Origin of the sequence: Streptomyces sp. NPDC056527, from assembly GCF_042794475.1 — a bacterium.
Classification (GTDB): Bacteria; Actinomycetota; Actinomycetes; order Streptomycetales; family Streptomycetaceae; genus Streptomyces.
Map to the genome: position 1 here is coordinate 55374 of NZ_JBHTTQ010000004.1, position 112924 is coordinate 168297.

At 72.2% G+C, this 112924-nt stretch carries 101 protein-coding genes and 1 pseudogene (1 of these 102 running past the window's edge); 48 read left to right on the plus strand and 54 right to left on the minus strand.

Going from position 1 to position 112924, the window contains the following annotated elements; all coding sequences use genetic code 11:
- From ACFQ7Q_RS03535 to ACFQ7Q_RS03560, 6 genes are all read right to left on the minus strand, one after another.
- A protein-coding gene (locus ACFQ7Q_RS03535; protein ID WP_383549267.1) for a hypothetical protein crosses the window boundary here: on the minus strand, positions 1–326 show its 5' portion. Its footprint begins 250 nt before the window's first position; the window shows 326 of its 576 coding nt (coding positions 1–326); its start codon is at positions 324–326; its stop codon lies off the left edge, out of view.
- Complete coding sequence (locus tag ACFQ7Q_RS03540; RefSeq protein WP_383549270.1) at positions 323–1498, minus strand: ROK family glucokinase; 1176 nt, start codon at positions 1496–1498, stop codon at positions 323–325. The genes ACFQ7Q_RS03535 and ACFQ7Q_RS03540 overlap by 4 nt, the downstream gene beginning before the upstream one ends.
- A gap of 57 nt (positions 1499–1555) precedes the next feature.
- A complete protein-coding gene (locus ACFQ7Q_RS03545) occupies positions 1556–2365 on the minus strand; it encodes an ATP-binding cassette domain-containing protein (protein ID WP_383549273.1) in 810 nt (269 codons plus the stop codon).
- Positions 2362–3411: an ABC transporter permease gene (locus tag ACFQ7Q_RS03550; RefSeq protein WP_383549276.1), complete on the minus strand. Its 1050-nt coding sequence runs from the start codon at positions 3409–3411 to the stop codon at positions 2362–2364. Before ACFQ7Q_RS03550 ends, ACFQ7Q_RS03545 begins: the two co-directional genes overlap by 4 nt.
- A complete protein-coding gene (locus tag ACFQ7Q_RS03555) occupies positions 3408–4427 on the minus strand; it encodes a sugar ABC transporter substrate-binding protein (protein WP_383549279.1) in 1020 nt (339 codons plus the stop codon). The genes ACFQ7Q_RS03550 and ACFQ7Q_RS03555 overlap by 4 nt, the downstream gene beginning before the upstream one ends.
- Positions 4428–4514: 87 nt before the next feature.
- The gene (locus ACFQ7Q_RS03560; RefSeq protein ID WP_383549552.1) at positions 4515–5234 is read right to left on the minus strand and encodes a GntR family transcriptional regulator; all 720 of its coding nucleotides are present in this window, start codon (positions 5232–5234) and stop codon (positions 4515–4517) included.
- 141 nt (positions 5235–5375) lie between these two features.
- Here ACFQ7Q_RS03560 and ACFQ7Q_RS03565 point away from each other — a divergent pair, with 141 nt between their 5' ends.
- Positions 5376–6377 (plus strand): Gfo/Idh/MocA family oxidoreductase, encoded by a 1002-nt coding sequence (locus ACFQ7Q_RS03565; protein ID WP_383549282.1) that lies wholly within the window; start codon positions 5376–5378, stop codon positions 6375–6377.
- A 364-nt stretch (positions 6378–6741) separates the two neighbouring features.
- On the opposite strand, the gene ACFQ7Q_RS03570 is transcribed toward ACFQ7Q_RS03565, so the two are convergent.
- The 4 genes from ACFQ7Q_RS03570 to ACFQ7Q_RS03585 form a co-directional block, all read right to left on the minus strand.
- The gene (locus ACFQ7Q_RS03570) at positions 6742–7170 is read right to left on the minus strand and encodes a PaaI family thioesterase (RefSeq protein ID WP_383549285.1); all 429 of its coding nucleotides are present in this window, start codon (positions 7168–7170) and stop codon (positions 6742–6744) included.
- A 4-nt stretch (positions 7171–7174) separates the two neighbouring features.
- Complete coding sequence (locus ACFQ7Q_RS03575; protein WP_383549287.1) at positions 7175–8353, minus strand: cytochrome P450; 1179 nt, start codon at positions 8351–8353, stop codon at positions 7175–7177.
- Positions 8354–8415: 62 nt separating this feature from the next.
- A complete protein-coding gene (locus ACFQ7Q_RS03580; RefSeq protein WP_383549290.1) occupies positions 8416–10236 on the minus strand; it encodes a hypothetical protein in 1821 nt (606 codons plus the stop codon).
- Positions 10233–11294 (minus strand): ATP-binding protein, encoded by a 1062-nt coding sequence (locus ACFQ7Q_RS03585; protein WP_383549293.1) that lies wholly within the window; start codon positions 11292–11294, stop codon positions 10233–10235. The genes ACFQ7Q_RS03580 and ACFQ7Q_RS03585 overlap by 4 nt, the downstream gene beginning before the upstream one ends.
- Positions 11295–11475: 181 nt before the next feature.
- On the opposite strand from ACFQ7Q_RS03585, the pseudogene ACFQ7Q_RS03590 reads away from it, so the two are divergent.
- Positions 11476–11694, plus strand: a pseudogene (locus ACFQ7Q_RS03590) (GNAT family N-acetyltransferase); the annotation flags it as partial.
- Positions 11695–11713: 19 nt separating this feature from the next.
- Here ACFQ7Q_RS03590 and ACFQ7Q_RS03595 read toward each other — a convergent pair.
- Together ACFQ7Q_RS03595 and ACFQ7Q_RS03600 are read right to left on the minus strand one after the other, a co-directional pair.
- Complete coding sequence (locus tag ACFQ7Q_RS03595) at positions 11714–12382, minus strand: response regulator (RefSeq protein WP_383549296.1); 669 nt, start codon at positions 12380–12382, stop codon at positions 11714–11716.
- Positions 12379–13596: a sensor histidine kinase gene (locus ACFQ7Q_RS03600; RefSeq protein WP_383549299.1), complete on the minus strand. Its 1218-nt coding sequence runs from the start codon at positions 13594–13596 to the stop codon at positions 12379–12381. Before ACFQ7Q_RS03600 ends, ACFQ7Q_RS03595 begins: the two co-directional genes overlap by 4 nt.
- Before the next feature lie 146 nt (positions 13597–13742).
- Here ACFQ7Q_RS03600 and ACFQ7Q_RS03605 point away from each other — a divergent pair, with 146 nt between their 5' ends.
- The 3 genes from ACFQ7Q_RS03605 to ACFQ7Q_RS03615 all read left to right on the plus strand — a co-directional run bounded on the left by ACFQ7Q_RS03605 (position 13743) and on the right by ACFQ7Q_RS03615 (position 15638).
- Entirely contained in the window at positions 13743–13961 is a 219-nt protein-coding gene (locus tag ACFQ7Q_RS03605; RefSeq protein WP_383549301.1) for a hypothetical protein, read from the plus strand.
- 108 nt (positions 13962–14069) lie between these two features.
- On the plus strand, positions 14070–14753 hold the full coding sequence (locus ACFQ7Q_RS03610) for a hypothetical protein (protein ID WP_383549304.1): 684 nt from the start codon (positions 14070–14072) through the stop codon (positions 14751–14753).
- A gap of 48 nt (positions 14754–14801) precedes the next feature.
- Positions 14802–15638 (plus strand): hypothetical protein, encoded by an 837-nt coding sequence (locus ACFQ7Q_RS03615; protein ID WP_383549306.1) that lies wholly within the window; start codon positions 14802–14804, stop codon positions 15636–15638.
- 53 nt (positions 15639–15691) lie between these two features.
- On the opposite strand, the gene ACFQ7Q_RS03620 is transcribed toward ACFQ7Q_RS03615, so the two are convergent.
- From ACFQ7Q_RS03620 to ACFQ7Q_RS03630, 3 genes are all read right to left on the minus strand, one after another.
- Positions 15692–16057, minus strand: coding sequence for a hypothetical protein (locus ACFQ7Q_RS03620; RefSeq protein WP_383549309.1), 366 nt, complete (start codon positions 16055–16057; stop codon positions 15692–15694).
- 11 nt (positions 16058–16068) lie between these two features.
- On the minus strand, positions 16069–17034 hold the full coding sequence (locus ACFQ7Q_RS03625) for a DMT family transporter (protein WP_383549312.1): 966 nt from the start codon (positions 17032–17034) through the stop codon (positions 16069–16071).
- Positions 17035–17136: 102 nt separating this feature from the next.
- On the minus strand, positions 17137–17745 hold the full coding sequence (locus tag ACFQ7Q_RS03630) for a dihydrofolate reductase family protein (RefSeq protein WP_383549314.1): 609 nt from the start codon (positions 17743–17745) through the stop codon (positions 17137–17139).
- Positions 17746–17958: 213 nt separating this feature from the next.
- Between ACFQ7Q_RS03630 and ACFQ7Q_RS03635 the strand changes: the two genes are divergently transcribed.
- Positions 17959–18699 carry an SDR family oxidoreductase gene (locus ACFQ7Q_RS03635; protein ID WP_383549553.1) on the plus strand — a complete coding sequence of 247 codons (741 nt, stop codon included), beginning with the start codon at positions 17959–17961 and terminating at the stop codon, positions 18697–18699.
- 81 nt (positions 18700–18780) lie between these two features.
- Here ACFQ7Q_RS03635 and alc read toward each other — a convergent pair whose 3' ends face one another.
- Complete coding sequence (gene alc, locus ACFQ7Q_RS03640) at positions 18781–19896, minus strand: allantoicase (protein WP_383549317.1); 1116 nt, start codon at positions 19894–19896, stop codon at positions 18781–18783.
- 1 nt (position 19897) lies between these two features.
- A complete protein-coding gene (gene allB, locus ACFQ7Q_RS03645; protein WP_383549320.1) occupies positions 19898–21232 on the minus strand; it encodes an allantoinase AllB in 1335 nt (444 codons plus the stop codon).
- Between the two features lie 326 nt (positions 21233–21558).
- On the opposite strand from allB, the gene ACFQ7Q_RS03650 reads away from it, so the two are divergent.
- Positions 21559–22371 carry an IclR family transcriptional regulator gene (locus tag ACFQ7Q_RS03650; RefSeq protein WP_383549323.1) on the plus strand — a complete coding sequence of 271 codons (813 nt, stop codon included), beginning with the start codon at positions 21559–21561 and terminating at the stop codon, positions 22369–22371.
- 73 nt (positions 22372–22444) lie between these two features.
- On the opposite strand, the gene ACFQ7Q_RS03655 is transcribed toward ACFQ7Q_RS03650, so the two are convergent.
- Both ACFQ7Q_RS03655 and ACFQ7Q_RS03660 read right to left on the minus strand, forming a co-directional pair.
- Positions 22445–23128: an ABC transporter ATP-binding protein gene (locus tag ACFQ7Q_RS03655; RefSeq protein ID WP_383549326.1), complete on the minus strand. Its 684-nt coding sequence runs from the start codon at positions 23126–23128 to the stop codon at positions 22445–22447.
- Positions 23125–24210 carry an ABC transporter permease gene (locus ACFQ7Q_RS03660; RefSeq protein WP_383549329.1) on the minus strand — a complete coding sequence of 362 codons (1086 nt, stop codon included), beginning with the start codon at positions 24208–24210 and terminating at the stop codon, positions 23125–23127. The genes ACFQ7Q_RS03655 and ACFQ7Q_RS03660 overlap by 4 nt, the downstream gene beginning before the upstream one ends.
- Before the next feature lie 112 nt (positions 24211–24322).
- On the opposite strand from ACFQ7Q_RS03660, the gene ACFQ7Q_RS03665 reads away from it, so the two are divergent.
- Both ACFQ7Q_RS03665 and ACFQ7Q_RS03670 read left to right on the plus strand, forming a co-directional pair.
- Complete coding sequence (locus tag ACFQ7Q_RS03665) at positions 24323–25489, plus strand: sensor histidine kinase (protein WP_383549332.1); 1167 nt, start codon at positions 24323–24325, stop codon at positions 25487–25489.
- Positions 25486–26112, plus strand: coding sequence for a response regulator (locus ACFQ7Q_RS03670; RefSeq protein WP_383549334.1), 627 nt, complete (start codon positions 25486–25488; stop codon positions 26110–26112). Before ACFQ7Q_RS03665 ends, ACFQ7Q_RS03670 begins: the two co-directional genes overlap by 4 nt.
- 121 nt (positions 26113–26233) lie before the next feature.
- Here ACFQ7Q_RS03670 and ACFQ7Q_RS03675 read toward each other — a convergent pair whose 3' ends face one another.
- Positions 26234–27601: a pyridoxal phosphate-dependent decarboxylase family protein gene (locus ACFQ7Q_RS03675; RefSeq protein ID WP_383549337.1), complete on the minus strand. Its 1368-nt coding sequence runs from the start codon at positions 27599–27601 to the stop codon at positions 26234–26236.
- An 82-nt stretch (positions 27602–27683) separates the two neighbouring features.
- Positions 27684–28007 (minus strand): DUF5955 family protein, encoded by a 324-nt coding sequence (locus ACFQ7Q_RS03680; protein WP_383549340.1) that lies wholly within the window; start codon positions 28005–28007, stop codon positions 27684–27686.
- Between the two features lie 189 nt (positions 28008–28196).
- Here ACFQ7Q_RS03680 and ACFQ7Q_RS03685 point away from each other — a divergent pair, with 189 nt between their 5' ends.
- The 3 genes from ACFQ7Q_RS03685 (at position 28197) to ACFQ7Q_RS03695 (ending at position 32083) form a co-directional block, all read left to right on the plus strand.
- Positions 28197–28811: an NTP transferase domain-containing protein gene (locus ACFQ7Q_RS03685; RefSeq protein WP_383549342.1), complete on the plus strand. Its 615-nt coding sequence runs from the start codon at positions 28197–28199 to the stop codon at positions 28809–28811.
- 225 nt (positions 28812–29036) lie between these two features.
- On the plus strand, positions 29037–30668 hold the full coding sequence (aceB, locus tag ACFQ7Q_RS03690; RefSeq protein ID WP_383549344.1) for a malate synthase A: 1632 nt from the start codon (positions 29037–29039) through the stop codon (positions 30666–30668).
- Positions 30669–30916: 248 nt separating this feature from the next.
- Positions 30917–32083, plus strand: coding sequence for a GDSL-type esterase/lipase family protein (locus tag ACFQ7Q_RS03695; RefSeq protein WP_383549347.1), 1167 nt, complete (start codon positions 30917–30919; stop codon positions 32081–32083).
- A gap of 31 nt (positions 32084–32114) precedes the next feature.
- On the opposite strand, the gene ACFQ7Q_RS03700 is transcribed toward ACFQ7Q_RS03695, so the two are convergent.
- Together ACFQ7Q_RS03700 and ACFQ7Q_RS03705 are read right to left on the minus strand one after the other, a co-directional pair.
- Positions 32115–33989, minus strand: a complete 1875-nt coding sequence (locus tag ACFQ7Q_RS03700; RefSeq protein WP_383549350.1) for a hypothetical protein — start codon at positions 33987–33989, stop codon at positions 32115–32117.
- Positions 33990–34043: 54 nt separating this feature from the next.
- Positions 34044–34994 carry a fibronectin type III domain-containing protein gene (locus ACFQ7Q_RS03705; RefSeq protein WP_383549353.1) on the minus strand — a complete coding sequence of 317 codons (951 nt, stop codon included), beginning with the start codon at positions 34992–34994 and terminating at the stop codon, positions 34044–34046.
- Between the two features lie 131 nt (positions 34995–35125).
- On the opposite strand from ACFQ7Q_RS03705, the gene ACFQ7Q_RS03710 reads away from it, so the two are divergent.
- Together ACFQ7Q_RS03710 and ACFQ7Q_RS03715 are read left to right on the plus strand one after the other, a co-directional pair.
- Entirely contained in the window at positions 35126–35704 is a 579-nt protein-coding gene (locus tag ACFQ7Q_RS03710; protein ID WP_383549355.1) for a hypothetical protein, read from the plus strand.
- 30 nt (positions 35705–35734) lie between these two features.
- Positions 35735–36331, plus strand: coding sequence for a TIGR03086 family metal-binding protein (locus ACFQ7Q_RS03715; protein ID WP_383549358.1), 597 nt, complete (start codon positions 35735–35737; stop codon positions 36329–36331).
- A gap of 35 nt (positions 36332–36366) precedes the next feature.
- Here the strand turns inward: ACFQ7Q_RS03715 and ACFQ7Q_RS03720 are convergent, their stop codons facing one another.
- The 10 genes from ACFQ7Q_RS03720 to ACFQ7Q_RS03765 all read right to left on the minus strand — a co-directional run bounded on the left by ACFQ7Q_RS03720 (position 36367) and on the right by ACFQ7Q_RS03765 (position 45125).
- Positions 36367–36990: an SMI1/KNR4 family protein gene (locus ACFQ7Q_RS03720; RefSeq protein ID WP_383549361.1), complete on the minus strand. Its 624-nt coding sequence runs from the start codon at positions 36988–36990 to the stop codon at positions 36367–36369.
- A 23-nt stretch (positions 36991–37013) separates the two neighbouring features.
- The gene (locus tag ACFQ7Q_RS03725; RefSeq protein ID WP_383549364.1) at positions 37014–37763 is read right to left on the minus strand and encodes an aspartate/glutamate racemase family protein; all 750 of its coding nucleotides are present in this window, start codon (positions 37761–37763) and stop codon (positions 37014–37016) included.
- A 56-nt stretch (positions 37764–37819) separates the two neighbouring features.
- On the minus strand, positions 37820–39268 hold the full coding sequence (locus ACFQ7Q_RS03730) for a nucleobase:cation symporter-2 family protein (protein ID WP_383549366.1): 1449 nt from the start codon (positions 39266–39268) through the stop codon (positions 37820–37822).
- Positions 39269–39568: 300 nt separating this feature from the next.
- The gene (locus tag ACFQ7Q_RS03735; RefSeq protein WP_383549368.1) at positions 39569–40957 is read right to left on the minus strand and encodes an 8-oxoguanine deaminase; all 1389 of its coding nucleotides are present in this window, start codon (positions 40955–40957) and stop codon (positions 39569–39571) included.
- A gap of 48 nt (positions 40958–41005) precedes the next feature.
- Positions 41006–42424, minus strand: a complete 1419-nt coding sequence (locus ACFQ7Q_RS03740) for a nucleobase:cation symporter-2 family protein (protein ID WP_383549371.1) — start codon at positions 42422–42424, stop codon at positions 41006–41008.
- 70 nt (positions 42425–42494) lie between these two features.
- On the minus strand, positions 42495–43418 hold the full coding sequence (pucL, locus tag ACFQ7Q_RS03745; protein WP_383549373.1) for a factor-independent urate hydroxylase: 924 nt from the start codon (positions 43416–43418) through the stop codon (positions 42495–42497).
- Positions 43419–43423: 5 nt separating this feature from the next.
- The gene (gene uraH, locus ACFQ7Q_RS03750; RefSeq protein ID WP_355106814.1) at positions 43424–43813 is read right to left on the minus strand and encodes a hydroxyisourate hydrolase; all 390 of its coding nucleotides are present in this window, start codon (positions 43811–43813) and stop codon (positions 43424–43426) included.
- Complete coding sequence (uraD, locus tag ACFQ7Q_RS03755; RefSeq protein ID WP_383549376.1) at positions 43810–44337, minus strand: 2-oxo-4-hydroxy-4-carboxy-5-ureidoimidazoline decarboxylase; 528 nt, start codon at positions 44335–44337, stop codon at positions 43810–43812. Before uraD ends, uraH begins: the two co-directional genes overlap by 4 nt.
- Before the next feature lie 156 nt (positions 44338–44493).
- Positions 44494–44832 (minus strand): helix-turn-helix domain-containing protein, encoded by a 339-nt coding sequence (locus tag ACFQ7Q_RS03760; protein WP_383549555.1) that lies wholly within the window; start codon positions 44830–44832, stop codon positions 44494–44496.
- Positions 44833–44876: 44 nt separating this feature from the next.
- The gene (locus ACFQ7Q_RS03765) at positions 44877–45125 is read right to left on the minus strand and encodes a hypothetical protein (protein ID WP_329125284.1); all 249 of its coding nucleotides are present in this window, start codon (positions 45123–45125) and stop codon (positions 44877–44879) included.
- Between the two features lie 140 nt (positions 45126–45265).
- Here ACFQ7Q_RS03765 and ACFQ7Q_RS03770 point away from each other — a divergent pair, with 140 nt between their 5' ends.
- The 4 genes from ACFQ7Q_RS03770 (at position 45266) to ACFQ7Q_RS03785 (ending at position 49848) form a co-directional block, all read left to right on the plus strand.
- Positions 45266–46099, plus strand: coding sequence for a TIM barrel protein (locus ACFQ7Q_RS03770; protein WP_383549378.1), 834 nt, complete (start codon positions 45266–45268; stop codon positions 46097–46099).
- 84 nt (positions 46100–46183) lie between these two features.
- On the plus strand, positions 46184–47074 hold the full coding sequence (locus ACFQ7Q_RS03775; RefSeq protein WP_383549380.1) for a 2-hydroxy-3-oxopropionate reductase: 891 nt from the start codon (positions 46184–46186) through the stop codon (positions 47072–47074).
- Positions 47075–47260: 186 nt separating this feature from the next.
- Positions 47261–48718: a catalase gene (locus ACFQ7Q_RS03780; protein WP_383549382.1), complete on the plus strand. Its 1458-nt coding sequence runs from the start codon at positions 47261–47263 to the stop codon at positions 48716–48718.
- A 464-nt stretch (positions 48719–49182) separates the two neighbouring features.
- Positions 49183–49848, plus strand: a complete 666-nt coding sequence (locus ACFQ7Q_RS03785) for a DUF1524 domain-containing protein (protein WP_383549385.1) — start codon at positions 49183–49185, stop codon at positions 49846–49848.
- On the opposite strand, the gene ACFQ7Q_RS03790 is transcribed toward ACFQ7Q_RS03785, so the two are convergent.
- Complete coding sequence (locus tag ACFQ7Q_RS03790; RefSeq protein ID WP_383549387.1) at positions 49784–50986, minus strand: MFS transporter; 1203 nt, start codon at positions 50984–50986, stop codon at positions 49784–49786. The genes ACFQ7Q_RS03785 and ACFQ7Q_RS03790 overlap by 65 nt on opposite strands.
- A gap of 59 nt (positions 50987–51045) precedes the next feature.
- Between ACFQ7Q_RS03790 and ACFQ7Q_RS03795 the strand changes: the two genes are divergently transcribed.
- Positions 51046–52110 (plus strand): transcriptional regulator, encoded by a 1065-nt coding sequence (locus ACFQ7Q_RS03795; protein ID WP_383549390.1) that lies wholly within the window; start codon positions 51046–51048, stop codon positions 52108–52110.
- Here ACFQ7Q_RS03795 and gcl read toward each other — a convergent pair whose 3' ends face one another.
- Complete coding sequence (gcl, locus tag ACFQ7Q_RS03800) at positions 52111–53898, minus strand: glyoxylate carboligase (RefSeq protein WP_383549393.1); 1788 nt, start codon at positions 53896–53898, stop codon at positions 52111–52113. It lies immediately after the preceding gene.
- Between the two features lie 325 nt (positions 53899–54223).
- On the opposite strand from gcl, the gene ACFQ7Q_RS03805 reads away from it, so the two are divergent.
- From ACFQ7Q_RS03805 to ACFQ7Q_RS03815, 3 genes are all read left to right on the plus strand, one after another.
- Positions 54224–55243 (plus strand): hypothetical protein, encoded by a 1020-nt coding sequence (locus ACFQ7Q_RS03805; RefSeq protein WP_383549395.1) that lies wholly within the window; start codon positions 54224–54226, stop codon positions 55241–55243.
- Positions 55244–55356: 113 nt separating this feature from the next.
- Positions 55357–56178 carry a TIGR04222 domain-containing membrane protein gene (locus ACFQ7Q_RS03810; protein ID WP_383549397.1) on the plus strand — a complete coding sequence of 274 codons (822 nt, stop codon included), beginning with the start codon at positions 55357–55359 and terminating at the stop codon, positions 56176–56178.
- Positions 56179–56197: 19 nt separating this feature from the next.
- Complete coding sequence (locus ACFQ7Q_RS03815; RefSeq protein WP_383549400.1) at positions 56198–56749, plus strand: GNAT family N-acetyltransferase; 552 nt, start codon at positions 56198–56200, stop codon at positions 56747–56749.
- 28 nt (positions 56750–56777) lie between these two features.
- On the opposite strand, the gene ACFQ7Q_RS03820 is transcribed toward ACFQ7Q_RS03815, so the two are convergent.
- Positions 56778–58361, minus strand: coding sequence for an AMP-binding protein (locus tag ACFQ7Q_RS03820; protein ID WP_383549402.1), 1584 nt, complete (start codon positions 58359–58361; stop codon positions 56778–56780).
- Positions 58358–60034 (minus strand): AMP-binding protein, encoded by a 1677-nt coding sequence (locus tag ACFQ7Q_RS03825; RefSeq protein ID WP_383549404.1) that lies wholly within the window; start codon positions 60032–60034, stop codon positions 58358–58360. The genes ACFQ7Q_RS03820 and ACFQ7Q_RS03825 overlap by 4 nt, the downstream gene beginning before the upstream one ends.
- A 91-nt stretch (positions 60035–60125) precedes the next feature.
- Between ACFQ7Q_RS03825 and ACFQ7Q_RS03830 the strand changes: the two genes are divergently transcribed.
- Entirely contained in the window at positions 60126–60953 is an 828-nt protein-coding gene (locus ACFQ7Q_RS03830) for a LuxR C-terminal-related transcriptional regulator (RefSeq protein WP_383549407.1), read from the plus strand.
- A gap of 15 nt (positions 60954–60968) precedes the next feature.
- On the opposite strand, the gene ACFQ7Q_RS03835 is transcribed toward ACFQ7Q_RS03830, so the two are convergent.
- Positions 60969–62159, minus strand: coding sequence for a winged helix DNA-binding domain-containing protein (locus tag ACFQ7Q_RS03835; RefSeq protein ID WP_383549408.1), 1191 nt, complete (start codon positions 62157–62159; stop codon positions 60969–60971).
- 146 nt (positions 62160–62305) lie between these two features.
- Between ACFQ7Q_RS03835 and ACFQ7Q_RS03840 the strand changes: the two genes are divergently transcribed.
- Positions 62306–63430: a magnesium and cobalt transport protein CorA gene (locus ACFQ7Q_RS03840; protein WP_383549559.1), complete on the plus strand. Its 1125-nt coding sequence runs from the start codon at positions 62306–62308 to the stop codon at positions 63428–63430.
- A 273-nt stretch (positions 63431–63703) separates the two neighbouring features.
- Here the strand turns inward: ACFQ7Q_RS03840 and ACFQ7Q_RS03845 are convergent, their stop codons facing one another.
- Positions 63704–64969 carry an NAD(P)/FAD-dependent oxidoreductase gene (locus ACFQ7Q_RS03845; protein ID WP_383549411.1) on the minus strand — a complete coding sequence of 422 codons (1266 nt, stop codon included), beginning with the start codon at positions 64967–64969 and terminating at the stop codon, positions 63704–63706.
- A gap of 288 nt (positions 64970–65257) precedes the next feature.
- Between ACFQ7Q_RS03845 and ACFQ7Q_RS03850 the strand changes: the two genes are divergently transcribed.
- The 5 genes from ACFQ7Q_RS03850 (at position 65258) to ACFQ7Q_RS03870 (ending at position 70917) form a co-directional block, all read left to right on the plus strand.
- Positions 65258–66805 carry a carboxylesterase/lipase family protein gene (locus ACFQ7Q_RS03850; RefSeq protein WP_383549414.1) on the plus strand — a complete coding sequence of 516 codons (1548 nt, stop codon included), beginning with the start codon at positions 65258–65260 and terminating at the stop codon, positions 66803–66805.
- 115 nt (positions 66806–66920) lie between these two features.
- Positions 66921–67646 (plus strand): response regulator transcription factor, encoded by a 726-nt coding sequence (locus tag ACFQ7Q_RS03855; protein WP_383549417.1) that lies wholly within the window; start codon positions 66921–66923, stop codon positions 67644–67646.
- Positions 67633–69543, plus strand: coding sequence for a sensor histidine kinase (locus tag ACFQ7Q_RS03860; RefSeq protein WP_383549419.1), 1911 nt, complete (start codon positions 67633–67635; stop codon positions 69541–69543). The genes ACFQ7Q_RS03855 and ACFQ7Q_RS03860 overlap by 14 nt, the downstream gene beginning before the upstream one ends.
- A gap of 122 nt (positions 69544–69665) precedes the next feature.
- Positions 69666–70199 (plus strand): hypothetical protein, encoded by a 534-nt coding sequence (locus ACFQ7Q_RS03865; RefSeq protein WP_383549422.1) that lies wholly within the window; start codon positions 69666–69668, stop codon positions 70197–70199.
- 61 nt (positions 70200–70260) lie between these two features.
- Entirely contained in the window at positions 70261–70917 is a 657-nt protein-coding gene (locus ACFQ7Q_RS03870; protein ID WP_383549424.1) for a class F sortase, read from the plus strand.
- Positions 70918–70928: 11 nt separating this feature from the next.
- Here the strand turns inward: ACFQ7Q_RS03870 and ACFQ7Q_RS03875 are convergent, their stop codons facing one another.
- The 11 genes from ACFQ7Q_RS03875 to ACFQ7Q_RS03925 form a co-directional block, all read right to left on the minus strand.
- Complete coding sequence (locus tag ACFQ7Q_RS03875; protein WP_383549427.1) at positions 70929–72041, minus strand: agmatine/peptidylarginine deiminase; 1113 nt, start codon at positions 72039–72041, stop codon at positions 70929–70931.
- 23 nt (positions 72042–72064) lie between these two features.
- Positions 72065–72913, minus strand: coding sequence for an ABC transporter ATP-binding protein (locus tag ACFQ7Q_RS03880; RefSeq protein ID WP_383549431.1), 849 nt, complete (start codon positions 72911–72913; stop codon positions 72065–72067).
- Positions 72906–73943 carry an ABC transporter ATP-binding protein gene (locus tag ACFQ7Q_RS03885; protein WP_383549434.1) on the minus strand — a complete coding sequence of 346 codons (1038 nt, stop codon included), beginning with the start codon at positions 73941–73943 and terminating at the stop codon, positions 72906–72908. Before ACFQ7Q_RS03885 ends, ACFQ7Q_RS03880 begins: the two co-directional genes overlap by 8 nt.
- The gene (locus ACFQ7Q_RS03890; RefSeq protein ID WP_383549437.1) at positions 73940–74800 is read right to left on the minus strand and encodes an ABC transporter permease; all 861 of its coding nucleotides are present in this window, start codon (positions 74798–74800) and stop codon (positions 73940–73942) included. Before ACFQ7Q_RS03890 ends, ACFQ7Q_RS03885 begins: the two co-directional genes overlap by 4 nt.
- On the minus strand, positions 74797–75765 hold the full coding sequence (locus tag ACFQ7Q_RS03895; protein ID WP_383549440.1) for an ABC transporter permease: 969 nt from the start codon (positions 75763–75765) through the stop codon (positions 74797–74799). Before ACFQ7Q_RS03895 ends, ACFQ7Q_RS03890 begins: the two co-directional genes overlap by 4 nt.
- Positions 75762–77435: an ABC transporter substrate-binding protein gene (locus tag ACFQ7Q_RS03900; protein ID WP_383549443.1), complete on the minus strand. Its 1674-nt coding sequence runs from the start codon at positions 77433–77435 to the stop codon at positions 75762–75764. The genes ACFQ7Q_RS03895 and ACFQ7Q_RS03900 overlap by 4 nt, the downstream gene beginning before the upstream one ends.
- Before the next feature lie 124 nt (positions 77436–77559).
- Complete coding sequence (locus ACFQ7Q_RS03905; protein ID WP_383549446.1) at positions 77560–78576, minus strand: agmatine/peptidylarginine deiminase; 1017 nt, start codon at positions 78574–78576, stop codon at positions 77560–77562.
- 89 nt (positions 78577–78665) lie between these two features.
- The gene (locus ACFQ7Q_RS03910; protein ID WP_383549449.1) at positions 78666–80426 is read right to left on the minus strand and encodes an urease subunit alpha; all 1761 of its coding nucleotides are present in this window, start codon (positions 80424–80426) and stop codon (positions 78666–78668) included.
- Positions 80423–81145: an urease subunit gamma gene (gene ureA, locus ACFQ7Q_RS03915; RefSeq protein WP_383549452.1), complete on the minus strand. Its 723-nt coding sequence runs from the start codon at positions 81143–81145 to the stop codon at positions 80423–80425. Before ureA ends, ACFQ7Q_RS03910 begins: the two co-directional genes overlap by 4 nt.
- Positions 81146–81364: 219 nt before the next feature.
- Entirely contained in the window at positions 81365–81946 is a 582-nt protein-coding gene (locus ACFQ7Q_RS03920) for a TetR/AcrR family transcriptional regulator (RefSeq protein ID WP_383549455.1), read from the minus strand.
- Positions 81947–82046: 100 nt separating this feature from the next.
- Positions 82047–83603 carry a serine/threonine-protein kinase gene (locus ACFQ7Q_RS03925; protein ID WP_383549458.1) on the minus strand — a complete coding sequence of 519 codons (1557 nt, stop codon included), beginning with the start codon at positions 83601–83603 and terminating at the stop codon, positions 82047–82049.
- A gap of 176 nt (positions 83604–83779) precedes the next feature.
- On the opposite strand from ACFQ7Q_RS03925, the gene ACFQ7Q_RS03930 reads away from it, so the two are divergent.
- Positions 83780–84403: a TetR/AcrR family transcriptional regulator gene (locus ACFQ7Q_RS03930; protein ID WP_383549461.1), complete on the plus strand. Its 624-nt coding sequence runs from the start codon at positions 83780–83782 to the stop codon at positions 84401–84403.
- A 220-nt stretch (positions 84404–84623) separates the two neighbouring features.
- Positions 84624–85787 carry an agmatine deiminase family protein gene (locus ACFQ7Q_RS03935; RefSeq protein WP_383549464.1) on the plus strand — a complete coding sequence of 388 codons (1164 nt, stop codon included), beginning with the start codon at positions 84624–84626 and terminating at the stop codon, positions 85785–85787.
- Between the two features lie 22 nt (positions 85788–85809).
- Here the strand turns inward: ACFQ7Q_RS03935 and ACFQ7Q_RS03940 are convergent, their stop codons facing one another.
- The 4 genes from ACFQ7Q_RS03940 to ACFQ7Q_RS03955 form a co-directional block, all read right to left on the minus strand.
- Positions 85810–86796: an antibiotic biosynthesis monooxygenase gene (locus ACFQ7Q_RS03940; RefSeq protein WP_383549467.1), complete on the minus strand. Its 987-nt coding sequence runs from the start codon at positions 86794–86796 to the stop codon at positions 85810–85812.
- Complete coding sequence (locus tag ACFQ7Q_RS03945) at positions 86793–89519, minus strand: molybdopterin-dependent oxidoreductase (RefSeq protein ID WP_383549470.1); 2727 nt, start codon at positions 89517–89519, stop codon at positions 86793–86795. Before ACFQ7Q_RS03945 ends, ACFQ7Q_RS03940 begins: the two co-directional genes overlap by 4 nt.
- Positions 89516–90343, minus strand: a complete 828-nt coding sequence (locus tag ACFQ7Q_RS03950; protein ID WP_383549472.1) for an FAD binding domain-containing protein — start codon at positions 90341–90343, stop codon at positions 89516–89518. The genes ACFQ7Q_RS03945 and ACFQ7Q_RS03950 overlap by 4 nt, the downstream gene beginning before the upstream one ends.
- A 407-nt stretch (positions 90344–90750) precedes the next feature.
- The gene (locus tag ACFQ7Q_RS03955) at positions 90751–92082 is read right to left on the minus strand and encodes a hydrolytic protein (protein ID WP_383549475.1); all 1332 of its coding nucleotides are present in this window, start codon (positions 92080–92082) and stop codon (positions 90751–90753) included.
- A 250-nt stretch (positions 92083–92332) separates the two neighbouring features.
- Between ACFQ7Q_RS03955 and ACFQ7Q_RS03960 the strand changes: the two genes are divergently transcribed.
- The 17 genes from ACFQ7Q_RS03960 to ACFQ7Q_RS04040 all read left to right on the plus strand — a co-directional run bounded on the left by ACFQ7Q_RS03960 (position 92333) and on the right by ACFQ7Q_RS04040 (position 112799).
- On the plus strand, positions 92333–93064 hold the full coding sequence (locus ACFQ7Q_RS03960; protein ID WP_383549478.1) for a LuxR C-terminal-related transcriptional regulator: 732 nt from the start codon (positions 92333–92335) through the stop codon (positions 93062–93064).
- Between the two features lie 186 nt (positions 93065–93250).
- Entirely contained in the window at positions 93251–96379 is a 3129-nt protein-coding gene (locus ACFQ7Q_RS03965; RefSeq protein WP_383549481.1) for a hypothetical protein, read from the plus strand.
- Complete coding sequence (locus tag ACFQ7Q_RS03970) at positions 96376–97083, plus strand: DUF4255 domain-containing protein (protein ID WP_383549483.1); 708 nt, start codon at positions 96376–96378, stop codon at positions 97081–97083. The genes ACFQ7Q_RS03965 and ACFQ7Q_RS03970 overlap by 4 nt, the downstream gene beginning before the upstream one ends.
- Positions 97080–99188: an ATP-binding protein gene (locus ACFQ7Q_RS03975; protein ID WP_383549485.1), complete on the plus strand. Its 2109-nt coding sequence runs from the start codon at positions 97080–97082 to the stop codon at positions 99186–99188. The genes ACFQ7Q_RS03970 and ACFQ7Q_RS03975 overlap by 4 nt, the downstream gene beginning before the upstream one ends.
- Before the next feature lie 168 nt (positions 99189–99356).
- Positions 99357–100913 carry a phage tail sheath family protein gene (locus tag ACFQ7Q_RS03980; RefSeq protein ID WP_383549487.1) on the plus strand — a complete coding sequence of 519 codons (1557 nt, stop codon included), beginning with the start codon at positions 99357–99359 and terminating at the stop codon, positions 100911–100913.
- Between the two features lie 55 nt (positions 100914–100968).
- Complete coding sequence (locus ACFQ7Q_RS03985) at positions 100969–101409, plus strand: phage tail protein (protein ID WP_030388073.1); 441 nt, start codon at positions 100969–100971, stop codon at positions 101407–101409.
- Positions 101406–101897, plus strand: coding sequence for a hypothetical protein (locus tag ACFQ7Q_RS03990; protein WP_383549490.1), 492 nt, complete (start codon positions 101406–101408; stop codon positions 101895–101897). Before ACFQ7Q_RS03985 ends, ACFQ7Q_RS03990 begins: the two co-directional genes overlap by 4 nt.
- Complete coding sequence (locus ACFQ7Q_RS03995) at positions 101894–102052, plus strand: DUF6760 family protein (protein ID WP_167739575.1); 159 nt, start codon at positions 101894–101896, stop codon at positions 102050–102052. The genes ACFQ7Q_RS03990 and ACFQ7Q_RS03995 overlap by 4 nt, the downstream gene beginning before the upstream one ends.
- Before the next feature lie 4 nt (positions 102053–102056).
- Positions 102057–105125, plus strand: coding sequence for a hypothetical protein (locus tag ACFQ7Q_RS04000; protein ID WP_383549494.1), 3069 nt, complete (start codon positions 102057–102059; stop codon positions 105123–105125).
- Positions 105126–105160: 35 nt separating this feature from the next.
- Complete coding sequence (locus ACFQ7Q_RS04005; protein WP_383549497.1) at positions 105161–105586, plus strand: phage tail protein; 426 nt, start codon at positions 105161–105163, stop codon at positions 105584–105586.
- Positions 105587–105637: 51 nt separating this feature from the next.
- The gene (locus tag ACFQ7Q_RS04010; protein ID WP_383549500.1) at positions 105638–106360 is read left to right on the plus strand and encodes a LysM peptidoglycan-binding domain-containing protein; all 723 of its coding nucleotides are present in this window, start codon (positions 105638–105640) and stop codon (positions 106358–106360) included.
- Positions 106357–108174 carry a VgrG-related protein gene (locus tag ACFQ7Q_RS04015; protein ID WP_383549503.1) on the plus strand — a complete coding sequence of 606 codons (1818 nt, stop codon included), beginning with the start codon at positions 106357–106359 and terminating at the stop codon, positions 108172–108174. Before ACFQ7Q_RS04010 ends, ACFQ7Q_RS04015 begins: the two co-directional genes overlap by 4 nt.
- A 60-nt stretch (positions 108175–108234) precedes the next feature.
- Positions 108235–108552: a PAAR domain-containing protein gene (locus tag ACFQ7Q_RS04020; protein ID WP_383549506.1), complete on the plus strand. Its 318-nt coding sequence runs from the start codon at positions 108235–108237 to the stop codon at positions 108550–108552.
- A complete protein-coding gene (locus ACFQ7Q_RS04025) occupies positions 108552–108974 on the plus strand; it encodes a GPW/gp25 family protein (RefSeq protein WP_383549509.1) in 423 nt (140 codons plus the stop codon). Before ACFQ7Q_RS04020 ends, ACFQ7Q_RS04025 begins: the two co-directional genes overlap by 1 nt.
- The gene (locus ACFQ7Q_RS04030) at positions 108974–110935 is read left to right on the plus strand and encodes a putative baseplate assembly protein (RefSeq protein WP_383549512.1); all 1962 of its coding nucleotides are present in this window, start codon (positions 108974–108976) and stop codon (positions 110933–110935) included. The genes ACFQ7Q_RS04025 and ACFQ7Q_RS04030 overlap by 1 nt, the downstream gene beginning before the upstream one ends.
- Entirely contained in the window at positions 110932–111495 is a 564-nt protein-coding gene (locus ACFQ7Q_RS04035; protein ID WP_383549515.1) for a phage tail protein, read from the plus strand. The genes ACFQ7Q_RS04030 and ACFQ7Q_RS04035 overlap by 4 nt, the downstream gene beginning before the upstream one ends.
- Positions 111496–111500: 5 nt before the next feature.
- Positions 111501–112799, plus strand: a complete 1299-nt coding sequence (locus ACFQ7Q_RS04040) for an NADase-type glycan-binding domain-containing protein (protein WP_383549518.1) — start codon at positions 111501–111503, stop codon at positions 112797–112799.
- The last annotated feature ends 125 nt before the right edge of the window (positions 112800–112924 follow it).

The following is a 112924-nucleotide window of genomic DNA, read 5'->3' on the forward strand; positions in this document are numbered from 1 at the left end:
AACTGGACGTACAGCCGGCTGGTCTTCCAGTTGCTGGTCTCGTAGTAGGCGACCCCGGTGCTGCCCGCGGGGATCGGGACCTCGAAGACACGGCGCTTCATCAGCGAGGGCCAGTTGTCGACCAGACCGGTGGCCGAGGACTCGCGCTCCTTGTCGCGGCCGCTGTCCCGGCTCTGCCCGGCGGAGATCATCAGATAGCCGGCGGGGATGCCGACGAGCAGCACGATGATGATCGCCGTCAGCCAGCGCCGGCGGATCATGTGGCGCCTGTCTTCCGGCAGCTTGGTCTCCTGCTCGGGCGAGATGGTCGGGGAGGGAACGGTCATGAGTCCGGGTCCTGGGTGGTGCGGGGGGTGCGTCCTTCGGTGCTGCCGCGCAGTGCCTGGGCGTAGCGCTCGTACCGCTCGTGGCGCTCGACGCGGCGGCGGTTGGCACGGCGGAAGCGGCGGGCGACGAGCCGGGCGAGGTCGGCGGCGCCGACCATGCCGGCCTCGGGGCCGAGCTGAGCCTTGGTGATCCGGGCCTCGGGGCGGTAGCCGCGGCCGGTGAGGTGACGCCGGAAGGCGTCCCTGGCGGGCGCGATCAGCAGGTCGTCGGCGGCGCTGACGCCTCCGCCGATGACGAAGCAGGAGGGGTCGAGGGCGGCGGCGAGATTGGCGATGCCGACGCCGAGCCACTGTCCGATGTCCTGGAGGAGCTCGACGCACATGGCGTCGCCCTCACGGGCGAGCTCGGTGATGAGCGGGCCGGTGATGTCGGGGACGTGCCCCTTCACCCGCTCGATGATGTTGTACGCGACCGGGGAGTCCGCGGCGGCCAGTTCCCTCGCCTCGCGGACCAGGGCGTTGCCGGAGCTGTACTGCTCCCAGCAGCCGCGGTTGCCGCAGGGGCAGCGGTGCCCGCCCGGGACGACCTGCATATGGCCGAACTCGCCGGCCACCCCGTACTTGCCGCGCTTGACCCGGCCGTCCTCCAGGATCGCCCCGCCGATGCCGGTCCCGAGGGTGATCATGACGAGGTGGTCCTCGCCCCGTCCCGCGCCGAAGCGCCACTCGGCCCAGGCGGCGGTGTTGGCGTCGTTGTCGACCATGACGGGGACGGCCAGCCGGGACTGGAGGGAGTCGCGCAGCGGCTCGTTGCGCCAGGCGAGGTGGGGGGCGAAGAGGACGGTGGCGCGGTCGGCGTCGACCCAGCCGGCCGCGCCGATGCCGACGGCATGCACGTCGTGCCGGTCGGAGAGGTCCAGGACCAGCTCGACGATGGTGTCCTCGACGACCTTGGGGCTCTTGGACTTGTCGGGGGTCTCGGTGCGGACCTTCTCCAGGATGGTGCCGTCCGCGTCGACGACGCCGGCCATGACCTTCGTACCGCCGATGTCGATGCCGACGGTGGGCACCCGGGGCGCGGTCAGGTGGGAGCGCCGCTCTCGGGTGCCGACGGTCCGCAGCGCGGCGCCCCGGGTGGCCCCGCGCTGGGTCAGATCGCGGTAGGTACTCATCGGCTCGATTCTGCCAGGTGCGGTGTCGGGCGGCGGCTTACGACGGCTGCGCGGCGGTCACGGAGCGGTGGGGCGCTCCAGCTCGTGACGGAGGTCCTCCAGCTCGCTGCCGCCCGCCATCTGCCGGGTCAGCTCGTCCAGGGTGACCGAATCCTTGGTGTGGCTGCCCGACATGACGCCGCGCTTGAGGAGGATGAAACGGTCGCCGACGAGATAGGCGTGGTGCGGGTTGTGGGTGATGAGAACCACTCCGAGGCCCTGGTCACGGGCGGCGGCCACGTACTTCAGGACCACTCCGGACTGCTTGACGCCGAGGGCGGCGGTCGGCTCGTCCAGGACGAGGACCTTGGCCCCGAAGTGGACGGCGCGGGCGATGGCCACGCACTGGCGCTCGCCCCCGGAGAGGGTGCCGATGGGCTGGTCGACGTCGCGCAGGTCGATGCCCATGCGCAGCAGCTCCGTGCGGGTGGTCTCGCGCATCAGCTCGACGTCGAGGCGCTTGAACGGGCCCGCGCCCTTGGTGGGCTCGGAGCCGAGGAAGAAGTTCCGCCAGACCGGCATCAGGGGGACGACGGCGAGGTCCTGGTAGACGGTGGCGATACCGAGGTCCAGGGCCTCGCGCGGGTTGGCGAGGGAGACCTCCTCGCCCTCGATGCGGAAGCTTCCGGCGTCGTGCCGGTGCAGTCCCGCGATGATCTTGATGAGGGTGGACTTGCCGGCTCCGTTGTCGCCCAGGACGCAGGTGATCTCGCCCGCGCGGACCTCCAGGGAGACCCCTTCGAGGGCGCGGATGTTGCCGTAGTACTTGCTGACGTCGTCGAGCTCGACGAGCGCGGGGGCCGGGGCGGTGGGCTCGGGGGTGGTCATTTGGTTGCCTCCACGCGCCTGCGGATCCAGGCGTTCAGCAGGGTCGCGAGCAGGAGCATCGCTCCCAGGAAGAACTTGAACCAGTCCGGGTTCCACTCCGCGTACACGATGCCCTTGCTGGTCATGCCGAAGATGAACGCGCCGACCGCCGAGCCGATGGCGGAACCGTAACCGCCGGTGATCAGACAGCCGCCGATGACGGCCGCGATGATGTAGATCAGCTCGTTTCCGACGCCCTCTCCGGACTGGACGACGTCGAAGGAGAAGAGCAGGTGCTGTCCGGAGATCCAGGCGCAGAAGGCCACGCCCATGTAGAGGCCGATCTTGGTCCGGAAGACCGGGACACCGACGGCGCGGGCGGCGTCGGCGCCACCGCCGACGGCGAAGATCCAGTTGCCGAAGCGGGTGCGCAGCAGGATCCAGGTGGCGACCGCGACCAGGACGATCCACCACAGGATGGTGACCTTGAGTTCGACGTCGCCGATGGTCAGCTGCGAGGCGAAGACCTTCTTGGCGGAGGGGAAGCCCTCCATGTCGGCGATCGACTTGGTGGAGACCGTGCCGCTGATCAGCTTGGTGAAGCCGAGGTTGAGTCCCGTCAGCATCAGGAACGTGCCGAGGGTGATGATGAAGCTCGGCAGTCTGGTGCGGGTCAGCATGAAGCCGTTGAAGGCGCCGATGGCCAGCGTGACGATCAGCGAGACCCCGACGCCGACCCAGACGTTGGCCGTCATCTGGTAGCTGAACATCGACGACACCAGCGCCGAGGTGGTGACCATCACGCCGGCCGAGAGGTCGAACTCGCCGCCGATCATCAGCAGCGCGACGGGCACCGCCATGATCCCGAGGGTGGAGGCCGCGTACAGGACGGTGCCGAGGCTGGAGGCGCGCAGAAAGCTGTCGGCGACCAGGGAGAAGAAGACGAAGACCGCGGCCGCGCCGACCACCGAGCCGAGCTCGGGCCGGGCCAGCAGCTTCTTCAGCGGGGAGGTGCGCAGCAGCCGCTCGTCGACGTGGTCGAGCTCCGTCGGGGCGGTCGGGCTCATCGGGTGCCCCGCTCCGCGTAGCCCTTCAGCGCCTCGGCGTCGTCCTTGGTGATGATCTGCGGTCCGGTGAGGACCGGCTTGCCGCCGCCGAGGACGTCGGCGTTGTACTTGTACAGCCAGAGCAGGTCGACGGCCTCGTAGCCCTGGAGGTAGGGCTGCTGGTCCACGGCGAAGCCGAGGGTGCCCGCGGAGAGCGCGGTGGCCACCTTGGCGTTGAGGTCGAAGGTGTCGACCTCCGCCTTGGAGCCCGCGGTCCCCTTCGCCTGGACGGCGGCGTCGGCGAAGGGCGCGCCCAGAGTGACGACGGCGTCGATGGCGGGGTCGGACTGGAGCTTGGCCTCGATGGACGCCTGGACGTCGGGCATGTTGGTGCCGTCGACGTACAGGTTCTGCAGGTCGCCGCCGAAGGTCTTCTTCGCCCCCGCGCAGCGCTGCTCGTGGCCGACGTTGCCCTGCTCGTGCAGAACGCACAGGGCCTTCTTCTTCCCGCGCTTGTCGAGCTCCTCGCCGACCGCCTCGCCCGCCACGGTCTCGTCCTGGCCGATGTGGGTGAGCGCGCCGAACGCCTTGGACTGCTCGGAGCCGGAGTTGACGGTGATCACCGGGATGCCGGCCTTGACCGCCTTCTCCACGGCGGTCTTCATCGCGTCGGGCTTCGCGAGGGTGACGATCAGTCCGTCGACGCCCTTGGCGATGTACGAGTCGATGAGCTGCGACTGCTGCTGCGCCTCGTCGCTGTGGGCGTAGAGGAAGTTGATGTTGTCCTTGGCGGCGGCCTGCTCGGCGCCGTTCTGGACGATGTCCCAGAAGGTGTCGCCGTCGCCCGAGTGGGTCACCATGGCGAAGGTCCACCGGGGGGTGTTCACGGCCGCCTTCCCCTGGGCCGCGGCCGCCTTGCGGGCGTCCTCCGCGCGCTTCCCGCCGGTGCTGCTGCACCCTGCGAGTGCGGCGGTGAGCGCCACCGCGAGCACGGCGCCGACTGCGGCGCGTACCCCTCCTGTCCGAAGCCTGGTCACGAGACCGTGCCCTCCTTTGTGTCCTTCTGCGTGCATTGCAGTATCGGTCATGGGGGTCGCGCGGATCTTCGCGGGGCGAATCTAAGGCTAGGGGCGCACCAGGAGCTGGAACTCGAAGGAGTACCGCGAGGCCCGGTAGAGGTGCGATCCGAACTCGACGGCACGTCCGGTGTCGTCGAAGGTGGTGCGTTCCATCGTGAGCAGCGGGGCTCCCTCCTCCTCGGCCAGCAGTTCCGCCTCGGCCGCCGTCGCGGCCCGGGCGCCCACGGTCTGGCGGGCGCTGTGGAGAGTGATACCGGCGCCGCGCATCAGACGGTAGAGGCCGGTGGTCTCCAGCCGTCCGGGCTCCGGGTCGAGGAGTCCCGCCGGCAGATGGTTGCGCAGGTACGCCATCGGCTCGTCGTGCGCGGATCGCAGCCGCTCCACGTAGCGCACGTCGCTGCCCTCCGGTACGCCGAGGGCGGCGGCGACCCGGGCGGTGGCGGGTTCGACGCGGTCGGCCAGGACGCGGGTGGCGGGGCGCTGGCCGGCCGCCTCCAGGTCGTCGTAGAGGCTGCTCAGCTCCAGCGGCCGCCTGACCTGGCTGTGCACGACCTGGGTGCCCACGCCGCGCCGGCGGACCAGGAGGCCCTTGTCGACCAGCGACTGGATGGCCTGGCGGACGGTGGGCCGGGAGAGGCCCAGCCGGGTGGCGAGGTCGATCTCGTTGCCGAGCAGGCTGCCGGGGGTCAGGACCCCGTTCTCGATCGCCGCCTCCAGCTGCTGGGCGAGCTGGTAGTAGAGCGGGACCGGGCTGGTGCGGTCCACGGAGAAGGGGGGCAGCGAGGCGGACGACGGCTTGGACACGGACGGGAGCGTAGCCCGAGGAGAAGATGACAGGAAGTGGTGAAGTCCGATTGTCCTGACAAATCCTTGACAGGGTCTCCGTTCCGCACCACCTTGGGGGCCATGCGCATCGGACTGATCGGAACGGGACGTATCGGGGCCTTCCACGCGGGCGTGCTCGCCCGCCATCCGGAGGTCGAATCGCTCGTCCTGGCGGACGCGGACGCCACTCGGGCGGCGCAGGTCGCCGGGGCGATCGGCGCCGGCGCGGCGCCCACCGTCGACGCCCTCCTCGACCACGCCCTCGACGCCGTCGTGATCGCCTCCGCCACCGCGGCCCACGCCGAGCTGATCGGCCGCGCGGCGGGGGCCGGACTGCCCGCCTTCTGCGAGAAGCCCATCGCCCTGGACGTGCCCGGCACGCTCGGCGCGCTGCGGGCGGTCGAGGCCGCGGGCACGGAGCTCCAGCTCGGCTTCATGCGGCGCTTCGACGCCGGGTACGCGGCCGCTCGCGAGGCCGTGCGGACGGGCCGGCTCGGCCGCCTGCACACCGTACGGGCGGCCACCTCCGACCCGGCTCCGCCGCCCGCCGCGTATCTGCCGCTCTCCGGCGGTCTCTTCCGGGACTGTCTGGTGCACGACTTCGACATACTGCGCTGGGTGACCGGGCGCGAGGTCGTCGAGGTGTACGCCACCGGCTCGGACGCCGGCCCCGCGATGTTCCGCGACGCGGGGGACGTGGACACCGCGGCGGCGTTGCTCACCCTCGACGACGGCATGCTCGCCACGGCGACGGCGACCCGGTGCAACGGCGCCGGGTACGACGTACGCATGGAGCTGGCGGGCGAGCGGGATCAGATCGCCGTCGGCCTGGACGACAGGACCCCGCTCACCTCGGTGGAACCCTCGGGACCGCCCGCCCCCGTCAAGCCCTGGCCGGGCTTCCTGGAGCGGTTCGCGCCGGCGTACGAGGCCGAGCTGGACGCCTTCGTCCGTCTCGTACGGGGTGAGGCGCCGAACCCGTGCGACGGCCGCGAGGCGCTGGAGGCGCTCCGGATCGCGGAGGCATGCGAGCGCTCACGACGCGAACGGCGCCCGATCGCGCTCGCCGAGATCCCGTCGTAGCGACCCGAGATCCCGTCGTAGCGACCGGGACCGCGGGGCGGGATCCCGTCGTGGCGACCGGGACCGCGGGGGCGGCCGAACTCGGCGGGTGCGAGATCGCGGGACGGCCGATCCCGGCGGGTGCGAGATCGCGTCGCGAGCCCGGGATCGCGCGTCGCGAGGGCCGGGATCGCGCGTCGCGAGGGCCGGGATCGCGCGCCGCAGGCCGGGATCGTGCGTCGCGAGCCCGGGACCGCGCCTCGTGGGCCGGGACCTCGCGTCGCGAGCCCGGGACCGCGCCTCGTGGGCCGGGACCTCGCGTCGCGAGCCCGGGATCCTGGCATGGGCCGGTCCCGTCGTCGACCGGCCCTGTCCGTGCGGCTCCTCAGGCGCTCGCGGAGAGGACCGTTCCCTGCGCCACCGCGCACAGGGTCTCGTCGCCCTCCTCGTCCACCGTCAGGAGGTCGCACCGGACCACCGCCTGACGTCGGCCCGCGTGGACCACGCTCGCGCGGGCGACGAGGGTGCGGCCGCGCGCGGGGCGGACGTACTGGATGGAGAAGCCGGCGGTCAGGACGGCCGCGCCCAGCGCGGTGCCGGCCGCGAAGGTGAGCGCGTTGTCGGCCGCGTAGGAGAGCACGCCGCCGTGCGCGAAGCCGTTCTGCTGCCGGAGCTCCTCCCGCAGGTCCACCTCCAGAGTGGCCCCGCCGTCGCCGAAGGCCGTGATCCGGGCGCCGACGAGCCGACTGAAGGGCTGGGCGTCCAGGACCTTTCGCGCGAGGGCGAGGTCGAGGTCGTGCGAGGCATCGGTCATCGGGTCACCACCGGACGGGAAGGCGTCGCACACCGCGGACGAGCAGGCCGGGCATCCACTCCCAGGGGGCGCCATCGGGGTCGAGTTCCAGCCGCGGGAATCGCTCCAGGAGGGTCCGGATCGCGATGGTGCCCTCGAGGCGGGCGAGCGGCGCGCCGAGACAGTAGTGGATGCCGTGGCCGAAGGACAGATGGCCGCGAGGCTCGCGACGGATGTCGAAGCGGTCCGGTTCGGGGAACCTCTTCGGGTCGCGGTCGGCGGCGGCGAGGGAGACGAAGACGGCCGAGCGGGCCGGGATGTCGACGCCTCCGACGCTGGTCGGCTCCTTGGCGATCCGGAAGGTGGTGGTCTCCACCGGGCCGTCGTAGCGAAGCCCTTCCTCGATCACCCCGTCGAGCAGTCCGAAGTCGGCGCGGAGCTGAGCGAGTTGGTCGGGGTGGGCGAACAGCGCCCGCATCGTGTTGCTGATCAGGCCGACGGTGGTCTCGTGTCCGGCGACGAGCAACAGGTATGCCATTCCCCGCAGTTCGGGCAGGGAGAGCCGGTCGCCGTCCTCCGCGCGGGTGGCGATCAGCGCGGACAGCAGGTCGTCCTCGGGGCCGGAGGCCCGCTTGTCCTCGATGAGCTCGTCGAGATAGGCGCCGAAGCCCTCGACGACCTCCCGCGCGGGCGTCCCGTCGGTCGGCGCGACCAGTTCGTTCGACCAACGGCGGAAGGAGTCCCGGTCGGCCGCCGGAACACCGAGGAGCTCACAGATGACGGTCATGGGCAGCGGGAACGCGAAGGAGTCCACGAGATCGGCCCGGCCGGCCGGGGCCATGGCGTCGACGAGTTCGTCGGCGAGCTCCTGGATGCGGGGGCGCAGGGCCTCCACCCGCCGGCCGGTGAACTCCCGTGCGACGAGCTTGCGCAGCCGGGTGTGGTCCGGCGGGTCCACGGCGAGCAGGTTGGGGCCGATCACCTCCTCGTCGACCGGGACGAAGTCGATGACGGACGGCGACTTCACCAGGCGCGGGTCGGCGAGTGCCGCCCGCCCCTCCTCGTGGCCGACGACGAGCCAGAACTCCCAGCCGTCGGGCATGCGGATGTGGTGGACGGGACCGCTCTCGCGGAGCTTCGCGTAGTAGGGATACGGATTCGCGGTGAAGTCCGCGCCCCACTCCCCCAGTTCGATGACGGACATCGTTCCACCCTAGGCGCAGTCCGGTCGATCGTGCCGGGCGCCGGGGCGTCTCGCCGCTCACATCACGCCAGCCGGAAGACCGGCCCCCTGGGGGTGAAGGGAAGAGAGGCGCCCTCGGGGATCAGGAAGGCGTGTTCGCGCCGGATGCGCAGGGTGTCGCACCAGCCGTCGGTGATCACCAGCAGCGGCGCGCCGGGCGGGAAGTCCTCGGCCCGGTGGAGCAGGTCGATGCCCGGCTGGAGGACGGTGCCGCCCCGGCCGCGTACCCGCACCCGGCCCGCGATCTCGGCCGGCGGCACGTAGCCCGCGTCGTACGGCGCCGCGTCGCAGAACACGACGCGCGCCGCGGGGACGTCCCGGGCCTCGGCGTACGAGGCGATCGCGCCCAGCGCCTTGCCGAGCAGGGCGGCGTTCATCGAACCGGAGGTGTCGAGCACCACGCCGAAGGTGCAGCGGGCGGTCTCCTCGGGCGGGAAGTACCGGCCCGCGCGCGGGATCTCCGGGGTGGAGGCCTGGCGGCGCGCCGGGCGGGCGTAGGACCGCACGGCCTCCGGCCTCGGCACGTACTCGTCGAACCAGCGGGCGAGCCGGGCGTCCCAGGGCACGGGCGGGTGGGCGAGTGCCCGGATCTCCTGGACGAGCCCGGCGGGCAGCGTGCCGCGCCCGCCGCGGACGTGCAGGTCGAAGCCCTGGACGAGGCCGCGCCGGTAGAACTCGTCGAGATCCGTGTAGGGACGTCCCGCGCCGTGGGCGAGGGGCTCGCCCAGGATGTCCCCCGCGCCCTTGCCGCGCAGGGTGGCGAGGCGTCGCATCCGGCGCAGGTCGGTGGCGATCCGGTCGTACACCTCCTCGACGGAGAGCCCGCGCAGCGCCGGGTCGTGCAGCAACCCCTCGGGCATGGTGCCGATCCGCATCTCCACCAGCCAGTCGTTGACCACGTAGTCGGCGGCGACGTTGTGCAGGTACGGGTCGCGGGGGCCGCGGCGCTCGCCGTGGCGGAGGGCGGCGTGCAGCATCTCGTGGGCCAGGATGAACCGCCACTCGTCGTCCTCGAAGTCCCGTAGCGGATTGATGTAGATCTCCCCGGCGGTGGCGCTGACGGCGGCGATCGAGATGTCCTGGGCGCGGGCCAGCTCGGCGTCGGCGACGACGGTCAGGCCGGCGGCGAGCCCACCGAGCAGAGGGTACGAGGACACGAACCAGTTCAGGGCCCGGTCCCAGGGGCGCTGTGCCACGCGTTCGCCGGTGGTCCGGTCGCGGCGGCCGCCGGCCACGTCCATGGCGGCGGAGACGCTGCGGGTGAGGGCGGCTGCGAAGGCGGTCTGCCAGTCGGGGACGGTGGTGCCGCGCCAGGCCCGCCAGGTGGTCAGGAGCTGGTCGGGGGCGCGCCCGGCGGTGCCGCAGTGCTCGTAGGCGGCCGGGATGCCGTCGCGGCGCCAGCGGGCGGCGAGCTCCTCCTCGTCACCGCCGGGGTACTCGGCGGGCAGGTGGTCGGGGGCGCGGCCGACCGGGAAGGTCAGCAGGAAGCGGTTGACGACCGCGCAGCGGGCCGCGAGGTCGAAGCGGTCCGGCTGGGGCCGGTCCTCGTCCTTGGCGGCCGGGACATGGCCGAAGCCGAGGTGGAGCAGAGCGTGGGCGATCGCCCAGGCCCACTCGCGGGGTTCGGCCCGACGGGTGGGGTGGACGTGGACGACTCCGTTGGAGGTGACCGTGGCCAGGCCCCCTTCCGGGGACTGCGGGCAGCCGGCCTCGCGGCAGATCTTGCCGTCGAGGGCGCCGAGGGCCGGGTTCCGCTTGACCAGGGCCAGGCCCTCGGCGAATGCCTGGGTGGCCGGGTCTGGCTTGGCGGCGGCCTTCGCCCGGGCTTTCGCGCCGCGGCTCACCGGCGGGCCTCGACCAGCCGGGGCATGTCGCGGGCGGCCTCGATCAGGAACCAACCGGGCAGCACGGGCAGGCCGTCGGCGTCGTCGGCGATGACGGTCTGGGCCACCTCGACGGAGATCTCGGCGAGCTGGACCAGCAGCGACTTGAAGCGGTACGTGTGCTGCCGCAGGGCGGGCGAGACGTGTTCCTTCTGCGCCGGGAGCTCCTTGAGCAGGCGGCCCCGGAAGGCCTCCGCGAGGTAGTAGAGCAGGTCGCGGTCCTGGAGCCGAGCGGGCCAGGAGGCGTCGCCCTTCAGGATGGCCTCGATGCCGAAGGTGTGGCGGACGATCTTGACGTAGCCGCAGAAGGAGACGGCGTGCGCGGGGGTGAGAGTGCCGTGCGCGACCACCTTGAGGGTCTGCTCGTCCAGCTCCGCGCCGAAGGAGTGCAGGGCGTCGGAGAGCATGTGCCAGGAGCGCGGGGTGGAGAAGGGCTCCTCGGTCTTGGGCGGCTGGGACCAGAGGTGGTCGGGGTGTTCGGTGAGGTAGTCGGTGACCCACGGGTGGATGCCGTGCTCGCCGGCCCACACCAGCCAGTCCTGTGCGGACGCCTGGAGGTGGACGTGGGTGAGGCGGTTGACCAGGGCGGAGGCGATGGGCCGGGCCAGCGCGTTGTCCGTGGCACGGTTGCCCGCGCCGATGACGATGGAGCCGGCGGGCAGTTCGTAGGAACCGATCCGGCGGTCGAGGATCAGCGAGTAGAAGGCCTTCTGGACGTCCGGGCTCGCGGCGTTGAGCTCGTCCAGGAAGAGGCAGTACGGCTCGTCGCGGGCGATGGCCTCGGGCGGGCAGAAGACGGAGCGGCCGTCGCGGATCTGCGGTACGCCGATCAGGTCCTCGGGGGCGAGCTGCGTGCCGAGGAGGCTGACGCACTCCAGGCCGAGGGAGTCGGCGAACTTCCGTACGAGCGAGGACTTCCCGATGCCGGGCGCCCCCCAGAGGAAGACGGGCCGCACGGTGGCGAGGCCGAGCAGCAGTTCGGGGATCTGGGCGGGGGTGACGGTGACGGCGGCCTGCACAGGCGGGTATGTCCTTCGGGGCGGGGCGGTGTGGTGCGGCCAGTGTGGTCGCACGGCGCACCGCCCGGCATCCGGTTTTACGGGCTGCGCCGGGCGATGTGCGGCAGGCGACGGGAGGGAGATGTCCACGCGGGCGAAAGTGGTTTGCCGACCGGATGGCGCGTGGGTGGCGTCGCCGCCCGTGACGCCGACTCTGCGCGCCGAGCGCCTACTCCTGGAGCCGTACGATCCCGAGGACGAAGAGGACTTCGTCGCTCTGTTCCAGGACACCAGGGTGTCGCAGTGGATGGGGGAAGACCCTGCCTCCGAAGCGGAGGACCGGGCCCTGTTCGGGCGGATCTTCACGAAGGTCTATGCCCAGGGCCTGTTCGACGTCTGGGCCGTTCGTGACGGACTCCTGGCCGATGCGTGACGAGCCACTAGACACCCTCGTCGTCGAGGAGGCCGGCGTCGTGGACGAGGAGCGCGATCTGGACACGGTTGTTGAGGCCGAGTTTGGCCAGAATCCGTGAGACATGGGTCTTGACCGTCGGCACGCTCATGTAGAGGGCGGCGGCGATCTCGGCGTTGGACTGTCCGTGGCCGACGGCGACGGCGACCTCGCGTTCGCGCTGGGCGAGCTCGGCGAGCCGGCCCGCCGCGGTCGCGCTCCTCGGCTGCTCCGGCAGGCCGGAGACATGGCTCATCAGCTGACGGGTGACGGCCGGGGAGAGCACGGGGTCGCCGGACGCGACGCGACGTACGGCGGCGACGATCTCGGCGGGCGGAGTGTCCTTGAGGACGAATCCGGCCGCGCCGGCGCGCAGGGCGCGCAGCACCTGCTCGTCGGCGTGGAAGGTGGTGAGGACCACGACCTCGGGGGCGTCGGGGACGGCGCGCAGCAGCTCGGTGGCGGTCAGGCCGTCGACGTGCGGCATCCGGATGTCCATGAGGACGACGTCCGGGGCGACGCGGGCGACGAGTTCGGGGACGTCCCGGCCGTCGGTGCCCTCGCCGACGATCTCGATGTCGTCGGCGCCGCCGAGCATGAAGGTGAGGCCGGCGCGGACCAGGGGGTCGTCGTCGACGACGAGCAGACGGATGGTCATGAGGACCACGGTAGCCAGGCATGCACGGCGAACCCGCCGCCGGGGGCCGGGCCGTGGTCGAGACGTCCGCCGGCGAGGGTGGCGCGCTCGGTGAGGCCGATGAGCCCCTGACCGGAGCCGGGGACGTGCGGCACGGGTCCGGTGGGGGCGGGATTGTGGACGTCGATGGTCAGTCCGTCGCCTGGTCGGCCGCGCACGGTGAGGGTGACCTCGGTGCCGGGGGCGTGCTTGCGGGCGTTGGTGAGGCCCTCCTGCGCGATCCGGTAGACGGTGCGGCCGGTGGAGGCGGGGACCGCGTCCGGGTCGTCGATCGTGGAGTCGAGGACGACCTTGGCGCCGGCCTGGCGGGACTCGGCGACCAGCGCGTCCAGGGTGGCGAGCGTGGGTTGCGGCCGGTCGCCCTCCCCGCCCTCTCCGGGCGCCCGCAGGACGCCGATGATCTGCCGGAGGTCCTGGAGCGCCTCGTGGGCGCTGTCCCGGATGACTCCGGCGGCGCGGGCGACCTGCTCGGGTGGGGCGTCGGGCCGGAACTCCAGCGCTCCGGCGTGCACGCTGAGGAGGGTGAGCCGGTGGGCGAGGACGTCGTGCATCTCGCGCGCGATGGCCTCGCGGGCGAGCCGCTGGGCCTGCTCGGCGCGGAGTTCCGCCTCGGCCTCGGCGCGCCGGGCGCGTTCGCGCAGGGCCTCGACGAGCTGGCGCCGGGAGCGTACGAGCATCCCCCAGGCGGTCATGAGCAGGACCAGGATGAATCCGATGACGACCCCGGCGACGGTCCCGGTGGAGGGGTCGGGGCGTACGAAGACCTGGGCGGTGGTGGCGGCGACGGCGAGCGCGCCGACCCAGGCGACCTCGCGGAAGGGCCGCCGGACGGCGAGGCTGAACAGACTCACGAGGAAGGCGCCGCCGGCGAGCGGAGCGACCACGCTGACGAGGGCGAGCGCGACCGCGAGTCCTACGGGCCACCGGCGGCGCAGCCAGAGGGCGCAGCAGGCGGCGGCCGCGACGATCTGGTCGGCCAGGGCGACGGCCTCGCTGTTGAGCTCGTCGGTGGCGTCGGCCGCGATCATGCCGAAGAGGACGGCGAGGAGGAAGAGCGTGGTGTCGACGACCCAGTCGCGTACGGTGCGGCGCGGCCCGCGGCCGGGTGGGGCGTCGGCCGGAGGGTCGGCCATGGCCGAGGGCAGCAGCCAGGCGTAGCGGTCCGTACGTGTCATACGAACCAAAGTACGCACGTCAGGGGCGCGGAGCCGGGTGGGAGCGACCGATGGCTACCAAAGTCGTGCGGTACGAGACTTCGGTAGCACCGGCTCTGTCCCACCGGCCGACGCGGGCGCGAGGAGCGCGACGCCAGGATCGACCCATGAAGAAGATCGTGGAGTTCGTGGGCGGTGTGGTGCTGATCGGCGGCATCGCGGGGGTACTGCGCGAGTTGACCGGCTGGTTCCCCTTCATGGGGTTCACCCGGTTCCTGACGGAGAACGTCTCGTTCCTGGAGGGCCGGGAGATCCTCACCAATGTCGCGATCGCGGTGCTCGGCTTCGCGATCGTCATGATCGCCGACACCAAGCGGCGCACGTGAGTCGACGTCCGCCGTTCGGTCGGGCCGGTTGACCCGGACGGATCCCGGGCGCTGCGCGGCCGGCGGAGATGTAGTGGGGTGGTGGCGACACCGACAGGGGGCCCCGCCGTGAGCCGAGAGCACGCCACCGATCCCCCGGCGGGGCCGGACGAAGTCGTCGGCGAGGCCCGCTGGCCGATGGCCACCGCCGTCGTGGCCGCCATGACCCTGACCCTGCTGCTCCCGGACGACCTGCGGCTGGCCCCCGCCTGGGTGCTCCCCAGCGTCGAGGGGCTCCTCCTGCTCGCGCTGATCGCGGGTGACCCCGGCCGGATCGACCGCCGCTCGACCGTCCTGCGCGCCGTGTCGATCGCGCTGGTCGGTGTCCTGGCGCTCGGCGCCGTCTGGTCGACCGTGCAGTTGACGGACGACATCATCCACGGCGGGAAGGAGACCGCCTCCGCGGCGAGTCTGCTGCAGACCGGCGGAACCGTCTGGGCCGGTACCGTCCTCGCGTTCGCCCTGCTCTACTTCGAACTCGACAGCGGTGGCGCGGCGGCGCGCGCCCACCGCATGCCCGCCACCCCGGCGCTCGCCTTCCCGCAGCAGCTCAGCCCCGAGCTCGCCGCCCCCGGCTGGCGCCCGCGTTTCGTCGACTACTTCTACCTCGGGCTCACCAACGCCACCGCCTTCAGCCCGACGGACGTCATGCCGCTGGCCCCCTGGGCCAAGATGGCCATGGCGGTGCAGTCGCTCGTCTCGCTGCTCATCCTCGGTCTCGTCGTCGCCCGTGCGGTCAACGTGCTGACGTAGCGTTCGCCGGAAAGGCACCCTTTGTCGCAAGCGGGATAGAGTCGGCGGGTGGTCAGAGCCGAGGAACACCCCGAGGGAGCCGGACCGTTCACGACCCGGCTCACCTGGCGGCCCCGGGACGGGGGCACCGCGGTCTGGGAGTCCCGCCTGGCCCGCAAACAAGCGCGGCTGACCGTACGGGCCACGGGCGAGGCACACGCGCGAAGCCGACAGGCGGACGCGGTGGCCGTCGGCCGTATGCGCAGGCTGAACGCCGTCGCCGCGGGGGCCTTCACGGTCGGCGGCGCACTCTTCGCCCTCGGGGCCGGACTGGCGCAGTTCGGCCCGGGTGACGTGACGAGCGCCTGGATCTACTTCACCGGCGGCCTGTTCTTCAACACCGGCGGATACGCCTCACTCCTCCAGAGCATCAACACGCCCCGGCGGGACGGCGAGGCCGGCAGGCTCGTCGCGCGGCCCTGGTCGTGGTGGCGCTACGAGCCGGACCGGATCGACTGGCTCAGCACCTTCCTGCTGTTCTCCGGCACGCTCGTGTTCGGCGTCAATCTGCTGAGCTCCCTGCTCCAGGGGCTCTCGGTGCAGCAGACGAACCGGCTCGTCTGGGCCCCCGACATGGTGGGGTGCACCCTCTTCCTGATCTCGGGGCACCTCGCCCTGGTCGAGGTGTGCCACGGCAGGCCGCGCGTGCGCGCGCACGACCTCGCCTGGTGGATCGTCGCGATCAACCAGCTCGGGTCGGTCCTCTTCATGGTGTCGGCGCTCGCCGCCTTCACCCGGCCCGCGACCGGGAACCTGGTGAACGTCGACATCGCGAACTGGGGCACCCTCGCGGGAGCGGTGTGCTTCTGCGTCGGCGGGATGCTGCAGTTCTCCGAGCGTCCCTGACCTCGCCCGGCCCCTGCCGCCGGCGGCAGGGGCCGCCACGCGCCCGTCCGGCGTCAGGCGCTCGCCTCGGTGAGGCGGGTGACCTCGGCGAGGTGCTCGGCCATGCGGTGGGAGACCGAACCGCTGGTGTAGAGGACGCTGCCGACGACGGCGACGGGCACCGAGCCGCCGAGGACGGCGAGGAGTTCGGGCCAGTCGCGTTCGTTCACGCACATGCTGTCGCTGTTGTGCAGGCTCTCGCTGGTCCAGCGGGAGACGCAGTCCTTGCTCCGGCCGTCCCACGCGGCCTCGTACGGCGAGAAGATCAGTACGGCCAGCCAGATCCACATCAGTCCGGCGACGGCCAGCAGCCCGAGTCCCCAGCCCTGGGTACGCCGCGCGCGGGCGCGGAATTCTATGTCGTACGAAAGTGAACGCATGGCGCCAGAACCTACCGGCCGCTCTCGTCGGCGGCTCGGCGGCCCCAACTCGTCCCCGCCAGGACCAGAACGGCGCCCGCGATGCCGAGCACGCCGGGCCGGTCGCCGGCGATCGCGATGCCGGCGGCCGCGGCCCACAGGGGCTCCGTACCGAGCAGGAGGCTGACGCGCGAGGGCGAGGTGCGGCGGACGGCCCACATCTGCACGAAGAAGGCGAAGAGCGTGCAGAAGACGGAGAGGAAGAGCAGCCCGGCCCATTCGCGCGGGCCGAAGTCGAGCGCCACCGACCAGGGGGACGCGCCGGTGCCCGGGGCGGCGGCGAGCAGGGCGAAGACCACGACGGCGGAGCCGAGTTGCACGGTGGTCAGGGAGAGCGAGTCGGCGCCCTCGACCGCCTTGATCCGGGACATGGCCAGCACGTGCACGGTCCGGGCGAGCGCGGCCAGCAGCATCAGCAGGTCGCCGAGGGACGGGGCCGTGAAGCCTCCGCCCTGGGTCAGCAGCACCACGCCGGCCACCGAGAGCCCGGCGGCGGCCAGGAAGGCGCGGGGCATGGGGGTGCGCCCTGCCCGAGCGGAGCCGGGAGCTCGGGGGAGGGTTCTGGTGAGGGCGGCCTCGGCGAGGGGCGTGAAGATCATGGTGAGGCTGATGATCAGGCCCGCGTTGGTGGCGGAGGTGTGGACGACTCCGTAGGTCTCCAGGAGGAAGATCCCGCCGAGGATCAGCCCGAGGAGGCCGGCGCCGCGCCACTGGGCGGCGGTCAGCGCGCGCAGGCCCCGCCATCCGGCGACGACGAGGGCGGGCAGGACGACGGCGAAGCGCAGGACCAGGACGGCGACGACCGTGTGGGTGGTGGTGATGCCCTTGGCGGCGAGGTAGCTGGCGCCCCAGACGACGGCGACGAGCAGCACCGGGAGGTCGGTGAGCCAGGCGCGGCGCGGGGCGCGAAAGGGTACGGAAGCGGCAATCGACGTCATCGCGGGCCTGCTCCAACTCGTCGGACGGGGTGGAGACTTCGGCGGCTCGCACGCGGGACGATCACCGTACCCGGAGAAACGGGTGGCGGCTACATCTTTCGTCTACACATAGCTGCCGTACTCGGGACGACCCGCCAGCTCGTACGTACTGATGGCGATGCCCGAGCCGGTCGTCCTGGTCCCGACGTTGCGGAAGGCGGTGGGCCGGGCGCCGTCGAAGAGGTTCAGGCCCGAGCCGAGGACGACGGGGAAGACGAGCAGATGGAGCGTGTCGATCAGGTCGGCGGCCAGCAGGGACTTGGCGAGGCCGCCGCTGCCGTGCATCTGCACCTCCCCGTCGACGCGGTCCTTCAGGGCCGCGACCTCCGTGACGACATCGCCGCCGAGGACGGTGGTGCCGGCCCAGTCGGCCGTCTCGAGGGTGGTGGAGGCGACGTACTTGGGGAGGGAGTTGAGCTTCGAGGCGACGGGGTTGGCGGGGTCGGTCTGCTTCGGCCAGTAGCCCGCGAAGATGTCGTACGTACGGCGACCGAGCAGGAAGGCGGCCGGGCGCTGGAAGACCTCGTCCATGAAGGCGCCGAAGTCGTCGTCACCGTACGGGACGGACCAGCCGCCGTGCTCGAAGCCGCCGCTGGGGTCCTCTTCGGGCCCGCCGGGCGCCTGGTACACGCCGTCGATCGTCACGAACTGGGTGAGGGAGAGCTTGCCCATGGTGCCGCCCTTTCGCTTCTGCCGGGATCCCCCGGTCCATCGTGTCTCACAAGTTCCGACTCCACCGCTCGGCGGAAGTCATCGGTGGGAGCCTCGGTCCTCGGTGTCCGATTGCCGCCAGCACCGTGGCGACCCGCCGACTTTGATTGAACCCGCAACCACTCTTCTTCCTGCGGAGGTTTCGGGATGTCCACGATGAACGGCATGAACGGCATGAACGGCATGAACGGCAAGGCGGTCCTGGTGACGGGCGGCAGCCGCGGGATCGGTGCCGCGACGGCGCTGCGGCTGGCCCACGAGGGCGCGGACGTGGCTTTCACCTACGTGGCCGGCGAGGAGCGGGCGAAGGAGGTCGCCGCACGGATCGAGGCGGCCGGACGCAAGGCGCTGCCCCTGCGGGCCGACGCCTCGGACGCCGGGGACGCGGCCGGCGCGGTGGAGTGGGCGGCGGACGCACTCGGCCGACTCGACGTCCTGGTGAACAACGCCGGGGTCGGGGTGGTCGCCCCGCTGGAGTCGCTGGCCCTGGCCGATGCGGACCGGGTCCTCGCCGTGAACGTACGAGGAGCCTTTCTCGCCGCGCAGGCGGCGGCCGCGCGGATGGAACGGGGCGGCCGGATCATCACGATCGGCTCGTGCATGACGGCGCGCGTCCCGGGGCCCGGCGGCACGCTCTACGCGATGAGCAAGTCGGCGCTGATCGGGCTGAACAAAGCGCTGGCACGGGAGCTGGGCGGCCGCGGCATCACCGCGAACATCGTCCACCCGGGCCCGGTCGACACCGACATGAACCCGGCGGACGGCCCGTACGCGGCGGACCAGGCGTCCCTGACGGCCCTGGGCCGCTTCGGCACGGCGGCCGAGGTCGCGGCGACGGTGGCGTTCCTCGCGGGCCCGGGCGCGGAGTACGTGACGGGCGCGGAGTTCTCGGTGGACGGCGGGCATGCGGCCTAGGGCAAGCAGAGGGGCCTGGTGAAACCGAGGGCGCACCGGTGCTGTCGGCCGGTGCGCCCTCGCGTGCCGGGCGGGGTGTCGTTACCCGCCCAGTTCCTGGTGGCGGGCCGTCAGGCGCGCCGAGCCCTCGTCGGTGAGCGAACCGAAGAGGCGGAGGCGGGAGATGCCGCCGTCGGGGTAGATGTCGATCCGGATCCGGGAGCCGACCGCCGGCGTGTCCAGCACGAAGCGGTGGTTGGTGTCGGGCTGGAGGCGGGTCCGGGGCAGGATCTCGGTCCAGTCCTCGGAGCCCTCGGCCGCCACGGAGAGCGCCGCCCAGCCCGCGCTGTTGCCCTTGAGGTACGCGGTGTCGATCTCGACCGCGCGGATCTCGGACTCGGCGACCAGGCTGTAGCGGATCCAGTCGTTGCCCTTGTCGCGACGACGGCGCGTCTCCCAGCCGTCGTCCATCTTGCGGGAGCGGCCCGGCTGGATGGTGTTCGTCGCCGGGGAGTAGAAGCGGTCGGAGGCGTCCTCGACCTGGCCGCCGTTCTCGAGCGCGGCGAGGTCGAAGGTGCCGAGCACGCCGAGCCACTTCGGGTCCGGGGCGACCTCTCCGTACACACGGAGGCGCGCGATGCCGCCGTCGGGGTGCTGGTTGACCCGGAGGTGGGTGAAGCGCTGCTCGACGTCGACGGCGAAGCCGTTGGCGGCGTGGCCGCCGATGGCGGTGCGCGGGACGAGCGTCGTCCACTTCACGTCGTCCGCGAGGAGTTCCTCGGGCGACGGCGAGCCGGCGACGGAGGCGGCCTCGACCGAGACGGCCTGCGGGTAGTTGCCACGGAAGTGCGCGGTGTCGAGGACTATGCCGCGTACGACGCCGGGGGCACCGAGGCGTACGAGCGCCCAGTCGTGGTCGTCCTCGGTCGGGTGGGGCTGCTGGGCGGACACACCACGGCGGCGGCGGGTCTCCCAGCCGTCCATGATCTTGCCCTTGTGCCCGAAGTGCTCGGGGTCGAACTCCGCGGCCTCGGGCTTGAGCATGTTCTCGCGCTCGGCGAAGAACTCGTCGTTGGCGGCGATCACACCGGCGCCGAGCCGGCGGTCGGCGAGGTCCGCGTACTGCGTGAAGGGGAAGTCCGCCGTGCGGTAGTCGGCGTACGGGTCACCGCCGCCGTAGGGGCTGGCGTCGCCGGTGAAGCTGGGTATGGCGGACACGTCAGTTGTTCCTTTCGAGGAGGCTGCCGGAGGGCTCGGTGAGGGTGCCGCGGTCGACGATCCGCTCGCCGCGCAGCCAGGTGGAGGTGACGACGCCGTGCAGGGTCCTGCCCGCGTAGGCGGTGACCCGGTTGCGGTGCTGGAGCTCGGCCGGGTCGACGGTGAAGGTGGCCTCGGGGTCGACGACGGCGAAGTCGGCGTCGCGGCCGGCCTCGATCGCGCCCTTCTTCTCCAGGCCGGCGAGGCGCGCGGGGCCCGTGGACATCCAGCGGACGACGTCCTCCAGGCCGTGGCCGCGGCGGCGGGCCTCGGTCCAGATCGCCGGCAGGCCGAGCTGGAGCGAGGAGATCCCGCCCCAGGCGGAGGCGAAGTCCGCGGTCTTGAGGTCGACGGTGGAGGGCGAGTGGTCGGAGACGATGCAGTCGATCGTGCCGTCGGCGAGTCCGTCCCAGAGCGCGTCCTGGTTGGACGCCTCGCGGATCGGCGGGCAGCACTTGAACTCCGTCGCCCCGTCCGGGACCTCCTCGGCGGTGAGCGTGAGGAAGTGCGGGCAGGACTCGACGGTGATGCGAACGCCCTCGGCCTTGGCCGCGGCGATCAGCGGCAGCGCGTCCGAGGACGACAGGTGCAGGACGTGGACGCGGGCGTTGAGGCGCCGGGCCTGGTTGATCAGGTTCTCGATCGCCGTGTTCTCGGCGTCCCGGGGCCGGGAGGCGAGGAAGTCGGCGTACTTCTCGCCGCTCTTCTGCGGGGCGGCGGCGAGGTGGTGCGGGTCCTCGGCGTGCACGATCATCAGACCGCCGAAGCCCGCGATCTCGGCGAGCGAGTTCGCCAGCTGCTCCTGATCGAGCTCGGGGAACTCGTCCACTCCGGACGGCGACAGGAAGCACTTGAAGCCGAAGACACCGGCGTCGTGCAGGGGGCGCAGGTCCTTGACGTTGTCGGGCAGCGCGCCGCCCCAGAAGCCGACGTCGATGTGCGCCTTGGTGCGGGCGACGTCCTGCTTGACCCGCAGGTGCTCGACCGTGGTGGTCGGCGGCAGCGAGTTCAGCGGCATGTCGAGGAGGGTGGTGATGCCACCGGCGGCCGCGGCGCGGGTGGCGGTCCAGAAGCCCTCCCACTCGGTGCGGCCGGGGTCGTTCACATGCACATGGGTGTCGACGAGCCCGGGGAGCACGACGTCGTCACCGACGTCCTCCAGCCGAGCGCCCTCCGGGACCTCGGCGTCGTACGGCAGCACCGCGGCGATGGTCCCGCCGGAGACGGCGATCGACGCGGGCCCCGTCCCCTCGGGGGTGATGACGCGTGTCGAGCGCAGTACCAGGTTGACGTCCACCCGTACCCCTTTCCAGCAGAATTTCAACGAACTGTTGAAGGAGTCTTCACTCGAGACGACATGTCGTCAAGGGCACACTTCCAGCATGGCCCCGCCGCCACCGCTCGCACCGCGCCCACTTGGATGTTTCCATGAAGTGGAATGGGAATTTCGTACAGTAGAACGTAGCTCCGTACATGCGGGGACGAGGCGGATGTCGCCGGGCAGCCGCCGACACCGGACAAACACCCCCCTGACCGGCCCGTACGCCGCGACCGGGACCGTGTGTCCGACCGGACGGCCCGGTAGGCTGCTGCCTTGCCCGCCTGCCCCGAAAGGACCTTGACGTGCCGACGTCCAGCGCCAGCACCACCGACGCCGCCAAGCCCGCCGCCGCGAGCGGTGGCGTCCAGTCCCTCGAGCGTGCCTTCGATCTCCTGGAGCGGATGGCCGACGCCGGGGGCGAGGTCGGGCTGAGCGAGCTCTCCGCCAGCAGCGGGCTGCCGCTGCCCACCATCCACCGGCTGATGCGCACGCTCGTGGCCTGCGGTTACGTACGCCAGCAGCCCAACCGCCGGTACGCGCTCGGCCCCCGACTCATCCGCCTGGGCGAGTCGGCCTCCCGGCTGCTCGGAACCTGGGCGCGCCCGTATCTCGCGCGCCTCGTCGAGGAGACCGGCGAGACCGCGAACATGGCGCTGCTCGACGGCGACGAGATCGTGTACGTCGCCCAGGTGCCGTCCAAGCACTCGATGCGCATGTTCACCGAGGTCGGCCGGCGCGTGCTGCCGCACTCCACGGGCGTGGGCAAGGCGCTGCTGGCCTACACCCCGGCGGAGGAGGTGCGCGCGCTGCTGTCCCGTACGGGGATGCCGGCCGCCACCGAGAAGACGATCACCACGCCGGAGGGCTTCCTGGACGCGCTCGCGCTGGTCCGGGACGCGGGGTACGCGGTCGACGACAACGAGCAGGAGATAGGAGTCCGCTGCCTCGCGGTGTCGGTCCCCAACTCCCCCACCGCGGCGGCGATCTCGATCTCGGGCCCGGCGGGACGTGTGACGGAGGCGGCGACGGAGAAGATCGTCCCGATCCTCCAGGAGGTCGCGCAGGAACTCTCCACGGCGCTGGCGAACACCACGGCGACGAACGGCGGAGCGTAGCGACGCCCACGGAGCGGGGTTGTGGGCAGGCGTACCGCGAGGCGGTGCCCACCCTCAACCCCGGCCCGGCGGCTCAGGACGCCGGGGTCCGTTCCGTGACGCGGCCGTCCTGCACCAGCACCGTCCCGTCCACGCATGCCAGATGCGTGTAGTCGTGCGTCACCAACACCGTCGCCGTCCCCCGCTCCCGTGTCAGCGTCGCCAGCAAGGCCACGACCTCCGCCCCCCGCTCATGGTCCAACGCGCTCGTCGGCTCGTCGACCAGCAGGACCGACGGTTCGTTCATCAGCGCCCGTGCGATGTTGACGCGCTGCCGCTGACCGCCCGAGAGCTGGTGCGGCCGGCGGCCCGCCAGGTCCGCGAGGCCGACCGCGTCCAGGAGGGCCAGAGCCCGTTCCCGTACCGCCTTCGGCCTGGCTCCCGACAGATGCGCCATCACCTGCAGCTGCTCCGCCGCCGTCAGCGATCCCAGCAGATTCGGCTGCTGGAAGACGATCCCGACCCGCTCGCGCCGCAGCGCGGCCCGACCGGCCGCGTCCAGCGTCCCCGTCTCCGTACCGGCCACGACGACCCGCCCCCGGTCCGGGGTCACCAGCGTCGCGGCCACCGCCAGCAGGCTTGACTTACCGGAGCCGGAGGGGCCGACGACCGCGGTCAGACGGCCCGCCGGCACCTCCAGGGAGACCGAGTCGAGGGCGGTGAGCCGCCCCTCGCCGTCCGGGTACGTCAGCGTCACGTCTTCGAGCAACAGAGTCATCGGGCGCTCCCGAGCGCGGTCAGCGGGTCGACGGCGGTGATCCGCCGGATGGACAGGGCGGCGCCGAGGACACCGAGGACGATCATCACGGCGGCCGGCCCGAGCACGGTCAGCGGATCCAGTACGAACGGCACGTCCCCGCCGCTGATCAGCACGCCCGCGCCGACCGCGAGGCCGGTGCCGAGCAGCGTGCCCGCGGTGAGCATCAGCACCGCCTGCCCGAGCGCGTCCTTCAGCAGGTACGGGGTCGAGGCGCCGAGCGCCTTCAGCACGGCCACGTCGCCGCTGCGCTGGATCGTCCAGACGGTGAAGAAGGCCCCTATGACCAGCGCGGAGATGACGAAGAGGAAGCCGCGCATCATCTGCAGCGAGCCGTTCTCGGCCTGGTAGGACCCTATGGCGGTCAGAGCCTCGTCGATCGTCCGCGACTCGGTGCCCAGCGCCGCGTCGCCCGCCCCGAGGTCCGCGTCCTCTGCGACGCTCAGCGCGATGACGGTGGCCTGCTCCTCGGGCGTGGTGCCGTTGTGCCCGAGCTTCTGCCAGTCGTCGAGCGAGGTCCAGGCGACGGGCGTGTGGCTGTACGAGGCGTCGCCGGCCACGGCCGCGACGGTGGCCTCCAGCGGACCGAGGCGTACCGCCCCGCCCACCTCGACATCGAGCTCCTCGGCGGCGGACTCGGAGAGGACGACCCGGCCGGGCGCCAGCTTCCGGCTCTCCGGGGCGAGACCGGCCGAGGGCTCCGTGCCGAAGGCCGATACCGCGGCCGTACGGTCCCCGGCGGCAGCGTTGAGCGTGCGGATGCCGAGTGGCTGCGCGCTCGTGACGCCGGGCCGCTGCGCCCACCGCCGCCACTCGCTCTCCGTCACCGTCGAGTTGGTGAAGGAGACCGACTGGCCGGAGGGCGGGGCGGCGAAGGACAGCCGGTCCGCGGGCAGGCCCGTGATCGCCGAGATGTTCTCGCGGGCCAGCCCGGACGTCAGCCCGGACAGCAGTCCGACGAGCAGTGTGATGAGCACGATCACTGTGCCCATCAGGGTGAATCGCCCTCTGGCGAAGCGTAGGTCTCTCCATGCCACGAACATGGGATCAAGCTTCCCGGCGGTCCATGGCCCGCGGCATCGCGCCACGGATGGCTCCGCAATCAAACTTTCGGTTGAGTCCGGATTGTCTGCCCCCGCCTACGCTGGACAGATCATGGATCCGCGTTCCCTCACCCCTGCTCTGCGCGCGCTGCGCCTCTGCCTGCATCTGCTGATGGCGGGCCTGCTCGCCCTGGCGGCGGTCCGGGCGGACTCGGCGGCCGGCGTCGTCCTGGCGGTGGTGACCGGCGCGGTGTACGCGGCAGGGTCGGCCCTGCCGTCCGTACGGGACTCGCAGCGGGCCGCCGCGGTGTGGCTGGCGGCGCTGTGCGCGTCATGGCTGGCGCTGCTGTGGGCCACCCCCGAGGGGCTGTGGGTGGCGTTCCCGCTGTACTTCCTCCAGCTGCATCTGCTGCCGATGCGCTGGTCACTGCCGACGGTCGGGCTCACGGCGGTCGCGGCGATCCTCTCGTACGTACGGCACGGCGCGCCGCTGAACCCCGGCGTCTTCATCGGGCCGCTGCTCGGCGCGGCGGTGGCGGTGGCGACGGTGCTCGGCTACCAGGCGCTGTACCGGGAGAGCGAGCGGCGACGGCGGATGGTGGAGGAGCTGATCGAGACCCGGGCCGAGCTGGCGGCGGCCGAGAGGCACGCGGGCACGCTCGCGGAGCGCGAACGCCTCGCCCGCGAGATCCACGACACGCTGGCGCAGGGTCTCTCCTCGATCCAGCTGCTGCTGCGGGCGGCCGAACGGGCCCTGCCGGAGGATTCGCCCGCGGCCGGGCACATCGAGCGGGCGCGGCGGGCTGCGCAGGACAATCTAGCGGAGGCGCGACGGTTCGTACGGGCCCTGTCGCCGCCGGATCTGGAGCACGGTTCGCTGGCGGCCGCGCTGGAGCGGCTGTGCGAGCCGAGCCCGGGGGTGCCGTTGCGGGCGCGCTTCACGCTCAGCGGGACACCGGCGGAGCTGCCGACCCCGTACGAGGTGGCGCTGCTGCGCATCGCGCAGTCGGCGTTCGCCAACACGGTGCGGCATGCATCGGCGGCGCGCGCGGAGATCACGCTGTCGTTCATGGACGCCTCCGTGACGCTGGACGTGGTCGACGACGGCAAGGGCTTCGACCCGACGCTGCTCGCGCCCTCCCCGGAGGGCGGGTTCGGGTTGCCGGCCATGCGTTCGCGGGCGGAGTCGCTCGGTGGCACGTTCACGGTGGAGTCCGCGCCCGGTCAGGGCACGGCCGTCGCCGTCTCCCTCCCTCTTCCCGCTGGAGTGTCGACATGACGATCCGTCTCCTGCTCGCCGACGACCACCCGGTGGTACGGGCCGGGCTGCGCGCGGTACTGGACACGGAACCGGACTTCGCCGTGGTCGGCGAGGCGGCGACCGCCGAGCGGGCCGTGGAGCTGGCCGCGGCGGGCGGGGTGGACGTGGTGCTGATGGACCTCCAGTTCGGGGCCGGGATGCACGGCTCGGAGGCCACGGCGGCGATCACCGCACGGGCGGGCGGGCCGCGGGTCCTCGTCCTGACGACATACGACACGGACGCGGACATCCTGGCGGCGGTCGAGGCGGGCGCCTCGGGCTATCTGCTGAAGGACGCGCCGCCGGACGAACTGGCGGCGGCGGTCCGTACGGCGGCGGCGGGCCAGTCGGCGCTGGCCCCGGCGGTGGCGCACCGGCTGATGGACCGGATGCGGATGCCGGCGGAGGCGCTGACGAAGCGGGAGCTGGAGGTGCTCCAGCTGGTGGGCGAGGGCCTGTCGAACCAGCAGATCAGCAAGGCGCTGTTCCTCAGCCAGGCGACGGTGAAGTCCCATCTGGTGCACATCTTCGCGAAACTCGGCGTCGACTCCCGCACGGCAGCGGTGGCGACGGCGACGGCACGCCGCCTGATCCGACGGTAGTCACGGCGCGACGCGGGCCCCGGAGGAGGCGGGCCCTTGGGACGTGGGCCCCTCGGACGTGGGGCCTTCCCGGCGCAGGGCGCACCGCCTCACACGCCCTCCGCCTCCCCCTCCCGCCGCCTCACGTTCCCGCCGCCGCGCGCCGGATCGCGTCGAGGGCTCGCGTCACGTCGTCGTCGGTCGTGGACCAGTTGCTGACCGAGATGCGCATGACCCGTCGGCCGTGCCAGGTGGAGCCGCTGATCCATGTCGTGCCGTCGTCCAGCAACCGGGCGAGCACCCGTTCCGTGCGCGCGTCGTCGCCGAGCTCGGCGCAGACCTGGGTGAACACCACGTCGTTGAGGACGGTCGCGCCGTCGATCCCCGCGATGCCGGTGGCGAAGGCGGACGCGTGCCGGCACAGGCGCTCGACCAGGTCGGCCACGCCTGATCGGCCGAGGGACCTGAGGGCGGCCCAGACCGGGAAGGCCCTGCCGCGCCGGGAGAGCTCGGGGACCTTGTCGATGGGGTCTCCGAGCGCGTGCTGGATGAGGTAGTCGCCCCGCAGGCCCATCGCCGCCCGGAGCGCGGACGGATCGCGCACGATCGCGAGGCCGCAGTCGTAGGGGACGTTCAGGGTCTTGTGGGCATCGGTCGCCCAGGAGTCGGCCAGCTCGCAGCCGGCCGACAGATGCGCGTACCGCGGGGAGGCGGCGGCCCAGAGTCCGAAGGCGCCGTCGACGTGCACCCAGGCGTCCGCCTCACGAGCCGCCCGGATCGTCTCGGCGAAGGGGTCGAAGGCGCCGGAGTGGATGTCGCCGGCCTGCAGGATCACGAGTGTGGGGTTCCGCCCGCCGGACGCCAGGGCGTCGCGGAGGGCCTCGGGCCGGATGCGCCCCTGGTCGTCCGCCGCCACCAGCTCGGGCCTCCCGAGGCCCAGGTAGCGCAGGGCCAGGTCGATGGCCATGTGACGGTGCTCGCCCGCGACGACACGCACGGCCCGTCCGCCCGCGAGTCCCTCACGGGCGACGTCCCCGCCGACGCGCCGCACCACCTCGTCGCGTGCGGCGGCGAGGCACGTGAAGTTCGCCATCGTGGCGCCCGTGGTGAAGCCGACGGCGGCGTCCTCGGGCAGCCCGAGCAGATCGAGCAGCCAGGCGCCGGCGATCTCCTCCGCCGCCGCGTACGCGGGGGAGACGGTGCGCATCACGGCGTTCTGGTCCCAGGCGCTGACCAGCCAGTCCGTGGCCAGCGCGGCCGGTTCGCCGCCGCCGACGACGAATCCGTAGAAGCGGCCGCTGGGGAACGCCGTGAGCCCCGGTTCACAGGCCGTGGCCAGCAGGTCGACGACCTCGGAGGGCGTGCTGGGACCGTCGGGCAGTGCGGCACCGAGCGCGCTCACGATCTCGTCGACCGAAGCGCGGGCGGGGACCGGGCGCTCGGACAGGCTGGCCAGCCAGCGGACGGCATGGTCGTACGCCTGACGGAGCGCCGCCTCGCGCGCGTCCATACCTCGGACTATGGGACAGTCGCCGCCGCCCCGCAAGCCGCCGCCTCGCGAGCCCCCGCCGCCCCCGTCATGCCGGGCGAGGTCACTGGAGCTCGCGCGGGGGCTCTCCGAAGAGCTCGACGGCCTGACGGACACCCGTAAGACCGTTCGACAGGGCACTGACGGAACCGATCGAACCGGCGATCAGCAGCAGGGAGCGGCGCAGACGCCGTACTTCGGGGACTCCGCCGGCGGCCATCGCGTCCAGCGCGGCGAGTTCGTCCTCGGCGATGCCACGGTCGGTGAACTCGACCGGGTGGCCCGCCAGTTCCCGGCGGAGCCGGGAGACGGCGGCACGCAGCTCAGCCACCCTCGGGTCCTCGCCGCTGCCGGTCCTCACACACCTCTGCCCAACGCTACGCAACAAAGTTCTCCCCCTCGCACGACACTGTGCGGCGAACTCCACACACCGACCAGACCCGTCGAACGATGGTCAGGCGCCCGGAGTCGCGAGCCAGTTAACGCCATCGCGCGCCGGGTGCGCCACTCCGTGGACGTAATTCAGGCGTCCGTGTGCACGCCCGGCGCACGGGGGCGCATGGGGTATGCAGTCCTCATGACACAAACACCTCGTTCCGTCCCGCAGATCGCCGGATTGCTGTTGGCCGCGGGCGGCGGCCGACGCCTCGGCGGCCGCCCCAAGGCGCTCCTGACCCATCGCGGCCGCCCGCTGGTCGAGCATGCGGTGCGGGTGCTGCGGGAGGGCGGCTGCGAGGTGATCCATGTGGTGCTCGGGGCCTCGGCCGATCTCGTAAGGGAGCGGGCGCAGCTGCCGGGCTGCGTGCTGGTCGACAACCCGGAGTGGGCCGAGGGCATGGGGTCCTCGCTGCGGGCCGGACTGGCCTCGCTCGCCGCCGAAGCGCTGCCGGTGGACGCCGCGCTGGTCTCGCTGGTCGACCAGCCGGGGATCGGCGCCGAGGCGGTGACCCGGGTCCGGTCGGCGTACCGCTCGCCCGATTCCCTGGCGGCGGCCTCGTACGAGGGGAAGCGGGGCCATCCGGTGCTGTTCGGCGCGGACCGCTGGGCGGACATCGCGGGGGGTGCGGTCGGCGACCAGGGGGCACGTGACTATCTGAAGGCGCACCGGGATGCGATCACGCTCGTGGACTGCTCGGATGTGGCCGAGCCCTACGACATCGACACGGAGGCGGATCTGGCGCACCTGGAGTGAAGAACGTGGCACTGAGCGCCACCTTCTGTCGATCCAGAGAATCTCGACATCAACAAACGATTGAACTTCCACCATGAGGAAACTAGTATCCACTGTTCAGAAGCGCCTGATCCTCTGAGGGCGCTCGCGGTCGTATCTCGGCGCCTGCGGCACTCCGTGCCGATCCGCGACGCCCGGCGGCCGCAAGGCACCGCCCGTGAAGCCCGCTGAAGGAAGTGACAGTCCATGTCCGCACCAGCGCCGTCCCCCCTGGCCGTCGTCGAAGCCGAACCCCTGCCGAGGCAGGAGGAGGTGCTGACCGACGCGGCCCTCGCCTTCGTGGCGGAGCTGCACCGGCGGTTCACGCCTCGCCGGGACGAGCTCCTCGCCCGCCGGGCGGAGCGCCGCGCCGAGATCGCCCGTACCTCGACCCTCGACTTCCTCCCGGAGACCGCCGCCGTCCGCGCGGACGACTCCTGGCGTGTCGCGCCGGCCCCGGCGGCCCTGAACGACCGCCGGGTCGAGATCACCGGCCCGACCGACCGCAAGATGACGATCAACGCCCTGAACTCGGGCGCCAGGGTCTGGCTCGCCGACTTCGAGGACGCCTCGGCCCCCACCTGGGAGAACGTCGTCCTCGGCCAGGTCAACCTGATCGACGCGTACACCCGGAACATCGACTTCACCGACCCGAAGTCGGGCAAGTCGTACGCACTGAAGGCGGCCGACGAGCTGGCCACGGTCGTCATGCGGCCGCGCGGCTGGCACTTGGAGGAGCGCCACCTCACCTTCGAGGGCCGCGCGGTCCCCGGCGCGCTGGTCGACTTCGGTCTGTACTTCTTCCACAACGCCAAGCGCCTCATCGAGCTCGGCAAGGGCCCGTACTTCTACCTTCCGAAGACGGAGTCGCACCTGGAGGCCCGCCTCTGGAACGACATCTTCGTCTACGCCCAGGACTACGTCGGCATCCCGCAGGGCACCGTCCGCGCCACCGTGCTGATCGAGACGATCACGGCCGCGTACGAGATGGAGGAGATCCTCTACGAGCTCCGCGACCACGCGGCCGGCCTCAACGCGGGCCGCTGGGACTACCTCTTCTCCATCGTCAAGAACTTCCGCGACGGCGGCGCCAAGTTCGTGCTGCCGGACCGCAACGCGGTCACGATGACGGCCCCGTTCATGCGGGCGTACACCGAACTCCTGGTCCGCACCTGCCACAAGCGCGGCGCGCACGCGATCGGCGGCATGGCGGCCTTCATCCCGTCCCGCAAGGACGCCGAGGTCAACAAGGTCGCCTTCGAGAAGGTCAAGGCGGACAAGGACCGCGAGGCCGGCGACGGCTTCGACGGCTCCTGGGTCGCCCACCCGGACCTGGTCCCGATCGCCATGGCCTCCTTCGACGCGGTGCTCGGCGACAGGCCGAACCAGAAGGACCGGCTGCGCGAGGACGTCTCGGTGGCTCCCGGCGATCTGATCGCGATCGACTCCCTCGACGCGAAGCCGACGTACGACGGCCTGCGCAACGCCGTCCAGGTCGGCACCCGCTACATCGAGGCCTGGCTCCGCGGCCTCGGCGCGGTCGCCATCTTCAACCTGATGGAGGACGCGGCCACGGCCGAGATCTCGCGCTCGCAGATCTGGCAGTGGATCAACGCCGGTGTGGAGTTCGAGCACGACGGAAAGACCGTGAAGGCCACTCCCGAGCTGGCCCGCAAGGTCGCGGCGGAGGAACTGGCCGCGATCCGCGAGGAGATCGGCGAGGAGGCCTTCACGGCCGGCAAGTGGCAGCAGGCCCACGACCTGCTGCTGCACGTCTCCCTCGACGCCGACTACGCCGACTTCCTGACTCTCCCGGCGTACGACCAGCTGACCGGCTGACCTGCCGGCCGGCTGACCCGCACAGCAGCCGACCAGCACCTTCGGTCACATCACGAACAGGCTCCGCCCCCGGTGAACGCACAGCTCCGGGGGCGGAGCCATTTTCGCTCCAGTGCGTTTCACAGGGCATGTGACGCAACCGAGACGCGCAGCTACCTAGCGGTAACAAGCCACGGCGTGCCAGATTCCGCCTTGCCACCGGCCGGCGGCTGTCCCTCACTCCACTGCAAGGACGCAGGAGCACAGCCATGCCCACCCCCCGCCGCTTTCCCCACCGTGCCGTGCGCGCGGTTCTCGCCGCCTCGCTGGCCGTCACCGGCCTGGTGGCCGCAGGTGGCACCTCCCCCGCCGCCGCGAGCTCCGGTTCCGGCCCCACCGCCGTCGTCTCGATGGGCGACAGCTACATCTCCGGGGAGGCCGGACGCTGGCAGGGCAACAGCCTCACCACCAGCGGCAGCCGTAACGGGACCGACCGGGCATGGACGGGAAGCGCGTACGACCCCTCGCGGGTCTACGGCACCACCGCGGCCAACGGCTGTCACCGCTCCGACGGGGCCGAGGTGAAGAGCGCCACCGGGATCGCCTCCGCGCTGATCAACATCGCCTGCTCGGGCGCCACGACCGAGAACGTCTTCCGGGCGTCGAACGGCGGCAGGGCCTACAAGGGCGAGGCTCCGCAGGCCGACCAGCTCGCGGCCGTCGCCGCCTCGCACGACGTGAAGACGATCGTGCTGTCCATCGGCGGCAACGACCTGGGCTTCGCCGACATCATCCGGAGCTGCGCGACCGACTACATCGTCTGGTACTCCTACTGCCACGACGACCAGCAGGAGGAGGTCGACGCCAAGATCGACGCCGCGATGGCGGGCGTCGGCAAGTCCGTCGACGAGATCCGGGCGGTGATGTCCGGCGCCGGGTACGCCGCCTCCTCGTACCGGATCGTGCTCCAGTCGTACCCCTCCCCCATCCCGCGCGCCGCCGACAACCGCTACGGCGAGAGCGGCTGGAGCCGTACCAACACGGGCGGCTGCCCGTTCTGGAACCTGGACTCCGACTGGGCCCGGGACTCGCTCGTGCCGCAGGTCGCCAACCGTCTCAAGGGCGTCGCCGCGGCCAAGGGCGTGCAGTTCATGGATCTGCGGGACATGCTGCAGGGCCGCGAGGTGTGCGCGAAGGCCAGCAAGCAGGTCAGCGCGACGGTGCCGGCCTCGGCCACGACCAGCGAATGGGTGCGCTGGATCGACCAGAACCAGACGCAGGGCCCGATCCAGGAGAACGTCCACCCCAACCACTACGGCCAGTCGGCGCTCGGCCGCTGTCTCTCGCTGATCCACGCGCAGCCGAGCGGGAACTTCTCCTGCCGCAACACGGCCGGTACCGGCGCCTCCGGGATGTACCTGACGGCCGTATCCTGACGGCCGTCGGCTCGACCCCCCACGGGGTTGCTCAGCGGGCGCGGCGCTTCCCCCGGTTCCGGCGCCGTGCCCGCGGCCTCCCCGTCCTCGACTCGGACATCCCGATCCCGGGCGCTGTGAGACCGAGCGCGCCGAGCGTCCGCTCCGCCCGGTACGGGTCGGCCGCCGCCATCTCCTTCACCAGGGCCTCGACACCGCCCGGCCAGCCCTCGGCGGCGGAGTCGAGGACCGCCCGCCCGGCCGTGCGGCGGGAGAGCCGGTCCAGGATCAGCACGGCGCGGGCGGACAGCGGCACTCGGGTCTCGTCCGCCGGCTCGCCCCTGGCCCGCAGGACGCCGTACGCGTACGCGCCCATCACCGGGTCGTCGAGGGCCCCGTGCAGGGCCTCGACCGGTGCGGCGGCCGGGTCGAGGAAGCCGAAGACGGCGCGGGTGTCGGCGGCCTCGTACGTCCCGGCGTTGACCGTGCCGAGGGCGGCGAGCAGCTGGGACCAGGCGTCGTCGGTGTCCCCTCGGGCGTGGAGCCATTCGGTCAGGACACGCGTGGCGGCGGAGGCGGACCAGCCCTCGGCTGCGGCGATCACGGTCGGGGCGTCCCAGGCGACGGCCTCGGCGGCGTCGGGTGCCGCGACGCCCCGGACCCGCATCAGATAGTGCAGGACCTCGACGCCCCAGGGCGTGAGGCCGAAGGCGTCGCCGGTACGGAAGACCATGCCGGTCCCGGCCAGCCGGTCGACGGTGTCGGCCATGGCCCGCGCTGACGGTTCGAGCCGGGCCCGCTCGTCGTCGGTGACGGGCGCCCCCACGAGCCGGGACAGCTCGTCCACGGGCGGGACCACATAGGCGTCGTGGGCCTTCGCCGGTACGAGTACGGGCGCGTCCTCCAGGCGGGGGTCGACCGGCCAGTCCTCGAACTCGGCGGCCCTGCGCGCGACCGATTCGGCGCAGGAGCCCCGCTGGTAGAGCGCGTACAGCAGGTGCGCGGCCTCGCCGTCGTACAGGCCGCCGGACTCGCTCTTCATCTCCTCGACGGCCGCGGCGAGCAGGTCGGCACCGGCCTCGACGGACCGCTGGGGGTCGCGCGCCTCGACGGGAGGCGGTGGCAGGGGGACGGCGGAGTCCTCGTAGTAGTTCAGGTGCTCGTCGAGGAGGGTGTCGGCGAGGACGAGGTGTGGGAAGGCGTCCGGGCCGGGCGCGAGATGGGCGTACGGCCCCGCGAGCGCCCCGGCGAGCCCCTCGGCGGTCCAGCGGTCGACCAGCCGGCCGGCCACCTTCCCGACCCCGTGCGAGACGTCGCCGTCGGACAGGAGCGGCCCGGCGGGCGAGGGCGCTTCCGCCTCCCGCACGTAGGCGCTGGTCAGCGCCTCGGCGAGCACCATGTCGGCGAGCTCGCTCCGGTTCATCAGGTCGGCCCTGCGCAGTCCGTCGGGCGGGACGACCCCGTCATGGGCGGCGAGCCACGCCCGGACGGCGGTGGGGTCGGCGGGGTCGGCGCCGTCGGCCCGCAGCAACGAGGCGTACCAGCGCTGCCAGGTCAGATTGCCGGGGTCCCGCATCGCCCGCTCGAAGTCGGGCACGGTCTCCTCGATGGCGGCCACGATCCGCGCCTGGCGCTTGGCATTGAGCCGCCCGGCCTCCCGGACGCGCTCGGTGAGCGCCACGAGCACGGCGGGATAGGCCGTCAGCTCCTCGGGCGTCGCGTACACGAAGGCCGGCACGTCCTCGACCAGCAGATGCCGCACGAGGGAGACGGTCGGCTCGGGCAGCCCGCTCCGCCGGTCGGCCCCGCGCAGCGACAACAGACCGAGCACGGCGTCGGCGGCGCGTGCGGACGAAGGGTCGCGGAGCTCCGGGGTTCCGTCGAGGAACGCGTCGAGCCCGGTGTTGGAGAGCACGGTCCCTGCCACCTTTCCCAGGGTAGTTCCGGCGCGCGCCGGACGACGACGCCTGAGGCGGCGCCGTCATGGGACGACAACGGTCCGCTGGGCGGAGAAGTCACCCCAGGTGCCGTCGGGGAGGCGGGCGCGGAGTTTGACGCTGTAGCGGGTGCCGGGGGTGGTGGGGACCGTGAAGGTGTAGGTGGCGGGGCCGGGTGGGGGGTCGGCTCCCCAGATGATCGTCGTGGCGAAGGCTTCGTTCAGGTAGAGCTGGTGTTCCTTGACCGGGGCGCCGGTGCCGGGCGGGGTCCAGGTGAGGGTGATCTCGCCCTCGGTGGCGATCGCCTTCAGGTTCGTCGGCGCGGTGTTGGGGGCGGCGCCGGGGGCCGGGGTGGTGGTGAGGTCGGCGGGGTTGCTGTCCGGGGAGGAGTTCTCGGCGGCGTCGCGGGCGCGGACGGTGAAGGAGTAGACCGTGCCGGGCCGCAGACCGGTGATGCGGGCGGTGGTCGCCGTGCCGGGGACGGTGTGGACGCGGGCGTCGGCCTGGTAGACGTCGTACGCGGTGATCCTGGTGTCGTCGCGGGCGGGGGTCCAGGTCAGGGTGGCCGCGCGGCTGCCGGCGGGCGTGGCGCGCAGGGCTCGCGGGGTCGTCGGGGGCGTGCGGTCCCGGGCGGTCGCGGCGAGAGTGGTGGCGGGGACGGGAGGGCTGGGGGCCGATCGGTTTCCGGCGGCGTCGCGGGCGCGGACGGTGAAGGTGTACGGGGTGGCGGGGGCGAGGTTCACGATGTCGACCATGAGGGTCGTGGCGGGGAGGTCCTTCACCTTGCGGCCCTGTCGGTAGACCTCGTAGCCGGTGACCCCTCGGTCGTCGGTGGCCGCGCTCCACATGACGTGGACGGTGCTCGCGCTGCCTGCGGACGCGGTGACTCCGGTGGGGGCGGTGGGGCTGTGGGTGTCCTTCTCGGGGCCGCCGGAGCAGGCCGCGAGGGCGAGGGCTGCGACGGTCAACAGGCTGGCGGCGAGCGGGCGTTGCACAGGAATGCCTCCGTCCGTCGGAATGGTCCAGACCTGTATGACACGGAGGGGAGGGCCTCGGCAAGGGGGCGTTGTCAGTGGGGTGCGCTTCACTGGATTCGTCACTCTCCGTGACCGAGGATGGGGGAATCATGACGGACCGTACGACCTTTCTGACGCAGGCCGGGCTGCGCGAGCGCGGGTGGAGCGACGCGATGGTGCGCGATCTGCTGGGGGCGCCCGATGTGCAGGGCCGGGATCCCCGCCGGTGGTCGATCGCGCCGGTGCGGCTGTATCGCCTGGCGCGGGTGGAGGCGGTGGAGCGGACACCGGAGTTCACACGGTGCGCCGCCTCCTCGGGCCGACGCTCCTCGGCCGCGGAAGCGGGGGCCGAGGCCCGCCGGAAGGCGGTGCTCGCCTCGATCCGGGCGGAGCCGATCGAGGTGCCACGCCTCCCGGCCGCCGAGCTGGAGCGGCGGGCCGTGCGACACCGCCATCTGCTCGGTGCCCGCAGTCCCGGAGGGGTCGCGGCGGGGGCGCTGGTGCGCTGGCAGGTGAGCTATCTGCGGCATGCGCTGTCGCGGTACGAGACGCTGCTCGACGGGCTGTACGGGTCGACGGGCCGGGCGGAGGCCGAACGACTGCTGAACAGGCGGCTGTACGAGGCGATCGCGGCGGCCTATCCCGTGCTGGCGAGGGAGTGCGGGCGACGGATCGGCACGGACCGATGAGTTCCGGCCTCCCCGACGGTCTCAGTTGGCATGGAGAAGACGGAGCACATCGATCTGGGAACGGCCGCGGAGCGGGTGGCACGACTCGCCGAGGGCATCGGCGACGAGCGGCTCGGGGACCCGACGCCCTGCCCCGAGTACGCGGTACGGGAGGTGCTCGCCCATGTCGCGAGCCTGAGCGTGGCCTTCCGCGACGCGGCCCGCAAGGACTTCGGGGCGACGACCGGCACACCGCCCGGCTCGGTCCGGCCGGTCCTGGAGGACGACTGGCGCGCGGGCCTGCCGAAGGCCCTGAACGAGCTGGCGGCGGCCTGGCGCGAGCCTGGCGCCTGGGAGGGGGACACCCAGGCGGGCGGCATCGACATGCCCGCGGCGGTCATGGGCATGGTCGCGCTCAACGAGCTGCTGATCCACGGCTGGGACCTGGCACGCTCGACGGACCAGGCCTACGAGGTGAGCGAGGAGGAACTGGCCGTGTCCGAGGGCCTGCTGACCCCGGAGGAGGACGCTCCGGCCGAGGAGGGCTTCTTCGGCCCGATCGTCCCGGTCCCGGACGGCGCGCCCCAGCTCGACCGGGTGGTGGGCCTGAGCGGCCGACGCCCGGACTGGCGCCCGCCGGCGTCCTGACCGCGGGGCGGCCGTGGAAGGCCGCCCCAGGTCGTTCACCAGGGCATCATCTGACCCTGATCGAGCCAGTCCGCGAACGACGGTGGACGGCCGTTCAGGGTCAGCGGAAGAATTCGGTCACAGGTGGCCCGGCCGTCGAACCACATGGTGCCCCGGTGCGGTCCGGTGACGACGAGAAGGGCGTGGAAGCCACAGCCGTGCTCCCGGATGAACACCGCTCCCGCGGTCTTGCGCTCCTGGTGCACCCCGTATTCGGCGTCCCAGTCGTCCCAGGCCCGCTGGAACGCGCCGTCGTCCGCGAAGTGCTCCCTCAGCGGCTCGCGCTCGTCGAGTTCGTCCTCGTAGGCGCGGTAGGAGTCGGGGTGGGGGAAGTCCGTGGTGAGCAGGTCGTAGTTGGTCTCGGAGTCGCCGTGCCAGACCCAGCCGGCGGGCCCTCGGCGGAGTCGGTTCACCTTGCCGCCGGCGCTGTGCCGGAGCAGGTGGTCGCGGTACTCGGCGGGGAAGGTGATCCCCAGCTCCTCCTCCGCTTCCCGGATCTCCGGCTCGGACAGCGGCGGCGGGGTCGGCTCCCTGTACTGCTCCCAGGTCCGGCCGCTCCACTCGTCGAAGCGGTGCCCCTGGTTCATGCGTCGGTCCTCGGCCGTCCAGTCGATCGTCATGGGACAGAGGGTAGAGACGATGATCATCGCGTGGTGCCGGGGGTGGCCGCCAGAAGCCGCGCGAGCCTTCGGCAGGCCGCCGGGATCGGGGCGATCACCGGTGTCTCGAAACGGGCGCGCAAGGAGTCGGCCGCCTCGCCCAGCGGGCCGCCTCCGATCACGACGGCCCGGGCTCCGTCCCGTACGACGCACTCCCGCACCGCGCGTGCCAGGCCCTCGCGGAGCGACTCCGGGTCGGCGGACAGGGCCTCGGGGTCGCCCTCGGTCAGGCGGAGGCCGGTGAAGCGGTCGGAGAGGCCGAGGGCGGCGACCCGCTCGACGATGGCCCCCTCCAGCTTGGGCGTGGTCGTCGCGATGCCGAAGCTCCGCCCGGAGGCCGCGGCCTCCAGCAGGGCCGCCTCCCCGATGCCGACGACCGGCACCGGCCCTCGCGCCGAGGCGAGGGCGAGCGCCCGCAGTTCCGCCAGGCCCGGGTCGCCGAACGCTGCCACCAGCAGGGCCGCGCAGCCGCCGTCGGCCAGGGCCCGCCGGCCGGCCGCGACCACCTCCGGGACGGCCGCGCGCAGGGCGGCCGGGTCGGTGAGCATCCGAGGGGCGCGCGTCGCGGTCACTCCACGGACCCGCGGCCCCAGCGACCGCCGGGCGATCGCGGTCATCATCGCGGTGGTGTCCGTCGAGGAGTTGGGGTTGACGAGGACGACTTCCCGTACGACACCGGGGTCGGCGGAGGCGGTGAGCTGCGCAGGGACGGTGTGGGCTGCCGGTCCACGCACGACACCGGTCCCCGCGTCGGACGCGGGGACCGGATCGATGGACCGACGGGGCGTGTTCAGTGGACGTGCGCCGCCTTGGACGTGCGGGCCTCGGAGATCTCCTCGCCCGGCTCCATGGGCGCGGTGACCGTGTCCTCGTCGCCACGCTTGCCCAGGTGGTTGAAGACCAGGTTCAGCAGGACCGCCGCGACACAGCCGGTCGAGATGCCCGAGTCCAGGATGATCTTCGCGGTCTCCGGGAAGGCGTGGTAGAACTCCGGCTCCGTGATCGGGATGATGCCGACGGCCAGCGAGACCGCCACGATCAGCACGTTGTTGTCCTTCTCCAGCCCCGCCTTGACGAGCGTCTGGATGCCGCTCGCGGCGACCGAGCCGAAGAGGACGACGCCCGCGCCGCCGAGCACCGGCCGCGGGACGACCGAGATCAGCGAGGCCGCGATCGGCGACAGGCCCATCAGGACCAGGAAGCCGCCGCCGCAGGCGACCACGAACCGGCTGCGGATCTTCGTCATGGCGACCAGCCCGATGTTCTGGGCGAAGGCACTGCACATGAAGCCGTTGAAGAACGGGCTGATGGCCGAGCCGAGGGTGTCGGCGCGCAGTCCGGCCGCGATGGTCTTCTCGTCGGCCGGCCGCTCGACGATCTCGCCGAGCGCCAGCATGTCGGCGGTCGACTCGGTCATCGAGACGAGCATGACCACGATCATGGAGATGATCGCGGCGAGCGCGAACTGCGGGGCACCGAAGTGGAACGGCGACGGGAAGCCGATGACGGACGCCTCGGCCACCGGGCTGAAGTCCGTGACGCCGAACGGGATGGCGATCAGGGTGCCGATGACCAGACCGACCAGGACGGCGATCTGCTTCAGGAAGCCCCGCGTGAAGCGGCGCAGGACCAGCACGACGACGAGCGTGATCGCCGCGAGGGTCAGGTAGGTCGTCGAACCGTAGTCCTCGGCCGTCGGATTGGGGCCTTGGGCCCAGCCGAACGCGACCGGAAGCAGCGAGACACCGATGAGGGTGATCACGGTGCCCGTGACCACGGGCGGGAAGAAGCGGACGAGCTTGGAGAAGTACGGGGCGGCTATGAAACCGAGGAGACCCGCGACGATGATCGCGCCGAAGATGATCGGCAGGGCGTCGGACTTGTCGTCCGTCGTGTCGACGATGGCCAGCATCGGGGCGACGCCGGCGAAGGTGACGCCGTTGACGAACGGCAGTCGGGCGCCGATCTTCCAGACGCCGAGCGTCTGCAGGAAGGTGGCGAGTCCCGCGGTGAAGAGGCTGGCTCCGGTGAGGAAGGTCAGCTCGGTGCCGGAGAGTCCGACGGCCGCGCCGACGATCAGGGGCGGGGCCACGACCCCCGCGTACATGGCGGCCACGTGCTGGAGACCGCTGGTGAACATTTTCAGGGGCGGCAGAGTCTCGTCGACCGGATGCTTCTGGTCTTCGGTGTCGGCGCCTGCGTCTTGCGCATCATTGCGAAACCTGGGCTTGGTGGCCACGGAGGTTCCTCCGGTCGGGTAACACGTCGGCGGTGACGTGGGTGTCATGGAGGTGGTGCAAAGCGGTGCAGGTCGTGCGCCTCACGGGTGCGGCTCATGAGGAAGTGGGGGGTGCTTCTTCATCTTGAGAACTGCGTCGTGTGCCCGGGGAGGCCTGGAAGGCTGACACACGTCGACCGTCCGGGGGGTGCCGTACCTCTTTACGTACGGGCACCCCCCGTCCGGCCGGCCACGGGCCCCGCTCGGGTCCGTGGCGACCGACCGAGGGCCGTCCCCCTCGGTCGGACTCCTTGGGGAGGATCAGCCCTGGGCCGTGATGCGGGCCAGGCGCTGGGCCTCCGCGCGCGCGTCGCGGGCGATCGCCTCTTCGTCCGCGAACAGCAGGCGGTTGTTCTCGACGATCTGCTTGCCGTTGACGAACGAGGCCGTCACCGGCGCGGCGGCGCCGAACACGATCGCGGTGACCGGGTCGGCGATCGACGAGTGGCCGATGCCGTCGATCTTCCAGAGCACGAAGTCGGCGAGCTTGCCGGCCTCCAGAGAACCGATGTTGTCGGCGCGGCCGAGGACCTGGGCGCCACCGTACGTACCGAGGCGCAGCGCCTGGCGGGCGTTGAGCGCGGACTCGCGGTGGGCGCCGAGGCGGTTGATGAGGAGCGCGTTGCGCAGCTCGGTGTGGAGCTCGCCCGACTCGTTGGAGGCGGTGCCGTCGACACCGAGGCCGACCGGGACGCCGGCGCGCAGCATGTCCGGGACGCGGGCGATGCCGGCGGCCAGCCGCGCGTTGGAGGACGGGCAGTGGGCGACACCGGTCTTCGTACGAGCGAAGGCCTCGATGTCGGAGTCGTTCATGTGGACGCAGTGCGCCATCCACACGTCCTCACCGAGCCAGCCGGTCGACTCGAAGTAGTCGGTGGGGCCCATGCCGAAGAGCTCGTGGCACCACTTCTCCTCCTCCACGGTCTCCGAGCCGTGCGTGTGCATCCGCACACCGAGGCGTCGAGCCAGCTCGGCGCCCTGCTTGAGCAGCTCGGTGGAGATGGAGAACGGGGAGCAGGGGGCGACGGCGACCTGGGTCATCGCGTCGAAGGAGGCGTCGTGGTGCTTCTTGACCGTCTCCTCGGTGGCCGCGAGGGCGCCCTCGGTGGTCTCGACGGCGAAGTCCGGCGGCAGGCCGCCGTCCTTCACGCTGCGGTCCATGGAGCCGCGGGCGAGGGTGAAGCGGACACCCATGTCCTTGGCGGCGCCGATGATGGCGCCGGACAGGTCGCCGGAGCCCTGCGGGTAGACGTAGTGGTGGTCCATGGCGGTGGTGACACCACCGCGGGCCATCATCGCGAGCGAGCCCTGCGCGGCGACGCGGGCCATCGACTCGTCGATGCGCGACCAGGTCGGGTAGAGCGCGACCAGCCAGTTGAAGAGGTTGTGGTCGGTGGCCAGGCCCCGCGTGATCCACTGGTAGAAGTGGTGGTGGGTGTTGACCAGACCGGGAGTCACCAGATGACCGGTGGCGTCGATCCGGCGGACGACGTTCTCCAGGCCCTCGGGCGCCTTGCCGGCTCCGATGGACTCGATCTTGTTGCCTGCGACGACGAGGTAGCCGGTGGCGTACTCGGTGTCGTTGGCGTCTACGGTCGCGATCGCACAGTTCTCGACGACGATGCGCTCGACAGACGAAGGTGCTGCCATGGCGGTGCTTCCTTCATTCCTCGGGGGTGGTTTGGGCACGGCAGGACCCTAGGAGGATTTGAGTGCCGGAGCCGTGTGACGGCTCCGGGTGCCGAGATGGTGGAAGAAAAGATTGAGCGTGACCGCGACGAGCGCTCCGGCGCTGATGCCGGAACCGAGCACGGTCTGTGCCCAGGCCGGGAAGTCGGCGTAGAAGGTGGGAGCGGCGAGCGGGATGATGCCCGCTCCGAGCGCGACGGCCACCAGGATGATGTTGGAGCTGTCGTCGAGTCCGGCTTCCGACAGGGTACGGATTCCGGAGACGGCGATCGAGCCGAAGAGGACGATGCCGGCGCCCCCGAGGACCGGCATGGGGACCATGGACACGACCGCGCCGAGGACCGGGAAGGCGCCGAGGACGAGCAGGGTGCACCCCGCGACGGCCACGACGTAGCGGGAGCGGACCCGGGTCAGCGAGACCACTCCGACGTTCTGGGCGAATGCGGAGGTGGGGAAGCCGCCGAAGACGGGGCCGACCAGGGTGGCGATGCCGTCGGTACGCAGACCGCGGGTGATCGTACGGCCGTCGCTCCTGCGCTCGCAGATCTCGCCGAGGGCGAGCATCCCGGCGCTGGACTCGGTCATGAGGACCAGCATCACGATGCACAGCGAGAGGATCGCGGCGGGCTGGAACTCCGGTGCGCCGAAGGCGAAGGGGCCGGGCAGGGCCGCGACGGGCACCTCGCGCAGGGCGGTGAAGTCGGCCATCCCGAAGGGGATCGCGGCAACGGTGCCGATGAAGAGGCCGAGCAGCAGGGCGATCTGTTTGACGAAGCCCTTGGCGAAGCGCTGGAAGAGCAGGATCACGACGAGCGTGAAGGCGGCGAGCGCCAGGTACTTCATGGCGCCGAAGTCGGCGGCTTCCTTGTTCCCGCCCTGCGCCCAGCTCACGGGTACGGGCATCAGGGTGACGCCGATCAGGGTGATCACGACGCCGGTGACGAGCGGCGGGAAGAAGCGGAGCAGCCGGCCGAAGAAGGGGCCGACGGCGAGGCAGAACACTCCCGCGACCATCACCGCGCCGTAGATGGCGGGGAGTTGGTGGCCGGGGGCGCTGGTCTCGGCGATGGCGAGCATCGGTGCGATGCCCGCGGACGAGGCGGCGTTGACGAACGGGAGCCGGTTTCCGGCGAAGCGGCCGGCACCGAGGGTCTGGAGGATGGTGGCGCAGCCGGCGATGAGGAGGCTCGCGGCGATGAGCCGGGTCATTCCCGCGGCGTCCAGGCCGACCGCCTGGCCGATGATCAGCGGGGGCGTGACGACTCCCGCGTACATGGCGGCGATGTGCTGGAGCGCGGCGGGGACGAGCCGCGAGGCGGGGAGCTTCTCGTCCACCGGGTGGACCTCGGTCGACGTGGCCGAGGAGGTGTCCGACGGTGTGGAACACGGGCCTTCTGCGGATGCCGGCCCCGATGCGGGCTGTGCCATGGGTAGGTCCCTCCGGTGGTGGCGGCCCCCGCCCGACTGCGGGCGGGCGGGGGCGGCCACGAGGTGCCGCTTAGAGGTTGGTCATGTCGACCGGGATCTGCGCCGTGGCTCCGTCCCGCAGCACCGTGGCCTCGATGAGGCCGTAGGGGCGGTCGGCGGCGAAGTAGACCTCGTTGTCGTTCTTGAGCCCGAAGGGCTCCAGGTCCACCAGGAAGTGGTGCTTGTTCGGGAGCGAGAAGCGGACCTCGTCGATCTCCGAACGGTGGTTGATGATCCGGGTGGCCATCTGGTACAGCGTCTGCTGCAGCGAGTACGAGTACGTCTCCGAGAAGGCCTCGAGCATGTGGCGCCTGGTCTGCGCGTAGGACTTCTCCCAGTTGGGCATCCGCTGGTCGTCGTCGGTCCAGTTGAACCGCCAGCGACCGGACACCTGCGTGGCCAGGATGCGGTCGTACGCCTCCTGGAGCGTCGTGTACTTGTCCTTGATGTAGCCCCAGAACTCCGAGTTGGTGGAGTTCATGACGATGAGGTCCTTGAGGCCGGAGATGACCTCCCACTTCTCACCGTCGTACGTGATCTGGGAGACGCGGGTCTCCTGGCCCTTGCGGGCGAAGGAGTGGTTCACCTCGTCCGAGCCGATGAACTTGGAGTTGGCGTCGGAGCTGGCGATGCGCTCCCACGAGTACTCCTCGATCCGGATGCGCGCCCGCTTGATCGGCTCCTGGCCGGTCACGAAATGACGCGCCAGGTGGATGCCGAACTGCTCGGCCGACTCGATCCCGTACTCCTTGGCGAAGGCGTACACGGTGTTCTTGGTCGTGTCGGTGGGCAGGCAGTGGGCGTTGGAGCCGGTGAGGTGGACGTCGTCGAGGTCGCCGGAGAGGGCGACGGAGACGTTCAGGTCCTTGATGTGGTGGGTGGCGCCGTCCCGCGTGATCTTGACGACGCGGTTCTCTGCTTTGCCGTACTGGTTCTGGCCGAGAATCGTGGGCATGTCTGCTAGCTCCCTCGGTAAACGGAGTAGCCGAACGGGTTGAGCAGCAGCGGTACGTGGTAGTGCTCGCCCGGCTTGACGGCGAACGTGATCGCCACCTCCGGGAAGAACGCACCGCTGTCCCTTACGCGGGGGGCGTCCTGCTGCGCCTCGGCTTGCTTCTTGGAGAAGTACGCCTCGGTCTCGAAGTCGAGACGTACGTGGGTGGTGCCCTCCGGCAGGGCCGGCAGGTCCTTGCAGCGCCCGTCCGCGTCGGTGGCGGAGCCACCGAGCGTGACCCACTGCGCGTCGAAGCCGCTGCGGGCCGCGAGCGTGATGGCCACGCCCTCGGCGGGGCGGCCGATGCTGGTGTCCAGGATGTGGGTGGACACCGAAGCGGTGGTGTCGGTGCTCATGCGTTCTCTTCCTCGTTCTCTGCGCGCTCTACGAGACGGGTCAGCCTGATGCGGTTGATCTTGCCCAGTTCGGTGCGGACGATCTCCCGCTCCTTCTCGGGCGCGTTCTCGATCCGCTCACGGACCGCGTCGCGCATCTGCTCACCGGTCTTGCCGGTCGCGCAGATCAGAAAGACATGACCGAACTTGTCCTGGTAGGCCAGGTTGAGTTCGAGCATCTCGGCCTTGAGCTCCTCGGAGGCCCCGGCCATCCCGCTCTGCTCGCGGGAGGAGGTCGGGTCCCCTGCCTTCGGACGACCGATCGGCGGGTGGCCCGCCATCGCCTCGGCCAGATCCTCCGCGGTCAGTTCGGCCATGGCGGCGTCACTGGCGAGGAAGAGGGCTTCGACGGTGGCGTACGGGCGCTGGGCGAGCAGTTTGCTCCCCCACGCCGAGCTGGAGCACACCTCGTGGAGCGCGGCGACAGCGTCGCTGTCCGCCGAGGTGTTGAACCGGGTCAGACCCGGTGTCGTACCTGAAGTCACGGGAAGCCTCCGTGGCTGTTTTTCGCTGTGCGTCGGACGGGCTGCGGATAGCTAACGCCCTCCCGCAACACCACGTCAACACTTTGTTGAAAACTCGGTGACACAAAAGCCGTCGTCCCGACATCTGGACGACGGCTTGTGGTCAACCATGATCAACTAGCCCTTCTTGGGGGCCTTTTCCCTGCTCAGGGCGGTCTCCCGGTTCAGGTAGTTGTACACGGTGAACCGGCTGACACCGAGTGCCCCGGCCACTGTCTCCACCCCGTGCCGGACCGAGAAGGCGCCGCGCGCCTCGAGCATCCGGACCGCCTCCTGCTTGGTCTTGCGGTCCAGCTCGGCCAGTGGCATCCCGTGCCTGCGCTCCATCGCGGCGAGAATGTGATCCAGCGACTCCGACAGCTGCGGCAGACGGACGGCGAGGACGTCCTCCCCCTCCCAGGCGAGCACCACATCGTCGCGCTCGGCCTGCTCGGGGCCGAGTATCTCCGCACCCATCGCGTCGGCCAGCGGCTTCACCGCGGCGATCAGCGGATGTTCGATCACGACTCCTCCCCGATCACATTGACCTGGAGGGAGACACGGGTCGCGCCGGCCGCCAGGGACTTGCGCAGCAGCGCGTCCACGGCCGTCAGCACCGCGTCGGCGCCCCCTTCCGCCGTGTTTCCGAAGGGACCGACATCCACCGCGTCCAGCTGGGCCGCCTGGATGACCTCACGAGCCACGACCGCGTGGGCTGGCGCCTCGTCGAGGTCGAACGGCTCGGTCGTGAACTCCACTTTCAAACGCACCATGCCCCCACGCTACTGGCCGGGAGTCGGCCGACGGCAGCCCTGAGCTGCCGGACCCTCTTGACAAGTGGGGCGCCCCGCTTGCAACATTCCGTCAGACAGAAACTTACTTCCGCAATACGGAAGGAGCGCCGCCCCTCATGGGATACACGGACCAGCGCTTCGATGTGAACCTGTCGATCCTCTTCACGGAACTCCCGCTCCTGGAGCGCCCCGCGGCCGCCGCCGCGGCGGGCTTCACCGCGGTCGAGCTGTGGTGGCCCTGGATCGACACCGCCACCCCCGACCAGAGCGAGCTCGCCGCGCTCAAGAAGGCTCTGGACGACGCCGGCACCCAGCTGGTGGGCCTCAACTTCTACGCCGGACAGTTGCCCGGCCCCGACCGCGGCGCCCTCTCCGTACCGGGTGAGGAGTCGGACCGCTTCCGCGCCAACATCGAGGTGGCGGCCGACTTCGCCGCCTCGGTGGGCTGCAAGGCGCTCAACGCGCTCTACGGCAACCGCGTGGAAGGCGTCGACCCGCAGATCCAGGACGCCCTCGCCCTGGAGAACCTGGTCCTGGCGGCCCGCGCGGCCGACCGGATCGGCGCGATCCTGCTCGTCGAGACCCTGAACAAGCCGGAGTCGCCGCTCTACCCGCTGGTGAGCGCCCCCTCCGCGATCGAGGTCGTCGACAAGGTCAACCAGGCGACCGGGCTCGGCAACGCCAAGTTCCTCCTCGACATCTACCACCTGTCGATGAACGGCGAGGACGTCAGCCAGGTCATCGCGCAGTACGCCGACAAGACCGGCCACGTCCAGATCGCCGACAACCCGGGCCGTGGCGCGCCGGGCACGGGCGACCTGCCGCTGGAGCAGCTCCTCGACGAGCTCAAGAAGGCCGGTTACGACGGCTGGGTCGGCCTGGAGTACAAGGCCGCCGACGCCGCCGCGTCCTTCGAGTGGCTCCCGGCCGAGGCCCGCGCCGCCCGCTGACACCGGACGGGGGCCGACACCCCCGTCCGCCCGAGCCGGGCGTCAGCTCCCCCTGACATCGCACAACCCCGAGAGGTACCCCCAATGAGCAACCTCCCCAAGATCGCGTGGATCGGCCTCGGCATCATGGGCTCGCCCATGTCCGAGAACCTGATCAAGGCCGGTTACTCCGTCACCGGCTTCACCCTGGAGCAGGACAAGCTGGACCGCCTCGCCGCGGCCGGCGGCACGGTCGCCGGCTCGATCGCCGAGGCCGTCAAGGACGCCGACGTGGTCGTCACGATGGTGCCCGCCTCCCCGCAGGTCGAGGCCATCTCCTACGGCCCCGAGGGCATCCTGGAGAACGCCAAGCAGGGTGCGCTGATCATCGACATGTCGTCGATCACCCCGCAGACCTCGGTCGACCTCGCCAAGAACGCCGCCGAGAAGGGCATCCGCGTCATCGACGCCCCGGTGTCCGGCGGCGAGGCCGGCGCCATCGAGGCCGTCCTGTCGATCATGGTGGGTGGCGAGCAGGCCGACTTCGACGAGGCCCTGCCGGTGCTCGAGGCCCTCGGCAAGACCATCGTCCTGTGCGGTCCGCACGGCTCGGGTCAGACGGTGAAGGCCGCCAACCAGCTCATCGTCGCCGTCAACATCCAGGCGTGCGCCGAGGCCGTGGTCTTCCTCGAGAAGTCCGGCGTGAACCTCCAGGCCGCCCTGGACGTCCTCAACGGCGGTCTGGCCGGCTCCACGGTCCTGACCCGCAAGAAGGACAACTTCCTGAACCGGGACTTCAAGCCCGGCTTCCGGATCGACCTGCACCACAAGGACATGGGCATCGTCACCGACGCCGCCCGCAACGTCGGCGCGGCCCTTCCGGTCGGCGCCGTCGTCGCCCAGCTCGTCGCCTCCCTGCGTGCGCAGGGCGACGGCGGCCTGGACCACTCGGCCCTGCTGCGCGCCGTCGAGCGCCTCTCCGGCCAGCAGGTCTGACCCCCGCCCCGTAGCGGGGCCCTGATTTCCGGACGGCGGCGGCGCTGACAACTGTCCTGTCGCGCCCAGGCGCCGTCGCCGTCCGGAACACCACACTTCATTTTCAACAAACTGTTGACGTCTCGTTCCGGGCGTACTTACGCTCCAGAGCACCCCAGCAGTGCAGCTCCCGTACGGAAGGTCACGATGTCGAAGCGCGTGCTTACGACCGAGTCCGGCGCCCCCGTCGCCGACAACCAGAACTCCGCCACCGCCGGCGTCGGTGGCCCCATCCTCCTCCAGGACCAGCACCTGCTGGAGAAGCTCGCGCGCTTCAACCGTGAGCGGATCCCGGAGCGTGTGGTGCACGCCCGCGGCTCCGGCGCGTACGGCTACTTCGAGGTCACCGACGACGTCACCGGCTTCACCAAGGCCTCCTTCCTCTCCGAGGTCGGCAAGCGGACCGAGACCTTCATCCGCTTCTCCACCGTGGCCGACTCGCTCGGTGGCGCGGACGCCGTCCGTGACCCGCGCGGCTTCGCGCTGAAGTTCTACACCGAAGAGGGCAACTACGACCTCGTCGGCAACAACACCCCGGTGTTCTTCATCAAGGACCCGATCAAGTTCCCCGACTTCATCCACTCCCAGAAGCGTGACCCCTTCACGGGCAAGCAGGAGCCGGACAACGTCTGGGACTTCTGGGCGCACGCCCCCGAGGCGACGCACCAGATCACCTGGCTCATGGGTGACCGCGGCATCCCGGCCTCGTACCGTCACATGAACGGCTACGGTTCGCACACCTACCAGTGGACCAACGAGGCGGGCGAGGCCTTCTTCGTCAAGTACCACTTCAAGACGAACCAGGGCATCCGCTCGCTCTCCGCCGAGCAGGCCGCCGAGCTCGTCGGCCAGGACGCGAACTCGCACCAGACCGACCTGCTGCAGGCCATCGAGCGCGGTGTGAACCCCTCGTGGACCCTGTACGTCCAGGTCATGCCGGCCGCCGAGGCCGCGGAGTACCGCTTCAACCCGTTCGACCTCACCAAGGTGTGGCCGCACAGCGACTACCCGCTGCAGCGCGTGGGCCGTCTGGTCCTCGACCGCAACCCGGACAACGTCTTCGCCGAGGTCGAGCAGGCCGCGTTCTCCCCGAACAACTTCGTCCCGGGCATCGGTCCCTCGCCGGACAAGATGCTCCAGGGCCGCCTCTTCGCCTACGCGGACGCCCACCGCTACCGCCTCGGTGTCAACCACACCCAGCTGCCGGTGAACGCCCCGAAGGCGACCGTGGCCGAGAACTACGGCCGTGACGGCTTCATGGCCACCCGTCAGGGTTCGCGCCACGACAAGAACTACGAGCCCAACTCGTACGCCGGCCCCTCGCAGACCGACGAGGTGCTGTCGGCCCCGCTGGCGATCCACGGCTGGACCGGCACCCACGCGGCGCCCGAGCACGCCAAGGACGACCACTTCTTCCAGGCCGGTGAGCTCTACCGCCTGATGTCCGAGGACGAGAAGAAGCGTCTGATCGCGAACATCGCCGGCGGCCTCTCCCAGGTCTCCCGCGAGGACATCGTCGAGAAGAACCTCGCGCACTTCGCCGCCGCCGACGCGGACTACGGCAAGCGCGTGGAGGAGGCGGTCCGCGCCCTGCGCGAGGACTGATCTCGACACGGTTTCCAGACCGCGTACGGCACTTGACGGGAGGTCGACTGCCGTACGCCGTCCGGACCGCCGACCCGGATGAGGGGTGGCCGGCGGAACGGACAGCGTGAGGACCGCGGCGGTGTGCGAGCCAGTGCGGTGGTAAGGGCGGACAGCGTTCCCTTCTTGACCTGAAGGAAGGGATCCCCGTCCGGCCCGTCGTCACCGCCGCGGTCCCAACGCCCCACCTCCCCCAAGACTCCGCCCGGCGGCGCGAACGTCCTGTCGCGCCAGCCTCGCACCGTCGGGCGGGCACAACGAGAGCGCGGAACCAGGTTTACGGTCCCTGGTTCCGCGCTCTTTCGCATGCCGTCCACCCGCTCGCCACAGCGCATCGTTTCTGCGGTGAAGATCCACACCCGCACGGGCGAGCGCACCGTGGTTCTCCCCCCATGCGCCCCTCCCCCGCCGCTATCCACTCGTGCATGATCAAGAACCTGGTGCGGGGCCTGGCTCCGCTCGCCCTGATCCTGTCCCCCCTCGCCGCGCCGCCCCCGGCACTCTCCGCGAACGTGGTCCTCTTCCCCGACGCGCTCGCCGACCTCACCGAGGCGGCCGAGAACCCCGCCGGCTACAAGGTGTCCGCCTTCCCCCACTGGAACGAGGGGCTCGACGCCGCCGACGGCTGCGACACCCGCGGAGAGGTCCTGCTGGAGGAGGCCGTCGACGCCCCGAGGACCGGCCCCGGGTGCACCCTCAGGGGCGGCAGGTGGACCTCGTACTACGACGGCCAGACCGTCACGGACCCCGCGGCTCTCCGGGTCGACCACATCGTCTCCCTCGACGAGGCGTGGGAGTCGGGCGCCTCCGGCTGGACCGCGGCCCGGCGTGAGCGGTTCGCCAACGACCTCGGTTCCCCCGGCACCCTGGTCGCCGTCACCGCCCGCAGCCAGAAGGACAAGGCCGGCCGGGACCCCGCCGGCTGGGTCCCGTCGTCCTCCACCCAGTACTGCCGCTACGCCGCCGAATGGCTGGGCACCAAGTTGCGCTGGGGGCTGACCGCCGACAAGGACGAGGTGGAGACGCTCAAGCTGTTCGCCGACGGGCCCTGCGAGGAGACGGTCGTGGTCCGCTCGAAGGCCCCTCGGTGAGCACCAGCGCCCCACTGACCGCCAGCGAGGCGGCGGCGAGCACCGTCATCGCCACCTCGGGCGAGGTGACCTGGGCGACGGCGCCGGCCAGCGCCGCGCTCAGCCCCTGGAGCGCCAGCATCCCCGAGGAGTGCAGCCCCAGCGCGTGACCGCCGAGGTGGTCCGGCACCAGGGCCAGCAGCCGCTCCTGGAAGAGCAGGCTCGCGCTGTAGCCCACGGCGGACAGCGTCACCGCCGCCAGGGCGAGCGGCAGCCCCGGATCGAGTACGAAGAGCAGGTACGGGGCCGCCAGCAGCATCTGGAGCGGCGGGCCGAGCCGGGTCCGCCGCTTTCCCGTCAGGAGGCGCCCGACGACCGTGTCCCCGGCCAGCATCCCGAACGCGGCACAGGCGAAGAGCAGCCCGGCGCTCTCGGGGGCGTACGGGACGAAGAGGGATTCACAGCCCACGATCAGCCCGTTGGGGACCCAGAGGGCGAGATAGACGAGCCTGCGCGGGCGCGAGGACCACAGGCGGGCGTTGGTGCGCCAGGTCTCGGCGGCCGAGGCCCGGCCGAGAGCGCGTGGCCCGCGGCGGGAGAGGCCGAGTCGCGCGAGGAGCGCCGCGGCGAGGTGGAGGGCGGCGCCGATCAGCAGCGTCCCGCGCGGCGAGAGCGTCGCCACCAGCACCCCGCCGGTCGCGAACCCGGCGATCTGACAGACGCCGACGGCCATGTTCATCACCGAGCGGCCGAGTAGATAGCCCTGCCTCGGGAGGATCTCGCCGAGGAGTCCGTAGCGCACCCCGCCGCCCAGGGAGCCGGCGAGGCCCTGCACCAGCAGCAGGGCGAACACCGCGCCCGTCGGCAGCCTGGGAACGGCCTGCGCCGCCGTACCGAGGGCGAAGACCAGCGCGATGCCGGCCAGGGCGGCGCGCGGCGGCAGCCGGTCGGCCGCCGAGAGGAGCGTCGTGGCGCCGAGGAGCTGGGCGAGCGCGGGGCCGAAGAGGGCGAGCGCGGAGAGGAGCGGGGAGCCCGTCGACCGGAAGACGAGTGTGGCGAGACCCAGACCGGCCACGGTCTGGGCCGCGACCTGGACGGCCGCCGTGAGGAAGAGCGGGGTGAACTCCGCTGTACGGAACAGCTCCTGATAGCTACGCATGGCGCGGAGTCTCCGAGAGCGTGACGGGACGCCGGTACTGTTTCGTGGGGAGGCGAAACATGGGCTGGTGGCAGATCGACACCGACGCGCTCGCGGGCAGTCGGTTCCTGGTGTCCCCGCTGGCCGAGACCATCGCCGCGCTGCAGGCTCTGGACCTGCCGGAGCCGGCCCACCCGGGCGAGAGCGCGTGGCTGACGGACCGTCTGCCCGCCTATCGGGAGCGGCTGGCGGCCGAGCCGCTCGACGCCCTGCTGGTGCGGGCCGCGCTCGGGACGGCGTGGAACGCGGACTTCGTGACCCCCACTCCGCTGGGCGAGGGCGAGCCGTCCTTCGAGGAGGAGCTGGCCCGGATCCGGGAGACCCCGCCCTCGGCGGCGGTGGCGGATCTGGCGGTCTCGCTGGGCGGTCCGGTACCCGAGCCACTGGCGTCGGCGACCGATCTGCCGTACCGGATGTCGGAGTTGCTCGCCTGGGTGTGGCGGGAGACGGTCCTGCCGACCTGGCCACGGCGCCGGCGCGTCCTGGAGGCCGATGTGATGGCCCGGACGGCTCGGTTGACGGCGGGCGGGTGGGCGGCGGCGCTCGACGAGCTGTCGCCGGGGCGGACGCGCTGGCTCGGAGCGGGGCGGCTCCAGGTCAACACCCGTGACTTCCCGCCGAGATCGGTCGCGGGCGGACGCCTGTTCTTCGTGCCCGTCACGCCGCACCGGGGATGGGTGTCGTGGGAGGGCGCGGAGCGCTTCGCGATCGTCTACCCCTGCGTGGGAGCGCTGGCAGACACGGAGGGCCCGGCCGTTCCCGAGGCGCTCGGCGCGCTGCTGGGAAGCGCGCGGGCCGGGGTGCTCGTACGGCTCGAATCCCCCAAGTCCACCAGTCAGTTGGTGGCGCTGACGGGACAGGGGCTCGGGTCGGTGGGGCGCCATCTGAAGGTGCTGCTCGATGCCCGTCTCGTACGGCGGAGACGGGCGGGGAGGTCCGTCCTTTACGACTGGACGGAGGCCGGGGCGACGCTGGTGCGGGCCCAGGATGCGGCGGCGCGGCGTGTGCCGGCCCAGGGCACGCGGGCATGGAGCGGCCCCCGCTCCGGTGCTCACGGAGCGGGGGCCGGCACCTCGGGCGACTGATCAGACCTTCAGGGCCTTGATCGCCGTCGGAGCGTGACCGGGCTCGGTCGCGAGCTCCTCGAACTCGGTGACGTCGCTCATGTCGACCGTCTTGCTCATGGCGATGTTGGTGATGCGCTCCAGGATGGCCTCGACGACGACCGGGACCTGGTGCTCGACGGCCAGCTTCTTGGCCTGCTCGAAGGCCTCGCCCAGCTTCTCCGGGTCGGTGACGCGGATGGCCTTGACGCCCAGGCCCTCGGCGACCTTGACGTGGTCGACGCCGTAGACGCCGATCTCCGGGGTGTTGATGTTCTCGAATTCGAGGTTGACCTCGAAGTTGATGCCCAGGCCGCCCTGCGCCTGACGGATCAGACCGAGGTAGGCGTTGTTCACGAGGACGTGGACGTAGGGGACCTTGTGCTGGGCGGCGACCGCCAGCTCCTCGATCATGAACTGGAAGTCGTAGTCGCCGGACAGGGCGACGACCGGGACGTCCGGCTGCGCGGTGGCGGCACCGATGGCGGCCGGGATGGTCCAGCCGAGCGGGCCGGCCTGGCCGCAGTTGACCCAGTGGCGCGGCTTGTAGACGTGCAGGAACTGCGCGGCGGCGATCTGGGAGAGGCCGATGGTGGTGACGTAGCGGGTCTCCGGGCCGAACGCCTTGTTCATCTCCTCGTAGACGCGCTGCGGCTTCATGGGGATGTTCTCGAAGTGCGTACGGCGCTGCAGGGTGGCCTTGCGCTCCTGCGCCGAGGCGGCCCAGGCGGAGAAGTCAGGGAGCTTGCCCGCGGCCTTCCACTCCTTGGCGATCTCGATGAAGAGCTCCAGGGCGACCTTGGCGTCGGAGGCGATGCCGTAGTCCGGGGCGAAGATCTTGCCGAGCTGGGTGGGCTCGATGTCCACGTGGACGAACTTGCGGCCCTTGGTGTAGGCGTCCATGTTGTAACCGGTGTGGCGGTTGGCCCAGCGGTTGCCGATGCCGATGACGGTGTCGGACTCCAGGAAGGTCGCGTTGCCGTAGCGGTGGGCGGTCTGCACGCCGACCATGCCGGCGGCCAGCTCGTGGTCGTCCGGGATGGTGCCCCAGCCCATCAGGGTGGAGATGACCGGGATGTTCGTCAGCTCGGCGAACTCGACCAGCAGGTCCGAGGCGTCGGCGTTGATGATGCCGCCACCGGCGACGATCAGCGGGCGCTCGGCCTCCAGCAGGAAGCTCAGCGCCTTCTCGGCCTGGGCGCGGGTCGCGGACGGCTTGTAGACCGGCAGCGGCTCGTAGGTCTCCGGGTCGAACTCGATCTCGGTCAGCTGGACGTCGATCGGCAGGTCGATGAGGACCGGGCCGGGACGGCCGGAGCGCATCAGGTGGAAGGCCTGCTGGAAGACGCCGGGGACCTGCGCGGCCTCCAGGACCGTGGTGGCGGCCTTGGTGACCGGCTTGGCGATCGTGGCGATGTCGACGGCCTGGAAGTCCTCCTTGTGGAGCTTCGAGACCGGGGCCTGGCCGGTGATGCACAGGATCGGGATCGAGTCCGCGATCGCGGAGTACAGGCCGGTGATCATGTCGGTGCCGGCCGGGCCGGAGGTACCGATGCAGACACCGATGTTGCCGGCCTTGGCACGGGTGTAGCCCTCGGCCATGTGGGACGCGCCCTCGACGTGGCGGGCGAGCGTGTGGCCGATCCCGCCGACGTTCTTGAGCTCGCGGTAGAAGGGGTTGATCGCCGCGCCGGGCACGCCGAACGCGTTGGTGACGCCTTCGCGCTTGAGGATCTCAACGGCCGCTGCGGCGGCGGTCATACGAGGCATGGGAGGGCTCCTGCTTCGGCCAGGCGGAAACGGGTCGTCCACCGTCTCGGCGGCCGTTTCCGTATTGCGGAAGTATTGTTCTACTATGTGGAAGCAATGTAGGTCGGGGGGTCGAGGGCCGTCAAGGGACCGGGCTCGGACGTTGGCCGAAGTCCCTCCCTTCCCGTGGCGGATTGGTGGACGATGGGGGCGGGAAGACAGGGGGTTCGGCGTGGGGTTCGGTGTGAGTGAGTCGGTATCGGTGCGCTGCCCGGAATGCCTCCGTACACAGCCGTATGCGGCGCCGGTCTTCCCGTGCGCCTGCGGGACGCCGGTGGTGCCACCGGTGATCCCCGGGGCGACGGGCGAGCCGGTCACGCACCGCAACTGGACGGACGAATGGGTCGCGGTGCGCTGCGTCTCCTGCGGCCGCGAGGACGAGTGGCCCCACCCGGAGCTGGGCTGCACCTGCGGCACGGTCCTGCGCGTCCCGGTCCGCGAGGCGGGTGTCGGCGACGGCGGTTCGCTGCCGGGCATCCCGGGACCGGCACGGGCCCTTCCGGAGCAGCCGGGCCCGGACCCGAAGGGCGAACGCCGCACGGACAGGGCGACCACCGACGCGCCGCCCGGCCCGCTCGGGTCCGACACCCGCACCGGCCCCGGGTCGCGACCGGACGGCACGGACACCGGTCCCCGCGCCGAGACGCGTGCGGGCGACCCTCCGGGCACCCGTGCCGACGAGGGGACGGACGGCCCCGCGCCGGGCGCGGCCCCGGGGCCCCAGGCCGCCGGAACGGACGACACGGCGCCGACCACGGGCATATGGACCGGCGACGCCCCGGAGGACGACCTCCAGGACGGCCCCGAGGGCGACCTCCACGACGTCGCGCGCCATGGCCTCGGAGCCGGGCGGAGTCGGGCGTTCACCGAGCGTTACCCCGCACACATCCCGTTGCCGCCGACCGCCCCGCGCCCCGCGGCGCCGAGGCCCTCCTTCCGGCCCGTGACCATCCGTACCGCCCGCGACGCGGTCGCCGCGTCGGCCGGGTACCTGCGCTGGCTCGGGTTCCGGAACGTCGTGCAGCCCGAGGAGCGGTCCGCGTCCGGGGTGGACCTCCGCGCGCCGGGACTCGTCGCCCAGGTCGACCCGAGCACCCGCCCCGCCGCACTGCGGGCGGTCGAGTGCCTCTGGCTGAACGGCCTCAGCAACTCGTCGTTGAGTGTCTTCTTCTCCCTCGCCGGCTACACCCCCGAGGCCCGCTCCCGCGCCGACGAGCTGGGGATCCCGCTCTTCGTCCTCGACCTCACCGGAACGCCCCAGCCGGTGAACACTCCGGCGGACGAACTGATCACCACCGGCGCGTAGCCCTCCACCGAAGGCCGCGGGGCGGGAAACCCTCAAAAGAACCTCAGAATTCGGCCATTCGCGCGTGACGATCACGCTCTCACGGGCACAACACCCTCGGGGGGTGGAGCGTCATGGGGGCGGACACGTGGTGGTTCATCGGCGCGTCCTGCGGACAACTCCTGCTGGCGCTCGCTCTGTTGCGAACCCGCAGCCCGGAGCGGACCGAACTCGCTCCACAGGCACTGGCGTTGCTCCGGGGCGGGCGCCGGGCCGTCGTCGTCGTGGCACTGGTCGCACTGCACCAGCGCGGCGCCGTGGCCGCCGGCCGGAAGGGCACGATTCGGGCCAACGGCGGGCCCGGCCGGACCCGGGACCCGGTCCAGCTCGGAGTGCACAGCTCACTGCGCCGAGCCCTCGGGATACGGGTGCTGGCATCCCAGCCCAGGGCCAGGCGGGCCGTCGACGCGCTGCGCGCCGAACTCGGCCGGACGGGGCTCCTCCGCCCGTACGGCCGGCTGCGTGTCGCCCGCGTGCTGCTGGTCTGCGCGGTGGCGACGGTGGCGGCGGGCCTGCTGATCACCCGCCCGTCCGGTGCCGAGCTCGCCCTGGCGCTCGGCCTCGGAGCGGTGCCGACCGTCACCGCGTCCGCTCTGCTGTTCCTCCCGCCCACGACCCGCGCCGCCCGCCGGCTGCTGGCCGGGCTGCGGGAGCGGCACCCGCTGCCCGCGCATCGTCGCGAGGTGACGGACGGCAATCTGGTCCTGCTGTACGTCGCCCTCTACGGCGACCCGGCTCTCGCCCTCTTCCTGCCGCGCTTCTCGCGCGACGGCGGGCTGCTGGGCCGGGGCGGCGGGACCGACGGCTACGCCACCGGGCGCGGCTGGTTCGGCGGCGGCGACGGCTGGAGCGCGGGCGAGGGAGGAGCCGGCGGAGGGGGCGGCGGCTCGGACTGAGCGCGCGCCATACTGGACCATGCGCATCCGAGCGGCCGCACCGGCCGAACTCCCGCTGCTCCAGGACATCGAGCGGGCCGCGGGCGAACCTTTCCGATCCCTCGGCATGGCGGTCATCGCCGACGACGAGCCCCTGCCGCTGGACGTCCTGGACGGCTACCGACGTGCCGGCCGGGCCTGGGTGGCCGTCGACGAGGCCGACCGCCCGATGGCGTACCTGCTGACGGACACCGTCGACGGGGCCGCCCACATCGAGCAGGTGTCGGTGCACCCGGCCGCCGCCCGACAGGGCATCGGCCGCCTGCTCATCGAGCATCTGGCGGCGAACGCGGCCGAGCGGGGACTGACCGCGCTGACCCTGACGACCTTCACCGAGGTGCCGTGGAACGCGCCGTACTACACGCGCCTCGGCTTCCGGCCCCTCGCCGAATCCGACCCGGACCTCACCGCCGGGCTGCGCGCCATCCAGCTGGCCGAGGCCGCCCACGGTCTGGCGACCTGGCCCCGGGTCTGCATGCGGCGCGAGCTGGCGGGGAGGCCCGCTCCCCGCTCCGTGGCGCCGTCCCCGTAAGCGCCGCAGACCGGGGAGCCTGCGCCGCTCACCCGTACCGCTGCCTGAGCTCCACCTTCCGTACCTTGCCGCTCACCGTCATCGGGAACTCCCCGAGGATCTCCACCCGGCGCGGGATCTTGTAGTGCGCCAGACGGTCGCGGCAGTACGCCGTGATGTCGTCCAGGGTCGGCGGGTCGGCGACGTCGCGCGGGATCACACAGGCGAGGATCTCCTCGCCGTAGCGGGCGTCGGGGACACCGACCACCTGGACGTCGGCGATCTTCTCGTGCCCGTAGAGGAACTCCTCGATCTCGCGTGGGTACACGTTCTCCCCGCCGCGGATGATCATGTCCTTGATGCGGCCGACGATCTGGACGTAGCCGTCCTCGCGCATCACCGCCAGATCGCCGGTGTGCATCCAGCGGCCGGCGTCGACGGCCTCGGCGGTCTTCTCGGGCTCGTTCCAGTAGCCGAGCATCACGCTGTAGCCACGGGTGCACAGTTCGCCGGCGGTACCGCGCTCCACCGTGAGTCCGGTGCCGGGGTCGACGATCTTCACCTCGACGTGCGGCATCACCCGCCCCACCGTGCCCGTACGGCGCTCCAGGTCGTCGTCGCGCCGGGTCTGGGTGGAGACCGGCGAGGTCTCGGTCATGCCGTAACAGATCGACACCTCGGCCATGTTCATCTCGGCGACGACCCGTTTCATCACCTCCACCGGGCACGGCGAGCCCGCCATGATCCCGGTGCGCAGCGTGGAGAGGTCGTACGAGGCGAAGTCGGGGAGGTCGAGCTCCGCGATGAACATCGTCGGTACGCCGTACAGCGAGGTGCAGCGCTCGCGCTCGACGGCGCGGAGGGTGGCCGCGGGATCGAAGGAGGGCGCGGGGATGACGATGCAGGCGCCGTGCGAGGTGGCCGCCAGGTTGCCCATCACCATGCCGAAGCAGTGGTAGAAGGGCACGGGGACACAGATCCGGTCCTGCTCGCTGTAGGCGATCATCTCGCCCACGAAGTAGCCGTTGTTGAGGATGTTGTGGTGCGAGAGGGTCGCGCCCTTGGGGAAGCCCGTGGTGCCCGAGGTGTACTGGATGTTGACCGGCTCGTCGCAGGACAGCTCCGCCGGGCTCAGCTCTCCGGCCGTACGGGAGAGCAGTTCGTCCCAGCTCGCGTCGCCGAAGTAGACGGCCTCCCGCAACTCCGGGCAGCTCCCGGCGACTTCCTCGACCAGAGCCCGGTAGTCGCTCGTCTTGTGCGCGAGCGTGGCGAAGAGCAGGGAGATGCCGGCCTGCTTGAGCACGTACTCCAACTCATGGGCACGGTAAGCCGGGTTGATGTTCACCATGACGGCGCCGATGCGGGCGGTCGCGTACTGGACGAGCACCCACTCGGCGCAGTTCACCGCCCAGATCCCCACCCGGTCGCCCTTGGCGACCCCGCTGCCGAGCAGCGCGTCCGCCAGATTCTCGACGTCCGCGCCGAATCGGGCGTAGGTCCAGCGGCGCCCGGTGGGCACGTCGACGAGCGCCTCGCGCTCCGGCCAGGTCGCGACGGCCCGGTCCAGGTTGGCCCCGATCGTGTCGCCCAGCAGTTCGGTGGGGCTCGCGCCGTGCGCGTACGACAGACTCATCCCAGGTCTCCCTCGACGTACTCGATGCCCTCGCCCTTCGCCGTACGCTCGCGCAGCTCGATCCGGCGGATCTTGCCCGAGACCGTCTTCGGCAGCTCGGCGAACTCGATGCGGCGCACCCGCTTGTACGGGGCGAGCGCCGCGCGCGAGTGGGCGAAGAGCGCCTTCGCCGTCTCCTCCCCCGGCTCCCAGCCGTCCGCGAGGACGATGTACGCCTTGGGCACCGCGAGCCGCAGCGGGTCCGGGGCCGGGACGACCGCCGCCTCGGCCACCGCCTCGTGCTCCAGGAGCGCGCTCTCCAGCTCGAACGGCGAGATCTTGTAGTCGGATGCCTTGAATACGTCGTCGGCGCGCCCGATGTAGGTGATGTAGCCCTCGGCGTCGCGGGAGCCGATGTCGCCGGTGCGGTAGTAGCCGCCGGCCATCGCCTCGGCCGTGCGCTCCGGGTCGCCGTGGTAGCCGGTCATCAGGCCCACCGGATCGGTGGACAGATCGAGGCAGATCTCGCCCTCCTCGACGTCCGCCCGCCCGCTGACGGGGTCGACCAGCGTCACCCTGAAGCCGGGGCTCGGCCGGCCCATGGAGCCCTCCTTGAGGTGCTGGCCGGGGCTGTTGGAGACCTGGACGGCGGTCTCGGTCTGGCCGAAGCCGTCCCGGATGGTCACGCCCCAGGCCCGCCGCACGGACTCGATGACCTCGGGGTTGAGCGGCTCGCCGGCCGCGACGACCTCGCGCGGCGGGTTCTTCAGCTGGGTCAGGTCGGCCTGGATCAGCATCCGCCAGACGGTCGGCGGGGCGCAGAAGCCGGTGACGCCGTTGCGCTCCATCTCCTGCATCAGCCGCGCCGGATCGAAGCGGGTGTAGTTGTGGATGAAGACCGTCGCCTCGGCGTTCCACGGGGCGAAGAGGTTGGACCAGGCGTGCTTGGCCCAGCCCGGCGAGGAGATGTTCAGATGCACGTCGCCGGGCTTGAGACCGATCCAGTACATGGTGGCCAGATGGCCGATGGGGTACGAGGTGTGGGTGTGCTCGACCAGCTTGGGCCGGGCGGTCGTACCGGAGGTGAAGTACAGCATCAGCGGGTCGTCGGCGTGGGTGACGCCGTCCGGCTCGAAGGTGTCGGAGGCGTCGTCCGCCTCTTCGTACGAGAGCCAGCCCGCGCGCTCGCCCCCGACGACGATCCGGGTGTACTCCCCCGGCACGTCCTCGAACTTGGCGGTGTCCTCGGCGCGCACGATCACATGCCGGGCCCGGCCGCGCTCGACGCGGTCCCGCAGGTCGGCGGGGCCGAGCAGCGGGGTGGCCGGGATGACGACGGCGCGCAGCTTCATCGCGGCGAGCGCGGTCTCCCACAGCTCGGCCTGGTTGCCGAGCATGACGATGATCCGGTCGCCGGCCCGAACGCCGTGGGCGCGCAGCCAGTTGGCGGCCCGGTCGGAGCGGGCGGACATCTCGGCGAAGCCGACCTTCGTCTCGGTGCCGTCCTCCTCGACGATGTGCAGGGCGGTCCTGTCGTTGCCTTCCGCGATGACGTCGAACCACTCCAGGGCCCAGTTGAACCGCTCCGGGCGGGGCCAGGCGAAGCCCTCGTAGGCCGTCCCGTAGTCCTCGCGGTGCTGGAGCAGGAAGTCGCGGGCGGCCCGGAACCTCTCCGTCGCGGTGGTAGCCGTCATGTGTCCTCCTCGTTGCGGGACCGGTCACGGACATCGTGTAATCAGTGACCCAGGTCTCACTACCCCCGTTCGGGGGTGAAGGAGTGGTCGCGTGTCCGAGCGGACGGAAGCGGTCGAGATGCGCGGTGCTCTGGCGCGGCTGCGCCGTGCCACCGGACTCCAGGTGGTCTTCGGCGGGCTGCTGCACGAGGGCAGGCCGTTGCGGATCTCGGAGCTGAACGGAGCCGTCACGCCCGCCCTGCACGGACTCGCGATCTCCGCGGGCAGCGGCCTGGGCGGAAAGTGCCTGGCGCTGGCGCGGCCGTGCGCGGTCGTCGACTACGCGTCGGCGCGGCACATCACGCACGAGTACGACGTTCCCGTGTCGGCGGAGGGCCTGCGTTCGGTGATCGCGGTGCCCGTCGTCGTACGGCGCAAGGTGCGGGGAGTGCTGTACGGGGCGCTGCGGGACTCGCTGCCGCTGGGCGAGCGCGTCGCCGACGCGGCCGTGGCGGCGGCCCGCGACCTGGAGCAGGCGCTGGCGGTACGGGACGAGGTACGGGAGCTCCTGTCGGCGGTGCCCTCGGGACCGGTCTCGGGGCCTTCCTGGGAGGAGGTCCGGCAGGCGCACGGGGAGCTGCGGGAGCTGGCGCCGCGGATCGGGGACCCGGAGCTCAGGGAGCGGCTGCTGGCGGTGTGCGGCCGGCTGGAGTCGGCGTCCACGCCGCCGGGCGCGACGCCCGGTGTGACGCTGACGCCGCGCGAGCTGGACGTGCTGGCGGCGGTGGCCCAGGGCGCGACGAACGCGGGCGCGGCGGCACGGCTGGGGCTGCGGCCGGAGACCGTGAAGGGGTATCTGCGCTCGGCGATGCGGAAGCTGGGCGCGCACACGCGCCTGGAGGCGGTGGTGGCGGCGAGGAGGGCGGGGGCGCTGCCGTAGCCGGCGGGCGGTCGCTCATGCGTCGACGATCCCGAAGGCCACCTCGTACGGGACACCCGGCCGAGCCATCACCCCCAGCATCCGCTCGGCCTCCTCCGCCAGCTCGACGCGCTGGGCCTTGGTCGGACTGCCGAAGGGCTGGATGGTCATCGCGGTGCGCTCCTTGGTCTCCTCCAGTCGCCAGAGGCCGGCGAGGAGCCCGTCGAGGAGGAAGACGCAGTACGCCTGATTGCCCTTCCAGGTGCGGTTGCGGGCCTCGGCGGCGACGACGCGGCTGCGGTCGGCGTGCGACAGGAGCAGGTTGTCGAACTCGGGGAGGAAGCGCGGCGGGGCCGGGGTGTCCTCGTCCGGGCGCGGGGCGTCGGGCAGGTCGAAGAGTTCGACGCCGTGCTCGTCCTGGAAGGTGACGAGCCCCGGCCGCAGGCGCTCGAAGGCGTCGCGGAGGCGGGTGAGGCCGCACCAGGTCTGCATGTCCTTGACGGAGGCGGGGCCGAAGGCGGCGAGGTAGCGCAGGACCGTGCCGTCGGGGGTGGGCTCGGCTTCGGAGGGGTCGGCCTGAGCCGGTCCGGCTTCGGCGGGGACGGCTTGAGCCGGTCCGGCTTCGGCGGGGACGGCTTCGAAGGGGCGGCCGAACCAGGTCTCCGCGGTGGTCAGGCAGACCTGCCCGCTGCTGCGCCACAGGCCGCGCGGAGTGACCTGGACGAGGGGCAGCAGACAGCGCGCCGCGATGCCGAGGGACTGGGGGTCCGCGTCCGGCCACTCGACGAGGAGGGCTTCGCGGATCTCCTTGGGGGTGCGGGGCCGCTCCTCGACGAGCTCGCGGGCGAGGGCGGCGAGCCGGTCGAGGTCGACGCCGACGAGGCCCTTGCGGAAGATGCCGATCTCGCGGTCGCGGGCGGGCTGGACCAGGGGCCGCAGGGTGAACACGTCGTCGGCGGTGTGGGTGTGGATGGTGGAGCGCATGGTGACGATGCGGGCGACCCGACGGGACTCCATGAGCTCGGAGAGCTCCTCGGGCCGGAAGCCGTCGAGGCGGGCGGCGAGCGCGTAGTACGGCGGCTTGGTGTTCTGGGCCTGGAGGCCGAGGAGGTGCGAGACGGCGTCCTCGGCGGACATCGCCGCGGGCGCCAGCAGGAGCTGCCGCGCCAGCGTGGCGCGACCCAGAGCGCGGGTGGAGAGGACCGGGTTCGTCGTCTTGGAGGGCATGGACAGCACGCTACCCAGACTTGCGGACAGCTACGGTCCGCAAGGCCGCATCCGCACGCCGGGTGCCGACGCGCTGCGGCAATGCGCCGCATATATCCTGCCCGGAGACCCTGGACCCGATCATGAACACGGAGAGGGACCCCACGATGTCGGAGCGCCGCCCTCGCGCAGCCTGGCGCCGCCAGCCGGAGCCGCCGGCCACGCCGCCGGAGCCGCAGCCGACCGGGCCCGAGTCCGGACCCGCCGACCGGCCGAGCGTGGTCCAGGCGACCCTCTATCGAGACGGCCGCCGGGTCGCCTCCCCCGCCACGCTGGCCGAGACGTTCCGCCGGCTGCGCGAGTACCCGGACGGCATGGCCTGGATCGGCCTGCACCGCCCGACGGAGTCCGAACTCCATTCACTGGCGGGCGAGTTCGACCTGCACGAGCTGGCGGTGGAGGACGCCCTGGAGGCGCACCAGCGCCCGAAGCTGGAACGTTACGGCGACACTCTCTTCGTCGTGCTCCGCGCGGCGCGCTACCTGGACGCCCAGGAGGAGGTGGACTTCGGCGAACTGCATGTCTTCGTGGGCCGGGACTTCGTGATCACGGTCCGCCACGGCGCGGCCCCTGACCTCTCGGCGGTCCGCCACCGCATGGAGGAGGACCCCGACCTCCTGGCGCTGGGCCCGGAGGCGGTCCTGTACGCGATCCTCGACGCGGTGGTCGACGGCTACGCCCCGGTGGTCGCGGGCGTCCAGAACGACATCGACGAGATCGAGACCGAGGTCTTCGGCGGCGACCCGGCGGTCTCCCGCCGCATCTACGAACTCTCCCGGGAAATGGTCGAGTTCCAACGCGCAACCCGCCCCCTCGTCGGCATGCTGCACGGCCTGATGGCGGGCTTCGCCAAGTACGGCACGGACGAGGAACTCCAGCGCTACCTCCGCGACGTGGCCGACCACGTCACCCACACCAGCGAGCGCGTGGACGGCTTCCGCCAGGCCCTGACGGAGATCCTGACGGTGAACGCGACCTTGGTGACACAGCAACAGAACGCCGAGATGCGAGCACTGGCGGAGGCGGGCTTCGAACAGAACGAGGAGATCAAGAAGATCTCCTCGTGGGCGGCCATCCTCTTCGCCCCCACCCTGGTCGGCACCATCTACGGCATGAACTTCGACTCCATGCCGGAGCTGCACTGGGCGGGCGGGTATCCGTTCGCGATCGTGCTGATGGCGGTGGTCTGCGTCAGCCTGTACGTGATCTTCAAAAAGCGCGACTGGCTGTAGTCGGCGGTCGAGATCCCCTGCTCGACCCCGCAGTGGCGAAGCCCCGGGGCCCGTTCGGGCCCCGGGGAGACCGCGCAGGCCCGGGGTTCATTCGAGCCGCGCGAGCGGCCTCCGTCGGGAGGCCGCCGGCGAGAGCGGCGACCAGGGCGGCGGCCTTCATCACGGTACGACGAGTGGGCGGAACAAGGTCGCTTGGGGGCATGCGGCCAGACTGGGGCCGCATGCCCGACAGGCCCATGGACAAGCCCGCTCGAATCTTGGACTTCCGAGGCGTCAGCGGGTGGGTGGGGCGGCCGCCGCGCGGTGCTTGAGGTTGACGGCCGAAGCCTTGGCCACCGCCATGGGGTTCAGGAATCGCAGGGGACCTATCAGGCGGGATGCGAAGAGATGCATGTGCCGCGCCAGCGATTCATCGCGCGCCGCCGCCGAGAACATCAGCCGCTCCAGGGGATTGAACGGACGGGTCTTGGCGAAGTCGGCGGCCAGGTACTGGTGGCCGAGCAGGCGTCGGTGCCGGCGGGCGTACACCGCGAGCGACTTGTCGAGGTCCCCCCGGCCGGTCGCGGCCGAGGCGACCGCATCCGCCAGCCATTGCGCGGACTGCAGGGCCCACCCGCATCCCACCCCCCACAGAGGGTCTCCGGTCAGGGCGGCGTCGCCGATGAGGGCGACGCCCGGTGCGGTCGGCTTGCGGGTGTGCAGCGGGTAGTCGACCGAACCGATGATCTTCGTGACGCGTTCGGCGGAATCGATGGGCGGCGCGTCGGGCAGGGCGCGGACGAAGTCGAGGAAGCTGCCCTCCAGGTCTTCCCGGAAGGCCGGCAGCCGCTTCTTGTCCGGGAGCACCGCGAGGACCGTCACCCCGTCGTCGTTCGGGAACGCGTACGCCATGTCGGGTTCGAGGAACCAGGCGTGGGCGATCCCGCCGCGCAGCGGAAGGTCGCGGAAGTGCGCGAGATAGCCGAACCGCCCGTTCTCGTACTCCCGGGCAGGTACCCGGGCGAGCTTCGCCACCGCCGATTCCTTGCCGTCGGCGCCGACCACCAGGCGGGCCCGGATCTCACGCTCGCCCTGTGGTGTCGACGCGCGCACTCCCACCGTCCGCCCGGCTTCCTGGACCAGCCCGGTCACCCGGTGCCCGAGGAGCAGATCGACGCCAGGGGTTCCGGCCGCAAGGGACCTGATCAACGGATCGAGGGTGCTGCGCCGGACGTTGTAGGCGTACGGAAGCTCGGGGCCTCCCGGCGCGGCCCTCGGCTCGATCCATCCCCAACGGGTGTACCAGCGGGCCTCGTTGCGCACGGCACCCGCCTTCTCCAGAGCGGGGACGAGGCCGAGTTCGTCCAGCACCGGATAGGCGTTGGCCGTGAGGGAGTGGGTGCACAGCACCTTGTACGCCTCGGGGTCCGAGCGGCGTTCCAGCAGTGCGACGCGGACACCCCGTCGAGCCAGCAGGATCGCCGCGGCGCTGCCGGCGAGGCTGGCTCCGCTGATGACGACGTCGTAGTCGTCGTGCCCCGCGCTCTCAGGCTTGGTCATGCGCTGATCGCCCCCTTCGAGGTGTGGTGCCGTCCGTGGGAGTGGTGCCGTGCCTGTCAGGCACATGACCGAGTGTAGAGAGCCCGGGCGTCGGTCGACGTGTGATCGGGCCGGACGACGTCGCGCGTGAACGCCCGGAGCGGACGACCGATCGCGCCGTCGGGCTCCGCTCCGGCGAGGGCGGTCCGGATCCTCCTTTAATGACTGGCGGGACATCCGGACGCGGCGGATCATGCGAAGGGACCGCGCTCGCTGCGAGCCCCTTGCCCCTCCGGGAGAGAAGTCGTGATGACCGTTGCCGCGTCCGAGTCGTCCGATTCCTCGGGAGCCCGGCCCGAGGTCCGTACAGTGGCCGGGGCGGTGCGAGGCGTCCGTGAGGCGGGAGTGGCGGTCTTTCGGGGCATCCCCTTCGCCGAGCCCCCGGTCGGCGCGCTGCGCTTCGCCGCACCGCGGCCCGTACGGGGCTGGAGCGAGGTGCGCGAGGCCGTCTCGTACGGTCCGCCGCCCCCGCAGGCCGGGCACTTCGGCATGGACGCGCTGTCGCAGGACGCACCCGGTGACGACTGGCTGACGGTCAACGTCTGGTCGCCCGAACCGACCCCGGGCGCGGGGCTGCCGGTGATGGTCTGGATCCAGGGCGGCGCCTACGTGTTCGGCATGTCCGGCCTCCCCGAGTACGACGGGGCCCGGCTCGCTCGGGACGGCGACGTCGTCGTGGTGACGTTCAACTACCGTGTCGGCATCGAGGGCTTCGGGCAAATCGAGGGCGCTCCGCCCAACCGAGGGCTGCTCGACCAGGTCGCCGCGCTGGAATGGGTGCGCGACAACATCCGGGCCTTCGGCGGCGACCCCGAGCGGGTCACGGTGTTCGGCCAGTCGGCGGGTGGCGGATCGGTCGCCGCCCTGCTGGCGATGGACCGGGCGGCCGGGCTCTTCCGCCGGGCCGTCGCGCAGAGCGTGCAGGGCACCTTCTTCTCACCTGAGCTCGCCTCGGACATCACCACGGCCTGCGCCGCCGAACTGGGGCTGCGGCCCACGGTGAGCGACCTGTCCGGTGTTCCCCCGCACCGACTGCCCGCCGCGGCCGACGCGGTCGGCGCCACGATGGACCGGTGGGCGGAGCGCTGGGGCCGTCCCGCGTACCGGGCGATCCCCGTGTCGCCGGTGGTCGACGGCGACGTCCTGCCCGTCACACCGTGGCAGGCCCTGTCCGGCGGCGCCGGCCGTGACGTCGACCTCCTCGTCGGCCACACCCGCGACGAGCACCGCCTGTTCACCGCGATCACCGGTCTGCTCGGCGAGGTGAGCGAGGATCAGGCGGAGGACGCCCTCCGGGCCCTCGCCCCGGCTTCGGACGGCGCTCGCCGGTATCGCGACGCCTTTCCGGCCGCGGGCCCGGAGGCGTTGTACGAACTGGTCCATTCCGACTGGCTGTTCCGCATGCCGTCGCTCCACCTCGCCCAGGCCCAGGCGTCGGCCGGCGGCCGCACGCACGTCTACGAGCTGGCCTGGGACGCCCCGGGCATGGGCGGCGCCCTCGGTGCCTGTCACGGTCTCGACGTACCTCTGGTCTTCGGCAATCTGGACCGCGGCCAGCCCGCCGTGCTGATCGGTGAAGCGCCCTCCCCGGAGGCGGAGGAGCTGTCCGCCCGTATGCGTGCCGCGTGGACGTCGTTCGCCGCCCACGGCGACCCGGGCTGGCCCGCGTACGACACCGAGCGGCGACTCGTGCGGGTCTTCGACACCGGTCAAGCCGTCACCGCCTACCCGGAGGAAGCCTCCCGCCGGATCTGGCAGGACCGCCCCTTCACCGTGCTGCCGCTGATCGACCGGTAGCCGCCGGGACCCGGCCGTCGGATCCCCGCGGCGCCGACCTCACCACCTCGACGACCTCATCGGGCGACGGGCGGCCCGGAACTCCCGCCCGTACCCATCGCCTACGATCGGCCGCGTGTGTGCTGAGGTGATGGTCGCGGAGGACGACGAGAAGCAGGCCGAGCTGGTGCGGCGCTATCTCGAGCGGGAGGGCCACTCGGTCACCGTCGTGTGCGACGGGCGGGCGGCGCTGGACCGGGTGCGGGAGTGCGAGCCCGATCTGCTGATCCTCGATGTCATGATGCCGCGCACCGACGGGCTCGATGTCGTACGGGTCCTGCGCGGCGAGGCGCGGGAGCTGCCGGTGCTGATGCTGACCGCCCGGTCCACCGAGGACGATCTGCTGCTCGGGCTCGACCTCGGCGCCGACGACTACATGACCAAGCCGTACAGCCCGCGCGAACTGATGGCGCGTGTCCGCACGCTGCTGCGCCGCACCGGCCGGGCGGGCACACCCGCCGCCGACAACGGCCGGGTTCTCTCCGTGGGCGCGCTGCGGGTCGACGCCGACCGGCACGAGGTGACCGTCGACGGGACACCCGTGGAGTGCACGCCCGGGGAGTTCCAGGTCATCGCCGCCATGGCCGCCGAACCGGACCGTGTCTTCACCCGGCCGCGGCTCCTGGAGAAGCTGCACGGCTTCGACCGCTACGTCAGCGATCGCACCGTGGACATGCACATCATGAACCTGCGCAAGAAGATCGAACCCGAACCGCGCACCCCGGCCCGTCTGCTCACCGTCTTCGGCGTCGGCTACAAGCTGACCGATCCGGCGAAGGGCACGCGGCGTGCGACGTCGTAGCCGCACGGCGCGCTCGCGGCTGCCCTTGCGCAAGAGCCTGCTCGGCCGCTTCCTCGGTGTCTTCGCGCTGGTCGCGGCCTGTTCCGTCGCCGCGACGACATGGCTCGCCTCCCAGACCACCTCGGGAGCCCTCGAACAGGAACAGGGCCAGGCCCTGGCGGACGACGCGCGCATCTACGACGCCCTGCTCGGGTACGCGGCCACCCACCCCCGATGGGAAGGCGTGGACGGCACGGTCAAGGACCTGGCCTCCCGGTTCGGCCGCCGCATAGCCGTCACCACCCAGTCCCGCGAGCCCCTCGCCGACTCGGCCGGCAGCGCGGGCCCGCAGCTGCCCAACCGGCCGTCGGCGGTCGTCGATCCGCTGTCCTTGGACAGTGCGCTGTCCAAGGACAGCGGATCGAGCGCGACGGACCGTATCGACGCGCGGGCCGTCGGCCCCTTCCGTCTGCCGGCTTCGGAGCGTCGTGAACTGCGGGGCGAGGCGGATCGCGTCGTGGCGTGCCTGAGCCGGCTCGGCCAGAACGTCGAGGTGACGGAGAGCCCGTCGGGGCGCCCGCGCATCGACCGCGGCGACGCCCCCGCCGACCGTGTCGCCGTGGACGACTGCTCCACCGACGACCTCGACGCCGCCACGAAGACGGAAGCCACGGCCCTCGAAACGCTGACCAAACTGACCAACGCCTGCCTGAGCCGCCAGAACCGTCCCGCCATCACGCTGAACCCGGACCTGACCTGGCACAGCGGCCTGCGGCCCGGCCCCGTCGCCACGGCCAGGCCCATGCCCGTACCGAAGGAGGTCGACAGGGCGGCCGACCAGGCCGTGGGCTCCTGCGTGGCCACGGCGCGGCGCGAGCAACTGAGCTCGTACGTCGCCCAGCCGGCGCTGCTGTTCATCGGCGACCCCGACCGGGGCAACGTCCCCGGCTTCGACCTGTCCGCGACGAGCACCGCCCGCATCGCCGGCGCGGCGGCGCTCGTCCTCGCCCTCACCATCGGCGTCTCGATCCTCACCGGACGCCGTCTCGTCCGCCCGCTGCGCGCGCTGACCGGCGCGGCACAGCGCATGAAGGAAGGCGTCGAGACCGCTCCCATCGCGGTGCACGCCGACAACGAGATCGGTCAGCTGGCCGCGGCCTTCTACGAGTTGGCCGAGCACCGGGCCCGTCTGGAGGCGCAGCGCAAGGCGATGGTCAGCGACGTCGCGCATGAACTGCGTACCCCGCTGAGCAATATCCGCGGCTGGCTGGAGGCCGCTCAGGACGGTCTGGCCGACACCGATCCGGCGCTGATCGCCTCGCTGCTGGAGGAGGCCGTACAGCTTCAGCACATCATCGACGACCTCCAGGATCTCGCGCAGGCGGACGCCGGCGCGCTGCGTCTGCACCCGGAGCCGGTCAATGTGACGGACCTCCTCGGCCAGGTCGCCGCCGCGCACCAGGCCGAGGCCGAGCGCGCCGGTGTCATCCTGAGCGTCGGGGCGCCCCAGCCCCCGCCCGCGCTGACCGCGGACCCCGTAAGGCTGCGGCAGGCCGTCGGCAACCTGGTCTCGAACGCCGTACGCCACACCCCGCGCGGCGGACGCGTCGAGCTGCGCGCCCATGGCGAGGGCGTCGACGGCGGGCCGCTGACCGACGTCGTCGTGGAGGTCGCCGACACGGGCAGCGGGATCGCCGCCGACGATCTGCCCCACGTCTTCGACCGGTTCTGGCGGGCGGAGAGGTCCCGCAACCGGCGTACCGGCGGCAGCGGTCTGGGCCTCTCGATCGTGCGCAAACTCGCCGAGGCACACGGCGGTTCGGCCACCGCCGCCTCGGCCGTGGGCGTCGGCTCGACCTTCACGCTGCGCCTTCCGGCGGCCGTGCGCGAGGACGCGGGCCGGGTCGCGAAGCTCTGACAGCAAGGCCACAGGCTGCTGACAGCTTTCTGACAAGTCTCCGTGAGCATGGCGATCACCGGGCGCCCGGGCGAGTCAAGGCGCGGGCGCCGGCCGTTCCGTATCGAAGGGGAGCCACAGCCATGCCGTCCCACCGCCGCCCGTCCCGACGCAGTCGCGGCCTGCGCGCCGCAGCCTTCACCACCGCCGTGATCGGCGGGGTGCTCCTGCCCTCGACCTCGGCGTTCGCGTCCGACGGTCCGTCCGCCGCACCGTCGGAGTCGGCCGTCCGCCCCGCGGCGGCCGCCGACACCACCCCCGACGCGAGCTCCGGCACGCCGCAGCCCGTCCCGTCCCCGACATCGTCGGAGAAGGGGCGCGGCACGGCGGACAGCCGGCCGAGCCCCGTCCCCGACCGGACCCCGGGTGAGGTGGCGGCGCCGCGTGGCGGTGTCGCCGCCGGGGAGCGGGCGGCCGCCCAGCCGAGTCCCGTCCCCGACCGGACCCCGGGTGAGGTGGCGGCGCCGCGTGGCGGTGTCGCCGCAGGCGAGCGCCCCGTCGTCCGGAGCGGGGACAGCACGACCGCCCTCGCCGGGTCGGTCGCGGGCGCGGCGATCCTCGCGGGTGCCGGCACCGTCATGCTGCGCCGCCGAGGCGCCGTCCACCGCAACGACTGACCGATGAGTCGTGGTGTCGCCGAACCCGGCGGCACCACGGCTCCGTGCCCGGGGAGCCCCCATGACCCGCACGACCGGCCGGCGTGTCCGCACCTGGCGGACGTATGCCCGGCCCCTGCTGCTGTGTGTCGTCCTGACCACGACCGCCGGCGCATGCGCGACCGACGGCGCCGAGGGCGACACGAGCGGCACCACGAACACCGGATCGCCCCCGGCGGCGACGGCGTCACGCACTCCCGCCGGCGATCCGGCCCCGAACCGGGTCGAGGACACGAAGACGGTCCCCGCTCGTGTGTCCATACCGTCCCTCGGCATCGACGGCGATCTGATGACGCTCGGCCTGAATCAGGACGGCACCGTCGAAGTGCCGCCGGCGGACAAGGGGATGACGGCCGGCTGGTACACCGGGAACCCCCGGCCGGGAGAGCCCGGCGCCGCGGTGATCATCGGCCACAACGACACCCGCTTCGGCGAAGCCGTCTTCCACGACCTCAAGCGGATCCGCGAGGGCGCGACGGTCGACGTACGCGACAGCGACGGCGGCACCGTCCGCTTCACGGTCACCGGCACCGAGACCGTCGCGAAGAACGCCTTTCCCACGGAGAGGGTCTACGGAGCCGCCGAGGGACGCGCCTTGCGACTGATCACGTGCGACGGCGCGTTCGACACGGCCGGCCATCCCGTGGACAACCTGATCGTCTACGCCGTCGCACGCTGACCGGGGCGGGGTCAGGCGGCGGGCTGCTGCTGGGTGACGCAGTGGATGCCGCCGCCGCCCGTGCCGAGGCGGTCGATGTTCAGCTGCTCGATGACGCGGTCCGGATAGAGACGGGCCAGGGTCGCCCTGGCCGCCTGGTCCGCACGGGTGTCGCCGAAGTGGGCACTGATGACGGCGCCGTTGCAGAGGTAGTAGTTGGCGTAGGAGGCGAGGAAGTCCCGGCTGGTGGAGCGGATCTTCTCGTAGTCCGGGCCCTGGAGGCGCATGACGTCCATCGGGCTGCCCGTGGCCGTCGTCGAGGCCGACAGGATGCTGAACTGCTGGCGCGCGTCGCGGGCGTAGGCGTCGGTGTCGGTGGAGAGGGGCATCTGGACGAGCGCCTCCCCGGGGGCGAGGAAGCGGGACGTGGCGTCGACGTGGTCGTCGGTGATGTCCTGGCCCCGGACCCCGTCGAACCAGATGACCTTGGACGCGCCGTACGCCTCGCACATCGCCGAGGTCAGCTGCCGCTCCGACATCCCGGGGTTACGGTTGCGGTTCACGAGGCTGCTGCGGGTGGCCATCAGGGTGCCGGCGCCGTCCTGCTCGATGGCGCCGCCCTCGCCGACCAGGTCGGCGGAGGTGAACGGGACGCCCACGTAGGCGGCGATCCGTTCGGCGACGAGGGCGTCCTTGGCGTGGGCCTGCTTGTTGCCCCAGCCGTTGAAGTTGAGGCCCACGGCGTCCAGGCCGCCGGCCCCGTCCGTACGGAAGACGGCGCCGCTGTCGCGCATCCAGCAGTCGTCGACGGGGATGGAGCCGATGACAGTGACCGTGGAGCCGCACATCGAGCGGGCCTTGGCGGCGCTGCCGGAGTTGGCGCACATGACGACCGGTTCGTACTTCGCGATCGTCCGGGCGATCAGGGCGATGTCCGCCTGTACGCCGCTCAGCTTGCCGCCCCAGATCGAGGTGCTGTCCGGCCATGCCATCCAGGTGCGGGTGTGGCGGACGTCCTCGACCGGGACCCGGAAGGTGCCCGCGGTGGCGCGGGCCCTGCCCTGGGTCGTCGTGGCGAGGGCGGCGCCGGCGGCGGTCGCTCCGGCGGCGACGAGGAATCCTCGTCTGTTCAGGCCTCGGGTCATTTCTGCCTCCTGTGTGGGGGTGCCTACGGGGACGACAGCTCCTGGCGGGCCGCCGCGATCCGGTCCGGGTTCCAGCCGGGGTGCGGGACGGAGTCCAGGAGGAGCCGGGTGTACGGGTGTTGCGGCGCGGCGAGCACCTGCGCGGTGGCGCCGGCCTCGACGACGCTGCCGTGGCGCATGACGAGGACCTCGTCGGTGACGCACCGGACCACGCCGAGGTCGTGGGTGATGAAGAGGTAGCCGATCGGGGTCTGTTCGCGGATGTCGGCGAGCAGGTTGAGGATCTGCGCCTGTACGGACACGTCGAGGGCGGCGACCGCCTCGTCCAGGACGAGGACGGCGGGTTCCACGGCGAGTGCGCGGGCGATGGCGACGCGCTGGCGCTGGCCGCCGGAGAGGTGCCGGGGCAGCGCTTCGGCGGCCCGGCCGCCGAGGCCGACCTGGTCGAGGAGTTCGCGGATGCGGGGCTCGGGATCACGGTCGGGGAAGTGCAGTCGCAGCGTCTCGCGGAGGACCTGATCGACGCTGGTCCTGGGGTCGAGGGAGAGATACGGGTCCTGGAAGACCATCTGCACCTCGCGAGCCCTGGCCAGGCGCTGGGCCCGTCCGCGTGCCCGGGCGGGGCGGGCCTGGCCCCGGATCCGTACCTCTCCCTCGTCGGCGCGCTCCAGACCGACGACGATGCGGGCGATGGTGGTCTTGCCGGAGCCGGAGCCGCCGACGATGCCGAGCGAGCCGCCTTCGGGGAGGGTGAACGACACACTGTCCACGGCCCGTACGGTGCCGAAGGCGCGGCTCAGGTCGACGACCTGCAGAAGGGGTTCGGGCGGGAGAGGTCCGGGCAGGACGGGTTCGGGCAGGAGCTCAGGCATCGACGACCGCTCCCTTCTCCGCGAGCCGGTCGCTGTGGTGGCACGCGGCGAGATGTTCGGGCCGGCCGGGTGCCCGCAGCGGTTCCGGTGCCGCCTGCCGGCAGATCTCGGTCGCGAGGGGGCAGCGGGCGGCGAAGGCGCAGCCGGTCAGCGGGGTGCGCAGGTCGGGCGGCTGTCCGGGGATGGCGGAGAGTCTGCCGCCGGGGGTGGTGAGCCGGGGTGTGGAGGCCAGCAGGGCCGCGGTGTACGGGTGTCGGGGACCCTCGAAGAGCACGTCGGCGGGGCCTGTCTCGGCGATCCGCCCGGCGTACATGACGTACACGCGGTCGCTGATCGCCGCCGCCAGGTCGAGGTCGTGGGTGACGAACAGCAGCCCGGTGCGGAAGCTCGCGCGCAGTCGGGCGAGGACGGCGATGACCTCGGCCTGGGTGGTGACGTCGAGCGCCGTGGTCGGTTCGTCGGCGAGGAGGAGCGCGGGATCGCCCATGAGCGCCGCGGCGATCACCACCCGTTGCAGCATGCCGCCGGACACCTGACTCGGGTACTTCGGCAGGGCGGTGTCGTCCAGCCCGACGGCCGCGAGGAGTTCCGCGGCCCGGTCCCTGGCGCCGGATTCGTCCATGGTCCCCGCGGACCGGACGGCCTCGGTGAGGAAGTCGCCGATGCGGCGCAGTGGGTTGAGCGCGGCCCGCGGGTCCTGGAAGATCATGGCGACGGTGCCCGCGCGCAGGGCGCGCAGCCGGTCCGCGGCCATGGTGAGGACGTCGCGGCCCTCGACCAGGACGGTGCCCTCGATGGTGGCGCCGGGCGGCAGCAGGCCCAGGGCGCTGCGTGACGTGAGGGACTTTCCGGAGCCGGACTCGCCGACGAGGGCGACGGTCTCGCCCGGGCCGACGGTGAGGTCCACGCCGTCGAGGACGGGCCGGGCGCTGCCGGGGAGGGTGAGCCGCAGGCCCTGGATGTCGAGCGTGGGGGTGGCGGACGGCGGTGGCGACGGCGAGGCGGGGGTGGGTGGGGACAGCGGTCTCATCGGTCTCTCCTGGCTACGCGGTCGGCCCAGCGCTCTCCGACCACGTTGAACGCGACGACGGTGAGCACGACGAGGACGCACGGCAGGATCGCGGAGAGCGGGTAGCCGTGCTGGATGGCGGTCTGGCCGTCGAAGACCATGCGGCCCCAGTCGGGTGTGAGCGGTGGCACGCCGAGGCCGAGGAAGGACAGGCCGGCCAGGTCCATGAGGGCGTAGCCGAAGTTGATGGTGGACTGGGCGAGGACGACGGGGGCGATGTTGGGCAGGATGTGGCGCAGGCAGATCTGGAGCGCCGAGTGGCCCTGGACCCGGTAGGCGTTGACGTACGGACGGGCTCGTTCGGCCAGGACGAGTGAGCGGGTGAGCCTGCTGACGTACGGCAGATAGGCGACGCCCAGGGCGACGACGGGGGCGAGCAGGCCCTCTCCGTACACGGAGACGACGAGGATCGCGAGGAGCATCCCGGGGAAGGCGAAGACGAGTTCGGTGGAGCGGGACAGGACGGAGTCGAGCCAGCCGCCTCGCCAGGCCGCGGCGGTGCCGACGGCCACGCCCACGAGGGTGGAGAGGACGACGACGCCGAGCGGACCGAGCAGCGAGGTGCGGGCGCCGAGGAGGAGCCGGGAGAGGGTGTCGCGGCCGGCCGCGTCGGCGCCGAGCGGATGGTCGGCGGAGGGTCCGGCGAGCGCGCCGCCGAGGTCGACGGCGTTGGGGTCGTGGGGCACCACCCAGGGGGCGAGCAGGGCCGCGGCGACGACGAGTCCGACGAGGGCCAGGCAGGCGAGGTGCAGCGGCGAACGGCCGGAGGCCGCGCGGAGCTTCGCGAGGCCCGGCCGCCGGGTGAGGACGGCGGTCATGCGGCTGCCCCTCTCGTTCCGAGGGCGATCCGGGGGTCGACCACAGGCAGCAGGAGGTCGACGATCAGGTTCACTGCCATGAACAGGGCGACGATGATCAGGGAGACGGCCTGGACGGTGGGGAAGTCCTTGGTCGTGGTGGCCAGTTCGAGGAGCTGGCCGATTCCGCCGATGCTGAAGGCGGTCTCCACGAGGATCGTGCAGACCAGCAGGGTGGAGACGATCAGGCCGCCGGTGGTGAGCACGGTCCCGAGCGAGTTGCGCAGCACATGGCGGCGGATGACCAGGCGTTCGGGAACGCCCCGGCTGCGGGCGACGGTGACGTGTTCGCTGTCCAGCGCTTCGAGCATGGCGGCGCGGGTGACGCGGGCGAGCATCCCGATCAGATAGAGCGCGAGGGCGATCGCCGGCAGGGTCAGGTGCCACACCATGTCGAGGAAGCCGTCGCCGGCGCCGCTGCTGGGGAACCAGCCGAGGTTGACGGCGAAGAGGCCCTGCAGCAGCACGGCGGCGACGAAGGACGGGGTGCCGATCGCGAAGGCGGTGGCGACGAGGACGGCGGAGTCGGTGGTGCCGCCGCGTACGGCGGCGATCCGGCCCAGCAGCAGTCCGACGATGACGACGACGGCCAGTGCCATGGTGATCAGCAGCAAGGTGGTGGGCAGCCGGTCGGCCAGGAGCCGCGAGACGTCCGTGCGGTACGTGAGGGAGCGGCCGAAGTCGCCCTGGACCATGTCACCGAGCCAGCGCAGATAGCGCACCGCGAACGGGTCGTCGAGGTGGTAGCGGGCGTTGATCGCGGCGAGCGCCTCGGGAGAGGCCGAGCGGCCGGAGAGCAGGAAGCTCGCGGGGCTGCCGGGCGCCAGGTACATGGCGCCGAAGACGACGAACGAGGCGACGAGGAGGGTGGCCGCCATCTCGGCGACCCGCCGTGCGGCGAATCTCAGGAAGGCGAGGGGGTTCACGGCGTGGCCCCCGAGCCCGGCGCCTTCGAGTCCGTCGGCCCCGCGCCGGCCGGTCCCGCGGCGCCGACGTCCGCCGCCCACGGGTAGTACATGTACGCGATGGTCGTCGGGGCGCCGGTGATCCGCTTGTTGAGGAAGAGGGCGGTGGGCCACTCCGCGACCGGGATCCAGGGCAGCTGTTCGGCGGCGTGCCGCTGGAGCTCGCTCTCGACGCGCAGGCGCCGGTCCTTGTCGTAGGTGGTGGTGGCCTGCTCGATCAGTCCGTCGTACCGCTTGTCGCTGTACCCGGCGAAGTTGAGGTACGCGCCGGTCCTGAAGTTCGTCAGGAGGTCGAGCGGGTCGGTGATCGAGTTGTAGTAGGTGAGCGGGAACATGTCGATGCCCTCGCGGGCCTCGGGGTCGGTGAAGAGCGCGGTGAAGGCGTTCGGGGCGACCGACTTGAGGTTGATCCTGAGCCCGATCTCGCTGCCGGCGGCCTGGACCGCGGTGGCGAGGAGGGAGACGTCCTGGCCGATGGAGCTGGTGGCGACGGTCAGGGACGTGCCGGTGGCCCCGGCCTCCTTGACGAGCGCTCTCGCCTTCTCGACGTCCCGGGTGGTGGGCGGCAGTCCGTCGAAGGCCGCCTTGCGCACCTCCGGTGCGGCTCCCGCCCAGGCGGCCCTGGTGGTGAGGGAGCTGGTCGCGCTCCCCGCGCCGCCGAGGCCGGCCTTCACGAACCCGGAGCGGTCCAGGGCGAGGGAGAGCGCCCGGCGGACACGTACGTCGCCGAGTGCGCCCTTCATGTTCGTGATGCCGAGGTTGACGGTGCTGAGGCCCTCGCCGAAGTAGAGGGTGCCGACGCCGCTGTCCTTGAGGCGCCCGTAGCTCTCGGTCGGGATGAGGTAGCCGCCGTCGACGTCCCCGCTGAGCATGGCGTTGGTCCGGGCGGACGGGTCGGTGAGGAAGCGGAAGACGACCTTTCCGGCCTTGGCCCGGGCGCCCCGGTAGCCGTCGAAGCGCGTCAGTTCGAGCGACTGTCCCTTCTGCCAGGCGCCGAGCGCGAACGGGCCGGTGCAGGCGAGACCGCCGGAGGTGCCGTAGTCGGCGCCCGCCGCGGTGACCCCGGCCTTGGAGGCGACGACACCGGCGGCGGTCGCCATGTACTGGGGGAACTGCGAGTCGGGCTTCTTCAGCTTGACGGTGACCTGGAGGGGTCCCGTCTTGCGTATGGAGGCGACGTTCTGGAAGTTCTGGGCCCAGGCGGCGGCGTTCTTCGGATCCGTCTGCCGGCCGAGGCTGAAGACGACGTCGTCCGCCGTCATGGTCCCGCCGTTGTGGAACCGCACGCCGCGCCGCAGGTCGTACACCCAGGTGGTCGGGTCCGGGTTGGTCGCCTTCTCCGCGAGTCCGGGTTCGAGCGTGAGCCCGGGCGTCCAACGCATCAGGCTCTCGCAGACGTTGGAGAGGATGGTGTTCTGCGGGTAGTCGAACGCCATCGTGTAGTCGAGGGTGGGCGGCTCCGCGTAGACGGCCCAGGTGAAGGAGTCGATGTCCCCCTTCGGCTTGGGGGTGCCGGCCGAGAGCGCGAACGAGGCACCGGTTCCGTCCGCCCCGCCACGGGGCGGGCCGGCGCAGGCCGCGAGGGCGGTGAGGGCGGCGACCGAGGTGAGGGCCGCGAGTACGGTCCTCACGGGACGACGTCTCGGGACGCGGGGCGGGGGCGGTGCGGTGCTCATCGTCGCGCTCTCTTTCGGTACGGCGGGGGAGGGATTACCGAGGGTTTCCCGCGGGGTTACGCGCTGAGGGTTTCCGGGGTTACGCGCCGGGGCGGGCGGCCGCCGGGATCTGCTGGGTGATGCAGTGGACACCACCGCCGCCGTATGCGATCGCCGGAGCCGGTACGCCGACGACCTTGCGGTCCGGGTAGGCACCGGCGATCACTTCCAGGGCGGCCATGTCCTGGGGGGTTCCGGCGACCGGGACGACGACTCCGCCGTTGGCGACGTAGTAGTTCAGGTACGACACCTCCACGCGCACGCCGGCGACCTCGGCGAACACGGTCTGGGGGACGTCGACGATCTCCAGGGCACGGCCCCGGGCGTCGGTCGAGACCTCCAGGACGGCACGGTTGGCCCGCATCCGGGCGTGGTCGGGGTGCTCGGGGTCCTCGGGCAGGGAGACGACGACCTTCCCGGGGGCGGCGAAGGCGCAGACACCGTCGACGTGACCGTCGGTCTCGGTGTCGAGCAGGCCGCCGTACGGGAGCCAGATCACCTTCTCGACACCGAGCTGCGCCTTCAGCTCGGCCTCGATCTGCTCGCGGCTCAACTCCGGGTTGCGGTTGGGGTGGAGCAGGCACTGCTCGGTGGTGATGAGGGTGCCCTCGCCGTCGACGGTGATCGCCCCGCCTTCGAGGATCATGTCGGAGGCGATGCGGTCGACGCCGAGGTGCTCCAGGAGCAGGCCGCTGATCCGGTCGTCGGAGTCGTACGGGTGGTGCTTGCGACCCCAGGCGTTGAAGCGGAAGTCGACTCCGGCGCGGCGTCCGTCGCCGTCCAGGACGAACAGCGGCGCGGAGTCCCGGAACCAGGAGTCGTCGAGGGGAAGTTCCACCACGGAGACGGTGTCGCCGCAGTGGGTGCGGGCGTCGTCCCCGAAGCCGGGCGGGGCGACCATGGTGACGGGCTCGAAGCGCGCGATGGTGCGGGCGACGTCCGCGTACTCCTGCTTCACGGCGTCGAGGACGCCGTCCCACAGATCCACGCGGGTGGGCCAGGCCATCAGACAGCCCTCGTGCTCGGACCACTCGGCGGGCATACGGAAAGCGGTCATCGGGGGTCTCTTTTCGGTCGCTGAGAAGGAAGCGTGGCCCTAACTGAATTTTCAGTCAAGACTCTGGGTATGAGAAAACTCGGTGCGGGTCAGAGGAAGTAGAGGCGGCTCAGGGAGACCTCGTCCGCCGGCTCGGAGCGCATGGGCGCCCCGTCGAGCGTCACGAGGCCGCTGCGGCCGTCGACCTGGACGTCCCCGATACGGGAGTTGAGCAGCAGGTCGGCCGGCCCGATGCCGCGGGTGCCGCGGACGGCGACCCGGCGACGGCGGGTGGCGAGTGCGTCGTGCGGGCGGCCGAAGGAACCGGACTCGGCGGCGGCACGGCTGACGAAGGCCACGGAGAGGTCCGCGGGAGTGGCGCCGTGGGCTCCGAACAGTGGTCCGAGGACGAGGGGTTCGCAGGTGTCGGTGGCGGCGTTGGGGTCACCGGTCACGCCCCACGCGGGGAAGCCGTTCTTGATGACCATCTGGGGCTTGGCGCCGAAGTACTCCGGGCGCCAGAGCACGACGTCGGCCATCTTGCCGACCTCGATCGAGCCGATCTCGTGCGCGAGGCCGTGGGCGATCGCCGGGTTGATGGTCAGCTTCGCCATGTAACGCAGCACACGCGCGTTGTCGTCGTGCGCGCCGTCGCCCTCCATCGGGCCCAGCTCCGCCTTCATCTTCCCCGCCATGGCGAAGGTCCGGCGTACGGTCTCGCCGGCCCTTCCCATGCCCTGGGCGTCGGACGAGGTGATCCCGATCGCACCCAGATCGTGCAGGACGTCCTCCGCACCCATCGTCCCCGCCCGGATCCGGTCCCGCGCCATCGCCGCGTCACCGGGCAGATCCGTCTTCAGGTCATGGACGGACACGATCATGCCGTAATGCTCGGCCACCGCATCCCGCCCGAACGGCAGCGTCGGATTGGTCGAGGAGCCGATCACGTTCGGCACGCCCGCCATCTTCAGCACGTTCGGCACATGCCCGCCGCCACAGCCCTCGATATGGAACGCGTGGATCGTGCGCCCGTCCAGGACCCGCAGGGTGTCCTCGACCGACAGACACTCGTTCAGACCGTCACTGTGCAGCGCGACCTGGACATCATGCTCCTCCGCCACCCGCAGCGCCGTGTCCAGAGCACGGGTGTGCGCGCCCATGTCCTCATGCACCTTGAAACCCGAGGCACCGCCCTCGGCCAGCGCCTCCACCAGCGGCGCGGGATCCGACGACGAACCACGCGCCAGGAAACCGATGTTCACCGGCCAGGCATCGAACGCGTTGAACGCATGGCGGAGTGCCCAGGGCGAGTTCACGCCGACACCCCAACTCGGGCCGATTTCCTGGCCGATGATCGTGGTGACGCCACTGGCGAGAGAAGCTTCCATGATCCGGGGCGAGAGCAGGTGGACATGCGTGTCCACGGCACCGGCGGTGGCGATCATCCCCTCCCCCGGAATCATCGTCGTCCCCGTGCCGACGACCACGTCGACTCCGTCGAGGGTGTCGGGGTTCCCGGCGCGCCCGATCGCGTGGATCCGGCCCTCGCGGATACCGACCGACACCTTCCGGATGCCCTGAACCGCATCGATCACCAGCACATTGCTGATCACGACGTCACAGGTCTCACGGACCGCGGCGGCCTTGAGATGAAGACCGTCACGAGCCGTCTTGCCGAATCCGGCCAGAAACTCGTCGCCCGGCTTCTGCGAGTCCGACTCCACCCGGACCACCAGCCCGGAATCACCCAGCACCACCCGGTCACCCGCACGCGGGCCGTGCACCGATGCGTACTCGTACGGGTCGATGTGCCGGCTGACTCCGGGGACACAGTGGTCGCCGTGGTCGCTGTGCCTGGTCGGCCTGCTCATATCCCTGCTCCTTCGTCCTCGAAAGCGTCCGCGAGCGGCTCGGCCCCCAGATATCCGCAGGCGGCGGCCCGCTTCAGGGCGACGGCCCTGGCGCCGGGCGCGTCCAGCGGGCCGTCCACCAGTCCGGCGAAGCCGATGGCGACGCGGGCGCCTCCGATCGGGACCAGGCCCACGTCGACGGTCTGTCCGGGGTCGAACCGGGTCGACGAGCCGGCGGGAGCGGCCAGCCGCATTCCGTAGGCGGCGGCCCGGTCGAAGTCGAGGCGCGGATTGGCCTCGAAGAAGTGGAAGTGGGAGGTGACGCTGACCGGGACGGCGGCCGTGTTGCGGACGGTCAGGGTCAGCGCCGGCTCCGGCGGGGCGAGGAGGTCCGGACCGGGCAGTACGGCACCGGGGGCACCGTCGTTCCGGTCCCGCGCCCCGAACGGCTCGGCGATGGCGGCGAGCCGTGTGCCGTCGTCGAAGACGGCCTCGACCTGGATCTCGGTGACGACGTCGACGACACCGGGCAGGACGTCGTCGGGGCCCAGTACGGAGCGGGCCCGGTCGATGGCGTCCGCCAGGCGCAGGCCGTCGCGGGCCGCCTCGCAGGCGGTGTCCGCGATGAGCGCGGTCGCTTCGGGAACGTTGAGCCGCAGCCCGCGGGCGCGGCGGGCGCGGGCGAGCTCGGCGGCGGTGAACAACAGCAGGCGGTCCCGCTCGGTGGGGGTCAGCGGCATGGGGGTGGTTCCTTTTCTCCCGTAGCCCGGTGATGCGCACACTGTGACACTGACTGAAAATTCAGTCAAGAGATGAAGCGTGCGTGAACTTCCGTCGATCGACCCACCGATCACCCCATGGCACGCGGGGTCGCGCGGACCACGTCCGCCGCGCCACGGACGCCTCGGGGGGCGGAGGCGGGGTCGCCGGGCGGAAGCGGTGACGCCCGGCGCCGGGCCCTACGGCTGCCGCAGCCCGATCAGCTCCACCTCGACGGCCTCCCGCATGAGGGCGCGCGCGTGGTCGATCGCGAGGCCACCGCTCAGCCAGCGCATGCTGAGACCTTCGAGCAGGGCGGTCAGCCGTTCCGCGGCGGAGGCGAGCCTGGCCGCCGGCGCCATGGGGTACACCTGGCCGAGGAGCGCGGCCACCTCCTGCACCCACACCAGCGTCGCCCGGGCGAGGTCCTCGCGCAGGACGGGGTCGAAGACGGCACTCGCCCGCAGCTCGCCCCACGCCGTGCTGTTCTCCCGGACCTCCGGGGTGTCCTGGAGCTCCAGGAGCAGGACCTGGTCGAGCTCCTCGCGGGAGCTCATCGGTTCCTCGTCCGACCCCTGGGCGGTGGTGTACCGCTCGGCGCGGTCGTTGATGAACTCCAGGGTGTGGCGCAGGATTCCGGTGCGGTCCTTGAAGTGGTAGTAGATCAGGCCGGTCGACACCCCGGCCTCTTCGGCCAGTTCTTCCACGCGGAGCCCGCGGACCCCGCGCCGGGCGATCACCCGGGCGGCCGCTTCCAGGATCTGAGTACTGCGAGACGCCATGTCACGAACCCTATCCGGACCGCAGGAGGGCGTGACCGCGGCCGGCGTCCGGCAGCACCTGCCCACGACCGCGACCCTCTCCCCACACCCACTCGGCCACTCAGCCGCTCCTGCGGTACTGGCTCAGCGCGACCGTGACCGGACCGCCCCCGGGGGTCGCCTCGATCAGCCGCGCCACGACGAGCCGAGTGCCGTCGGCACTGCGCAGGCAGAACGGCCGTTCGTCGGCGAGCTCCTCGAACGGCAGCCTCGCGACCGGTTCCGTGTCGATCCCCCGCTCGCAGTCGGCGGGGCTGAGCACGTACCCGGACGCGACGAAGGCGTCGGCGTTCTCGGGCAGCACGAGCCCGCCCTTGTCCCGGGCCAGGTACCAGTCGGCCGACTCGGCGGGCGTCACCTTCCCGGCGGCCAGGTCGAATTCGTAGCCGTCGTCGGGGGCGGTCAGCTCGACGTCCGCGTAGCCCGGCGTGTACGCGACATCCGGCTCCGCGCCGTCCCCCTCGGGACCGGTCAGGTAGTACACGGCCCCGGCGGCCGCCACGAGCGCCGCGACGACGGCCGCCGCCGTCAGAGCCGCACGACCGCGCCCGCTCCTGCGGCGGTCACGCCGCGCGGGGGCCGGGCCGTGGATGCCGTCGCCACCCGTCGCGGCCAGCTCGGGGGCCGCCGGCACGGCCGCGCGGGTGGGTCGGTCGTGCGGGGAGACCCCGTCGAAGAGGGTGGGCTCCGGGGACAAGGGGCCGGTGGCCCGTCGTGTGATCTCCCGTCCGACCGCCCCGGGCAGCCATCCGTCGGCGAACTCCGGCGAGGGACCCACGGCCGGGTGCGCGCGCACGGCGGCGATCAGCTCGCCCGGGGTGGGCCGCCCGCCCGGCGGCTTGGCCAGGCACCACCCGAGCAGCTCGCGCAGTTCCCCCGGTACGCGGGAGAGGTCGGCGGGCTCGTGGACCACGCGGTACAGCGCGGCCGACTCGGGCCCCGTCCCGAACGGCAGGGCGCCGCCGGCCACGTAGGCGGCGAGCGCGCCGAGCGCGAAGACGTCGGTGGCCGGCGTCACCGCCCGGCCGAGCGCCTGCTCGGGCGCCATGTACGCGGCGGTGCCGATCCGCAGGCCGGTGCCGGTGAGTCCGGTGGCGTCGGCCGCGCGCGCGATGCCGAAGTCGATGACGCGGGGGCCGTCCTCGGCGACGAGGACATTCGCGGGCTTGAGGTCCCGGTGGACCACGCCCGCCCCGTGGATGGCCTGGAGGGCCTCCGCGATCCCGGCGACGAGGAGCAGCACCGTGCGCGCGGGGAGCGGACCGTGGCGCTCGACCAACTGCTGGAGCGAGGGGCCGGGTACGTAGGCGGTGGCGAGCCAGGGGACGGCCGCGTCGAGGCCGGCGTCCACCACCTGCGCGGTGAACAGGCCGTGGATGCGGCGTGCGCTCGCCACCTCCTGGGCGAACCGCCGCCGGAACTCGGGGTCGGCGGCGAAGTCCTCGCGGACCGCTTTCACGGCGACGGGCCGCCCGCCCGGGGTGTGGGCGAGGTAGACGACGCCCATCCCTCCGGAGCCGAGCCGGGCGTGGATCCGGTAGCCGCCGATCTCGCGGGGGTCGTCGAGCGACAGCGGAGGGTGGAGCGGCTGCACCCCGGGAGGCTGGGTGGAGGACATGGGCGGCTCTTTCGGCGGTGCGGGAAGGCGGCACGCCGGACAGCGGTGCGGAACGGCGGCACGGGTGCGCGGCGCGCCCCCGCCCACGATCGTGCCTTTGACTAAAGTTTCAGTCAACACGCAGCCCGCCCCCGGTCGGGCCCCGGACGACGGACCATGACGACAAGGAGCACACGGTGAACGAGCGAAGAAGGGCGATCCTGGAGGCCGCTGCCCGGGTGATCGCCCGCCGAGGGGTGCGCGGACTCCGGGTGGAGGAGCTGGCGGCCGAGGCCCGGGTCTCCAAGGCGCTCGTCTACTACCACTTCGGCGACCGCGCCGGCCTCCTGCGCCACACGCTGCGTTTCATCGGGGACCGGGCGGAGCGCTACACCCGCGGCCGCCCGCCCGGGAAACGGGAACCCGAGAACTCCCTGCGGGAACTGGAGCACCGGCTGCTCCTCGAACTCCAGGACGCTCCCGAGGTGCGCGAGAACAGCACCGCCTGGGGCGAGCTGCGAGCCAGCGCGGTCTTCGAGCCGGAGTTGCGGGAGGAGCTGCGGCAGGCGGGCACCGAGTGGGTGCGCGAGATCGCGGATCTGCTCGGCCGGGTCGACCCGGCGGCGCCGGACGCCGTCCTCGTGTCCGCGGCGGAACGGCTCACCGTCCTCCTGGAGGGCCTGAGCACCCGGTGGCTCATCGGGGTGCTGCCGACCGCCCACGCCCGCGAGCTGATGCGGGGAGCGATCGCGGCGGAGGTCGAGGGGCTGGGATCAGGATCGGGACTGTCGGAACCGTACGCCGTGGGCCGGGTCCGATGAGCGGACGGAAGAGCACCTCGACCCGCCCAGCTCGTTTGACTGAAAATCCAGTCAGTGCCACAGTGGGGGCACGGCCACCCCCACTCACGCCTCCGAGCAGCCGTCTCCTTCGGCCTCCACACGCGTGAAGCCAAGGCCCGCGACTCCCGCCGCCGCGCGCGTCACCGCGATCAGCCCGCCGCCGCCGGATACCCTCGCCAGCCCACGATCGGAGCACACCGTGTCCTACCTTCCCCCCTCCCGCCGCACGGCCCTGCGCGCCTTCGCCGTGATCGGCGGCGCCCTCGGCCTCGGCGCCGCCGCCTGCGGTCCCGAGGCGTCCGTGCAGGGCGGTACGACGACCGCGCCGGGGCGTACTCCGGCCGCCGGCACCGAGCGCCGCTTCGGCGCCGAGTGGGAGAGCCACACGCGTACGTTCATGTCCTGGCCGGCCCTCGCCTCCGTCTGGGAGGACGACCTTCCCTACGTGCGGGAGGACATCGCCCGTATCGCGCGTGCCGTCGGGGAGTACGAGGCGGTCGTCATGATGGCCCGCCCGGACCAGGTGGCGGCGGCCCAGCGGGCCTGCGGTTCTCAGGTGGAGGTCATTCCGCTCGCCGTCGACGACCTGTGGGCCCGCGACACCGTCCCCGTCTTCGTGGAGGACGACGGCAAGGTCGTCGGAGTCGACTTCAACTTCAACGGCTGGGGCGGCAAGCAGGAGCACACCAACGACGCGGAGGTGGGCCGCAAGCTGCTCGCCCGGTACGGCATCCCGCGCGAGGAGGCACCGCTCGTCGCCGAGGGCGGCTCCTTCGAGACCGACGGCGAGGGCACCCTCCTCATCACCGAGAGCTCGATCGTCAACGACAACCGCAACCGCGGGAAGAGCAGGGACCAGATCGAGGACGAGCTGATCGAGACCCTCGGCGTGGAGAAGGTCGTCTGGCTGGCGGGCGTCCGCGGCGAGGACATCACCGACGCCCACGTGGACAGCCTCGTACGGTTCACCGCGCCCGGCGTGGTCCTGCTGGACCAGGCGTTCCCCGGTACTCCCCCGGACTCCTGGTCCCGCTCGGCCGACCAGGCCCGCTCCGTACTGAGCAAGGCGACCGACGCGCGCGGCCGGCGCTTCGAGATCATCGACCTGCCGCAGCCCGACCTCGACAGGATCACGGGCGAGGGCGACGACTTCGTCTCCACGTACGCCAACTTCTACGTCGCCAACGATTCGGTCTTCATGCCCAGGTTCGGGGACCGGAAGGCGGACGACCGGGCGAAGGGCATCCTCCAGGAGCACTTCCCCAAGCGGGACGTCGTCATGGTGCAGATCGACACGATCGCCTCGGGCGGCGGTGGCATCCACTGCTCGACGCACGACCAGCCCGGCAAGCCCGCAGCATGACCGTGTCCGGACCCCGCCGTCCTCAGGGCAGGGTCCAGAACACGCGCGTGATCAGGTAGAAGACGACGACCCAGAAGACGGTCACGCCGGCGACGATGCCGAGTCCGATGAGGTTGGTCCTCCTCCGCGGTTCCTCCGGTTCGGGCCGCAGCCATCGCTTGAGCAGCCGGTTGACGTAGTAGGGCATCGTGAAGAAGCTCATGATGAAGCTCGACAGCAGGTTGCCCACGAGCAGCCCGAGCCAGAGCGGCCACTGCAGCGGCGAGAGGGCGAGCGTCAGGAGCACCACGGTCGGGTACAGGCCGACCCAGACCGCGATGGCGGTCTTGGTCTCCGAGGGCGGCGGGGCTTCCCTGCCGTTCTCCTCGAAGGCGAACCAGCTGCCGAAGGAGTTGTCGATCTTCCGGAGCTTGAAGTCGTCGAACTTCGCGCCTTCGGCCAGCATCCCCCGCCGCTTCGCCGACGTCAGCCAGGCGTCGAGGTGCTCGGCGTTGTCGTAGCGGTAGAGGGTGGTCCATTCGTCCTGGACGCCCTCGATCGGCCGGAAGAGCTCGGTCCCGCGGAAGCCTTCGAACTTGCGCTCCTCCTCGCTCATGCGCCGCTGCCATTCGAGGAAGTCGTCGACATGGTGCGGGGCGATGCGGTGGGTCACCACCACGGTGACGAGCGGGTCCGTCGGCTGTGTGCCCCCGCTGATCACCTGCTGGGTCGCGGGACCGTCGAAGTACTCCTCGCCGGTGTCGAGGAGACTCTGCCGGGTCGCGCTGTTCATCCACGCCTGCAGATGGGCCACCGAGTCGAAGCGGTAGACGATGACCCAGTCGGGTTGCAGGTCGGTCGCGGGGGTGACCTCGGCGCCGAGGTACCCGGGATAGCGGGCGGCGGCGGCGTTGACGCCGCCCTGCCACCGCTCGTACGCCCGCTCCATGCCCGGCCGGACCCTCCGGCCGAGGATGACCGTCGCGGCGTCCGTGCCGGGTGTGGTGTCCGGGTGCTTCTGCGTGGTCATCGCGCCGGGCCCGTCCGCGCGGGCCGGCTCTCGCCGAGCCGGCTGTAGATCCGTTCCGGGGTCAGGGGCAACTCACGGTAGCGGACTCCGGTGGCGTCGCGGAGCGCGTTGGCCAGCGCGGGGGCGACCGGGTTGATGCAGCATTCCGCCATCCCCTTGGACCGCATGGGCCCGACGGAGTCCGTGGAGCCCACCAGGAGCAGTTCGGTGCGGGGGACGTCGGCGAAGGTGGGGATCCGGTAGTTGCGGAGGTTGGGGTTGACCATGACTCCGTCCGCGTCGACCTGGTAGTTCTCGGTCAGCGCGAATCCGATGCCCTGCGCGACGCCGCCGTCCACCTGCCCCCGGACCTGCTCGGGGTTGATGACCACACCGGCGTCGGTCGCGTGGACGCTGTGCAGGACGCGGATCTCCCCGGTGACCGGGTGGACGGCGATACGGAAGCCCTGCGTGTTGGAGACGACGCTCCGGGGCGAGCCGTACGCCTTGCGGGCGGCGGTGAACCGGATGCCGCGGGCCCGCGCGAGCGCGACGAGCTCCGAGAGCGGGACGCGGATGTCCCCGCAGACGACGTCCTCGTCGTCCATCGAGCACATCACGACATGGACACCCGCGTGGGAGGCCGCGAACTCCAGGATGCGGTCGCGCACGGCGTTGGCCGCCTGGAGCACCGCGTTGCCCGCGACGAACAGTCCGGCGCTAGCGAAGGCTCCGGTGTCGAATCCGGTGCGGTCGGTGTCGGACTGTACGAGGCGGATCCGCGACGGTGTCGTGCCCAGCTGGTTGGCCGCGATCTGGACGTGCGCGGTCGATGTCCCTTCGCCGAACTCGACGGTGCCGACGGCCAGTTCATAGACGAGGTCGTCGCCGAGGGTGATCCACGCCTCGGAGATGTGCTCGGTCGGGGGTGCGGTCTCGTGCAGGGAACTCGCCACGCCGACCCCGACGAGCCATCCGGGCCCGGGAGACGGCTGGTCGGCCGTACGGGAGAGGGAGCCGGCCACGAGGTCGACGCACTTGGCGAGGCCGTCCTCGTTGAACATCACGTCGTCGGGGCCGTCGTGCATCGCGACGAGCGGATCGCCGGGGCGCACGATGTTGCGGCGGCGCAGCTGGAGCGGGTCCATGTGCAGGGCGAGGGCCAGTTCGTCCATCGCCGATTCCACGGCGAAGGCGGGCTGGGTCATTCCGTAACCGCGCAGCGCGCCGCTCGGGACGGTGTTGGTGTAGACGGAGTAGGCGTCGTACTTCTTGTTGGGGCAGCGGTAGATCATGACGGCCGCCCCGCCCGCGTACAGCGTCTCGCCGCCGTGGTTGCCGTAGGCGCCCGTGTTGGAGACGTTGCGGACCTGGAAGGCGGTGAGCGTGCCGTCCGCCTTCGCGCCGAGCTTGACCGTCAGCTTCATCGGATGGCGCGGCGAGGCCGTGGTGAACTCCTCCTCGCGCGTGTACTCGAACGAGACGGGCCGCCCGGTGTCCAGGGCGGCGAGGGCCGCCAGGTCCTCGGAGATGACCTCCTGCTTGCCGCCGAACCCGCCGCCGACGCGCTTGCAGAAGACGCGGAGCTGGTCGGGGCGCAGGGCGAACAGATAGGCCAGTTTGACCTTGGCGATCGACGGGGACTGCGAGCTGGTGCGGACGTTCAGCCGGCCGTCCTCCATCCAGGCGATCGATCCATGGGTCTCCAGGTGCGCGTGCTGCACGCGTGGTGAGACATAGGTGCCTTCGTGGATCACGTCGGCCGCGGCGAAGCCGGCGTCGACGTCGCCGATGTGCGAGTGGATCTCCAGCAGAAGGTTGCGGACGGAGTCCCGCACGAACGGATCCTCCGAGCCGTGCAGTCGGGGCGCCCCTTCGGCCATGGCTTCCTCGGGGTCGAAGACCGCGGGGAGCACGTCGTACTCCACGACGAGCCGGCGGCAGCCCTCCTCCGCCGCCCCGACGGTGTCGGCGACGACCGCGGCGACGCGCTGGCCGGCGAAGCGGACCGTGTCGTCGAGGATATACGTGTCGTCCGGATCGACGAGGTGGTCGGTGTGGATCGCCGTGGTGAACCGTCTGCGCGGCACGTCCTCCCAGGTGTAGACGCGCCGCACACCGGGGACGGCGAGTGCGGCGGTCCTGTCGACGGACACGATCCGGGCGTGCGCGTGCGGCGAGTGCACCACCTTGAGGTGCAGCATGCCGTCCATGCGGGTGTCCATGGTGAACTCGGCCCGGCCGGTCACCACGTCCTCGGCCGCCGGCGCGCCGACGCTGGTTCCCACGGCCCTGCCGGGCGCGGCGGTCTCCACGGCGGAGAGACCCCGCACGGCGTCCTCGATCGACCGGTAGCCGGTACAGCGGCAGAGATTTCCCTTCAACGCCCGTGGCAGGTCGGCCTTCTGCTCCTCGGTGAACGTCGCCGACGTCATGATCATCCCGGCGGTGCAGAAGCCGCACTGGAAGCCCGGCGCGTCCCGGAACCGGCGCTGCGCCGGGTGCAGGTCGCCGGGCGATCCGAGACCCTCGACGGTGGTCACCTCGCGGTCCTCGGCGCGGAAGGCGGGAGTGACGCAGCTGTGCACCGGCCGACCGTCGAGCCAGACCGTGCATGCCCCGCAGTCGCCGGCGTCGCACCCCTTCTTGACGCCGAAGTGGCCCAGTTCCCGCAGGAAGGTGCGCAGGCACTGGCCGGGGCGCGGTTCTTCGGCGAAGCTCCTGCCGTTCACGAGGTAGGTCATGCCGGTCCCCCAGCCGTGAGTTCGCGGCGGATCTCTTCCGCGAAGTGCTCGGTGAGATGGCGACGGTGGTCGGGAGTCCCGTTGGGATCGGCGAACCAGACGTCGGCCGGGATGGCGTCGATGCTCTGTCGCAGCGTGGGGGCATCGGGCATGCGGTCGAAGGCGAATCGCACCGGCCTCGTGGTGCCGGCGGTGACGGTGAGCGTCAGGTCGCCCGTGCCGGGCGTGTGCGTACCGATCAGGAACACGGTCGAACGGCCGAGGTGGGTCAGTGTGAAGCGGCGGTGCGCGGCGCGCTTGCGCAGGGCATGCGCCGGAACCTCGACCCGGCGCAGGATCTCCCCCGGGGCGAGGATGTTGCGGTTGTTCCCCGTCACGAAGTCCAGGGCGTCGACGGTGCGTACGGAACCGTCGGGGGCCCACAGCTCGTACCGCGCCTCCAGCGCGACCGTGAGGGTGATCATCGGACCGGCGGGCAGCGACATGCAGATGTTCCCGCCCACGGTCGCCGCGTTCCAGATCTTGAACGAGGAGAGGAACGCCTCGCAGGACGTGGCGAGCAGCGAGCCCGCGGTCCAGTCCCGAGGGGGCTCGAAGGCATGGAGGTCGCGGATCGTGCACGTGGCACCGATCTCGAGACCGGCGTCGCCTCGGACGAGGGGATCCCATGGCAGCGCGGTGAGGTCGACCAGGCGGCGCAGCTCCGGCTGTTCCACGGAGAACAGCCAGGTACCGCCCGCGAGCCAGGCGTCACCCTCGCGCCAGTCGGCGCCGGGCCGCTCCGACGGCCGCCGGAGGACTTCGGTGATGGTGTTGAGATCCATGGGAACGCACCTACCCCTGTAACGCGGGGGCTGCGTCACCTCGCGCGGCGGGATCGACTACCGGCAGCCGGGGCTCGGGGGGGCCGGTGGACTCAGGAATCCCTTTCCAGCGTACCCAGATCGCCCCGCCCGCGCGCGACCGGAACGGAGCTGCCGGAGCACCGCCCCGGCATGAGGCCCCCCGCCCTGACCTGGGCACGGGAGGGCATCGGAATCAGCCTTCTTCGATGGGCCGTGGAGTACTACCGCAAGGCCGGAGTTCGCCGATTTGGCGCACTCCGGCCCGAGAACGGACCTCCGAAACACGGACATCTGGTCGATTCTCCACGGAGTCGCTTTCCGGACAGCGAGGGAGCGACTGGCTTTTACCGGGGCAGAACTGACGGACGATGTACGAGCCACGTGGTTCACCTGAGGTCGCTGAGCACTCCGCTCACGTTCAGAACCTCGTGGCACCCCTGGGCCCGACGACCGGTGGCGGGGGTGCCCGGCTTCGCACAGGTCACCTGGACGGTGACGGTCTGGCTCTCGGTGATTCTGATGGGGGTGACCCAGTGGTAGTCCTGGTTGCGGAACGTCTCGAGCGCGATCGTCGTGATCTTGCGCTCGCCGAAGTCGATCGTCAACACGCCCTCGTCGCCCTGGAAGTTGGCGACAACGATGTCCGTGATCCCGAACGCCTTGCCCGCGGGCACCGTGTACGTGCCGGTCTTCGTCTGCCCACCGCCGGTCTGCAGGTCGATCGTGGCCGAGCTCTGCTGACCGCCGGCGACCCCGTCGGGTCCGGTGCCCGCACCGCCGTCGTCCCCGCCCGCGCCGGGCGCGGTGCTTCTGCCTCCGCCACCCGGCCGCTTGTCCCCGCCGGTCCCCGGGGCCTGTCGGTTCGCGTCCGCGCTGGGCGTCGGCCTCTTCTGGACCACCTCGTCGGCGGCCTCCTTGGCCGTGCTGCGCACCGCCGGGCGCACCAGCAGGAACCAGGCGAGCAGCAGGGCGAGCAGCGCGGCCAGCACCGCGAGCAGCCAGGTCGGGAAGATCGGTATCTGGACGAACTCCGCCTCCAGCGGGGCCCGCACGGCTCCGGGGTCCTGGCGCTCCTCGCCGTCCTCGCCGTCACCGGTCTCGGTCACGTCCACCGTGAACGGCCACGACGTGGGGGTTCCGAACCACACCGGCCGGCCGGCGCGGACCCGCAACCCCACCTCCGCCGACTCCCCCGGCGCCGGCTTCAGCTCCGTGGGGCGGAAGTCGAACTTCAGCTCCTCGCCCGGCTGCCCGGGCGTGAACCCCAGCCGTACGGGGGTGTTGCCCTCGTTGCGCACGGCGAGCCGGTAGCGTCCGCGGAGCCAGCCGCGGCGGCGCCGGGGCGCGAGCTCGGTACGCAGCTCCCGGAACTCCTCGACGTGCACGGTGGTCTCGGGGACCCGCACGGCCTCGGGGTGCTCGGTGGGCAGCACGCGCACGGCGAGCGGCATGTCTCCCGCCCGCACCTGCGGCGAACGCGGCGGCTCCAGACAGATCGTCACGGTCTCCGACGTACCGGGGTAGAGGGAGACGCGCTCGGGTTCCACCGTGGTCCAGGCGGCGCAGTCGCCGACGACCTCCAGACGGTACGCCTCGACGATGTCGCCGTCGTTGCGAACGGTGAGGCTGGTGGATGCGCTACCGCCCGGCGTCACCGACACCCTCGGGATGTCGAGGCCGGGCGCGCCAGGGCTGGGAGAGGCTGCTGGGGACGTCACACCGTGACGCTATGACTCGGACCCGACCGCCACAAAGGGCGCGAGGGCAACGCACCGGGCAGTTCCCGTGCCCCCGAAGACACCTCTCAACCACCTCTCTCCGGAGGCCCGTTGATCCGTCCTCCCGCCTCGGGTCCGCCGCCCGCCGGCACACCCCGGCTCCGCGACACCACGGTCCCCTCGCCCGCGCCCCGCCCTTCCGTTCCCCTCCGTATCCCCCACATACGCCTCACGGAACAGGTACCGATACATGCACCACGCCCAGATCACCCACTCAGCCGCCTCGTCCGGCGCCGGCGCGCCTCAGCCGGCCGCCCAGGCGCTCCATGCGCCCTGGACGACACCCGGCACACCCGGCCGACGGGTCACCGTGGCCGTGTACGCGTCGGACCCGATCCTGCACGTCGGGGTCGTCCACCAGCTGCGCCAACGCCCCGAGATCGAGCTCGTCGACGACGCCGACGCCGACAGGGCCCAGGTGTCGCTCGTGACCGTGGACAGCGTGGACGACGAGACGGCCGCTCTGCTCTACCGCCTGCGGCACAACTCGGAGACCCGCACCGGACTCGTGGTCGGGAAGTTCGAGTCCGGGGACGCTCTGCAGCGCGCCATCGAATGCGGGGTCACCGCGGTGCTGCGGCGCTCCGAGGCCGACAGGGACCGGCTCCTGAGTCTGGTCCTGGCAATAGCGAACGGCGAGGGCATGCTGCCCGGCGACCTGCTCGCGAAGCTCCTCGACCACGTCGGCAGCCTGCAGCGTTCGACGCTCGACCCCCGCGCCGCCTCCCTGGCCACGCTGACCCCGCGCGAGGCGGACATGCTGCGGCTGGTGTCGGACGGCCTGGACACCGCGGAGATCGCGCGCAAGACCTCGTACTCGGAACGGACCGTCAAGAACGTGCTGCACGAGGTCATCACACGGCTGCAGCTGCGCAATCGCACGCACGCGGTCGGCTACGCCCTGCGCAACGGATTGATCTGACCGATCCGGCCGTACGACGGACGGCGGGGCGGGGCCGGCATGGCGGTCGCACGCCCCGCCACTGCCCGAAAGCGCACCGGTCGCTTCCCCCGGGTGCGACCACCCGGCCCTGCCGCGCCGCCGGCGCCGGGCTCCATGGTGGCGGGGTTGTACGTGATGCTGCACCGGACTGTGAGGTGGACCGTGATGAGCACCGGTGGCTCCGGCGGTCGGCGACACCGCTGGGGGAGAGTCGGCGCGCCGCTGCTGCTGCTCGTCCCCCTGCTCGCGGTGACGGCGGCCACCGGCCCGGACGACGCCGAGGCCGGAACCAAGGCGGCCGACGCCGGTGACAGCCGGATCGCCTACGCCGGTACGCGGCACCGCAGCCTCGGCCGGGTGGCGACCGGCGTCTCCAGCGCGCCACTGTTCGGCGAGGGACCGGCCCATCTGGACGTCCAACCCTCGGCACTCGGTGACCAGTTGGTCTTCGCCAGCCGTCGCGACGAGAAGAACCCGCAGGTGTACCTGCGGGCCGCGGACGGCTCGGTGCGCCGGCTGACCAGCGGCCTCGACGCGGCGAACCCCCGGCTGACGCCGGACGGCCGCTCGGTCGTCTTCGACTCGGCCGGGTCCGGCGGCCGGCGCGACCTGTGGCTGGTGGGCACCGACGGCACCGGACCCACCCGTCTCACCGACACGCCCGCGAACGAGGAGCACCCCACCGTCTCGCCGGAGGGCGGGCGTCTGGCCTACTCCAGCGACGGCGACCCGATCGCCGGGCGGCAGATCTACCTACGCCCCCTGAACGGCGGCGAGGCCACCCGTGTCACCGACCCGGCGAACGGTACGGCCACCGAGCCCGTGTGGAACCCGGTGGACGACGCGGCGAACCGGGACGTGATCGCGTACACCTCCACCACCTCCGCGGGACCCCGCCTGCGATGGACCGACGGGCGCGGCGACGGGCCCCTGCTGTCCGGCACCCAGGCGAACTGGCGTACGCACGGGGCAGCCTGGTTGCCCGACGGGGACGGCGTGCTGTTCCTCAGCCCGGACCGCACCTGTGACTGCAAGGGCGACTGGGACCACGTGTTCCGGGTCCCGGCGCACTCCCAGGAGACGCCCAAGCTGGAGCTCAGCGAGGACCGTGAGGTCGGATCGCCCACCTGGCTCGGTCCGCTCGACAGCGGCGGTGTCGTGGTCGAGCGCACCTCGGCGCCCGGACCGCACGTGGTGACCCTGCAGGACGCCCGGATGGACGGCTCCGACCCCCGCGACCTCGGCGTGACCATCCTCAAGGAGGATCCGGCGGCGGACACCAACACCGACCCGGCCAAGGATCCGTTGTTCCGGCCGGCCACCGGATCCGACCCGTGGACCGAGCGGCAGAGCTACACGCCCGACGGACGCCGGATCGTGGTGACCCGCTTCGAGGGCCCGCCCGAGGCGCGGATCCAACGGATCTGGATGGTGGACGCCGACGGCACCGACCCGGCGGCGCTACCGCTCGCGGGCCGCGGCGCGAAGGACTGGGACACCGACCCGACCTTCTCCCCGGACGGCAGGTACCTCGCCTTCACCAGGACTTCGCCGGGCGGCGTCGGCGAGGCCGCGGGGCCCGGCCGGATCCTGATCGCGGACGCGGCGACCGGCGCTATCACCGGAGAGATCACCCCGCCGGCCGGACAGGCGCAGGGCCAGGACGCCCAGCCGACATGGAGCTCCGACGGCACCACGCTGGCCTTCACCCGCAACCATGTGATCAACGGCGGTGGCGGCAACAAGCACGTCTGGACCGTGCCCGTGAACGCACTCGGCCGGCAGCACGACCTGAGCGCCATGATCTGCCCGGGCAGCTGTGAGGTCATCGACGACAGCCCGGCGTTCTCCCCGGACGGGACCGGCATCGCCTTCAACCGCAAGAACGGCGCCGGCCGGATCGACGAGCGCAACGGCATCCTGCTGACGTCCGTGTCGGGTGACGACTGCCGGGTGTTGCTGCCTGCCGCCGCACGCGGCCTCCCCGGCGCCTGCGGCCGGGAACTGCCCGCGTCCACCGGTCCGTTCCAGCCACGGGACGCCGCCTGGACGGCCGACGGCAAGGGCCTGGTCCTCAGCGCCCGCCCCGGCCGTGCGGTCGACAGCCCCGAGAAGCTGAAGCTCCTGGACGTCACGTCCGGCGAACTGACCGGGCTCACCACCGATCTCCCGGGCCGCCAGAAGGAGCCTGCCGTCCAGCAGTCCGTGGACCTCGCCGTCCGGGCGCCCGACACCATGCCGCCGCTCACCGTCGGGGACTCCGACACGATTGTGGTGGACGTGGTCAACAACGGCCCGGCGGCCTCGCCCGGCACGCGGCTGACCCTGGCGCCTCCGGCGGGCCTGACCGTCACCGCGCTCGACGCGCCCGGAGCCGACTGCGACCCGGCGGCGCTGACCTGCGCCCTCGACGTGGTGCCCCCGGGCACCACGGTCCCGGTGACCGTCACCCTCACCGGCGTCACGCCGGGCGACCAGCCGGTGGACTGGTCGGTCACCGGCGCCGTCCTCGACCCCCGCCCCAGCGACAACGCCGACCGGACCGTCGTGCCGGTGCACGAGGCCCCCGAACCCCCTGCGCCGAGCCCCACACCGCCCACGCCGACGCCCACGCCCGAGCCGCCGGCGCCTGAGCCGCCCGCGCCCGCGGCCGGCCCCGGGGTGCGCGTCACGGCACGGCCCGACCCCGGCTACGTGGGCGGTCGCGTCGTCGTCACGTACACCGTCGCCAACGGCCGCAACGCGCTGGCCACCGGTCTGCGGCTGCGCATCGGCCTGCCCCCGGGCGTGCCCCACAACGGGCCGCCGCCGGGCTGTGACCGTACCTGGGTGTGCGCGCTGCCGGACCTGGCACCGGGCGCACGGACCGTCCTTCAGGTCGTCCTCAGCCCCGACAAGGCGCTGACCGGCCGTGTCACCGGCACCCTCACCACGACCGGCACGGACGCCGACCGCCGCGACAACACCGCCCAGCAGCGGCTGCGGATCCTTCAGCCGCGCATCGTCGCGGTGCCGCCGATCGGCAAGCCCGGCTTCGTCACCTCGGTGCGCGGCGAGGACTTCCCGCCCGGCGTGCCGGTGCGGTTCACCTGGAAGCCGGGCATCACGGCAGCGGCGGCACCGACGGTTCCCCTTCGGGACGGCACGTTCACCGGCCAGCTGCTGATCCTCGCCAAGGACCGGACGGGTCCGCGTGTCATCACCGCGAGCGGTGCCGGATTCTCCCCGGTGACGACCGACTTCCTCGTGGTCAGCGGCACGATCCAGCCGCCCGATGTGGTGACCCGCCGGTGATCCACGAAGTCGACGAAGGGCTGCGCCGACTCCTCGCGGAGTCCGGCCTGGAGACGTCGGGCGTCGAGGTGGTCTTCGACGCGCCGACACGTGACTGGGCGGCGCGCCGCAGCGCTCCCACCGTCTGCGTGTTCCTGTACGACATCCGCGAGGACCACACCCGGCGCGGCAGCGGCGGCGGCGAGGTGTACGACGCCGACGGTTTCGTCGTCGCGCGCCGCACGCCGCCGCGCTGGTTCGAGCTGACGTATCTGGTCACGGCGTGGGCGGGCAGGCCCCAGGACGAGCACCGACTGCTCTCCCAGGTGCTCGCCTGCCTCGTGTCCACCGACACGCTGCCCCCGCACCTGCTCGGCGGCTCGCTCGCCGAACTCGGTCTCATCGTCGCCCTGGACGCGGGCGGCACCGGTCTCGACGCACCGGCCGCCTCCGATGTGTGGTCCGCCCTGGGCGGGGAGCTGAAGCCCTCCCTGGGGCTGCGGGTGCGAGCGCCCCTGGCCGGCATCAGCGAGGTCGCGGCCGCGCCGGTCACCGAGGGGCTCGTCGTGCGCTCCGTGCCACGGGCCGAGCCGGGCGAGACCGACGGCTCCCGCCGTCTGCGCTACACCGAGGTGGGCGCACCGGCGCCGGAGGAGGGCCTCGGCGGTCCCCGGGAGCGCCGGCCGGCTCCCGCCCGCCGCCGACGAGGGGAACGGCAGCCGTGACGTCCACCGCGGAACCCGCGTCGCCCGTCCGGGCGCAGGCGCCGACCACCCCCTACCTGTGGACACGGCTGCGGTGCATCGAGGAGCGGGTGCGGCGGGCCGTGGCGCTCCGGCGGGCCGGCGATCCCGACCCCGACGACCCCTACCGGGGCCAGTACCTCACCCCCGAGGCGGTCGCCCGCATCCTGGACGAGCCGGACGGCCCCGCCCTGCCCCCGCTGATGCCGGGTGACCCGCCGCCCGGCTCACCGCTCGACGTCCTCGCGCTGCGCTTCGACCTGTCGCCGCTGGACCTCGATCTGCTCCTGGTCGCCGTGGCGCCGGATCTGGACGCCCGATTCGAGCGGCTCTACGGCTATCTCAACGACGACCTGACACGCCGTCGCCCCACGGTCGGGCTCGCCCTCGACCTGTGCGGCCACACGGGGACGACGGCAGCGCGGTTCCGGCTCTCCCCCGCCGCACCGCTCGTCGCGGGCGGCCTCGTCGAGGTCACCGAGCCCGAACGGCCGCCTCTGTCACGGGTGTTGGCCGTCCCGGACCGGGTCACCGCTCATCTGCTCGGCGCCGCCGCACCCGACCCGCGACTCGCGGAGGTGCTCGGCGGGGCCGCCGAGGACCCGGCCGTCGACCCGGCCGAACTGCGACGCGCCGCCGCGGCGGCCGGGAGCGGCACCGGCCATGTCCACCTGCGGTCCCGTGGCGGCGATCCCGAGGGCCTGGCCGCCGCCGCGCTGCGCGCCGGGGGGCTCCGGCCGCTGTTCCTGGACGCGGCGTCGCTCGCCCGCCACGCGGCGGACCGCCACACCACCGCCGTGCCCGAACTGGCCCGCGCGGCTGCCCGCGAGGCCCGCCTGACCGGCGCGGGGATCGTGCTCGGCCCGCTGGAGGAGCTGCCCGACAAGCCCGCCGAGCGGACCCATCTGCTGCGGACCCTCTGCGCACAGCTGCGCGGAATCCCCCTCTTCACCCATGGCACGAGCGGCTGGGAACCGGCCTGGGCGGCCGACACTCCCGTCACCGTCGCGGTGGCGGCCGCCTCCCCCGACCGGCAGGTCGCACGCTGGCGGCATGCCTTGGAGCGGGCCACAGGCGACGACGCGGCGACCGCGGACGCCGACGCGCTCGCCCGGTCCGTGGCCGCACACCGCCTCGACGCGGGGCAGTTGCGGCGCGCCGCCGGGACCGCGGTGCGCACGGCCGCGCTCGGCGGCCGGCCGGTCTCCGCCGAGGATCTGCGCACCGCCGTACGGGCCCAGAACGGTGCCGGGCTCGCCCGGCTCGCCCGCCGGGTGGAGCCCGCGGTGGGCTGGGACGATCTGGTGCTGCCCGCGCCCACCCGCCGCGGGCTGCGGGAGCTCGCGGTGCGCGCCCGCCACCGCGACCAGGTGCTCGGGCAGTGGGGCATGCGGCCCGGCGGCGGGCGCGGGCGCGGCGTGATCGCGCTGTTCGCGGGCCCCTCCGGCACCGGCAAGACGATGTCCGCCGAGGTCGTGGCGGCCGACCTGGGCATGGACCTGTACGTGGTGGACCTGTCCACGGTCGTCGACAAGTACGTCGGCGAGACGGAGAAGAACCTGGAGCGGATCTTCACCGAGGCGTCGGCCGTCAACGCGGTGCTGCTGTTCGACGAGGCCGACGCGATCTTCGGGAAGCGCTCGGAGGTGAAGGACGCCCACGACCGGCATGCCAACGTCGAGTCGGCGTACCTGCTCCAGCGGATGGAGTCCTTCGACGGGATCGCCGTCCTGACCACCAATCTGCGGGCCAACCTGGACGAGGCGTTCACCCGCCGCCTGGACGTGGTCGCCGACTTCCCGGTGCCCGATGCCGCCCAGCGCCTGGCCCTGTGGGAGCGGTGCCTGGGCGACCTGCTACCGAGGGCCGGCGACCTCGATCTCGGCTTCTGCGCGGACCGGTTCGAACTCGCCGGCGGCTCGATCCGGGCCTGCGCGGTGACCGCCGCCTATCTCGCGGCCGCATCGGACGCACCGCTGACGATGGGACAGCTGGTGACGGCGGTCGCCCAGGAGTACCGCAAGCTCGGCCGTCTGGTCCTGGAAGGCGAGTTCGGGCCGTATCTGGCCCAGGTCACGCGCGTGTGAGTGCCCGGCGGAGGGGCGGGCCGTACTGCCTGGCCGGTCCGGCACGGACGACCGGGAGGGCAGCGCACCTGCCCCCGTCCAGGTCCGCGCGCCCCTGCCGTCGGCGAGGGCCGCCGGAGAGGCTGTGGACGGACCTCGATGCAGCACAGCGAAACGAAGGAGCGAGCGATGCCGACGTACCTCACCCCGGGCGTGTACGTGGAGGAGGTGCAGTCCGGTGCTCGCCCGATCGAAGGGGTCGGCACCGCCGTCGCCGCGTTCGTCGGGTTCGCCCAGAGCGGCCCGTTCCACGAGCCGACGCTGGTCACCGGCTGGGACCAGTACACCCAGCGGTTCGGCGGCTTCGGCGAGGGCACCTATCTGCCCCACGCGGTCTACGGCTACTTCGCCAACGGCGGCGGCGCGGCGTACGTCGTCCGCATCGGCGGCGCCGCCGAGGGCGCTTCCGCCCCGACCGCCCCCGGCGGCCGTCCGCAGCAGCGCGCGGCGGAGCCGGTCGAGCTCGGTGGCTTCCTGGTCGCGGCCCGGCCGGGCGTCACCGGCGTGTCCGTGGAGATCGCCGACGCGGACGGCGAGAACCCGCCCGAGGACCGCTTCAAGCTGACGGTCCGCCAGGGCGAGCAGGTGGTCGAGAGCTACGAGGCCTCCGTCCGCAAGAACGTCAAGGGCTACCTGGTCACCCAGGCCCGCGCCTCGAAGCTGATCGAGGTCACCGAGCAGCGCAACGCCACGCAGACCAGGCCCGCCGGCCGGACCGTGGCACTGCCCGACGCCCCGGCCGCACCCGCCACCGCCGGCTCCGGCGACGTGGCGCGGCTCGACCCGGCCGAGTACGTCGGCGACGCGGGCGCCCGCACCGGGTTCGCCGGCCTGGAGACCATCGACGAGATCACCATGGTCGCGGTGCCCGACCTGATGAGCGCCCACCAGCGCGGCGACATCGACGCCGAGGGCGTACGCACCGTGCAGCTCGCGGTCATCTCGCACTGCGAGCAGATGGGCGACCGGGTGGCCGTCCTCGACGCCCCGCCCGGACTCTCCGCGCAGCAGGTGCGCACCTGGCGCAACGACGAGGCGGGCTACGACTCCCGCTACGCCACCCTCTACTACCCGTGGATCCGGGTCTTCGACCCGGCCGCCGGGCGCAACACCGTCGTCCCGCCGAGCGGTCACATCGCCGGTGTGTGGGCGCGCAGCGACGCCGAGCGCGGAGTGCACAAGGCTCCCGCCAACGAGGTGATCCGCGGCGCGGTGGACCTGGAACTGCGGCTGAGCAAGGGCGAGCAGGACCTGCTCAACCCGATCGGCGTGAACTGCGTACGGGCCTTCCCCGGCCGGGGCATCCGGATCTGGGGCGCCCGTACCCTCTCCTCCGACCCGGCCTGGCGCTATCTGAACGTGCGCCGGCTCTTCAACTACCTGGAGGAGTCCATCCTCCTGGGCACCCAGTGGGTGGTCTTCGAGCCGAACGACGACCGGCTCTGGTCGAGCATCCGGCGCAACGTCACCGCGTTCCTCACCGAGGAGTGGCGCCGTGGCGCGCTGTTCGGCCGCACGGCCGCGGAGGCGTTCTACGTCAAGTGCGACCGCGACAACAACCCGCAGGAGTCGATCGACCAGGGCCGCGTGGTCTGCGAGATCGGCGTGTCGCCCGTCAAGCCCGCCGAGTTCGTGGTGTTCCGGCTGGCCCAGTTCTCCGACAGCACCAGCCTCATCGACGAGTGACCCGCGCGGCGCGTTCGCCAAGTTGCAGGACAGCAAGGAAAGGTGACAGACAGTCATGGCAGAGGGCGATGCTCTTTCCACCCATATCTTCGGCGTACAGCTCGGTGGCTACCTGGTCGAGTCGATCCAGGAGATCAGCGGTCTGACCGTCGAGGAGGAGGTCGTCGAGGTCCGCCAGGTCAGCGCGGAGGGCAAGCAGATCATCCGCAAGCAGCCCGGCGCGCGCCAGGCGGGTGAGGTCACGATCACTCGGGGGCTCGACAAGAGCAGCGAGTTCACCAAGTGGATCAAGGAGACCCTGAACAACGGGGCCGTCGACACCGCTCGGCAGAACCTCACCATCGAGATCAAGGACTCCACGGGCGCGACCGTCCGCCGCATCCAGCTGATGCAGGGCTGGGCCTCCAAGTGGGAGGGCCCGTCCCTGAAGGCGGGCGAGTCCGCCGCGGCCACCGAATCGGTGACCATCGTGTTCGAGGAGATCATCGTCGAATGAGGCGCCGTACGGTGACGGCGGGCAACCTGGAGGAGATCCTTCAGGTCACGGCGCCCGCCGCGGCACCCGAGCAGGCGGCGGCACCCGCCGCCGCGCCGGCGCCGCGCGAGGACCACGGGCTGCGCACCGAGTTCGAGTTCGAGCTTCCGCGCGGGTACGTGGACGAGGCGGGCACCTTGCACCGGCACGGCGCGATGCGCCTGGCCACCGCACGGGACGAGCTGCGCCCGCAGATCGATCTGCGGGTCAAGGAGAATCCGGCGTACCTGAGCGTGGTGCTGCTCAGCCAGGTGATCACCCGGCTCGGCACGATCACCGATGTGCATGCCGGGATCGTGGAGCGGATGTACGCGACCGACGTCGCGTTCCTCCAGGACTTCTACCGGCGCGTCAACAGCGAGGGGCACACCCGCGCGGCGGTCACCTGCCCACACTGCGAGGGCGGCTTCGAGGTCGACCTCTCCGGTGGGCGCCTGGGGGAATCGTGACGTACGCGCTCCCCCGGCTCCGGGAGGAGATCGCGTACATCGCCTACCACTTCCACTGGCAGCGCGACGAGATCCTCGACCTGACCCACGGCGAACGCCAGGAGTGGGTCACCGAGATCGCTCGCATCAACACCCGCGTGAACGAAGGCGGTTGAACACATGGGATGGCGGGACAGGCTGCGCCGGCGTGCCGCCGCACAGGCGGAGCCGTCCGGGTCCTCCGGCGATACGGCCGCGTCCCAGGACACCGGTGCCGTACGCGACTTCGGTGTGCCCGGCGACTGGGACGGTGGCTGGCGCGGGACCGTCCCTCCTCGACTCACCGTCTCCCGGGCCCCGATGGGCGTCAGCGACGGGCTCGCCTTCCGCGCGGGCCTGGCCGCGTGGCGCGACCCGTCGTTCGACACCGGGCTCGCCCACGCCCTGCTGCCGACCGCCCCGACCGGTCTCGTACGCGGAGTCGCCCGCCCCACCACCGCCCGGCCCACCCACGACAGCGGCGGCCCTCTGCTCCTGCGAGCGCTGAGCCCGTACGGAGCGGACGGCGCGCCCGATCCGGAAGTGCCGTTCGGAGCGGTACGGCAGGTGGCGTCGGGTCCCGCGCGGGAGCGGGACACGCCGCCGATCGCGCGCGGCACGAGGTCCGACGCACCGTCCGCGAGCCCGGAGTCGCCGGGCCGGAGCGCCTCCGGTGGACGCGGGGCGGTCGGGGACGGGACCGCGCCGGCCCCGCACGGGTCCGGATCGGGCGCGGCTCCCGCGTCCACGCCGGGTTCGGGCCGTTCCGTGCCGAACGCCGCTCCGCCTGCCCGTGACACAGGCGGCGGCTCGCCGCGCCCGTTCGTCGCGCGGGCCACCACACATGGTGTGGGGGCATCGGATGCGCCACCGGTGGCGGAGAACCGGACCCCGTCGGACGCGTCGAGCGAAACCGGGCGGCCCGGTGGTGGGTCCGGTACGCGCGGTCTCACGTCCGCGCACTCCCCGTCCGTGCTCGGCACGACCGAGCCCGCCGTACAGCGGGCCGGGGCGACGGGCGGCGGCACCGCCCTGTCCCCTGCCGCGCCCGGCGGTGCGGCGACGCCTCCGAGCTTCCCGCTGATCCGCCGTATCGCGGTGGTCCCCGAAGTCCCGGCGTCGGCCCCTCCCATGCGGCGGACCCCGGCGGGCGCTTCCGGAACCTCCGGATCCGCGGAACCCTCGTCCACCCCGCCCGGCCGACGGACGACCTCGCGCACCGCGGGATCCGCAAAGAGCACGGGCACCTCCGCCTCCGCGTCCACCCCGCCGGTCCAGCGAACGGCGGCAAGCGCGCCGGGCTCCGACAAGGACTCCGGCTCCACGCACTCCCCGTCGCGTCCGTCCACCGCGTCGACTCCCCCGGGCCGGCGGACCACGGCAAGCGCGTCCGCATCCGGCTCCGGCTCCGGCTCCGGATCCGCGAACTCCCCGTCCAACCACTCCGACGCGTCCACCCCGCCGGTCCAGCGGACCGCGGTGAGCGGTCCGTCCGCCGGCAGTGACCGATCCGGCCGTGCGGGCACGGAGCTGCCCGTGTCAGCCGCTCCCCGCACCGTCCAGCCCCACGCCGAGACCGCGTACGCGCCGGTCCGGCCACGAGCCGTCGACCGCTCGCTGACCGTCGCCCGGGTCCCTGCCATGCCCAGGCGCCGGGTGTCCGTCGTGCCTTTCGCCGTCACCCCGGCGCCCGACGGCCCGGTTGCCCCGCACTCGCCCGAGCGACGTACCGGAAGCCGCGCACCACTCGGCCCTCCCCTGACCGGACTTCCCCCCACCGCCGTGCCGTCGGGGACCGGCACATCGGCGCCCCGTTCCACCCCTGCCTCCCCGATGCCCGTGGTCCAGCGCCAGGTAGAACCCCCGGCCGGTGGCGGGCCGGAGTCCTCCGCGCACCCTCGCGCGGCGAAGCCCGACTCCCCGTCGACGCCCCTGTTGGCTCAGCGCCAGGCGGAGCCGTCGGCCGACGGTCCGATCACACCCGACGGCACGAGACGACGCCCCTCCCCGGCCGACCCCACGGCTCCCGCCCCGGCGATGCCCATGGTCCAGCGCCTGGCAGATTCCTCGGCCGGTAACGGGCCACAGCCCACCCCGCACAGCCGCACGGCGAGGCCCGCCGACTCCACGCCCCGGCCCGAGGCGACCGGCGACACCGGCCGCGGACGGACCACGCCACGTGTACGCACCGGGCTCGGTGCGCCCCTGCCCGCCATGCCGCCGAGTGCCGCGCTGCCCACTCCCCCGACGTCCCGGCCGCGGGCCGACGTCCAGTCGGCGCCGACGCCTCCGTCCGCACCCCCCGTCCACACGCCTCTGCTCGGGACGCGCGACGCGCAGCGCCGTACGGTCGACTCCTCCGCCGCACAGGACACCGCCCCGCAGGCCGCGGCCCCACTCGTCCGGCGGACCACCGCCTCCCCCGACCGCGCGGGCGGAGCCGGCACACCCTCCGGCCCCCGGCGGGCCGACAGCCCGGCGGCGACGGGCGGCATCCACCCGATTCCGCTCGCCGCCGGTACCGCTCCGCTCCCGGCGCCACGCACCCTCCGACTCCTGGCGGCACGCCCCCTGACTCTCGGCACCCGCGCCCTGGGGAGTCCCGCCGCCCCCGCGACCCGCCCGGCGAGTCGTCCCGTGGTCGCGGCGCGCTGGCCCGGAACAGCTGCGCCCACGCCGCAGGTGCAGCGAGCGGCCGGGACGCCCCTCGGCGCGCGCGCCGACGCCCCGGCCGGTACCTCCTCCCGTCCCGCCCACGTCGTACGCCCGGCTTCCGGGCCCTACGCGGCACCGGCGTCGCCCGCGGCCCCCCGCACGGCCGCGCCCCTGCCCATGACCGGTCCGCAGGCACCGCCGCTCGCGATGCGCCCCCCAGCCGGCGCGCCGTCGGCGCAGCCCGTCCCGGTCGTACGGCCGAAGGCGTCGGCACCGGCTCCGGGAGCGACCGGCCCCTCGCCAACCGCGAACGCGGCGCCGGTGCAGCGGGCCACGGGCGGCGGCATCCGGACCGACGCCGGGCCTACCGCGGCAGGGGGCCGGCAGCGCCCGGCCCCGAACGCCCCCGCGTCCGCCCGGACCGAGCCGCACGGCGCCGACGTCGACCTGGACGATCTGGCGCGCCGACTGCTCGATCCGGTCGCCCGCCTGCTGCGCACCGAGTTGCGGCGCGGCCGGGAACGCGCGGGCAGGCCCTTCGACGGGCGCCGCTGAGAGCACGGACGAACGAGAAACGGACGACGGTACCGATGACGGACAACATCTTCGCGACAAGCGTGTTCTTCCGGCTGGCGATCGGCGGCAACGACCTGGGCGCCTTCCACACCTGCTCGGGCATGGGGGCGGAGGTCGAGATGGAGAGTTACGCCGAGGGCGGCAACAACGGCTTCACCTGGCAGCTCCCGGGCCGCGTGACCTGGTCGAACATCACTCTGACCCGGCCGGTCACCGCCGACACGGCGAAGATCGGCCGCTGGCTGGACGAGACGCTGCGGCGGGTCGAGCCCAAGGACGGCGAGATCGTGGCGCTGCGACCCGATCTGAGCCGGATCATCAGCTGGCAGGTCTTCGGGATCGTGCCGGTGCGGTGGCAGGGCCCGTCGTTCGACCCCGCCAACTCCGAAGCGGCGGTGGAGAGCCTGGAGATCGCCCACGCGGGCCTGCTTCCCTCCTGACCCACCCCGTCCCCCCACGTCCTCGCCCCGCTCCGGAAGGGAGTCCACGGCATGGCCTCAACGGCACGCGCCGGCCGCGCCCGGGCCCAACTCACCCTCAAGGAGCCCCCGGCCTCGGTCGGGGCCAGGCCCGGCGGGACGATCGCCCGGCTCGACCTGCAGTTCAACCCCTCGACCCTGGCGCTGAGCAAGACCACCGAGTGGCGGCGGTCCCCGTCCCGGATGGCGGGCCAGTCGGCGCTGCCCGAGTTCGTGGGCAGCGGTCCCCGCACCCTGAGCCTGGACGTGTTCCTGGACGCCACCGCCACCCACGACAACTCGGTGGAGCAGGCGGTGGAGAAGCTGATGAAGGCCTGTGTGCCGACCCCGGCCAGCCTCGGCCGCAAGAAGCCGGCGAGCCCCTGGGTGCGCTTCGAGTGGGGCAGCGCGCGGACGACGTCGTTCGACGGCGTGCTGTCGAACCTGTCGGTGTCGTACACGCTCTTCGACGTGGACGGCAAGCCGTTGCGGGCCACCTGCTCGCTGTCCATCGAGGAGGCGAGCGTCGACCCGCCGGGGCAGAACCCGACGTCGGGCGCGCGGACCGCCCGCAGCACGCACACCGTGGTGGCGGGCGACAGTCTCGCGATGCTGGCCTGGCGCGAGTACGGCGACGCGACGGCCTGGCGGGCCATCGCGGAGGCCAACGGCATCGACGACCCCATGGCGCTCGTCCCCGGCACCGAACTGGTGGTGCCCGGGCTGCGGGACGCGGACGACGAGGAGGAACGGTGAGCGGGTCCGAGCCCGGAGGACGGTCGTTCGCGGCCGACCCGATCGTGGAGGCGCCCGGTGAGCTGCCGCCGATCTGGGCGGCGCAGCTGGTGAGTTGTGTGGTGGACGAGAACGTGGGCCTGCCGGACACCGCGGTGCTCACCTACCGCGACCCCGACCACGAGTTCCTGCGTGCCACCGGCGTCACCATCGGCAGCCCGCTGCGGGTGTCGGTGATGACGGCGAAGGGGCAGGCGCGGGAGCGGCTGTTCAACGGCGAGGTCACGGCGCTGGAGATCGACCGGGACCGCACCGGTTCGTTCACCGTCGTACGGGCCTACTCCAAGGCGCATCGCCTCCAGCGCGGCCGCAAGGTCGTGGCGTACCGGAACATGACGGCCGCGGCCATCGTCCGCAAGGTGGCCGCGGGCGCCGGACTGGCGGTCGGGAAGGTGGAGGCCGCGCCGGTGACGTACGGGCAGCTGTCCCAGGCGAACGTCTCCGACTGGGACTTCCTGCAGTACCTCGCGGGCGAGAGCGGTGCGCAGGTACGGGTCGACGACAAGGGGGTGCTGCAGTTCACCAGGCCGGTGAAGGCGTCCGGGGCACCGGCCCCGTCGACGTCGGGCACGCGCGATCCGATGGTCCTGGAGTACGGGCGGAACCTGCTGGCGCTGCGCGCATCGCTGTCCGCGGCGGACGGCGCGTCGAAGGTGCAGGTGCGCGGCTGGGACGTGACGACGAAGCGGCCCCTGGTCGCCGAGCAGCCGTCCGTGGTCAGCGACACGGTGGTGCCCGGGCTCAGCCCCGGATTCGCGGCCCGGTTCGGGGCTTCGGCCGTGGCCGTCACCGACACTCCGTACCGTACGCAGGCCGAGACGACGGCCGTCGCGAAGGCGTCGGCGGACCGGATCAGCGCCGGCTTCGGCGAGTTGGAGGCGGTGGCCGAGGGCAACCCGCTACTCCGGGCGGGCAAGCCGGTGGCGCTCGGCAACGTGGGGCAGGCGTTCTCCGGCCGGTACACGGCGACGGCCGTGCAGCACGTCCTGGAGCCGCACGGCGGCTATCGCACCACCGTCTGGGTCAGCGCCAGCCCCGACCGCTCCCTGACCGGTCTGGTGACCGGCGCCAACGCTCCGGGGCGCGGTCCGCGCATCCCCGGTCTCGCGATCGGCGTGGTGACCGACGTGCGGGAGCCGAACGGCTCCGAACGCGGGGCGGTGCGTCTGAGGTTCCCCTGGCTGGACGACACGTACGTCTCCGACTGGGTGCGCACCGTCCAGTGGGGCGGCAAGGGCGGCGGTGGCGTGGTGAGCCCCGAGGTCAACGACGAGGTGCTCGTCGGCTTCGAGCAGGGGCTTCTGGACAGTCCCTACGTCATCGGCGGGCTCTACAACGGCGTGGACAAGCCCTCTCCGCACGACGTGCCGCTGATCGACAGGACGAGCGGCAAGGTCAACCGCCGTTCGGTGGTGTCGCGTTCGGGCCATCGTGTGGAACTCCTCGACGCGGCGGCGCCGGGCCCGTCCGGGCTGCGGCTGATGACCGGGGACGAACGGCTGGAGGTACGCATGGACGACCGCAGGGACCGGATCGAACTCACCGTGTACGCGGGGCGGAACCGTCCGCTGACCTCCGTGCTCCTGGACAGGAACGGCATCACGCTGGACGCCGGGCGGGGCACCGTGAAGGTGACCGGCCGCCAGGTGGACATCGACGGCACCGCCGGGGTCAGCATCGGCGGCCGGTCGGTGCAGGTGACGGGAAAGTCGGACGTCACCGTCGACGGCGGGCTGCTCGGCGTCCTCAAGGCCCGACTCATCCGAATCAACTGAGGCCCCGACCATGCCCCTTGCGCCCACCGTCCCTCTCGTACCCCTCCTCGGGAGCCCCTGATGCCGGCCGCGGCCCGTACCGGCGATCCCACCGACCACGGCGGCCGGATCGCCACCCCGCCGCCCGGCGCCGCCGCGAAGGTGGCGACCGTGCTGATCGGCGGGCTCCCCGCAGCCGTCGTCGGCAGCCTGCACGTCTGCGTGGTCCCGCCCCATGCGGCCACGGGGCCGGCCAATGTGATCCTGCCCGCCCCGGCCGGGCTCGCCTCGGGCGTGGTGCTCATCGGCGGACTGCCGGCCGCGAAGGCGCGGGACCGGACGGCGTGCGGCGCGACGGTCCTGACCGGCGCCGTGAACGTCCTGATCGGAGGCGTGTGATGAGCGAACGGTTCATCGGGCGCGGCTGGGCGTTCCCCCTGCGGGTCGGCCCGACCGGCGGGATCGCCATGGTCGAGCGGGAGCGGGAGCTGGAGGAGGCGATCCGCCTCGTCCTCGGCACCGCGCCCGGCGAGCGGCCGATGCGGCCCGAGTTCGGCTGCGGCATCCACGAGTACGTCTTCGCACCCGGCGACGGCGACACCGCGGGGCGGGTCGCCCAGCAGGTGCGCGAGGCGCTGGAGCGGTGGGAGCCCAGGATCGCGGTGGACGAGGTCCTCGTGGCCTTCGACTCCGTGGAGGCGGGCACGCTCTACATCGATGTGCACTACACGGTGCGCACCACCAACGACCGGCGCAATCTGGTCTTCCCCTTCTACACGATCCCCTCCGAGGAGGGGGCCGAGGAAATGGTCGCGGACTGATGGCCCTGCCCTCCCCCAACCTGGACGACCGACGGTTCCAGCAACTCGTCGACGAGGCGAAGCGGTACGTGCAGCAGCGTGCCCCCGAGTGGACCGACCACAACGTCTCCGACCCGGGCGTGACGTTGATCGAGACGTTCGCCTACCTCGTGGACCAGCTGCTCTACCGGCTGAACCGCGTCCCGGACAAGAACTACCTGGCGTTCCTGGACCTGTTGGGCATCCAGCTGTTCCCTCCCTCGGCCGCCGTCGCCGAGGTCGACTTCTGGCTGTCGGCTCCCCAGCCCGACACGGTGGCCCTTCCGGCGGGCACCGAGGTGACGACCGCGGCAGGCGAGACCGAGGAGCCCGTGGTCTTCGCCACCACGGACGAACTGCGTGTCGTGCCCAGCGAGTTGACGCGTCTGGTCAGCGCTCCCCACAGCGGTGAGCAGACCGATCGGACCGGCGCCCTCGCCGAGGGCCGCGACATACCGTGCTTCCAGGCGACGCCCGAACCCGGCGACGCGCTGCTGTTCGGCCTGCCGACGGCGGTGCCGCGGTGCGTGGTCGCGGTGCGCCTGGACAGCCGCGTCCAGGGCGTCGGTGTCGACCCGCGCCAGCCCCCGCTGGTGTGGGAGGCGTGGGACGGCGGTCGCTGGCAGCGCTGCGAGACCGGCTCCGACAGCACCGGCGGTCTGAACCGTCCGGGCGAGGTCATCGTGTACGTGCCGGCCAGGCACACCGCGTCGGTGATCGGCGGGACCCGCGCGGGCTGGCTGCGCTGCCGGGTCACCGAGGCGGAGCCCGGCCAGCCGTTCTACTCGGAGTCGCCGACCGTGCGCGAGGCGGCCGTCTTCACCGTCGGCGGCACGATGACCGTGGAACACGCGGAGACCGTGACGGACGTGCCGCTGGGCGCGTCGGAGGGGGTGGCCGGGCAGACCTTCCGGCTCGGCCGCCCGCCCGTGCTGCTCGACGGGGAGCCCCCGGTGGTCGAGGTCTCCTCCCCCGAGGGATGGCAACGCTGGGACGTGGTGGGGCACTTCGGCCGCTCGGGGCCAGAGGACCGGCATGTGCGTGTGGACGCCACCACCGGCGAGTTCCTGTTCCCGCCGGTGGTGCGCGAGGCCGACGGCACCCTGCGCCCCTGCGGCGCGGTACCTCCGAAGGGATCCCAGGTCCGCGTGACCCGCTACCGCACCGGCGGCGGCCCGGCGGGCAACGTGGCCCGCGGAGCCATCTCCGTGCTGCGCAGCTCCGTCCCGTACGTCGCCCGGGTCACCAACCGGGAGGCGGCGCGCGGCGGTGTCGCCGGGGAGACGATCGACAACGCCAGGCTGCGGGCCCCGGAGGCGCTGCGCATGCAGGAGCGCGCGGTGACGGCCGGGGACTACGAGATCATCGCCCGCCAGGCGGCGCCCTCGGTGCGCCGGGTCCGCTGTCTGCCGGGCGCGGACGGCGAGGCCGGTGCGGTACGGGTCCTGGTGGTACCGGACGCGGTGGCCGACGACGGCGACCGGCTCCGTTTCGAGCAGCTGATCCCCTCCGACCAGGTGCTCACCACCATCACCACGACCCTCGACGAACGACGTCTGATCGGCACCCGCCTCGTCGTGGAACCGCCCGTCTATCAGGGCGTCACCGTGGTCGCCCGGCTCTCGGCACCGGCCGACGACACCGACCGGGTACGGGACGCGGCGCTCGCCGCGCTCTTCCGGCACCTCAACCCGCTGCACGGCGGGCCCGACGGCACGGGCTGGCCGTTCGGGCGGCCCGTGCAGTACGGCGAGGTGTTCGGGGTGCTCCAACGCGCCATCGGGGACGTGCTGGTGGAGGAGATCCGGCTGTTCGCCGCCGATCCGATCACCGGGCGGCGCGGAGCTCCGGTCGACCGGATCGACATCGGCGCGGGCACCCTGGTCTTCTCGTACCAGCACCAGGTGGTCGTGACGGCGCGGGAGACGGAGGCCCGCGGATGAGCCGGGCCTCGGTCCCCGGGCTGCCGAGCCGGTACCCGATCGGCGAGCAGCTGCCTGCGATGTACGCCGACGACGACTTCGCCCAGCGGTTCACGGCGGGCCTCGACACGGTCCTGGCCCCGGTGTTCACGACCCTCGACAATCTGCCGTCCTACTTCGATCCACGGCTGGCCCCGCCCGACTTCCTGTCCTGGCTGGCCTCCTGGGTCGGTGGCGTCGACGACCCCCGGTGGCCGATCGAGCTGCGGCGCGAGGCGGTGGCGCGTGCGGTGGAACTGCACCGGTGGCGCGGCACGAGGCGCGGTCTGATCGATGCGTTGCGTCTGGTGCTCGGCGTACATGCCGAGGTCAGCGGGGACGGCGGCGCGGCCTGGTCCAGCACGCCGGGCGCCGAACCGCCCCCGCCGCCCTCGGCGGAAACCCTGGTACGGGTGTGGCCGGACCGCTCGGGAGAGGTGGACGCGGAGCGCGTCCGCTCACTCGTCCGCGCCCTGTGCCCTGTCCACACGGTCTGTCGGGTGGAGGTCCTGCCGGGGCCGCCCGCGGGTGAAGGAAGGTGACGGCGTTGCGCGAGTGTCCCGCGTGCGGGGCGTCCAACGGCGTGACGGACGACTTCTGCGGCAACTGCGGCGCGTACCTGGGCTGGTCCGACACCGGTCCCGTGCCGGAGACGGCCGGTGCGATGCCGAACGCCCCTGCTCCCCCTGCCGGTTCGGCGGCCGAAGCCCGGGAGGGCACGGCCGCGCAACGCGTGACCTCCGGGCCGCCCACCGACGCGGGGTCCAGCCCGCCCGCGCCCTCCGGCGCGGAACCCGGCTTGCCCGCGCCCTCCGGCGCGGAGTCGGCGCGGCCCTCCCCTGCCGACACCCGGGCCGCTCCTTCCACGCCGGCCCCGTCCGCGCCCGCCCTATCCACGCCGCCCCCGTCCGCGCCCGTCTCGTCCGTGCCCGCTCCTCCCGCGCCCGTCCCATCCGCGCCCGTCTCGTCCGTGCCCGTCTCGGACACCTCGGCTGCCTCCGGCACCTCCGGCTCCGGCCCCGGGACGGAGCCCCCGGCGGCGCGGCCGCCCGCCGCCCCGCCCGCCGCGGCCCCGGCGCCCGTGCTGCCCGCGAAGGCAGTCGCGCCGCGCCCTGTCGTACGTCCCCTCGTGGTGAGCGACGACGTGACCGGGGTGCCGTGCCCTTCCTGCGGTACGCCCAACCCGCAGGACCGCCGGTTCTGCCGTCGCTGCGCGGCCCCGCTGACGCGCGCCACCGCACCGGCTCCGCTGCCCTGGTGGCGGACGATCCGGCCGTTCCGCCGTCGCACACGGGCGGGCTCGGGCCGGATGGTGCGCTTCCTGGTGATCCTGGCCGTGGTGCTCGCCCTGTGCGCGGCCGGCTTCCTGCTGTTGCCGGCCGGCCGGCATCTGATCGAGGACACCCGGGACAAGCTGGGCAAGGCCAAGGCGGTCACCGCGACCCGCGTCACGGCGAGCACTGAGCTGCCCGGGCACCCGGCGGCCGACACCACGGACGGCCTCAGCAACCGCTACTGGGGCGTGCCGGGCCCCGGCGCGTCGGTGACGTACACCTTCGCCAAGCCGTTCCGCCTCGTCGACGTGATCATCACCAACGGCGCCTCGCCGTCACCCGAGGAGTACGCACGCCAGGGGCGGGCCCTCCAGATCGACATGGAGGTGACGGCGCGGGACGGACGGAAGGTCCTCAAGAAGCTCGCCCTGAGCGACAAGCCCGGTGCGCAGACGTTCCCGACCGGCATCAGCGAGGTGACGGCGGTGCGTCTGACCCTCGACGCACCCGCCGGATGGGCGCGGGGCCGCCATATCGCTCTCGCGGAGGTGGAGTTCTTCCAGCGGAGCTGACAGGAACGAAGAAAGCGAGAGGGAAGCAACCCACCTCTCGCCACTCTCAACTTATAGCGCACAGGGGGCCTTGCCACAAGGCCCCCGTCGTACCGCAGAATCACTGGCTCAAGCCTGATGCCGCG

What these genes read in the sequence shown, in the direction of transcription:
- ACFQ7Q_RS04000 (WP_383549494.1), top strand. Translation starts at nt 102,057, where the DNA reads ATGGGATGGCGGGACAGGCTGCGCCGGCGTGCCGCCGCACAGGCGGAG.
- ACFQ7Q_RS03740 (WP_383549371.1), bottom strand. Translation starts at nt 42,424, where the DNA reads ATGGCACAGCCCGCATCGGGGCCGGCATCCGCAGAAGGCCCGTGTTCC.
- ACFQ7Q_RS03780 (WP_383549382.1), top strand. Translation starts at nt 47,261, where the DNA reads ATGTCGAAGCGCGTGCTTACGACCGAGTCCGGCGCCCCCGTCGCCGAC.
- ACFQ7Q_RS03575 (WP_383549287.1), bottom strand. Translation starts at nt 8,353, where the DNA reads ATGTCCGTCATCGAACTGGGGGAGTGGGGCGCGGACTTCACCGCGAAT.
- ACFQ7Q_RS03550 (WP_383549276.1), bottom strand. Translation starts at nt 3,411, where the DNA reads ATGAGCCCGACCGCCCCGACGGAGCTCGACCACGTCGACGAGCGGCTG.
- ACFQ7Q_RS03660 (WP_383549329.1), bottom strand. Translation starts at nt 24,210, where the DNA reads ATGTTCGTGGCATGGAGAGACCTACGCTTCGCCAGAGGGCGATTCACC.
- ACFQ7Q_RS03875 (WP_383549427.1), bottom strand. Translation starts at nt 72,041, where the DNA reads ATGACCCGAGGCCTGAACAGACGAGGATTCCTCGTCGCCGCCGGAGCG.
- ACFQ7Q_RS03785 (WP_383549385.1), top strand. Translation starts at nt 49,183, where the DNA reads ATGATCAAGAACCTGGTGCGGGGCCTGGCTCCGCTCGCCCTGATCCTG.
- ACFQ7Q_RS03980 (WP_383549487.1), top strand. Translation starts at nt 99,357, where the DNA reads ATGCCGACGTACCTCACCCCGGGCGTGTACGTGGAGGAGGTGCAGTCC.
- ACFQ7Q_RS03775 (WP_383549380.1), top strand. Translation starts at nt 46,184, where the DNA reads ATGAGCAACCTCCCCAAGATCGCGTGGATCGGCCTCGGCATCATGGGC.
- ACFQ7Q_RS03795 (WP_383549390.1), top strand. Translation starts at nt 51,046, where the DNA reads ATGGGCTGGTGGCAGATCGACACCGACGCGCTCGCGGGCAGTCGGTTC.
- ACFQ7Q_RS03695 (WP_383549347.1), top strand. Translation starts at nt 30,917, where the DNA reads ATGCCCACCCCCCGCCGCTTTCCCCACCGTGCCGTGCGCGCGGTTCTC.
- ACFQ7Q_RS03760 (WP_383549555.1), bottom strand. Translation starts at nt 44,832, where the DNA reads ATGGGTGCGGAGATACTCGGCCCCGAGCAGGCCGAGCGCGACGATGTG.
- ACFQ7Q_RS03940 (WP_383549467.1), bottom strand. Translation starts at nt 86,796, where the DNA reads ATGACCACGCAGAAGCACCCGGACACCACACCCGGCACGGACGCCGCG.
- ACFQ7Q_RS03685 (WP_383549342.1), top strand. Translation starts at nt 28,197, where the DNA reads ATGACACAAACACCTCGTTCCGTCCCGCAGATCGCCGGATTGCTGTTG.
- ureA (WP_383549452.1), bottom strand. Translation starts at nt 81,145, where the DNA reads ATGCCGCTGACCCCCACCGAGCGGGACCGCCTGCTGTTGTTCACCGCC.
- ACFQ7Q_RS03865 (WP_383549422.1), top strand. Translation starts at nt 69,666, where the DNA reads ATGCCGTCCCACCGCCGCCCGTCCCGACGCAGTCGCGGCCTGCGCGCC.
- ACFQ7Q_RS03540 (WP_383549270.1), bottom strand. Translation starts at nt 1,498, where the DNA reads ATGAGTACCTACCGCGATCTGACCCAGCGCGGGGCCACCCGGGGCGCC.
- ACFQ7Q_RS03790 (WP_383549387.1), bottom strand. Translation starts at nt 50,986, where the DNA reads ATGCGTAGCTATCAGGAGCTGTTCCGTACAGCGGAGTTCACCCCGCTC.
- ACFQ7Q_RS03815 (WP_383549400.1), top strand. Translation starts at nt 56,198, where the DNA reads ATGCGCATCCGAGCGGCCGCACCGGCCGAACTCCCGCTGCTCCAGGAC.
- ACFQ7Q_RS03625 (WP_383549312.1), bottom strand. Translation starts at nt 17,034, where the DNA reads ATGACGTCGATTGCCGCTTCCGTACCCTTTCGCGCCCCGCGCCGCGCC.
- ACFQ7Q_RS03570 (WP_383549285.1), bottom strand. Translation starts at nt 7,170, where the DNA reads ATGACCGATGCCTCGCACGACCTCGACCTCGCCCTCGCGCGAAAGGTC.
- ACFQ7Q_RS03960 (WP_383549478.1), top strand. Translation starts at nt 92,333, where the DNA reads ATGCACCACGCCCAGATCACCCACTCAGCCGCCTCGTCCGGCGCCGGC.
- ACFQ7Q_RS03990 (WP_383549490.1), top strand. Translation starts at nt 101,406, where the DNA reads ATGAGGCGCCGTACGGTGACGGCGGGCAACCTGGAGGAGATCCTTCAG.
- ACFQ7Q_RS03675 (WP_383549337.1), bottom strand. Translation starts at nt 27,601, where the DNA reads ATGGACGCGCGCGAGGCGGCGCTCCGTCAGGCGTACGACCATGCCGTC.
- ACFQ7Q_RS03605 (WP_383549301.1), top strand. Translation starts at nt 13,743, where the DNA reads ATGAAGAAGATCGTGGAGTTCGTGGGCGGTGTGGTGCTGATCGGCGGC.
- ACFQ7Q_RS04020 (WP_383549506.1), top strand. Translation starts at nt 108,235, where the DNA reads ATGCCGGCCGCGGCCCGTACCGGCGATCCCACCGACCACGGCGGCCGG.
- pucL (WP_383549373.1), bottom strand. Translation starts at nt 43,418, where the DNA reads ATGCCCACGATTCTCGGCCAGAACCAGTACGGCAAAGCAGAGAACCGC.
- ACFQ7Q_RS03715 (WP_383549358.1), top strand. Translation starts at nt 35,735, where the DNA reads ATGGAGAAGACGGAGCACATCGATCTGGGAACGGCCGCGGAGCGGGTG.
- ACFQ7Q_RS03770 (WP_383549378.1), top strand. Translation starts at nt 45,266, where the DNA reads ATGGGATACACGGACCAGCGCTTCGATGTGAACCTGTCGATCCTCTTC.
- ACFQ7Q_RS03595 (WP_383549296.1), bottom strand. Translation starts at nt 12,382, where the DNA reads ATGACCATCCGTCTGCTCGTCGTCGACGACGACCCCCTGGTCCGCGCC.
- gcl (WP_383549393.1), bottom strand. Translation starts at nt 53,898, where the DNA reads ATGCCTCGTATGACCGCCGCCGCAGCGGCCGTTGAGATCCTCAAGCGC.
- ACFQ7Q_RS03670 (WP_383549334.1), top strand. Translation starts at nt 25,486, where the DNA reads ATGACGATCCGTCTCCTGCTCGCCGACGACCACCCGGTGGTACGGGCC.
- ACFQ7Q_RS03665 (WP_383549332.1), top strand. Translation starts at nt 24,323, where the DNA reads ATGGATCCGCGTTCCCTCACCCCTGCTCTGCGCGCGCTGCGCCTCTGC.
- ACFQ7Q_RS04005 (WP_383549497.1), top strand. Translation starts at nt 105,161, where the DNA reads ATGACGGACAACATCTTCGCGACAAGCGTGTTCTTCCGGCTGGCGATC.
- ACFQ7Q_RS03840 (WP_383549559.1), top strand. Translation starts at nt 62,306, where the DNA reads ATGTCGGAGCGCCGCCCTCGCGCAGCCTGGCGCCGCCAGCCGGAGCCG.
- ACFQ7Q_RS03630 (WP_383549314.1), bottom strand. Translation starts at nt 17,745, where the DNA reads ATGGGCAAGCTCTCCCTCACCCAGTTCGTGACGATCGACGGCGTGTAC.
- ACFQ7Q_RS03825 (WP_383549404.1), bottom strand. Translation starts at nt 60,034, where the DNA reads ATGACGGCTACCACCGCGACGGAGAGGTTCCGGGCCGCCCGCGACTTC.
- ACFQ7Q_RS04035 (WP_383549515.1), top strand. Translation starts at nt 110,932, where the DNA reads ATGAGCCGGGCCTCGGTCCCCGGGCTGCCGAGCCGGTACCCGATCGGC.
- ACFQ7Q_RS03600 (WP_383549299.1), bottom strand. Translation starts at nt 13,596, where the DNA reads ATGACACGTACGGACCGCTACGCCTGGCTGCTGCCCTCGGCCATGGCC.
- ACFQ7Q_RS03965 (WP_383549481.1), top strand. Translation starts at nt 93,251, where the DNA reads ATGAGCACCGGTGGCTCCGGCGGTCGGCGACACCGCTGGGGGAGAGTC.
- ACFQ7Q_RS03835 (WP_383549408.1), bottom strand. Translation starts at nt 62,159, where the DNA reads ATGCCCTCCAAGACGACGAACCCGGTCCTCTCCACCCGCGCTCTGGGT.
- aceB (WP_383549344.1), top strand. Translation starts at nt 29,037, where the DNA reads ATGTCCGCACCAGCGCCGTCCCCCCTGGCCGTCGTCGAAGCCGAACCC.
- ACFQ7Q_RS04030 (WP_383549512.1), top strand. Translation starts at nt 108,974, where the DNA reads ATGGCCCTGCCCTCCCCCAACCTGGACGACCGACGGTTCCAGCAACTC.
- ACFQ7Q_RS03890 (WP_383549437.1), bottom strand. Translation starts at nt 74,800, where the DNA reads ATGACCGCCGTCCTCACCCGGCGGCCGGGCCTCGCGAAGCTCCGCGCG.
- ACFQ7Q_RS03945 (WP_383549470.1), bottom strand. Translation starts at nt 89,519, where the DNA reads ATGACCTACCTCGTGAACGGCAGGAGCTTCGCCGAAGAACCGCGCCCC.
- ACFQ7Q_RS03950 (WP_383549472.1), bottom strand. Translation starts at nt 90,343, where the DNA reads ATGGATCTCAACACCATCACCGAAGTCCTCCGGCGGCCGTCGGAGCGG.
- ACFQ7Q_RS03925 (WP_383549458.1), bottom strand. Translation starts at nt 83,603, where the DNA reads ATGTCCTCCACCCAGCCTCCCGGGGTGCAGCCGCTCCACCCTCCGCTG.
- ACFQ7Q_RS03845 (WP_383549411.1), bottom strand. Translation starts at nt 64,969, where the DNA reads ATGACCAAGCCTGAGAGCGCGGGGCACGACGACTACGACGTCGTCATC.
- ACFQ7Q_RS03810 (WP_383549397.1), top strand. Translation starts at nt 55,357, where the DNA reads ATGGGGGCGGACACGTGGTGGTTCATCGGCGCGTCCTGCGGACAACTC.
- ACFQ7Q_RS03565 (WP_383549282.1), top strand. Translation starts at nt 5,376, where the DNA reads ATGCGCATCGGACTGATCGGAACGGGACGTATCGGGGCCTTCCACGCG.
- ACFQ7Q_RS03635 (WP_383549553.1), top strand. Translation starts at nt 17,959, where the DNA reads ATGAACGGCATGAACGGCAAGGCGGTCCTGGTGACGGGCGGCAGCCGC.
- ACFQ7Q_RS03985 (WP_030388073.1), top strand. Translation starts at nt 100,969, where the DNA reads ATGGCAGAGGGCGATGCTCTTTCCACCCATATCTTCGGCGTACAGCTC.
- ACFQ7Q_RS03870 (WP_383549424.1), top strand. Translation starts at nt 70,261, where the DNA reads ATGACCCGCACGACCGGCCGGCGTGTCCGCACCTGGCGGACGTATGCC.
- ACFQ7Q_RS03905 (WP_383549446.1), bottom strand. Translation starts at nt 78,576, where the DNA reads ATGACCGCTTTCCGTATGCCCGCCGAGTGGTCCGAGCACGAGGGCTGT.
- ACFQ7Q_RS03885 (WP_383549434.1), bottom strand. Translation starts at nt 73,943, where the DNA reads ATGAGACCGCTGTCCCCACCCACCCCCGCCTCGCCGTCGCCACCGCCG.
- ACFQ7Q_RS03820 (WP_383549402.1), bottom strand. Translation starts at nt 58,361, where the DNA reads ATGAGTCTGTCGTACGCGCACGGCGCGAGCCCCACCGAACTGCTGGGC.
- ACFQ7Q_RS03910 (WP_383549449.1), bottom strand. Translation starts at nt 80,426, where the DNA reads ATGAGCAGGCCGACCAGGCACAGCGACCACGGCGACCACTGTGTCCCC.
- ACFQ7Q_RS03710 (WP_383549355.1), top strand. Translation starts at nt 35,126, where the DNA reads ATGACGGACCGTACGACCTTTCTGACGCAGGCCGGGCTGCGCGAGCGC.
- ACFQ7Q_RS03880 (WP_383549431.1), bottom strand. Translation starts at nt 72,913, where the DNA reads ATGCCTGAGCTCCTGCCCGAACCCGTCCTGCCCGGACCTCTCCCGCCC.
- ACFQ7Q_RS03545 (WP_383549273.1), bottom strand. Translation starts at nt 2,365, where the DNA reads ATGACCACCCCCGAGCCCACCGCCCCGGCCCCCGCGCTCGTCGAGCTC.
- ACFQ7Q_RS03720 (WP_383549361.1), bottom strand. Translation starts at nt 36,990, where the DNA reads ATGACGATCGACTGGACGGCCGAGGACCGACGCATGAACCAGGGGCAC.
- ACFQ7Q_RS03655 (WP_383549326.1), bottom strand. Translation starts at nt 23,128, where the DNA reads ATGACTCTGTTGCTCGAAGACGTGACGCTGACGTACCCGGACGGCGAG.
- ACFQ7Q_RS03850 (WP_383549414.1), top strand. Translation starts at nt 65,258, where the DNA reads ATGACCGTTGCCGCGTCCGAGTCGTCCGATTCCTCGGGAGCCCGGCCC.
- ACFQ7Q_RS04025 (WP_383549509.1), top strand. Translation starts at nt 108,552, where the DNA reads ATGAGCGAACGGTTCATCGGGCGCGGCTGGGCGTTCCCCCTGCGGGTC.
- uraH (WP_355106814.1), bottom strand. Translation starts at nt 43,813, where the DNA reads ATGAGCACCGACACCACCGCTTCGGTGTCCACCCACATCCTGGACACC.
- ACFQ7Q_RS03920 (WP_383549455.1), bottom strand. Translation starts at nt 81,946, where the DNA reads ATGGCGTCTCGCAGTACTCAGATCCTGGAAGCGGCCGCCCGGGTGATC.
- ACFQ7Q_RS03620 (WP_383549309.1), bottom strand. Translation starts at nt 16,057, where the DNA reads ATGCGTTCACTTTCGTACGACATAGAATTCCGCGCCCGCGCGCGGCGT.
- ACFQ7Q_RS04010 (WP_383549500.1), top strand. Translation starts at nt 105,638, where the DNA reads ATGGCCTCAACGGCACGCGCCGGCCGCGCCCGGGCCCAACTCACCCTC.
- ACFQ7Q_RS03735 (WP_383549368.1), bottom strand. Translation starts at nt 40,957, where the DNA reads ATGGCAGCACCTTCGTCTGTCGAGCGCATCGTCGTCGAGAACTGTGCG.